This is a genomic window from Marseilla massiliensis, assembly GCF_016899955.1.
Classification (GTDB): domain Bacteria; phylum Bacteroidota; class Bacteroidia; order Bacteroidales; family Bacteroidaceae; genus Prevotella; species Prevotella intestinigallinarum.
The window spans coordinates 115,343-230,685 of the sequence record NZ_JACJJL010000001.1 but is presented as its reverse complement, the minus strand read 5'-3'; the positions used below and the strand labels follow the sequence as shown (position 1 = coordinate 230,685).

89 protein-coding genes and 1 pseudogene (1 of these 90 cut by a window edge) are annotated in these 115,343 nt (G+C 59.8%); 31 read left to right on the top strand and 59 right to left on the bottom strand.

The genetic code is table 11. From position 1 onward, the window contains the following. Together H6B30_RS00915 and H6B30_RS00910 are read right to left on the bottom strand one after the other, a co-directional pair. Positions 1-703: the 5' portion of a DMT family transporter gene (locus tag H6B30_RS00915; protein WP_205106984.1), read on the bottom strand. Its footprint begins 206 nt before the window's first position; only the first 703 of its 909 coding nucleotides appear in the window; it begins with the start codon at positions 701-703; its stop codon lies off the left edge, out of view. Further along, entirely contained in the window at positions 696-1,127 is a 432-nt protein-coding gene (locus H6B30_RS00910) for a secondary thiamine-phosphate synthase enzyme YjbQ (protein ID WP_205106976.1), read from the bottom strand. The genes H6B30_RS00915 and H6B30_RS00910 overlap by 8 nt, the downstream gene beginning before the upstream one ends. Positions 1,128-1,375: 248 nt before the next feature. On the opposite strand from H6B30_RS00910, the gene H6B30_RS00905 reads away from it, so the two are divergent. After that, complete coding sequence (locus H6B30_RS00905) at positions 1,376-2,494, top strand: glycosyltransferase family protein (protein WP_205106974.1); 1,119 nt, start codon at positions 1,376-1,378, stop codon at positions 2,492-2,494. 602 nt (positions 2,495-3,096) lie between these two features. Here H6B30_RS00905 and H6B30_RS00900 read toward each other — a convergent pair. Continuing rightward, on the bottom strand, positions 3,097-4,602 hold the full coding sequence (locus H6B30_RS00900; protein WP_205106972.1) for a butyryl-CoA:acetate CoA transferase: 1,506 nt from the start codon (positions 4,600-4,602) through the stop codon (positions 3,097-3,099). Positions 4,603-4,855: 253 nt separating this feature from the next. Here H6B30_RS00900 and cysS point away from each other — a divergent pair, with 253 nt between their 5' ends. After that, on the top strand, positions 4,856-6,346 hold the full coding sequence (gene cysS / locus H6B30_RS00895) for a cysteine--tRNA ligase (protein ID WP_205106970.1): 1,491 nt from the start codon (positions 4,856-4,858) through the stop codon (positions 6,344-6,346). Positions 6,347-6,386: 40 nt separating this feature from the next. Here cysS and H6B30_RS00890 read toward each other — a convergent pair whose 3' ends face one another. The 4 genes from H6B30_RS00890 to H6B30_RS00875 all read right to left on the bottom strand — a co-directional run bounded on the left by H6B30_RS00890 (position 6,387) and on the right by H6B30_RS00875 (position 11,600). Beyond that, positions 6,387-7,439: a CapA family protein gene (locus H6B30_RS00890; RefSeq protein WP_205106968.1), complete on the bottom strand. Its 1,053-nt coding sequence runs from the start codon at positions 7,437-7,439 to the stop codon at positions 6,387-6,389. 4 nt (positions 7,440-7,443) lie between these two features. Then, positions 7,444-9,831 (bottom strand): DUF3160 domain-containing protein, encoded by a 2,388-nt coding sequence (locus H6B30_RS00885; RefSeq protein ID WP_205106966.1) that lies wholly within the window; start codon positions 9,829-9,831, stop codon positions 7,444-7,446. A gap of 266 nt (positions 9,832-10,097) precedes the next feature. Next, positions 10,098-10,727, bottom strand: a complete 630-nt coding sequence (locus H6B30_RS00880; RefSeq protein ID WP_205106964.1) for a hypothetical protein — start codon at positions 10,725-10,727, stop codon at positions 10,098-10,100. Positions 10,728-10,868: 141 nt separating this feature from the next. Next, complete coding sequence (locus tag H6B30_RS00875; RefSeq protein WP_205106962.1) at positions 10,869-11,600, bottom strand: M15 family metallopeptidase; 732 nt, start codon at positions 11,598-11,600, stop codon at positions 10,869-10,871. 104 nt (positions 11,601-11,704) lie between these two features. On the opposite strand from H6B30_RS00875, the gene H6B30_RS00870 reads away from it, so the two are divergent. Next, positions 11,705-12,232 (top strand): nitroreductase, encoded by a 528-nt coding sequence (locus H6B30_RS00870; RefSeq protein ID WP_205106960.1) that lies wholly within the window; start codon positions 11,705-11,707, stop codon positions 12,230-12,232. 104 nt (positions 12,233-12,336) lie between these two features. On the opposite strand, the gene H6B30_RS00865 is transcribed toward H6B30_RS00870, so the two are convergent. The 6 genes from H6B30_RS00865 to H6B30_RS00840 all read right to left on the bottom strand — a co-directional run bounded on the left by H6B30_RS00865 (position 12,337) and on the right by H6B30_RS00840 (position 16,361). Beyond that, a complete protein-coding gene (locus tag H6B30_RS00865) occupies positions 12,337-12,969 on the bottom strand; it encodes a LysO family transporter (RefSeq protein ID WP_205106957.1) in 633 nt (210 codons plus the stop codon). Next, positions 12,966-13,244 (bottom strand): LysO family transporter, encoded by a 279-nt coding sequence (locus tag H6B30_RS00860; protein WP_205106955.1) that lies wholly within the window; start codon positions 13,242-13,244, stop codon positions 12,966-12,968. Before H6B30_RS00860 ends, H6B30_RS00865 begins: the two co-directional genes overlap by 4 nt. Before the next feature lie 306 nt (positions 13,245-13,550). Further along, positions 13,551-14,585 carry a C1 family peptidase gene (locus H6B30_RS00855; protein WP_239483423.1) on the bottom strand — a complete coding sequence of 345 codons (1,035 nt, stop codon included), beginning with the start codon at positions 14,583-14,585 and terminating at the stop codon, positions 13,551-13,553. Further along, the gene (locus tag H6B30_RS00850) at positions 14,582-15,088 is read right to left on the bottom strand and encodes a pyridoxamine 5'-phosphate oxidase family protein (RefSeq protein WP_205106953.1); all 507 of its coding nucleotides are present in this window, start codon (positions 15,086-15,088) and stop codon (positions 14,582-14,584) included. The genes H6B30_RS00855 and H6B30_RS00850 overlap by 4 nt, the downstream gene beginning before the upstream one ends. A 156-nt stretch (positions 15,089-15,244) precedes the next feature. After that, entirely contained in the window at positions 15,245-15,634 is a 390-nt protein-coding gene (locus H6B30_RS00845) for a hypothetical protein (RefSeq protein WP_205106951.1), read from the bottom strand. A 79-nt stretch (positions 15,635-15,713) separates the two neighbouring features. Next, positions 15,714-16,361, bottom strand: a complete 648-nt coding sequence (locus H6B30_RS00840; protein ID WP_205106949.1) for a hypothetical protein — start codon at positions 16,359-16,361, stop codon at positions 15,714-15,716. Positions 16,362-16,560: 199 nt separating this feature from the next. Between H6B30_RS00840 and H6B30_RS00835 the strand changes: the two genes are divergently transcribed. Next, the gene (locus H6B30_RS00835; RefSeq protein ID WP_205106947.1) at positions 16,561-18,141 is read left to right on the top strand and encodes a carbon-nitrogen hydrolase family protein; all 1,581 of its coding nucleotides are present in this window, start codon (positions 16,561-16,563) and stop codon (positions 18,139-18,141) included. After that, the gene (locus H6B30_RS00830; RefSeq protein WP_205106945.1) at positions 18,138-19,451 is read left to right on the top strand and encodes a histidine-type phosphatase; all 1,314 of its coding nucleotides are present in this window, start codon (positions 18,138-18,140) and stop codon (positions 19,449-19,451) included. The genes H6B30_RS00835 and H6B30_RS00830 overlap by 4 nt, the downstream gene beginning before the upstream one ends. Before the next feature lie 272 nt (positions 19,452-19,723). Here the strand turns inward: H6B30_RS00830 and H6B30_RS00825 are convergent, their stop codons facing one another. Continuing rightward, positions 19,724-20,740 carry a hypothetical protein gene (locus H6B30_RS00825; RefSeq protein WP_205106943.1) on the bottom strand — a complete coding sequence of 339 codons (1,017 nt, stop codon included), beginning with the start codon at positions 20,738-20,740 and terminating at the stop codon, positions 19,724-19,726. Positions 20,741-21,364: 624 nt separating this feature from the next. Between H6B30_RS00825 and H6B30_RS00820 the strand changes: the two genes are divergently transcribed. Together H6B30_RS00820 and H6B30_RS00815 are read left to right on the top strand one after the other, a co-directional pair. Then, a complete protein-coding gene (locus H6B30_RS00820; RefSeq protein WP_394802237.1) occupies positions 21,365-22,279 on the top strand; it encodes a PCMD domain-containing protein in 915 nt (304 codons plus the stop codon). Between the two features lie 22 nt (positions 22,280-22,301). After that, positions 22,302-23,489 carry a BamA/TamA family outer membrane protein gene (locus H6B30_RS00815; protein WP_205106939.1) on the top strand — a complete coding sequence of 396 codons (1,188 nt, stop codon included), beginning with the start codon at positions 22,302-22,304 and terminating at the stop codon, positions 23,487-23,489. 84 nt (positions 23,490-23,573) lie between these two features. Here the strand turns inward: H6B30_RS00815 and rnr are convergent, their stop codons facing one another. Continuing rightward, a complete protein-coding gene (gene rnr, locus H6B30_RS00810) occupies positions 23,574-25,784 on the bottom strand; it encodes a ribonuclease R (protein WP_205106937.1) in 2,211 nt (736 codons plus the stop codon). A 168-nt stretch (positions 25,785-25,952) separates the two neighbouring features. Between rnr and H6B30_RS00805 the strand changes: the two genes are divergently transcribed. The 3 genes from H6B30_RS00805 (at position 25,953) to H6B30_RS00795 (ending at position 29,436) form a co-directional block, all read left to right on the top strand. Next, the gene (locus H6B30_RS00805) at positions 25,953-26,882 is read left to right on the top strand and encodes a cation diffusion facilitator family transporter (protein WP_205106935.1); all 930 of its coding nucleotides are present in this window, start codon (positions 25,953-25,955) and stop codon (positions 26,880-26,882) included. Between the two features lie 273 nt (positions 26,883-27,155). Next, positions 27,156-28,148 carry an NAD-dependent epimerase/dehydratase family protein gene (locus H6B30_RS00800; RefSeq protein ID WP_205106933.1) on the top strand — a complete coding sequence of 331 codons (993 nt, stop codon included), beginning with the start codon at positions 27,156-27,158 and terminating at the stop codon, positions 28,146-28,148. Between the two features lie 313 nt (positions 28,149-28,461). After that, positions 28,462-29,436, top strand: coding sequence for a phosphatase PAP2 family protein (locus H6B30_RS00795; protein WP_205106932.1), 975 nt, complete (start codon positions 28,462-28,464; stop codon positions 29,434-29,436). Positions 29,437-29,515: 79 nt separating this feature from the next. Here the strand turns inward: H6B30_RS00795 and H6B30_RS00790 are convergent, their stop codons facing one another. The 10 genes from H6B30_RS00790 to H6B30_RS00745 form a co-directional block, all read right to left on the bottom strand. Beyond that, a complete protein-coding gene (locus H6B30_RS00790; RefSeq protein WP_205106930.1) occupies positions 29,516-31,399 on the bottom strand; it encodes a TonB-dependent receptor plug domain-containing protein in 1,884 nt (627 codons plus the stop codon). A 305-nt stretch (positions 31,400-31,704) separates the two neighbouring features. Then, complete coding sequence (locus tag H6B30_RS00785) at positions 31,705-32,877, bottom strand: iron-containing alcohol dehydrogenase (RefSeq protein ID WP_205106928.1); 1,173 nt, start codon at positions 32,875-32,877, stop codon at positions 31,705-31,707. A gap of 562 nt (positions 32,878-33,439) precedes the next feature. Next, positions 33,440-33,868 carry a DUF4980 domain-containing protein gene (locus H6B30_RS00780; RefSeq protein WP_205106926.1) on the bottom strand — a complete coding sequence of 143 codons (429 nt, stop codon included), beginning with the start codon at positions 33,866-33,868 and terminating at the stop codon, positions 33,440-33,442. A 66-nt stretch (positions 33,869-33,934) separates the two neighbouring features. Continuing rightward, positions 33,935-34,360 (bottom strand): SufE family protein, encoded by a 426-nt coding sequence (locus tag H6B30_RS00775; protein WP_205106924.1) that lies wholly within the window; start codon positions 34,358-34,360, stop codon positions 33,935-33,937. Between the two features lie 94 nt (positions 34,361-34,454). Further along, a complete protein-coding gene (locus H6B30_RS00770; protein WP_205107133.1) occupies positions 34,455-35,705 on the bottom strand; it encodes a peptidase U32 family protein in 1,251 nt (416 codons plus the stop codon). A gap of 390 nt (positions 35,706-36,095) precedes the next feature. After that, positions 36,096-38,087 carry an OPT family oligopeptide transporter gene (locus H6B30_RS00765; RefSeq protein WP_205106922.1) on the bottom strand — a complete coding sequence of 664 codons (1,992 nt, stop codon included), beginning with the start codon at positions 38,085-38,087 and terminating at the stop codon, positions 36,096-36,098. 202 nt (positions 38,088-38,289) lie between these two features. After that, positions 38,290-38,799, bottom strand: a complete 510-nt coding sequence (locus H6B30_RS00760; RefSeq protein WP_205106919.1) for a C-GCAxxG-C-C family protein — start codon at positions 38,797-38,799, stop codon at positions 38,290-38,292. 706 nt (positions 38,800-39,505) lie between these two features. Further along, complete coding sequence (locus H6B30_RS00755; RefSeq protein WP_205106917.1) at positions 39,506-40,453, bottom strand: glycosyltransferase family 2 protein; 948 nt, start codon at positions 40,451-40,453, stop codon at positions 39,506-39,508. Between the two features lie 12 nt (positions 40,454-40,465). Then, positions 40,466-41,257 carry a polysaccharide deacetylase family protein gene (locus tag H6B30_RS00750; protein ID WP_205106915.1) on the bottom strand — a complete coding sequence of 264 codons (792 nt, stop codon included), beginning with the start codon at positions 41,255-41,257 and terminating at the stop codon, positions 40,466-40,468. A 39-nt stretch (positions 41,258-41,296) separates the two neighbouring features. Further along, complete coding sequence (locus tag H6B30_RS00745) at positions 41,297-42,181, bottom strand: LicD family protein (RefSeq protein WP_205106913.1); 885 nt, start codon at positions 42,179-42,181, stop codon at positions 41,297-41,299. A 180-nt stretch (positions 42,182-42,361) separates the two neighbouring features. Between H6B30_RS00745 and glf the strand changes: the two genes are divergently transcribed. Continuing rightward, entirely contained in the window at positions 42,362-43,489 is a 1,128-nt protein-coding gene (glf, locus tag H6B30_RS00740) for a UDP-galactopyranose mutase (protein WP_205107131.1), read from the top strand. A gap of 698 nt (positions 43,490-44,187) precedes the next feature. Continuing rightward, positions 44,188-46,035, top strand: a complete 1,848-nt coding sequence (locus tag H6B30_RS00735) for an LTA synthase family protein (RefSeq protein WP_205106911.1) — start codon at positions 44,188-44,190, stop codon at positions 46,033-46,035. A gap of 348 nt (positions 46,036-46,383) precedes the next feature. Here the strand turns inward: H6B30_RS00735 and pckA are convergent, their stop codons facing one another. After that, complete coding sequence (gene pckA / locus H6B30_RS00730) at positions 46,384-47,997, bottom strand: phosphoenolpyruvate carboxykinase (ATP) (RefSeq protein WP_205106909.1); 1,614 nt, start codon at positions 47,995-47,997, stop codon at positions 46,384-46,386. A 298-nt stretch (positions 47,998-48,295) separates the two neighbouring features. Here pckA and upp point away from each other — a divergent pair, with 298 nt between their 5' ends. After that, positions 48,296-48,955 (top strand): uracil phosphoribosyltransferase, encoded by a 660-nt coding sequence (upp, locus tag H6B30_RS00725; protein WP_205106907.1) that lies wholly within the window; start codon positions 48,296-48,298, stop codon positions 48,953-48,955. Between the two features lie 260 nt (positions 48,956-49,215). Here upp and H6B30_RS00720 read toward each other — a convergent pair whose 3' ends face one another. The 7 genes from H6B30_RS00720 to H6B30_RS00695 all read right to left on the bottom strand — a co-directional run bounded on the left by H6B30_RS00720 (position 49,216) and on the right by H6B30_RS00695 (position 57,526). Next, on the bottom strand, positions 49,216-50,082 hold the full coding sequence (locus H6B30_RS00720; RefSeq protein WP_205106905.1) for an arginase family protein: 867 nt from the start codon (positions 50,080-50,082) through the stop codon (positions 49,216-49,218). Positions 50,083-50,169: 87 nt separating this feature from the next. After that, complete coding sequence (locus H6B30_RS00715; RefSeq protein WP_205106903.1) at positions 50,170-50,637, bottom strand: DKNYY domain-containing protein; 468 nt, start codon at positions 50,635-50,637, stop codon at positions 50,170-50,172. Between the two features lie 4 nt (positions 50,638-50,641). Further along, a complete protein-coding gene (gene lgt / locus H6B30_RS00710) occupies positions 50,642-51,487 on the bottom strand; it encodes a prolipoprotein diacylglyceryl transferase (protein WP_205106901.1) in 846 nt (281 codons plus the stop codon). Positions 51,488-51,524: 37 nt separating this feature from the next. Continuing rightward, the gene (gene ychF, locus H6B30_RS00705; protein ID WP_205106899.1) at positions 51,525-52,625 is read right to left on the bottom strand and encodes a redox-regulated ATPase YchF; all 1,101 of its coding nucleotides are present in this window, start codon (positions 52,623-52,625) and stop codon (positions 51,525-51,527) included. A gap of 276 nt (positions 52,626-52,901) precedes the next feature. Beyond that, positions 52,902-53,891, bottom strand: a complete 990-nt coding sequence (gene nadA, locus H6B30_RS00700) for a quinolinate synthase NadA (RefSeq protein WP_205106897.1) — start codon at positions 53,889-53,891, stop codon at positions 52,902-52,904. 260 nt (positions 53,892-54,151) lie between these two features. Further along, positions 54,152-54,283 carry a hypothetical protein gene (locus H6B30_RS16515; RefSeq protein WP_262896791.1) on the bottom strand — a complete coding sequence of 44 codons (132 nt, stop codon included), beginning with the start codon at positions 54,281-54,283 and terminating at the stop codon, positions 54,152-54,154. A 249-nt stretch (positions 54,284-54,532) separates the two neighbouring features. Beyond that, positions 54,533-57,526, bottom strand: coding sequence for a fibronectin type III domain-containing protein (locus H6B30_RS00695; RefSeq protein ID WP_205106895.1), 2,994 nt, complete (start codon positions 57,524-57,526; stop codon positions 54,533-54,535). Between the two features lie 873 nt (positions 57,527-58,399). Between H6B30_RS00695 and H6B30_RS00690 the strand changes: the two genes are divergently transcribed. Together H6B30_RS00690 and H6B30_RS00685 are read left to right on the top strand one after the other, a co-directional pair. Further along, positions 58,400-59,824 carry an MFS transporter gene (locus H6B30_RS00690; protein ID WP_205106893.1) on the top strand — a complete coding sequence of 475 codons (1,425 nt, stop codon included), beginning with the start codon at positions 58,400-58,402 and terminating at the stop codon, positions 59,822-59,824. A gap of 126 nt (positions 59,825-59,950) precedes the next feature. After that, complete coding sequence (locus H6B30_RS00685) at positions 59,951-60,925, top strand: aldo/keto reductase (RefSeq protein ID WP_205106891.1); 975 nt, start codon at positions 59,951-59,953, stop codon at positions 60,923-60,925. Positions 60,926-61,228: 303 nt separating this feature from the next. Here the strand turns inward: H6B30_RS00685 and H6B30_RS00680 are convergent, their stop codons facing one another. Continuing rightward, complete coding sequence (locus H6B30_RS00680) at positions 61,229-62,245, bottom strand: ABC transporter ATP-binding protein (protein WP_205106889.1); 1,017 nt, start codon at positions 62,243-62,245, stop codon at positions 61,229-61,231. Between the two features lie 143 nt (positions 62,246-62,388). After that, entirely contained in the window at positions 62,389-63,975 is a 1,587-nt protein-coding gene (locus H6B30_RS00675) for a glycoside hydrolase (protein WP_205106887.1), read from the bottom strand. A gap of 381 nt (positions 63,976-64,356) precedes the next feature. On the opposite strand from H6B30_RS00675, the gene H6B30_RS00670 reads away from it, so the two are divergent. Then, positions 64,357-66,363, top strand: a complete 2,007-nt coding sequence (locus tag H6B30_RS00670; RefSeq protein ID WP_205106885.1) for a helix-hairpin-helix domain-containing protein — start codon at positions 64,357-64,359, stop codon at positions 66,361-66,363. Between the two features lie 320 nt (positions 66,364-66,683). On the opposite strand, the gene H6B30_RS00665 is transcribed toward H6B30_RS00670, so the two are convergent. Beyond that, entirely contained in the window at positions 66,684-68,513 is a 1,830-nt protein-coding gene (locus H6B30_RS00665) for an ABC transporter ATP-binding protein (protein ID WP_205106883.1), read from the bottom strand. A 101-nt stretch (positions 68,514-68,614) separates the two neighbouring features. Continuing rightward, complete coding sequence (gene miaB, locus H6B30_RS00660; protein ID WP_205106881.1) at positions 68,615-69,958, bottom strand: tRNA (N6-isopentenyl adenosine(37)-C2)-methylthiotransferase MiaB; 1,344 nt, start codon at positions 69,956-69,958, stop codon at positions 68,615-68,617. A 289-nt stretch (positions 69,959-70,247) separates the two neighbouring features. Between miaB and H6B30_RS00655 the strand changes: the two genes are divergently transcribed. From H6B30_RS00655 to H6B30_RS00635, 5 genes are all read left to right on the top strand, one after another. Beyond that, the gene (locus H6B30_RS00655) at positions 70,248-71,405 is read left to right on the top strand and encodes a MalY/PatB family protein (RefSeq protein ID WP_205106879.1); all 1,158 of its coding nucleotides are present in this window, start codon (positions 70,248-70,250) and stop codon (positions 71,403-71,405) included. 365 nt (positions 71,406-71,770) lie between these two features. Continuing rightward, complete coding sequence (gene rpoN, locus H6B30_RS00650) at positions 71,771-73,282, top strand: RNA polymerase factor sigma-54 (RefSeq protein ID WP_205106877.1); 1,512 nt, start codon at positions 71,771-71,773, stop codon at positions 73,280-73,282. Then, on the top strand, positions 73,279-73,896 hold the full coding sequence (locus H6B30_RS00645) for a phosphatase PAP2 family protein (RefSeq protein ID WP_205106875.1): 618 nt from the start codon (positions 73,279-73,281) through the stop codon (positions 73,894-73,896). Before rpoN ends, H6B30_RS00645 begins: the two co-directional genes overlap by 4 nt. Positions 73,897-73,915: 19 nt before the next feature. Next, positions 73,916-74,422, top strand: a complete 507-nt coding sequence (gene purE / locus H6B30_RS00640) for a 5-(carboxyamino)imidazole ribonucleotide mutase (RefSeq protein WP_205106873.1) — start codon at positions 73,916-73,918, stop codon at positions 74,420-74,422. Between the two features lie 89 nt (positions 74,423-74,511). Further along, the gene (locus H6B30_RS00635; protein ID WP_205106871.1) at positions 74,512-76,452 is read left to right on the top strand and encodes a 4-hydroxy-3-methylbut-2-en-1-yl diphosphate synthase; all 1,941 of its coding nucleotides are present in this window, start codon (positions 74,512-74,514) and stop codon (positions 76,450-76,452) included. Between the two features lie 145 nt (positions 76,453-76,597). Here H6B30_RS00635 and H6B30_RS00630 read toward each other — a convergent pair whose 3' ends face one another. The 8 genes and pseudogenes from H6B30_RS00630 to H6B30_RS16510 all read right to left on the bottom strand — a co-directional run bounded on the left by H6B30_RS00630 (position 76,598) and on the right by H6B30_RS16510 (position 81,443). Then, positions 76,598-77,764, bottom strand: coding sequence for a carboxymuconolactone decarboxylase family protein (locus H6B30_RS00630; RefSeq protein ID WP_205106869.1), 1,167 nt, complete (start codon positions 77,762-77,764; stop codon positions 76,598-76,600). A 259-nt stretch (positions 77,765-78,023) separates the two neighbouring features. Continuing rightward, positions 78,024-78,698 (bottom strand): flavodoxin family protein, encoded by a 675-nt coding sequence (locus H6B30_RS00625; protein WP_205106867.1) that lies wholly within the window; start codon positions 78,696-78,698, stop codon positions 78,024-78,026. A gap of 39 nt (positions 78,699-78,737) precedes the next feature. After that, positions 78,738-79,541: a flavodoxin gene (locus H6B30_RS00620; RefSeq protein WP_205106865.1), complete on the bottom strand. Its 804-nt coding sequence runs from the start codon at positions 79,539-79,541 to the stop codon at positions 78,738-78,740. 61 nt (positions 79,542-79,602) lie between these two features. Then, positions 79,603-80,142: pseudogene (locus H6B30_RS00615) on the bottom strand (flavin reductase family protein); the annotation flags it as partial. A gap of 303 nt (positions 80,143-80,445) precedes the next feature. Continuing rightward, complete coding sequence (locus H6B30_RS00610) at positions 80,446-80,700, bottom strand: helix-turn-helix transcriptional regulator (RefSeq protein WP_338088924.1); 255 nt, start codon at positions 80,698-80,700, stop codon at positions 80,446-80,448. Positions 80,701-80,922: 222 nt separating this feature from the next. Further along, positions 80,923-81,084, bottom strand: coding sequence for a hypothetical protein (locus H6B30_RS00605; protein ID WP_205106860.1), 162 nt, complete (start codon positions 81,082-81,084; stop codon positions 80,923-80,925). Beyond that, positions 81,084-81,293, bottom strand: a complete 210-nt coding sequence (locus H6B30_RS00600) for a hypothetical protein (protein WP_205106858.1) — start codon at positions 81,291-81,293, stop codon at positions 81,084-81,086. Before H6B30_RS00600 ends, H6B30_RS00605 begins: the two co-directional genes overlap by 1 nt. An 18-nt stretch (positions 81,294-81,311) precedes the next feature. Further along, positions 81,312-81,443 carry a cupin domain-containing protein gene (locus H6B30_RS16510; RefSeq protein WP_262896790.1) on the bottom strand — a complete coding sequence of 44 codons (132 nt, stop codon included), beginning with the start codon at positions 81,441-81,443 and terminating at the stop codon, positions 81,312-81,314. A gap of 331 nt (positions 81,444-81,774) precedes the next feature. On the opposite strand from H6B30_RS16510, the gene H6B30_RS00595 reads away from it, so the two are divergent. Continuing rightward, entirely contained in the window at positions 81,775-82,068 is a 294-nt protein-coding gene (locus H6B30_RS00595) for a hypothetical protein (protein WP_205107148.1), read from the top strand. Here the strand turns inward: H6B30_RS00595 and H6B30_RS00590 are convergent. Beyond that, on the bottom strand, positions 81,984-82,862 hold the full coding sequence (locus tag H6B30_RS00590) for a DMT family transporter (protein WP_205107129.1): 879 nt from the start codon (positions 82,860-82,862) through the stop codon (positions 81,984-81,986). The genes H6B30_RS00595 and H6B30_RS00590 overlap by 85 nt on opposite strands. Positions 82,863-82,991: 129 nt before the next feature. After that, positions 82,992-83,939, bottom strand: a complete 948-nt coding sequence (locus tag H6B30_RS00585) for a DMT family transporter (protein WP_205106857.1) — start codon at positions 83,937-83,939, stop codon at positions 82,992-82,994. 485 nt (positions 83,940-84,424) lie between these two features. Between H6B30_RS00585 and H6B30_RS00580 the strand changes: the two genes are divergently transcribed. The 3 genes from H6B30_RS00580 (at position 84,425) to xpt (ending at position 87,468) form a co-directional block, all read left to right on the top strand. Then, positions 84,425-85,309 carry a helix-turn-helix domain-containing protein gene (locus H6B30_RS00580; RefSeq protein WP_205106855.1) on the top strand — a complete coding sequence of 295 codons (885 nt, stop codon included), beginning with the start codon at positions 84,425-84,427 and terminating at the stop codon, positions 85,307-85,309. Between the two features lie 209 nt (positions 85,310-85,518). Then, the gene (locus tag H6B30_RS00575; protein ID WP_439116949.1) at positions 85,519-86,742 is read left to right on the top strand and encodes an MFS transporter; all 1,224 of its coding nucleotides are present in this window, start codon (positions 85,519-85,521) and stop codon (positions 86,740-86,742) included. Between the two features lie 159 nt (positions 86,743-86,901). Continuing rightward, positions 86,902-87,468 carry a xanthine phosphoribosyltransferase gene (gene xpt / locus H6B30_RS00570; protein ID WP_205106853.1) on the top strand — a complete coding sequence of 189 codons (567 nt, stop codon included), beginning with the start codon at positions 86,902-86,904 and terminating at the stop codon, positions 87,466-87,468. A gap of 269 nt (positions 87,469-87,737) precedes the next feature. Here the strand turns inward: xpt and H6B30_RS00565 are convergent, their stop codons facing one another. From H6B30_RS00565 to H6B30_RS00550, 4 genes are all read right to left on the bottom strand, one after another. After that, on the bottom strand, positions 87,738-88,064 hold the full coding sequence (locus tag H6B30_RS00565) for a hypothetical protein (RefSeq protein WP_205106851.1): 327 nt from the start codon (positions 88,062-88,064) through the stop codon (positions 87,738-87,740). Between the two features lie 6 nt (positions 88,065-88,070). Continuing rightward, positions 88,071-88,817, bottom strand: a complete 747-nt coding sequence (locus H6B30_RS00560; RefSeq protein ID WP_205106849.1) for a type II restriction enzyme NmeDI-related protein — start codon at positions 88,815-88,817, stop codon at positions 88,071-88,073. A 135-nt stretch (positions 88,818-88,952) separates the two neighbouring features. Next, positions 88,953-91,577, bottom strand: coding sequence for a DNA mismatch repair protein MutS (gene mutS / locus H6B30_RS00555; protein ID WP_205106847.1), 2,625 nt, complete (start codon positions 91,575-91,577; stop codon positions 88,953-88,955). Between the two features lie 978 nt (positions 91,578-92,555). Continuing rightward, positions 92,556-94,025 (bottom strand): chitobiase/beta-hexosaminidase C-terminal domain-containing protein, encoded by a 1,470-nt coding sequence (locus H6B30_RS00550; RefSeq protein ID WP_205106845.1) that lies wholly within the window; start codon positions 94,023-94,025, stop codon positions 92,556-92,558. Between the two features lie 586 nt (positions 94,026-94,611). Between H6B30_RS00550 and H6B30_RS00545 the strand changes: the two genes are divergently transcribed. Together H6B30_RS00545 and H6B30_RS00540 are read left to right on the top strand one after the other, a co-directional pair. Then, positions 94,612-96,270 carry a sigma-70 family RNA polymerase sigma factor gene (locus tag H6B30_RS00545; RefSeq protein ID WP_205106842.1) on the top strand — a complete coding sequence of 553 codons (1,659 nt, stop codon included), beginning with the start codon at positions 94,612-94,614 and terminating at the stop codon, positions 96,268-96,270. A gap of 86 nt (positions 96,271-96,356) precedes the next feature. Beyond that, positions 96,357-97,154, top strand: a complete 798-nt coding sequence (locus H6B30_RS00540; protein ID WP_205106840.1) for a class I SAM-dependent methyltransferase — start codon at positions 96,357-96,359, stop codon at positions 97,152-97,154. 1,205 nt (positions 97,155-98,359) lie between these two features. Here H6B30_RS00540 and polA read toward each other — a convergent pair. Further along, a complete protein-coding gene (polA, locus tag H6B30_RS00535) occupies positions 98,360-101,128 on the bottom strand; it encodes a DNA polymerase I (protein WP_205106839.1) in 2,769 nt (922 codons plus the stop codon). A gap of 85 nt (positions 101,129-101,213) precedes the next feature. Here polA and H6B30_RS00530 point away from each other — a divergent pair, with 85 nt between their 5' ends. Continuing rightward, the gene (locus H6B30_RS00530) at positions 101,214-102,191 is read left to right on the top strand and encodes a polyprenyl synthetase family protein (RefSeq protein WP_205106837.1); all 978 of its coding nucleotides are present in this window, start codon (positions 101,214-101,216) and stop codon (positions 102,189-102,191) included. Positions 102,192-102,284: 93 nt separating this feature from the next. Here the strand turns inward: H6B30_RS00530 and H6B30_RS00525 are convergent, their stop codons facing one another. The 7 genes from H6B30_RS00525 to mnmG all read right to left on the bottom strand — a co-directional run bounded on the left by H6B30_RS00525 (position 102,285) and on the right by mnmG (position 110,944). After that, a complete protein-coding gene (locus H6B30_RS00525; RefSeq protein ID WP_205106835.1) occupies positions 102,285-102,935 on the bottom strand; it encodes a GNAT family N-acetyltransferase in 651 nt (216 codons plus the stop codon). Positions 102,936-103,070: 135 nt separating this feature from the next. Further along, on the bottom strand, positions 103,071-104,009 hold the full coding sequence (gene deoC / locus H6B30_RS00520; RefSeq protein WP_205106833.1) for a deoxyribose-phosphate aldolase: 939 nt from the start codon (positions 104,007-104,009) through the stop codon (positions 103,071-103,073). Continuing rightward, entirely contained in the window at positions 104,006-104,344 is a 339-nt protein-coding gene (locus H6B30_RS00515; RefSeq protein WP_439116948.1) for a nucleotide pyrophosphohydrolase, read from the bottom strand. Before H6B30_RS00515 ends, deoC begins: the two co-directional genes overlap by 4 nt. Before the next feature lie 39 nt (positions 104,345-104,383). Continuing rightward, positions 104,384-104,836: a D-aminoacyl-tRNA deacylase gene (dtd, locus tag H6B30_RS00510; protein ID WP_205106831.1), complete on the bottom strand. Its 453-nt coding sequence runs from the start codon at positions 104,834-104,836 to the stop codon at positions 104,384-104,386. Positions 104,837-105,696: 860 nt separating this feature from the next. Further along, entirely contained in the window at positions 105,697-107,571 is a 1,875-nt protein-coding gene (gene uvrC / locus H6B30_RS00505) for an excinuclease ABC subunit UvrC (protein WP_205106829.1), read from the bottom strand. Between the two features lie 865 nt (positions 107,572-108,436). Beyond that, entirely contained in the window at positions 108,437-108,967 is a 531-nt protein-coding gene (locus tag H6B30_RS00500) for an adenine phosphoribosyltransferase (RefSeq protein WP_205106827.1), read from the bottom strand. 105 nt (positions 108,968-109,072) lie between these two features. Further along, positions 109,073-110,944 carry a tRNA uridine-5-carboxymethylaminomethyl(34) synthesis enzyme MnmG gene (mnmG, locus tag H6B30_RS00495; protein ID WP_205106825.1) on the bottom strand — a complete coding sequence of 624 codons (1,872 nt, stop codon included), beginning with the start codon at positions 110,942-110,944 and terminating at the stop codon, positions 109,073-109,075. A gap of 379 nt (positions 110,945-111,323) precedes the next feature. On the opposite strand from mnmG, the gene H6B30_RS00490 reads away from it, so the two are divergent. From H6B30_RS00490 to H6B30_RS00480, 3 genes are read left to right on the top strand one after another with little or no spacing between them, the layout of a single operon-like run. Then, positions 111,324-112,013: a succinate dehydrogenase/fumarate reductase cytochrome b subunit gene (locus H6B30_RS00490; protein WP_205106823.1), complete on the top strand. Its 690-nt coding sequence runs from the start codon at positions 111,324-111,326 to the stop codon at positions 112,011-112,013. 39 nt (positions 112,014-112,052) lie between these two features. Further along, entirely contained in the window at positions 112,053-114,035 is a 1,983-nt protein-coding gene (locus H6B30_RS00485; protein WP_205106821.1) for a fumarate reductase/succinate dehydrogenase flavoprotein subunit, read from the top strand. Positions 114,036-114,040: 5 nt separating this feature from the next. Then, positions 114,041-114,793 carry a succinate dehydrogenase/fumarate reductase iron-sulfur subunit gene (locus H6B30_RS00480; RefSeq protein WP_205106819.1) on the top strand — a complete coding sequence of 251 codons (753 nt, stop codon included), beginning with the start codon at positions 114,041-114,043 and terminating at the stop codon, positions 114,791-114,793. Positions 114,794-115,343: the final 550 nt, after the last annotated feature.

The window sequence follows — 115,343 nt, the reverse complement described above, 5'->3', positions numbered from 1 at the left end:
CAATGTTGATGAACAGTATCGGTATGATGGTAGGCACGAGGGCCACGCCCACAACGTTGCCAACCACGGCCGGGTCGGCGCCTATCGGGTGCAGGCGCGCGCCGAAGCCGGAGAGCGCGAAGAACACCGCGGCGCCCGAGGCGAGCACCCAGAACGTCATGCGGGCCGACGGGACGGTGCGCAGCACGGAATGGTCGACACCCACGATATACAGGGCGTAGCACAGCGAAGAGGCCACCACGAGCATCAGTCCAACGGTGCTCAGCGCGCCGGAGCCGTCGCCCTGGTACAGCATGGCTATGCCGGCGGTGGCCAGCGCTATGCACCCGTAGGTAAGCAGCGACGCCCTCTCGTGGAAGAACAGCGTCATGATGACCGCCACGAGTATGGGATAGATGAACAGGATGGAGCAAGCCACGCCCGCATCCATGTAAAGGAAGCTCTGGTAGAGCGTCTGCGACGACATGGCGAACACCACCCCGGCCGGCACGAGGGCCATCAGCTGGCGGCGGCTCACGGCAAGGCTGTGGCGCGTGAGCAGCATGGCTGCGGCCAAAACGAGCGCGGCGAAGGCGAAACGGTAGAAGAGCACCGACTCAACATCCATGCCGGCGGCATACAGGTTGAGCGAGAAGAGCGGGTTGGTGCCATAGGCCACGGCGGCTATCACGCCGCAGGTTGCGCCCCTGACAGAGCTATTCATCGTCACCCCCTTCCCCCACGACAGTGGCCACGAGCGTGCGCGGGCCTCCGCAGTCGCGGTATTCGCAAAGGTATATGCCCTGCCACGTGCCCAGGTTGAGCCTGCCTCGGGTGACGGGCAGCGTGAGGCTCACGCCCGATATCACGGCCTTGGCGTGGCTGGGCATGTCGTCGGGGCCCTCGAGCGTATGGGTATACTCGGGCCGGTTCTCAGGCACAAGCCTGTCGAAGATGGCCCTCATGTCACGGCGCACGTCGGGGTCGGCGTTCTCATTGACGCAAAGCCCGCACGAGGTGTGCTTTACAAACAGGTGGAGCAGGCCTTGCCGCGGCAGCGGCGGCAGCTGTGCCACGACCTCGCGCGTGACGAGGTGAAAGCCCCTCGGACGGGGGCTGAGCTTGATTTCTGTCTGTCTTACAGTCATGGTCTCTTGTTTTGCGGCTGCAAAATTAGTCAAAAAAGCGTTACGGCGATGCTACGTTTGAATGATTTTTGGGCATTATGGGATAATGTTTGGCGCGTAACGCCTTTTTAACACAGAATACACGCACGGTTAACACATTCTCCGTAACTTTACGCCGACGCAACGGACAGCGGGCGCAACGTCGCCCGGCGGTGGCCCGGCACGCCTTGACATACATAATATATTGGCATTTTGAACGTTATAAGAATATGAGAGTGTTATTCATTGTGCAGGGCGAGGGCCGCGGACACCTTACGCAGGCCCTCACGATGGAAGCCCTGCTGCGCCGCGAAGGCCACGAGGTGGTTGGCGCCCTGGTGGGAAAGAGCAGCGCCAGGGAGCTGCCCGCATTCTTCACGAGGGGCATGAAAGCCCCGGTGAGCCGCTTCGACAGCCCCAACTTCCTGCCCACCCCGGCCAACAAGCGGAGCAGCCTGCCGCGCAGCGTGGCCTACAACGTGCTGAGGGTGGCGGAGTTTGCCCGCAGCGTATGGATGCTGCACAAGCGCATCGAGGCCGGCGACGTTGACCTGGTGGTCAATTTCTACGAGCTGCTGACGGGCATCACTTACTTCCTCTTCCGCCCCGCGGTGCCGCAGGTGAGCATCGGCCACCAATACCTGTTCCTACACCGCGGCTTCAACTTCCCGCGGGCCGGGCGCACAAGCCTTGCCCTGCTGCGGCTGTTCACGCGCATGACGAGCCTCGGGGCGACAAAACGGTTGGCCCTGTCGTTCCGCCCCATGCCCGCCGACGAGGCGCAGCGCATAGCCGTGGTGCCGCCGCTGCTGCGCCGCGAGGTGGCGGCCATGAAACCGAGGCGTGGCAACTACATCCATGGCTACATGGTAAACTCGGGCTTCGCGCGCAGCATTGAGGAGTGGCACAAGTCGCACCCGAGCGTGCCGCTGCGCTTCTTCTGGGACCGCAAGGGCGCCGGGCGCGTGACGCGGGTTGACTCCACTCTCGAGTTCCATGCCATCGACGACCACGACTTTCTCTGTTCGCTCGCCTCGTGCCACGCCTACGCCACCACGGCGGGGTTTGAGTCGGTGTGCGAGGCCATGTACCTGGGCAAGCCGATAATGATGGTGCCGGCCCACATAGAGCAAGACTGCAACGCCTACGACGCATGCCGATGCGGGGCTGGCATAGTGGCCGACGACTTCGACCTTGGCCGGCTGGCCGACTTCGCCGCCACGTTCAAGCCCTCGGCAGGCTTCAAGGCATGGGCCGACAGCGCCGCGGGCCACATCGTGCCCAGCCTGGAGAAGGCTGCCGAGACGGTGCCTGTATACCCGCTTTCGATAAGCACCATGTTCAAGTGACGGCCCTCCGCCGGGCCATTCGCCATGGCATTGCCTTTCCACGACGGCCGCGGCTGATGGCGCCTGCGGCCGCACGGCATTGCCAAACGGCCCGTATGGCTACTCAATATGGGCCATACGGCCCGGCAAAACGGCCCGTTCTGCATTGCAAAACGGGCCGTTTTGCCAACCACCTGGCACACAACGAGTTACGCAAACAAAGGCCAACCCCGCGGCATTTTGCAAAAAATGCCTCCAATAACCACCACCGATGCTGTCGTGCAGGCGCAGGAACAGGCCTTCGCCGAGGCCTGATGCATGGCGTGCCGCGCCGAGGCCGGGCGGAAAACAACATGCCGGAAAGGTGGGAAAAGCTGCCGGCAAGCATCAAGCAAGCGTAAGCCCCTACTGCCGGCAAGCCTTCATCCTGCTCCATCCATGCCTCTGCCCCACGGCATCCGTACGCCGGCGACAGGCCGGGGCACGGGGGCACCATGGTCATAGGGCACAAAAAAGAGCGGCAGGCCGTGGTCGTCGCCACAGCCTGCCGCCATTTCCTACGCATGCCGGCCACCCCGCAGCCCCTCCAAAGGGCCACGGGCCATGCACCGGCCGTGCCATTGTCACTTCACATATTCGGCAAAGTCGGTAAGCCTCATGTCACCCTTGCGGGCCAGCGTGTCGTGCATGGCGAAGGCAGCCGTGAGGCAGTGGCGCGTATGGCCGCCGCACCCGAGCTTCAGGTAGTCGCGCAGCAGCGGGCGATAGTCGGGATGCGCGCAGTTCTCAATGATGCAGTGGGCACGCTCCATGGGGCTCTTGCCGCGCAGGTCGGCCACACCCTGCTCCGTCACAATCACGTTGACGTCGTGCTCCGAGTGGTCGTGGTGGCTCACCATGGGCACAATCGAGCTTATCAGTCCGTCCTTGGCCACCGACGGGCATGTGAATATGCTTATGTAGGCGTTGCGCTCAAAGTCGCCGGAGCCGCCAATGCCGTTCATCATCTTGGTGCCGCTGATGTGCGTAGAGTTGGCGTTGCCGTAGATGTCACACTCCAATGCGGTGTTGATGGCTATCACCCCGAGGCGGCGTATTAGCTCGGGCGAGTTGGAAATCTCGCTCGGGCGCAGCGTAAGGTGCTGGCGGAAGTAGTCTATGTTGTCGTAAACGCGGGCCAGGCTCTCGTTGGTCACGGTGAGCGAGCAGGCCGAAGCGTCCTTCACCCTGCCCTCAAGCATCATCTCGACCACGGCGTCCTGCAACACCTCGGTGAAGATGTTGAAGTCGGGCACGCTCTTGTCGTGGCTCAGGGCGGCCAGTATGGCGTTGGCCGTAGTGCCCACCCCGCTCTGCAACGGCAGGAACGACTGCGGTATGATGCCCCTCTTCATGTCTTGCATCAGGAATGCGGCCACGTTGTGGCCTATCTGCGAGGTCACGGGGTCTTCGCCCTTGAAGGCCCTTGCCTCGTCGGGGATGTTGCACTCCACCACTCCCACAATCTTCCTGGCGTCAATCTCGACATACGGCTTGCCTATCCTGTCACTCACCTTCGTCAGCGGTATCGGCTGGCGCAGGGGCGGGTCTTGCAGCTCATAGACGTCGTGCAGGTACTTGGCGCCCACGCTGTGGAACGTGTTATGCTCCAGGATGACGTGCTTTGCCAGCCTGGCCGCCGTCGGACTGATGCCCCCGGCCGAGGTGAGGTAGGCCTTGCAGGTGTCTGCCCCCTCCTCCATGTCGCACACTTCGAGTATGGCCCAGTCCACCTGACCCATGAACCCGTAGCGCAGCTCCTGCGCCATCTGGCTCAGGTGAATGTCGTTGTAGGCAATCTCTCCCGCGTTAACATGGCGGCGGAAGTCGGAGTTGGTGGTGTAGGGCGCACGGTAGCGTATGGCCATGGCGTTCGACAGGTCGCCGTCGGTGCTCTGACCGGTAGACGCCCCGGTGAATATGCCAACCTTGAACTCGCGCCCCGCCTCGTGCTCGGCTACGGCAATCTTTGCCAGTTCCTTTGTGACGGCCTTGGCGGCACCCGAAGGTGTAAACCCGCTGAGCGCAATGTTCTCTCCGTTTTTAATCAATGCTGCGGCCTCGGCAGCAGTCAGTCGTGTATATGCCATATCTTGATAGGTATTTGAGTTTGTGTATTTGTCAGTGCCTAAACGATGCAAATTTACTGAAAATCAATGGGAAGGCAAAATAAAAAAGCCACTATTTTGCTTTGGCCGGGCCTTTGCCGCCCGCCAGAAGGCCGCAAGCCGCCCCGCAGGCATGTCTGCGTCACGCCTCGGTTCATTTTGTTACGCCTTTTTTTGCTACCGTCGCCAATTTGCATTAACTTTGCAGTCCACATATAACAAACATGATAAACGTATGGAACAGAGACTTGTAATCTACAATACACTGACGCGCTCGAAGCAGCCGTTCGTGCCGCTCCACGCGCCAAACGTGGGAATGTACGTGTGCGGGCCTACCGTCTACGGCGACCCTCACCTTGGCCACGCACGCCCGGCAATAACGTTCGACATCGTGTTCAGGTACCTTAGGCACCTCGGATACAAAGTGCGCTACGTAAGAAACATCACCGACGTGGGCCACCTGGAGCACGACGCAGACGAGGGCGACGACAAGATTGAAAAGAAAGCGAGGCTCGAACAGCTTGAGCCTATGGAGGTGGCGCAGCACTATACCAACCGTTACCACGACGCAATGCGCGCCCTAAACGTGCTGCCGCCAAGCATCGAGCCCCACGCCAGCGGCCACATCATAGAGCAGGAGGAGCTGGTAAGGCAAATAATGGACAACGGATATGCCTACGAAAGCAACGGAAGCATATACTTCGACGTGGAGAAATACAACCACGACCACCACTACGGAGTGCTCTCCGGGCGCAACATCGACGACGTGAAAGACGCCAGCCGTGAGCTCGACGGGGTGGGCGAAAAGCGCCACCAGGTGGACTTCGCGCTGTGGAAAAAGGCACAGCCCGAGCACATCATGCGCTGGCCGAGCCCATGGAGCAACGGTTTCCCGGGCTGGCACTGCGAGTGCACGGCCATGGGCAGGAAGTATCTCGGGGCCGAGTTCGACATCCACGGCGGCGGCATGGACCTCGTTTTCCCGCACCACGAGTGCGAGATTGCACAGGCGGTGGCCGCACAAGGCAAGCCCATGGTGCGCTACTGGATGCACAACAACATGATTACCATCAACGGGCAGAAGATGGGCAAGAGCCTGGGAAACTTCATCACGCTCGAGCAATTCTTCACCGGCAGCCACCAAAGCCTTGAGAAGGCATACTCGCCGATGACCATCCGCTTCTTCATACTTAGCGCACACTACCGCGGGACGGTAGACTTCTCCAACGAAGCGCTGCTCGCCAGCGAAAAGGGACTGGAGCGGCTGATGAACGGAATAAGCGACATGGAGCGCATACAGCCATCCGGCAAGTGCGACGCCGAGACCGAAGCGTTTGTCGGCGGGTTGCGCCAGCGCTGCTACGACGCCATGAACGACGACTTCTCGACACCGCAGGTGATAAGCTACCTGTTTGAGGCGTGCAGCCACATCAACAAGATTCTCGACCACAAGGCGGCCATCTGCGCTGCCTGCCTCGAGGAGCTCAAGGCCACGATGCGCCTGTTCACCTTCGACCTTCTGGGCCTGAGCGAAGACAAGGGCGGCGCCGACAGCCACCGCGAGGAAGCCTTCGGCAAGGTGGTCGACATGGTTCTCGACCTCAGGGCCAAGGCCAAGGCCGCCAAAGACTGGGCCACAAGCGACCACATACGCGACGAACTGGCCGCCGCCGGCTTTGAAGTGAAAGACACCAAGGACGGTGTGACGTGGCGGCTTAACAAGTAGCTACTGATGGCTTGCGCCGCCCGTGGCAGCATTGGCAGGCTCAACGGCCGGCGCCCATGCCCCATACGGCCGGCTGACGAACGCGCCCGACAACCTCGGGCACACATTTCCTAATCTCAACAGGCAGGCTGTCGACAAGCAAACTGTCTGCCGTGACAGTGAGCTTTGCCACCAGTCCGCGCCTGTTGAGCGGCCTGTCGAGGTCGAAGATGAAGTTGCCGAGACTGTAGAATATGGGGCGGTGCCGGTAGATTTCCACGTCCTGGGCCGTGTGCGAATGATGTCCTATCACGGCATCGGCACCTGCATCCACCAGCATATGGCCTTCATGGCGCTGCATTAAGGTGGGGTGCAGCGTGTGCTCAACGCCCCAGTGCAGGCAGACCACTATGCAGGCCGACGGCACCCGGCGGCGTATGGCACGCACGGAGTCGCAAAGCCTGCCCACCGAAGCCTCGGCTACAGACGGCCTGTCGGGCATGTACACATAGTTCTCCGACATCACCCGCAACGACGCAAGCACGAACACAGGGCGCGGGCCGCCGCCCACCATCACCGGACGGCATGCCTCGCTGTCGTTGCTGCCGTAGCCTATGGGCACCATCCCGGCGTTCAATATATTATTGTATGTGTCTTCCAGCCCTACGCGACCATGGTCGATGGTGTGGTTGTTGGCCATGTTCAGATGCGTGATGCCATGCTTCCGCAACACCGGAAGCACGGTGGTGTCGGCCCGGAACACAAAGCGCTTGTTGAGCGGCGACTCCTTCTGGGTGACAGGACACTCGATGTTGACCACCACAACGTGGGCCGTGGCAAACAGAGAGTCGACCGATTGCGAGAAAAGACGGTCGGCACCACCATGGCGTATCAGCCGACCCACGTCGCGACCGAGCATTACGTCGCCCGTGAAAAGCATGACAAGCGAGTCGGCACCGGCCACGGCGGCACCGCCACCGCATCCGTTTCCGGGACTTACAGCATGCCCCTCGGCCCGGGCGAAGCCATGGTTGCGGCTTCGCTGCGCCGTTTTGCAACCGAGACACACGGCCATCAATGCGGCCACAAGCAGCCAAACACCCTTGATGCGCATGGCTTCAGCACCCCGAACTGTAGAAAATGAGCTCGTTGTCGGCAGGCACCGGGTCGGCAAGTATTATCCCGTCCATCCACGACGGCACCCCCTTGCGCGGCTCACGCTCCAGTATCTGCTGCCACTCGGCGTCGGTAAGGCGCGTTCCCAGCGGCATGGGAAACTCGCGATACGAGAACACCGCGCCCCTGGTAAGGTGCAGCATGCCGTTTATCTCGACCACAACGTATATGTCGTCAACGTATCCCGTGGCGGCATGGAGCACGCCCTTGTCGGGGTTGTTCGACCCGTTGGAAGTGTAAACGTCGGCCACCACGGCCACCGAACGGTCGGGGCCCTGCACGTCTTCCCACGACATGCCGTCCTGCCGGGCCTTGTCTTTCATTATGTCGAGCGTAAGCCACTCGTATGTACTCCCCAGTTTCTCAATGCTCTTGAACTCCTCGGCGGTGACGCTGCGGCCCTCTATCTCCTTCTGCGCAATGCGCAATAGGAAGTCGGTCTGCTCTTCCACCTGGTCGGTAATGCTCTTTATGCGCGGCGTCATGAACCCGTAGTAGTCGACAACCGCCCGTATCCGGCGTATCAGTTCGAGCGCCTTGCCCCAGTAGGCCACGTTTGGCTCGACGTAGCCCACCACCACCGGGTCGGGTATAGCGCCGCCGCACTCGGCCGCCATGGGCTGCTTGGCATAGAGAGTGATGTCGTGGCGCGTCTCGGCCCAGGCCGCGAGAGCGGCGTTAAGGCCCTTCCTGGCCCACTGCGGCGTGCGCATGAAGTAAGGCAGGCGGTCGTCATCCATGTCGGCCAGAGCCCCGAAGGCCTCCAGTCGCAAGTCGGAGAGAGTGGAGTCGCGCGTCAGCTCCGGCATCATGGCAGCCACAGAGTCGAGCCGCGCTGTGTATTCGGGCCATCTGTCGGCCACGCCGAGCTCGCCTGTCAGGATGCCGCGGGCCGCCTCTGAGCCGAGAGCGGCCATCACGTCGAGCCCCGAGGGGTAGGCGCGGAGCGTCTGCGGACTGGTCTCCACGTCGACAAGCTCCTGCAACACCTCGCTGTCGAACACATAGCGCTGCGGCAGGAAGCATATCTTCTCGGCGCACGAGAGCTGCTCCTTGGGCCTGATGCGGGCCGCGGCCCGGCTCTTTGCCAGCAGCGAACGCTGCAGACGGGCCAGCAGGGCGTCGTCGCTCATCAGCCGCCCGGTGTTATATTTGCCGCGCTTCAGCTCGTCGGCCAGCGCGAGCACCGACAGTCCGTCGGGCCGCCCCACCATGAACGTGAGCAGATTGTCGATGAACATCAGGCTGCCCCGGGCCCTCGTGCTGCCGTTGACGGCGTCGGCCAGCCTCACGGCGCGGCGCAGCTGCACCTTGTCGTCGATGCAGAAGGGCGTCGACTGCAGCCACATCATAGAGCGGAAATACTTCTGCTGCAGCTCGCTCGCCGTGTAGTAGCCGCGAGGACGGAACAGACTGTACATGAACTTGACGCCGGTCTGACCGAGAAACGGCGACTCGGCGTCGGCGGCCAGCATCACCCGCCCCACCTCGTCGGCCACGGCCTGCTCGTATCCCGCCGGGGCCTGCAACTGGTCGAGCCCCCACAAGCGGTCGTAGACAGCCAGCCAGGCCATGCACCAGCGCGCCGTCTCACGGCCGTTGTCGCTCGTCGACTGCGCCAGCGACTGCTCCAGCCGGGCGTATAGCTGCCTCGACAGCCCGCCGAGCCTCACCGCCAGCCCGCCGGCCTCTATCTCCTGCATGAGCTTTGAATAGTATATGTGCATCAGCTGCAGGTGCAAGTCGGTGGTGATGAAACTGGGAAAGTCGTGGTAATCGTTGTTTTCGTAACAGTGAAACAGCTGTATGTTCTGCCTCGGCACTATGGCGAAGCCGTCGCGTGCGAGCCTCCTGTATAGCGGTTCTGACACCTCTTCGAGCTGGAACCCGTTGACAATGTTGCCCACGTTGACCCTCTCGCCGGGGCCACACTTGTAGTTCTGCGCCTTCAGCTCAGCCTCGCGGGCCTTTATTCGGTCGATGAATGCCAGTTCGTCCTTGGTGTATGTGATGGGCTTCTCGCCAGCCTCGCCCACCACCCGCTCGTACATCAGGCTGTCATACCACGACGTATGGCCGAACACGGCGCGCAGGGCATAGTCGGTGAAGCAGTATCCCTGGCGCGCGGCGAAGGCGTTGCGCAGTATGCGCAGGTCTTGCAGGCTAAGCCCCGAGATGTCCATTGACGTGTCGATATGGCTGCCCAGGGCCTCGACGTCAATACGGCTGCCCACAGGCACAAACCCGTCGGCACCGCAGGCCGTGGCGGGCAGCACCATTGCCAAGGCCACAGCCAGGCCGTGAAAAAGTCTTGCTATCTTATTTGTCATAGGTTTCAAAATATTTGGCAGGCCCGCAAGGCACAGACCGGCGGCCGCCGTCTGAGCCCTGTCGGGCCAATGCGCCCTGCCAGCAAAGATAATTAAAATATGGCATACGGCAAAGCGTTGCCATCAAAACTTGCCTTTGCTCACAGCCATACCGAGCCACCATTGCCCGGCCTACTACCGCCGCATGCTGCAAAACGGCCCGTATTGCAGTCCAATACAGCCCGTATGGCATTGCGATACAAGCCGTTTGGCAATGCAAAACGGCACTAACGGCCAACCTGCTGACGGCCAACCATTTGGCCATCAACGCCCCCGGGCCGTGTCCAACCGCCCGCGCCGAGCAGCCGCCGGGCCTCGGCCTCGCTGCACTCGCGCGCCACGTAGCGCACAAAGTCCATGCCGAACGACCGCCAACGGTAGTCGGCCACAAGGTAAAGGCCGCTGCGCTCAACCTCCATCACGCGCAGCACGCCCTCCGGGATCACAAAGTGGAAGTCGGCGACGGGCTGCCCCAGCCGCGAGCCGAGCCACAGGGGGCGCACGTGGCCGCGGTAGTTTTTGTAGACAAACACCCGCCGGCGCACCTCAGGGTCGTAGCGGGTGGCTTTCACCACGCCCACGATGGCATCGGCAGAGCCGTCGCCGTTGACGTCGGCCACCTCGAAGCGGTAGACGGGGAAAGGCAGAAGCCAGCGGTCTTCGCCCAGAGTGAGCACACTGAGCGTGTCGGCCACGCGCTCCATGGCAAACGTATCGGAGGCCAGGCCCTGCCCCGCCGACCCGCTGCCGCCGTCAACCGCCCCGGCAGGAGGAAAGGGGGCGGAGGCCGACAGGGCCACGGCCGACAATACAGCCGCCCCGCCCAGGCATCTCCTTGCTACCGCATAGAGTGCCATGATACACATTATTATATATTGATACATGAATTATAACCAACCGGAGTAAATGCGGCCCGATGGCCGAAGCGGTTTTCCGCATTGCCGGAGCGGCCGGAAAGGCCGCGGCCCCGGGTGCATTTCCGGCCATGAAACAGCCCGTCAGAACTCGAAGTGCTGATAGTCTTTCACGCTGCGCCACGCCCCGCCCCAGCGAAACCCGGCAGCCGTGAACAGGCGGTAGGCCTCGTCGTTGCGGTCAATCTTGTACGGAATGTCGCTGCGCCGGGCTCGGTCGAAGGCATAGGGCCGCCCCTCGGATGGCTCCACGTGGAACGTTCCGTCGCGCCTACGCCTTACATACGGGTTGTAAAGCGGGTTGATGTCGATGGCCAACCCCATGCCGTGCTTCGATATCCGGGTTGTCGAGCCGGTCTGGAACCTGAAGTTGAAGCACGAAGTATTGTTGGCCCGCATAGCCGTCTCGTCGTCGGCGCCATACTCATCGATAAGCACCATGCGCTCAATGCGGTAGCCCAGCTCGTAAAGACGGCGGAAGATGGCCACCACCTTGGTGGCTATCGTGGCGTTGACCACCATCTCTCCCATCTGCGGACGGCCCTTGGCGTTGCGGTGCAGCAGCCTCAGGTATCGCAGCCCACTGCGCTTCAGCGGGCAGTTGGCGGGCCACGAGCGGCCCTGCATGCGCGCAAACACGGCGTCGCTGACGGGTTCCGACACAAAGCAGCGGTCGAGCCCTGCAGCCGCCACGGACTCGGCGCTCACCTCGCAGCCTGGCCGCCAGCCACCGGGAAAGCCGTCGCCGCAGCCGGCCTTGGCGCCGACCGCCGCCAGCAAGGCAACGGCCATGAGGCAAAACTTAAGTAGTTGCATATCGCTTTTTGGCCGTAAAGTTACGAAAAAAGCTTGTACCGGGTGACTAATAAGCCAAAAAAGCAGTATTTTTGCATGGCAAACAAATGTGAGAACCCACAAAGATGAACGAAATCCTTAACTGTATGGAGACACGCCGCAGTGTGCGTGGCTTCAAGCCGGACGCCATGCCGGCAGACGAACTGATAGAGCAAGTGGCAAAGGCAGGCACATACGCCCCCACAGGCATGGGCGCCCAGTCGCCCGTAATAGTGGCCGTGACCAACCGCGAGGTGCGCGACCGCCTGTCGAAGCTCAACGCCGGGGTGCTGGGCACGCAGTCCGACCCGTTCTACGGCGCCCCCGTGGTGCTCGTGGTGCTGGCCGACAGGAGCCGCCCCACATATCTTTACGACGGCAGCCTGGTGATGGGCAACCTCATGAACGCCGCCCACGCCGTGGGGCTGGGCAGCTGCTGGATTCACCGCGCGCGCGAGGTGTTCGCCTCAGACGAGGGCAAGGCCCTGCTCGCAGAGTGGGGCATAGAGGGCGACTACGAGGGCATTGGCCACTGCGTGGTGGGTTATCCCGCCGAGGGGCAGCCCAAGGCAGCCAAGCCCCGCAAGCCCGGCTACGTGAGATGGGTCAGGTGACACACGCCGGCACTGATGCACCAAGAGGCCCGGACGGCTGCCGGAACCATGCCAGCAGCCCCGTCCGGGCCTCCCGGTGCATATACACGCCACTGCAGGCTGGCTCAGAGTTTGCAGAAAAACGTAACGAAGAACGGCACGCTGCAGTCTATCAGCAGGCCGTGGATGAGCGCAAACGGCACCATGGCCTGGCCCGATGCGCGCATGATGGATGGCAGGGCCACGTCGGCCGAGGTAACCCCTGCGGCCGATATCGGCGCCATTCGCCCGCAGAAACGGCTCAGGGCCGGGGCCAGCAGCAGCGCCAGCAGCTCGCGCATGATGTTGGTGAGCAGCGCAATGGTGGCCAGCTCGGTGGCCAGCTGCGCCCCCAGCGTGGGCATCTTTAGCTGCATGATGAGCACCGACGAGAGCGAATAGTAGCCCATGCCGCTGCACACAGCAAGGTAGTCGGCCACGCTCCAGCGGCTGAGCAGCAGGCCGGCAAGCGCCGAAAACGCCAGCGTGCCGGCAACACTGGCCGCCGGCAGCAGCAGCACCTTGGGCCCCACGGCCCGCAACACGGGCTTCAGGTTGTCGCGGCTGCCCAGGCCCAGCCCCACCTGGAGCATGAGGGCATAGAGAATGTAGACCGATATGCCGTGAACGTCGGGCACGTCGAACCCGGCCGCCACGGCCACTGCACCGGCCAGGCACCCCACGGCAAACATGCCTACCACGCCATAGCTGCCGCTCATAGCCCACCTCCTTTCTTGAAAAACAGCCGCCAGACGGCAGCCACAAACACTATGCTGCCCACCATGCCGGCAAGGCAGAGCAGCAGGGCCTGGCCTCCGAAGTTGCCGAGGTTGCCCATGACAAACGGGTCGGAACCTATCGACACGCCGAAGACGAAGAGCAACAGCCAAACCGTGACAGGCATGGTGCGGCCCAGCTCTTTCTGTATGGCGGTGTGGCGCAGCGCATAGCCGGCCATCACCCCCACGATTAGAAATGATATAAAGACAATCATCTGATGTTATTTTTTAGACAGCGTCATACTACTACGGCCCTGCCCGGGGCAGCGCCGCAACCTAATCTCTACAGAAAAGCATAACGGTCTATTGCAGATAGCCACTGAACCAATGGGCACGCTCGGCGTGGCTGAAGGTCCATCCGCCTTTAGCCACAATGAATCTGATATGCGTGCGCTCTGTGTACATAGTTGCCTTGCTATCCTGTTTTTGGGGCTGCAAAGGTAAACATTTATCCGGATATGGCCAAATTTTTATCCGCTTTTAATGTGTTTGCGCCCACAAAGCGCCTTCACGGGCTCGTGTCAGCGCGCCACGTCGGCCGGCATGACCACGGCAACGGTCTTTAGCCTAAGGTAGCTCTCGGCCATGTAGACCATGCCTCCGTAAGGGTTGCCCGTGCCCCACGAGTTTTTCATGATGTAGAAAAGCTCGCCCCGGGCGTCGCGCGCCAGCCCCACCACGGCCATGCAATGGTCGTCGGTGGTAAGGAAGCGCTCGAAAGCCGCCTGTCGGTCGGCCTGCCCCGTGGCCTCGCCCTCGGGCAGTCGGGCCACCCCCCGGCCGAAAGAGAAGCCCGGCTCGGTGACGTCGCCCTCCCAGCACACGCCCCGCCCGGCCCTCACGGCGCGCTCCAGGCGCGTCATGAGCGTGTCGATGGGCACGTTGAAGAATGGCTCTCGCCCGCTGTTGTCGGCCACCTCGAGGGCGAAGTCGGCATAAAACGGATGGTGGGTGAAGCTGGTCAGCGCCACATACTCGCCCGGGGCGCACACGCTGCGGGCAAACTCCTGCGGAGTATACTCGGCCCCGAGCATGAAGACACGGGCCGGCACGGGGCCCATGGTCTCGTCGAGCATGGCCCCGAGCTGCCTCTCGGCCGCAGCCAGCCCCGTGCGCCGCCGCACCGCCGAGGCCGCCATGCGCCCGGCCAGGCGTGCAGCCACGGCGGCCGCCTGTGCGTCGCCGCGTCCGTAGGCGTCGTAGGGCACGATGCCATGGGCCGCAATCGTGGATATGAGGGTCATGGCCGTGCCGCGCAGGGCCACCGTGTCGGCACCGCCGCCGAGGTAACTGCGGCGGAAGCCGTCGGCCACGGCCGAGCGCAGGGCGTAGGCCACCGACAGGCTGACGGAGTCGCCGCGCATGATGTGCTCGGTCTCGATGGCCGAGAGCATGGCATAGGCCCAGCAGCCGTCGCTGCGGCCCTGGTCTTTGACAGGGGTCGAGGCGTTCATCACCTCGACCGAGAAACGCTCGCCGGCGGGCCCGCGCCGGCTGCAGGCGGCAGCAAGCAGCAGCGCCGCCACGGCGGCGGCGGCAAACGGCAGGCACCTCATGGGGCCACCCTCTTGCACTTGCCCGAGGCCGACTCGATGGTGAAGCGCAGCACCTCGGTGCGGTGGAACGACGCTGCCGCATACCTCATGCCCACCTCTTCGTGGCCCGGCGAATACTTGCCCACTATCATTCGCAGCGCCTCCATGCGCTCGCCCTCGTCGAGCCGGCGGCTCACGGTGCCGCGCAACAGCACGCTCTCATACTCGGTGGTGAAGCCCCGGGGCACCACCCGCGTGGCCCCCACCACACAGAGCGTGGCCCCGGGGCTGGCGTCGAGGCAGCCCAGCTTGTGGCCCTCGGGCGCGCAGTGTATGTAGACCGAGGCCCCGCCGTCCCAGACGAAGCTCACGGGGATGCCGTAGCCGGCCGGGGTGCCGCCGCGGTTCTCGACCATCGAGAGCACGGCATACTCGCCCGTGCGCAGCAACTCGGCGGCGCGGCCAGCGTCGAGCAGGCGGTCGCGGCGGCGCACACCGTCGTTGCAGTAATTCTGTATATCCATAATTCGGTATAAGTTTGCCGCAAAATTATCAATAAAATCTGAGAAAACATGGCGGCGGCAACGCTTTTTTGGCCTGTGGCCGCCGCGCCGCGCCACCTCGGCAGCGGGCAGACGGCCATGGCGGCTCTATGTCTGCAGGCCATGGCGGTGTAAACATTATATGCTGAAAATTAACACTCCGGCAACATGCAAACCAGGAAACGAAGTGCCGAAAACGGCCGTCGGCAGGGCGAAACGGCCCATACGCCATCGCAATACGGCACATACCGCACCGCGAAACGGCCCGTATGGCATTGCAAAACGGCCCGTATGGCCGTGCAGGACATGGGGTTCGGGAGCTTGAAAAAACGCATTTTTGAGCCTTTCGGAAAAGAAATCGGGGCCCAAGGCCGCCGATGTTGAAGCAAAAAGCAGCCTCAACGAGAGGCAATCGACTATAAGCCAGCATGTTACGGCAACCGTTGCGAGAACGGCCCATTTGCCTTCGGCAAAGGCCACGGCGCTGAAAAAGCCGGCCACGAGGGGTTTGTTGTAATGACTTTTCAACGTATTTCACATTTTCCAAAAGCCTCAACGGCCCGCTACGGCCACCCCCTCGCCACAGCCACAAGCCCGCAGAGGCCCGCTAACTGAAATACTCGCGCAACTGCGCGGCATACGAAGCCAGCTCCACCGGGTCGGCATTGCCATAGCGAGACCACACCTCGCGGCATGCGTCGAGCAGCGCCCCGGCCGGCGGGGCGGCATGGCGCAGGTAGGGATCCAGATGGCGGTAGGCAGCCATGGCGTCGACCACGAGGTCGGCCCCCACCCGCATCAGCCTGCCAAGCTCGGCCACCTCGGGCGTGCGGGCCACCATAGTGGGGGGCGTAAGGCGGAAATAGAGGTCGAGAATGAGCACGAGCATCACCGGCTTCACGCCCGGCAGGCCTCCTACAGGCAGGAAGTCGCGCTCAAAGGTCTGGCAGACGGCCACGCCACTGTAGAAGGCCTCGGCATTGCCGAAGCCCCTCATGCTGCGCAACAGGGCCGCCACGCGGGCCAGCCGGCGCGGGTTGGCGCCGTATTTCTGCCACATGCGCTCAAGCAAAGGCGTTTCGAGGTTGGCCACGGAGCACATCCTGGCAAACAGTTCGCCGGGGGGCACGTGCAACTCGAGGGCCAAGTCGACCACAGGGCGGCTGTAGGGCGGCTTCAGCCCCACGGGCTTGCGCAGGTAAAGCTGCAATAGCAGCAGCCAGTCTTCGTCTGTCCAGTTGTTTGTCCTTGTCATTAACAGTAGGCTTTATACATGTTGCAGACACCTCGGGGCGGCCAACCGCAAGTGGCCCTACGGGGCATCGGCAACGACAAAGATACGGAAATTCCGTTAAACAGCAAAATAATGGTACAATAAATGCAAGCTGACGGAATTATTGCTAACTTTGCATCGCGATAACAAATGGCAGGCAACAAAACACATTCTACATAAGATGGAACCATCACACAAAATCAACAAGGTGGAGCTGCGCAACCTGCGGATGGAAGACTACGCGCAGCTCTCCAAGTCGTTCAAGCGCATCTACGCCGACCACGACGTGTTCTGGACGCGCGAACAGATAAAGAAGCTCATCACTATCTTCCCCGAAGGACAGGTGGTAACGGTTGTCGACAACAAGATAGTGGGCTGCGCGCTTAGCATAATCGTAGATTACGACATGGTGAAGGGCGACCACACCTACGCCAAGGTGACGGGCAACGAGACCTTCAACACCCACAACCCCAACGGAAACATACTCTACGGCATCGAGGTCTTCATACATCCCGACTACCGCGGGCTGCGACTGGCGCGGCGCATGTACGAATACCGCAAGGAGCTTTGCGAGAAACTAAACCTCAAGGCCATCATGTTCGGGGGGCGCATACCCAACTACCACAAGTATGCCGACACCATGCGGCCCAAGGAATACATCGACAAGGTGCGCTCGAGGGAGATATACGACCCGGTGCTCACGTTCCAGCTGTCAAACGACTTCCACGTTCGACGCGTCATACGCAACTACCTTCCCAACGACGAAGAGTCGAAACACTGCGCCACGCTGCTGCAATGGGACAACATCTACTACCAGCCGCCCACCGACTCGTACGTCGACCGCAAGCCGATGGTGCGCATCGGGCTCGTGCAATGGCAGATGAGGGCCTACCACACCATCGACGACGTGTTCGAACAGGTGGAGTTTTTCGTAGACGCCGTGAGCGACTACAAGAGCGACTTCATCCTCTTCCCCGAATACTTCAACGCCCCGCTCATGGCCAAATACAACGACATGGGCGAAGCCCAGTCCATCCGCGCCCTGGCACAGTACACCGAACAGATGCGCGACAGGTTCGTCGAACTGGCCATAAGCTACAACATCAACATCATAACCGGCAGCATGCCGTATGTCAAGGCCGACGGGTCGCTATACAACGTGGGCTTCCTTTGCCGCCGCGACGGCTCATACGACATGTACGAAAAGATACACGTGACGCCCGACGAGGTGAAAAGCTGGGGACTGAGCGGCGGAAACCTCGTGCAGACTTTCGACACAGACTGCGCCAAGATAGGCATACTGATATGCTACGACGTCGAGTTCCCCGAGCTGTCGCGCCTCATGGCAGCCGAAGGAATGCAGATTCTCTTCGTGCCGTTCATGACCGACACGCAGAACGCTTACTCCCGGGTGAGGGTCTGCGCGCAGGCAAGGGCCATCGAAAACGAGTGCTTCGTGGCCATAGCGGGCAGCGTGGGCAACCTCCCCAGGGTGCACAACATGGACATACAGTACGCCCAGTCGGCCGTGTTCACGCCCTGCGACTTCGCCTTCCCCAACGACGGCAAGCGCGCAGAAGCCACGCCCAACACTGAGATGATACTCGTGTCCGACGTCGACCTCGACCTGCTCAACGAGCTGCACACATACGGCAGCGTGCGAAACCTGCGCGACAGGCGAACCGACCTCTACGAGGTGAAGATGAAACGGGCGGCCATCGAGGCACAAGACAAAACCGAAGAAAAAGACAACACGAAATGAACAGCAAACTCACAGCGCTGGCCGCCGCCATCATGGTGGCAGCCGCAACAGGGGCACAAACCCCGAAGCGCGACTTCAAGCGCGACATCAGGCTCTCGGCAAGCAACCTGCTTGCCTACCCGGGACCCGACAACAGCCGGAAGATGACGCCCGCCCCCGACAGCCTGAAGCCTTTCTACATAAGCCACTACGGCAGGCACGGCTCACGGTTCCTCATCGACCCGGAAGACTACGCCGAGCCGCTGGCAACGCTACACAGGGCCGACAGCATGGGCAAACTGACGCTGCGCGGCCGCGACCTGATGCGCCGCATTAGCTGGATGCAGGCCGAGGCCGACGGAAGACTGGGCGAACTGACCGAGATCGGGGCCAGGCAGCACCGCGGAATAGCCCGGAGGATGTATGAACGCTTCCCGGAAGTGTTTGCCCCGGGGGCGCACATAGACGCCCGGAGCACCGTGGTGATACGCTGCATACTGTCGATGGAGAACGAGCTCATGGAACTGGTGAGGCTCAACCCGGCCCTCAACGTGAGCCACGACGCAAGCCAGCACGACATGGTATACATGAACTTTGCCAACACCGCGCCCACGCCAAGCGCATGGACGCCCGAGGCCCGTGAGGCCATGAGGCAGCTCTACGACTCTATGGTAGACACGGTGAAGGTGATGCGGCGGCTGTTCAGCGACATGGACTACGCACGGGAGCATGTGGGCATGCGCCGCCTCAACGACCAGCTGTTCCGCCTTGCGTCGGCAACGCAGAACAGCGACGCCCGCTACAAGGTGACGCTGTACGACGTGTTCGACGACAATGACATCTACGCCAACTGGGTTTGCAACAACGCGGGGTGGTACTTGGGCTATGCCTGCTGCCCCATCAACGGCGGGCGGCAGCCTCTCACTCAGCGCAACCTGCTGAACAACATCATCAACGAGGCCGACAGCTGCATCAGGCTGGCCGGCACGGGGGCTTCGCTGCGCTTCGGCCACGAGACGGTGCTGCTGCCGCTGGTGTGCCTGATGGGCCTCGACGGCTACGGGATGAGCACCGACGACCTGCGACATCTTGACAGAAAGGGATGGATAGACTACAAGATTTTCCCCATGGGGAGCAACGTCCAGATAGTGTTCTACCGCAAAGACGCATCCGACACCGACCCCGTGGTGAAGGTGCTGCTCAACGAAAACGAGGCCAAGCTGCCCATAAAGGCTGTCAGCGGCCCGTATTACAGGTGGAGCGACGTGCGCGGCTACTGGCTGGAACGCATGGCGACAATGGGCAAGGCCACAACGGCCGACGCCGACTGACGCTGCCGCGGCACGGCTGCACTACGGCCGCAGACGCCCCGCCACAGCCATGCCTGCAGCCGGGGGCGCCGCACAAAAGAAACGGACTGCCACACCCGCCCCTGCAACACGCCGGGGAATAGGGCATGGCGGTCCGTTTCCTGTTACACAGGCAGGCCGGCGACAAGCACCGGCCACGCCTTCTTACATTGGGTATGCATGTTCAAACGGTGGCCGCCGACTGCGGGCGGCGCACACCCGGACAGCCGCAACAAGGGCATGGCCGAGCCTTGTCATTTGACCTCTTTGAGCGTATAGGTGGTTCCCTGCTCTATTGTGAATCCGTCTTCTGTCTCCTTGAAACCCTCGGTGAGCTCGAGGTTGCCTTTCCTGAAGTAAGCGGTGGCCACGCCGTAGATGCCATCCGGGTCAAACGCATTGGGGTCCCAGGAATACTCGAGCAGCCCCTTCTCCTGGTTGCCCCAGCGCCATGTAGACACAGCAAGGTGGCTGTCGGCATAGGTAACCATGTATGTGCCCGACTTGGTGAACACAACCTGCTCGGGGCCGGTGGCGCTTGTGAAGTCGAGCAGGTAGTCGCCGTCGGTGTAGTCGGGGTCGTGCTCCCTGCCCCAAGCCTCGAGCTTGGCGTTGAGACCGTCGATGGTCGGGTCCGTGAAGTCAAACATGGTCACGCCATTATACCTCAGGAAGGCCCTCCACTGCACTATTTCCCACGTGCGGCACAGGTTGTCGGTCATCGTTCCCGACGAAGGCGTGCCGGCGCGGTTGCCTTTCAGCGAGTATGAATGGCCGCCCGAGAGCGTTATGTCGAGGCTGTACGACTGGTCGCCCGAGCCCGACACCACGAGCTTGCCGAAGCCCTCGAGCTCGTATTCGCCCTCGCCTGTCTTGGTGTATTTGCCAGACAGTATGTTAGAATAATGTATATAGCGCGTGCCAGGCCGCCACGCGCCATCCGACATGACAGACATGCGCGTGGCAGGAGCGGCTGCCGCTGTGGCAGGAGCCTGCGATCCGTTGGTGAAGATGATGTAGTTGCCGCTGGCCGTGAGCTCCACCGAGGTGTATGGACTGCCGGCGTCGGTGATGGTATACTTGGCTGCCGACGACTCAAACCGGGGCGCCTCCATCTCCGTACCGTCCGACCCGCCACCTGAAGTGTCGCCGCTGTCATCACCATTGTTGCCGTCATCATCGCTGCACGACGCCATTGCGAACGCAGCAAACACGGCAAAAGCCATGTACATGGCCCTGCCCATAACTGTTTTCAGCATTTCTCTTTTCATAAACAACTTGATTTTAATGTTACCAATTGTATGTAATTTAAACATATAGCCATTGAAAATGTACCGTCGGATAAATAGCCCGGCAAACGTCTCACGACGCCACTTAATCGTATTTCTGCCGCAAATATACTAAAAAAAAGGTCAAAATGGTGTGTTTTAGACAAATTTATACGACGAAACAGCAATGTTTCGGGGCAATGGCACGCCACGTGCGGCAATGCCGCAACAGCCCCGGCAGCCGACGGCACGGCAGCGGCACGGAACTGCCTGACAGTCAACGGCTTTGCAAAACGGCCCGTATCGCAGCATGAAACGGTCCGTTTCGGAACGCAAAACGGCCCGAACGGCAACGCAAAACGGCCTCCGCCGCAAAGCCCCCACAAAGCAGCCTACGGCCGGGGCGCCCCAAACAGTCATGCGGCAGCAGCCACGCGGGCCTGCCGGCAACAGGCCGGCGACAAAGTGTAAATTAGGTTAATAAAGGACAAAAGACCATCCTTGCAGACAAATACGAAAGTCGGCATAAGAAATAATGTTGTAAATTTGCAGCCTGTTTTTAACGAAGACAATACAGAAATGAGACAAAACACTGCGGCAGCACTGCTGCTTGCCATTGCGCTGGCCATGCCGTCGAGAGGCGGGGCCGACGACCAAGTGGTGCCACTAAAGTATGGCAACATGGACCAATGGGTGGTTCGCCACATCAAAGAGTCGGGCATAATAGGCGGAAACACCAAGACACTGTATGAGATAGGGCCCAACAAGACCATCAACGGCAACATTCCTTACACCAACGCAGGGGGCTCGCCATGGGGCACTTCGAACGTCATGGCAAAGGTGATGGGCGTGGTCAAGACCAACAACTCGGTGTTCCGCGAGCGCCGCGGCAACGGCTACTGCGCCAAGATGACCACCCACCTGGAGAGCGTCAAGGTGCTCGGGCTGATGAACATCAAGGTGCTGGCAGCCGGCTCCATATTCCTGGGCGACATGAAAGAGCCCATCACCGGCACGAAAGAGGCGCAGAAGTGGCTCAACTTCGGCATCCCCTTCACCGGAAGGCCCAAGGCCGTGCGCTACGACTACCGCGTCTCGGTGCCGGGAACAAAGAACAGGGTGAGGCAAAACGGGTTCAGCCGCAAGCAGACCGTGGCCGGCCCCGACTACGCCACGGCCATACTGCTGCTGCAGAAACGCACGGAAGACGCCAACGGGAACATCACGGCAAAGCGCGTGGGCACAATGGTGGTGAGGTACGGCAAGTCGACCAACGGGTGGGTAAACAACGCCACGTACACCATAATGTATGGCGACATAAGGCACAACCCGCAATACAACGCCTCGACCATGGGACTGAGGCAGGCCGACTACGCGCGCAATAGCCGCGGGGAAAGCGTGCCAATCAGGGAGACGGGATGGGCCGACGCCGACGAAAAGCCCACCCACATGGTGCTGCAATTCTCGTCGAGCCACGGTGGAGCATACGTGGGAACCATCGGGAACACTCTCTGGATAGACAACGTGGAGCTCGTTTACTGAAAGAAACAACCAACCTGGCAACATGAAACGACTACTGCTGGCCCTGGCAGCCGCCGCATTGATAGGGGCCCACGGCACGGCTGGGGCGCAAGAAGCAACGGCCGCCGACACGACAGCAGCCGCAATGACAGCGGCCCGCGACTCAGCGCAGAAAAAGAAAAGCCTGGGCAAGAAGCTGCTCGACTACTTCAGCAACGCCAACAAGGGCAAAAGCGACAAGAAATTTGACTTCAGCATACTCGGCGGACCGCACTTCAACACCAACACAAAGCTCGGACTGGGACTCGTGGCAGCCGGACTGTACAGCACGGACAGGGCCGACACGCTGCTGACGCCGTCGAACGTGTCGCTCTTCGGCGACGTCTCTACCGTGGGGTTCTACATGCTCGGGGTCAGGGGGCTGCACGTGGCAAGGCACGACCGCTACCGCATAGACTACACGGTATACTTCTACTCGTTCCCCACCAAGTTCTGGGGAATAGGCTACGACATGGGCAACGACGGCGGAAACGAATCGGACATGATGCGGTGGCAGGCGCAGGCCAAGGCCAGCTTCCTGTTCAGGATAGCGCCGAAACTGTATCTCGGCCCGACGGCATCGTTCGACTTCGTGCGCGGATACGACTTCGACAGGCCCGAACTCATCGAGGGCATGGACCAAAAGACGCTCAACTTCGGCCTCGGGCTGTCGCTCGTATACGACTCGCGCGACGTCACCACCAACCCGCACCGCGGCTTCTACGTCAACCTGTCGCAGTGCTTCCGGCCACGTTTCCTCGGCAACGACTACGCATTCAGCACCACCGAGATGATAGCCGACGCATATGCAAAGGCCTGGAAGGGGGCCACCGTGGCGGCAGACCTGCGCGGCACGCTCAACTTCGGCAACCCCTCGTGGGGCATGATGGCCCAACTGGGAGGCCCATACTCCATGCGCGGCTACTACCAAGGCCGATACCGCGACAAGCACAAGGTGGAGGCGCAGGTCGAACTGCGCCAGCACGTGTGGAAACGGCACGGTGTGGTGGCGTGGGTTGGCGCCGGCACCGTGTTCGACAAGTTCAGCTCGATGCGCTTCGACCACATTTTGCCCAACTTCGGGGTGGGATATCGCTGGGAGTTCAAGAAGAACGTGAACGTCAGGCTCGACTATGGCTTCGGCAAAAGCGGCCAGTCGGGGTTCATGTTCAACATCAACGAGGCATTCTGAACCCAGCCCGCAACACAGCACAAAGGCTGCGCACGCCACATGGCATGCGCAGCCTTTGCCGCACAAGGGGGCCCCGCGGGCCTGCTACTGCTTCTTCTTCGCGGCCCGCTCTATGCCGAAGTCGAGCTGCTTCTTCTCAAGGTTGGCCTTCGCAACCCTGATGGTTATCGGGTCGCCGAGCTGATACTTGTGGTGATGACGGCGCCCGACGAGGCAGTAGTTGCGCTCGTCGAAGTCGTAATAGTCGTCGTCCAGGTCGCGCATGGGCACCATTCCCTCGCAGTGGTTGTCGTCTATCTCGCAATAGATGCCGTACGACGTGATGCCGCTGATGTGCGCATCATAGACGTTCCCCACCTTGTCGGCCATGAACTCCACCATCTTGTACTTGATGGAGTCGCGCTCGGCGTTCTGCGCTATCAGCTCCATGTCGCTGCAATGGTCGCACAACTCCTCGTAATGCTCCTTGTTGGCAGAGCGCCCTCCCTGCTGGTATCGGGTGAGAAGCCGGTGCACCATGGTGTCGGGATAGCGCCTGATGGGCGACGTGAAGTGTGTGTAGTAATCGAAGGCGAGGCCATAGTGCCCTATGTTGTGCACGCTGTAGCGCGCCTTCATCATGGCTCTCAGGGCCACGGTCTCTATCAGTTTCTGCTCCTTCCGGCCCGCGCAACTGTCCATGAGCGAGTTGATGCTCTTCGAAACGGCGCCCCGCGTGCCGGCAGTCTTGAGCTTGTAGCCAAACTTGACGACAAAGGTACGCAGCGCCTCGAGCTTGGTCGGGTCGGGCTGGTCGTGTATTCGGTATGGCAGCGTCTTTGGTTTCTGGCCCTTCTTCACGCGGCCCACGCTCTCGGCCACGGTGCGGTTGGCCAGCAGCATGAACTCCTCGATGAGCTTGTTGGCGTCTTTCGACTTCTTGAAATAGCACCGGGTGGGGTGCCCTTTGTCGTCGACGTCGAAGTGAAGTTCCTCGCGGTCGAACTTGACGGCGCCGTTCTTGAACCTCGCCTCGCGCAGTTTCTTGGCCAGGGCGTCGAGCTTCACGAGCTCGGCGGCATGCTCGCCGGCATACCCCCCGGGCCCCGGTGCGGGCGCAGGCAGGCCCGTCCCGTCCTTCACACCGTTCTGCTCGAGTATGGCCTGCACCTCTTCGTAGGCAAACCGGCGGTCGCTGCGTATGACGGTATGCACGATTCGCGATCCCTTGACGTTGGCGTCGTCGTCCATGTCGAAGATAACGCTGAACGTCAGCTTGTCTTCGTCGGGGCGGAGCGAGCAGATGTAGTTGCACAGACGCTCGGGAAGCATCGGTATGGTGCGGTCTACGAGGTAGACGCTCGTGGCCCGTTTCACTGCCTCCTTGTCGATGACGGAGCCTTCGGTGACGTAGTGCGACACGTCGGCGATGTGCACTCCCACCTCCCAGAGGCCGTTGCTGAGCCGGCGTATCGACAGGGCGTCGTCGAAGTCCTTGGCGTCGTGCGGGTCGATGGTGCACGTAAAGACCTGCCTGAAGTCCTCCCTGCCCTCGAGGTCTTTGTCGGTTATCTCGGCCGGAATCTTCTCGGCGGCGTCCTCCACGGCCTTGGGGTACTTGTAGGGCAGCCCGTATTGTGCGAGGATAGAGTTCATCTCGACGTCGTTGTCGCCCTGCTCGCCGAGCACGTCGACCACTTCGCCCACGGGGTACTTATGCTCCGCGTCGGGCCATTGCTTTATCCTGACCACGGCTTTCTGCCCCGTCTTCCCCCCCTTCAGCTTCCTTTTGGGTATGAGGATGTCGGTAACGAAGATGGCTTCGGGCGTGATGAGGAACGCCACGTCTTTCTCTACCCTCAGGCGGCCCACAAACGTGTCGCGCGCCCGCTCCAGAATGGCCGTCACCATGGCCTCGCGCATGTGGTGCTGGCGGCGCGCCAGGAATGTGGCCTGCACGCGGTCGCCGTCGAGGGCGCACATGGAGTTGCGCTCGGCCACGAAGACCGGCTGCGAGCCGTCGTCGGGAACGAAGCTGTTTTTGCCGTTGGCCTTGCGCCTGAACCTTCCCTCCTGCACCTGCGTCTTGGTGTTGAGCCGGTAAGAGTTGTCGCTTACCTTGGCCAGATAGTCATCCCATGCCATCTCGTCGAGCGTGTCGACGGCCAGCATCTTCAGCGGATGCGTGTTGAAACCAAGCTGCTTGAATATATACTTTAAGGTGAATGTGTCGCCCGGATGCGCCGAGAACAGTCCCTGCAGTGCCTCGGCCACTTGCTTCTTCGACATCCGCTTTCCGCCTTTTTTCTTTCCCATAGTCGTTCGTTTATAGTTAGGTGTGTGTGCGGCGGCAACTCGCTCCGGGTGTGTCGGGCCCCGCTCTTGCCGCCCGAATGCAAAGTAACTAAATAAAATCCGTATTTCCTCGCCATTTGAGTTATAATTTATTTAAAAGTAGTAACTTTGCAACCAAAATGCAACAAGATGAATACTAACGGCAGAGAGAGAGCCATACGCAACGTCACGCTGGCCGGCAGTGCCATCAACGTGGGCCTGGTGGTGTTCAAGTTTGTGAGCGGCATAGTGGGGTGCTCGGCAGCGATGATAGCCGACGCCGTCCATTCGCTCTCCGACCTGCTCACCGACGCCGTGGTGCTGGTGTTCGTCCACATCAGCGAGAAGCCGCAAGACAAAGACCACGACTACGGCCACGGCAAGTACGAGACCATGGCCTCGTCGATCATTGGCATAGCCCTGCTGCTCGTGGGGGCGGCCATCTGCTACGACGGTGTGCGCAGGATAGCCTCCGTGGTGCACGGCCACGCCCTCGAGCAACCCGGGTTCATTGCCCTCGTGGCGGCCCTGCTGAGCATAGCGCTCAAGGAGTGGGCCTACAGGTTTACCGCCCGCGTGGGCCGGAGGCTGGGCTCACCGGCCGTCATTGCCAACGCGTGGCACCACCGCAGCGACGCCCTCTCGTCGGTGGGCACGGCCGTCGGAATCGGCGGGGCCATCGTCCTGGGCAGCCACTGGGCCGTGCTCGACCCCATTGCAGCCGTGGTGGTGAGCCTGCTCATCATGCAGCAGGCGCTCAAGCAGATAAGGGAGTCGTCCGACGAGCTGCTCGAGAAGAGCCTGCCCGACGACACCGAGAAGCTCATAACAGACATAGTGATGCAGGAGCCGGGCGTAAGCGACATCCACAACCTGTGCACGAGGCGCATCGGAAGCGCCGTGGCAATGGAGATGCACATAAGGATGCCGGGGCAGATGACGCTCGCCGACTCGCACGCCCACGCCTCGGCGATAGAGCGGAGGCTGCGAAGCGAGTTCGGGCCGCGCACGCACATCAGCCTGCACGTGGAGCCGGCGAAAGGCGACGGGGCCGACGGCGGCGGGGCGCAGCGGGCGTAAGAAAACATTACAACGGCCCCGGCATGGCGGCACGCCCCCCGGACAGGCCCGCCAAACGGCCCATACGGGGGCGCAAAACAGCCCGTTCGGGAGCGCCATACGGGCCGTTTGGCAAGGCAATGCGGCCCGTTTTGCAACCGGCTGTGGCCCAAGCACTTGGGCAACGCGCCCACTGTTGCGAACAAACTTTACAGACACCGGCTTGCAAGGGAACGGGGCACGGGCCGCCGCCACGCCCTTGAAGCACACCGACCAACGACAACCAAAAGACAAATGAACATACTCGTAACCGGAGCAACGGGCTTCATCGGAAGCTTCATCGTCGAAGAAGCCATCAAAAGGGGCATGAACGTGTGGGCTGCCGTGCGCCCCACGAGCAGCCGGAAATACATCTCCGACCCGCGCATCAACACCATTGAGCTCGACCTAGGCGACAAGCAGAGGCTGAAAGGGCAACTCGGCGGCCACACGTTCGACTATGTGGTGCATGCCGCCGGGGCCACGAAGTGCCTGCACAAGGCCGACTTCTACAGGGTGAACACCAACGGCACGCGCCACCTGGCCGACGCGCTCGTAGAGCTGCGCATGCCGCTCAGGCGCTTTGTATTCCTGAGCAGCCTCAGCGTGATGGGCCCCGTGCGCGAGCAAAGGCCGTATGCCGACATTTCAGTCAACGACGAGCCGAGGCCCGACACGGCCTACGGGATGAGCAAGCTCAAGGCCGAGAGATACCTCGACAGCCTCGACGGCCTTCCCGTGGTGACGCTGCGGCCCACAGGGGTGTACGGGCCGCGCGAGCACGACTACTTCATGATGGCGCAAAGCATAAAGAAGCACACCGACTTCGCGGCCGGGCTGAAGCCCCAAGACCTGACGTTTGTCTACGTGGCCGACGTGGTGCAGGCTGTGTTCCTGGCCCTGGAGCGCGGGCGCAACGGCGCAAAGTACTTCCTGAGCGACGGCTGTGTCTACGCCTCGCGCACGTTCAGCGACCTCATCATCGGCCAGCTGGGCCACCCGTGGGTGGTCAGGCTCAAGGCGCCGCTGTGGCTCCTGAGGGCCATAACCTTCTGCGGAGAGTATGCCGGCAGGCTTACAGGGCGGCCGACGGCACTGAACAACGACAAATACCGCATCATGAGGCAGCGCAACTGGAGGTGCGACATTGCCCCGACCAGGGCCGAACTGGGCTACGAACCGCAATACCGGCTGGAGCGCGGGGTCGCGGAGACCATCAGGTGGTACAAGGACAACGGGTGGATTTGAGGTATTAAGTATTAAGAATTAATGATTAAGAAAATATGCTTTGGATGGCATAACACAACACCATTGCCCTTTTTAGTACAAAAAACGGACGGTATGAAACACGCACTTTGCCCGTTTTCGTACAAAAGCCCAATAGCATGAAACTATCACCGCGAATGTTTAATCACCAAATACCAAATGGATGAAACAACCACTGTGTCTGTTTTATTACCAAACAACAAAGGGTTGAAACCATGTCTTGTGGCAGGCTGTCACCGCCTTAGGCCCTGTTTCGCAGCCGACATTGCGGATTATGAATTATGAATTGTGAATTATGAATTATAAAACGTTTGATTTTCTCAGCATTTTCAAGCTCGAAAAGAAACCCAAGAAAGGCTTGCTTGCAGCCGAGTGGGTCATGGTTGGCTACATGGCATTCACCCTGTTGCTCATGCTCTTCACATATACCAAGCTCGAAAACCCCGAGTCGATGCTCTGGGGGAGGCTGCGCATAGCCGTCATGACGGCCGCGCTGTGGGCCGTCTACCGCATGCTGCCGTGCCCCCTGACTCGTTTCGCGCGCGTGGCGGCCCAGATGGCGCTGCTCTCATGGTGGTACCCGGACACCTACGAGTTCAACCGCATGTTCCCAAACCTCGACCACCACTTCGCCACATGGGAGCAACAGCTCTTCGGATGCCAGCCGGCGCTGCTCTTCTGCCGCGCCCTGCCCGGCCCCGTGTTCAGCGAACTGATGGACCTGGGCTACGCTTCCTACTTCCCGATGATACTCGTCGTGACGCTGTTCTTCTTCGTCTGGCGGTACAAAGACTTCCACCGCGCGGCCTTTGTCATACTCGCATCGTTCTTCATATACTACGTGATATACATCATACTGCCCGTGGCCGGGCCGCAGTATTACTATAAAGCCATAGGCATGGACGCCGCCGCACAGGGCCACTTCGCCGATGTGGGCAACTACTTCGCCACCCACCGCGAGGCACTGACAAGCCCAGGATACCGCGACGGGGTGTTCTACAAGATGGTGGCCGACGCCCACGAGGCAGGCGAACGCCCCACGGCAGCCTTCCCCAGCAGCCACGTGGGCATAAGCACCATACTGCTGCTGCTCGTGTGGAGGGCCCGCTCGCGCCGCCTGCTGCTCGCGCTGCTGCCGCTGTACGTGCTGCTCTGCCTGTCGACGGTGTACATCTACGCCCACTATGCCATCGACGTCTTTGCCGGATGGGCCTCGGCCGTGGTGCTGTTTGTGGCGCTCAACGCCGCCTACTCGCGCATAAGGGAGTGACACGCCCACGCCACGAATGCAAGAGGGAGCCGGGCTCGCGCCCGGCTCCCTCTTGTTGTTGCCCGCAATGGCAGCCTTGTCAGAACTCCCAGTCGGCGCCGGCCATGACCGTTGCGCGCGGCATCGGGTAGCCATAGTTTATCTCGTAGCCCTGGGCGAGCAGGTTTTCGCCGCGGGCAAACAGCCTGAAGCCCTTCGCAACGCGGCACGAGGCGATGAGATTCCACAGCCAGAAGTTCTCTGTGCGGTCTTCGCCGCCAACCGCCACGGTCGAGGTGTAAAGCCCGTCGACGTATTGCAGGCCCGTGGCAAAGGCAAAGCGGCCCACAGAATAGTTGGCCCCGACGTACAGCTTGTGCTCGGGCGCACCGGTGACAGGGTGGTTCATGTCAAGGAAACTGTAGTTGGCATTGAGCTTCAGGGCCCGGGTCACATCGTAGGCGGCCTCAAGCTCGACGCCCCAATTCTCCATTTCGCCCGTGTTTATGTTGCTCGGGCGGCCGCCGGAGCGCACCGTCTCAATCAAGTTGTCGGCCTTGAGGTAGAACACGTTGGCCCCCAGCCGCAGCCGGTCGTGCATCAGCCGCTGCGTGAAAGCCAGCTCATAGTTCATCATCCGCTCAGGCTTGAGCTGGTCGTTGGCAGGCGGAAACATGTACATCTCGCGTATGGTGGGGTTGCGGAAGCCCTTGCTCACCATGGCCTTCAGGTCGGCCTGCGGCGACAGGCGGAACGTGAGGCCTCCCTGCGGCACCAGTTCGGTGCCCGCCTGCGAGTGGTTGTCTACCCTGAGACCGGCGTCGACAGTGAGCCACGACCACAAATCCTGCCTCAGCTCGACATATCCTGCAAACTCATCCTGCTCTTTGTCGCCCAGCACAGACTCCTCCTTGGTGGTCATGACCTCGTTCCAGGCGCGGCCGCCGAAGTGCTGGTAGTCGAATCCGAGCGTCAGCCTGTTGCCTCGGAAGAGCGACATGCTCTGGTAGACCGACACGCCGCCCATCATGTCGTCGTGCATGTAGAGCGCCTCTTGCGGCTGCTCACCGGGCCCGTATCCGTCGTTTATCTCGTGGTGGCCCCAGTTGAAGAACACCCGTATGGCCCCCTCGGTGCGCCCGTAGGTGTTGGCCAGCGCCACCGAAGCCATGCCGCGGGTTATCCGCGAGTCGTTGTCGATGAGCGGACTGGCCACCTCTCCGGGGTTCTCGGCCTCGAAGTGGGTCAGGCTGATGTCGCCCGTGGCGCGCCAATGTGCGCTTATGTCGTAGCCCAGCTTGGCGAAACCGGAGTACTGGCTGAACTTCGAGTCGGGCCGGTGGCCGTCGGTATGGCTGTAATTGAAGCCCACGATGCTCTCCACCCTGCCTTTCCTCGTGGTGTTGGTGATGCCTCCCTCGATGGTGCCATAGGAGCCGCCTTGCAGCGTCACGTTGGTCCGTGAGCCGTCAGACAGCAGTTGCCGCGTTACTATATTGACCACTCCGCCCATGGCATTGCTGCCGTAGAGCAGCGAGGCAGGGCCCCTGAGCACCTCAACACGGTCGGCCAGCATGGTCTGGTAGGCGTCGGGGATGGGGTGGCCCATCAGTCCGGCGTATTGCGGAACGCCGTCTATGAGCACGAGCATCGACGCCCCGCTGCCCACTCCGCGCACCTTTATGCCCCCGGCCGAACCTGTCGACACGCCGTAGCCAAGCACCCCGCGTGATGTCACAAACAGTCCGGGCACCTGCTCGTTGACAGTCGGCAGCAGCGCGGTGCGGTAGTTCTCGGTCAGTTTCTGCCTCCCCACCACAGAGACAGTCATTGGCAGGTGCCTGATGTCGGTGGCCCCGCGCGTCCCGGTCACCACTACCTCGCCGAGCCCGACACTGTCTTCCGCCTCTGTTGTTATGCCGGCAGCGCGTGCCTGCAAGCCTGTGGCAGCCAGCAATGCCGCCATAAGTATGTCCTTCTTCATCCTTTTAAAGTGTGTATGGTTATTTTCCAGTTTGTATCACGCTGCAAAATTACTCATAAAAGCGCACAAACCGTTAGCCGTTTTACGGATAAATCTACCACAATTACACTAATTTGTGGAGTATTTTCCAGGCATATTGCCACACCTGGGCAACGCCCCGCCAATCCGAAAAGAGCAAAGGAGCCAAGACGCCAATGCCATACGGAGCCCCCAAACAGGCCACAAGGCATACGTCTTAACTCCTTTACTCCCTTAACTCCTTAACTCCCGGAACACAAGCCACAGGCCGCGGCCCTCCGCAACGGCTAAAGGGCCAGTTCGTAAATCTCGCGCGTGGCCTTCCGGTCAAGGCGAATGTAGTTGCCAACGAGCTCGCCCTTGTCCTCATGGAGCTTGTCGACAAGCAGTGATATGTCGGGATTGGCTATGCCCAGCTCGCCAAACGTCACGGGCATGCCTATGGAATGGAGGAAGCGCTTGAAGCATGCCACGCCCTCAAGGGCCACCGACATGGCGTCGGCACCGGCCCACACGCCCCACACGCGGCGCGCCCACTGCTCCACCTTGCGCACGTTGTGCCCGGCCATGTAGGTGAGCCAGGCGGGGAAGATTACCGCCAGCCCGGCGCCGTGGGTAACTCCGTAAACGGCGCTCACCTCGTGTTCCATGAAGTGCGACGCCCAGTCTTCCTCGCATCCCACGCCGCACGTGCCGTTGTGGGCCACGGTGCCGGCCCACATCAGGTTGGCCCTTGCGCCGTAGTCGTCGGGGTTGTGCATGGCCTTGGGCGTCTCTTCTATTATTGAAAGCATCACTCCCTCGCACATACGGTCGGCCACCGAGGTGGCTTCGGTGTTGGTGAAGTACCGCTCCATGATATGCGCCATCATGTCGGTAGCGCCACATGCCGTCTGCCATGCGGGCAGAGTAAACGTCAGCGCGGGGTCCATCACGGCAAAGGCCGGGCGCAACACCTTCGGCGTGCGCAGGCTAAGCTTGTGCAACCCGTCCAGCTTGGTTATCACGCTGTTGCCCGACCCCTCGCTGCCGGCGGCCGGGATGGTGAGCACCACGCCCACGGGAAGGGCCTCGCCCGGCACGGCCCGCCCGGCGAAGAAATCCCAGAAGTCGCCACTGTAGGGCACTCCCGCCGCCATGGCCTTGGCTGTGTCGATGACCGAACCGCCGCCCACGGCAAGCAGGAAGTCGGCCTTGGCGCGGCGGCACAGGTCGATGCCCTCATACACCTTGGCGTCGGTGGGGTTGGGTTGCACCCCGCCAAGCTCGCAGTATTCCACGCCTGCCTCGGCCAGCGACTCCTCAACGCGGCCCAGCAAGCCGCTGCGCACGGCCGAGCCTCCACCATACACCACGATGGCTCGTGTGCCACCGTAAGCCCTGACAAGAGAACCTGTCTGATGCTCTGTGCCCCGTCCGAACACAAACTCGGTGGGGCTGTAAAATGTGAAATCCTTCATAAACCGAAAGTTGTCTATGAATGTTGAACCGACGAAAGCCATCCCGCGACGGGCATCCTGCTGCCTCTGGCCGGGCCGCGGCGCACGCTGCCCTGCCAGCGCATGCCAACGATGCGCCACGAAGCGACAAACACACATCCAACACTCGCATTCCTAAATCACTATATAATAAACCGACGGCGGCCATGGCAGCACGGCCGTGAGGCCACGGCGCCCAAAACTCACAAAAACAAACTCAATCATGCCATCGCCGCCGCCCTGTGATGGCCTATGCAACGGGCCACGGCGGCAAGCCACACTGCCAAGAGCCGGCGGATATTGCAGCCCGGGCGCGCAACCGCCTGACCCTCAATGCGTTGCAAAACGGGCCGTATTGTGCTGCAAAACGGGTCGTTTCACATTGCAAAACAGGCCGTTTTACACTCCCAAACGGCACATATCGCTGCCCGGGCCGCTACCGGCGGCCCGACAGCCACACCACCGCCAAGGCCAAATGCGGCCCGCCCGGGCATACCACAGGCTGCCCATGGCAACGGCCCGAGGCCCATAGCAACGTGCCCCGTCACTTGTTGCGTGGCTTGCTCCACGTGTCGTCCATCTTCAGCGCCTGCAGCGCGAGCGCATCGGGGGCTATGCCCAGGAACTTTAGCGTGGCCTTCTCGCCGCCGCCAAGGGGCATGGGCGTGTAGTAATCAATCTTCTCCCTGGCCAGGCGAACGCTCTTCCAAGGGTCGTCGGGACTGCCCGTGGAGAGCTGCACCCTCACCTCCGGCTTGTCTTTCTCTACCGGAAGGAAGATATACCGCTTCGGACTCGTTATCTCAACAATGGTAGTGTCGCCGCTCGTGCGCACGAAGATGGCTTGCGGCGAAAGCTCGGCAATGACCGTGTCGCCGCTGTGGTGCACATTGTAGTCCTGCGCTGCGGCAGCCTGTGCGGCCACCACCGTGACAGCAAAGGCTATTGCTCTTGTAATGAAAGTCTTGTTCATAGGTCTGTTGATTATTGGTTTGTTGGTATCGTCGTCTGTCTGCGGGCCGTTTCCGGCGCCCGTCACTCACATAGACTGCTTTGCCTTGAAGGCCAGGGCGTACATGCGCATCTGCTTGATCATGGCCAGCAGGCCGTTGCTGCGCGTTGGGCTGAGGTGCTCCCTGAGCCCTATCTTCTCTATGAAATATAGGTCGGCATCGATTATCTCGTCGGGTGTGTGGCCGCTGAGCACCCTTATCAGCAGCGCGATGATGCCCTTTACGATGAGCGCGTCGCTCTCGGCGCTGAAGTCAATCACGCCGTCGTGATAGTCGGCCTGCAGCCATACGCGGCTCTGGCAGCCGTCGATGAGGTTGCTTTCCACCTTGTATCGCTCGTCGAGCGGCTGCTGCTCGTTGCCCAGGTCTATCAGCAGCTGGTACTTGTCCATCCAGTCGGTGAAGTCGGAAAACTCCTCTATCACCTCGTCTTGTGCTTCGTTGATTGTCATATCTGTTTGTTTTTAATTGCAATTGTCGTCGTCCGCCCTGCCCCGGGCGCCCCCAGCCTTCAGCCACGGCCCCACGGCAGCATGGCTCCGGCGGTCAGCCGGCAGCGCTGTCGATGCGGAAGAGCTTGTCGCTGGGGCGCACCTTGGCCGGAACCCGTATGGCCACGCGTGTGCCCTGGCGCGCTGTCTGCACGGCCTGCACGTCGTCGTGAATCTCGTCGGGGGTCACATAGATGACTCCCGTGGTAGGCCCGGTGATGAGCAACTTGTCGCCCACGCTGAACTCGGCGGCGTCGACGCTGAACTCAGCCACCCCTATCTTGGCGAAATACTTTACCCCCCGGCCCACGTAAACCTTGCGCTCGGTGGCGTTGGAGCCGTAGTTGGTGTTCCACTCGCCGAGGGTCTGGCCCTGGTAGTAGCCGTCCCAGAAGCCGCGGTTGAACACAGTGGCGAGCCTGCGGTCCCATTCGTCCTTGCGCTCTTCGGTGAACGTGCCGTCGAGCACGGCTGCAATGGCCTCCTTGTAGCATCTCACCACGTTGTATACATACTCAGGCCCGCGTGCGCGGCCCTCTATCTTGAACACCCTGACGCCGCTTTCCATCATGCGGTCGATGAAGCGCACGGTCTTCAAGTCCTTGGGGCTCATGATGTATTTGTTGTCTATCTCGAGCTGGTTGCCTGTCTCCGTGTCGGTAACGGTGTACGAACGGCGGCATATCTGCACGCATTCGCCGCGGTTGGCCGAGCGCCCCGCGGTGTCGAGACTCATGTAGCACTTGCCGCTGATGGCCATGCACAGCGCCCCGTGGCAGAACATCTCGATGCGCACGGGCTGCCCCGACGGCCCGCAGATGGGCCCTTCGGCTATGCGCCTGTGTATCTCGGCCACCTGCTCGAGCCTCAGTTCGCGGGCCAGCACCACCACGTCGGCATATCGGGCGTAGAAGCGCAGGGCCTCGGTGTTGCTGATGTTAAGCTGTGTGGAGAGGTGAACCTCCATGCCCACACGGCGGCAATACTCCATCACGGCCACGTCGCTGGCTATGACGGCGCTTATGCCGGCCCCGAGGGCGGCGTCGACGGTCTGGCGCATGGCGTCCATGTCTTCGTCGTAAATGATGGTGTTGACCGTCAGGTATGTCTTTATCCCGTGAGCGGAGCACTCCAAGGCTATGTCGCGAAGGTCGTCGGCAGTGAACGCGCTGGCCGAGTGGGCCCTCATGTTGAGCCTCCCTATGCCGAAGTAAACAGAGTCGGCGCCGGCCTGTATGGCTGCGGCCAGGCTCTCGCGCGACCCCACCGGGGCCATTATCTCAAAGTCTCTCAGTGTCTCTTCCATTCTATTCATTTCCGGTTGTGCGGTTTGCATGTTATGAAAATGCCCACCGTTAAGGACGATGGGCCTGCATATTGTCGTTCACAACGGAACAATCCGTATTGCGACTTGCTTTTTATCCGATTGCAAATATAATTAAATTAATCCGAACGGCCATCGCTCCGGCCCATTTTTTTTGCCTTCCGGCGCAAAAAACAAACCGCGTTGCAGGCACTTGCCCGGGCCCCTGCATCTTGCGCTACGGAGCGCCCGGCACACCTACCCGGGGCGCATGGCTATGCCGTCGGGGCCGTTTGGCGATGCAATACGGCCCAAACGGCAACGCAAAACGTGCCGTTTGGCAATCCCAAACGGCACGTTTCACAACCCACTGGGCCACAGGCTATTGCCCGGTCAGGCCCGCGATGGCTTGGTGGCGCGTATGAAGTAGGCTATGAGCAGCACGTAAGCCACCAGGGCGCACACCTGCGACAGCGGGTTGGCCCACCATGCCGAGTAGTCGAAGCTGACGCCGCAGAAGCGCAGCAACGCGCTTACCACGCCCATGAGCGCGCCTCCGGCTATGAAGCCCGAGGCCAGCAGGTTGCCCTTCTCGCCGCGCTCGGCATTGGCCTTTGCATCCTTTGTGCGCGAGGTGACATACCAGTTGACGGCCCCTCCGACCAGCAGCGGTATGTTGAGCTCCATCGGTATGAACATGCCGAGGGCGAAAGCCAGTGCCGGAACGTTGCAAAGCGTGAGCACGATGGCTATCAGCGCGCCTATGCCATAGAGCACCCAGGGAGCCCCCACGCCGCTCATGAGCGGGTCGATCACGGCGGCCATGGCGTTGGCCTGGGGCGCGGCGAGCTGCCCGCTGGCAAACCCGTAGGTCTCGTTGAGCAGCATCATCACGCCGCCCACGGTGGCGGCAGACACCAGCGTGCCCAGGAACTTCCACGTTTCCTGCTTCTTTGGCGTGGTGCCGAGCCAGTAGCCTATCTTCAGGTCGGTGATGAACGAGCCCGACATCGACAGGGCCGTGCACACCACTCCGCCCATTATCAGCGCGGCGAGCATGCCGCCGGTGCCCTTGAGCCCCACGCCCACCATGACCACCGAGGCCAGGATGAGCGTCATGAGCGTCATTCCCGACACGGGGTTGGAGCCCACTATGGCTATGGCGTTGGCCGCCACGGTGGTGAAGAGGAAGGCAATGAGGGCCACAAGCACTATGCCGACGAGGGCAAAGAGCAGGTTTCCGTCCATCACGCCGAACCAGAAGAAGAGGAATATGGCCACTATGGTCACTATCGAGCCTATGGCTATGATCTTGAACGACAGGTCGCGCTGCGTGCGCAGCTGCTCCTTGCCGGCCGGCGTGCCTCCCTTCATCTCGCGCGCGGCCAGGCTCACGGCGCCCTTTATTATGCCCCACGACTTGATGATGCCTATTATGCCGGCCATGGCTATGCCGCCGATGCCTATGCTCTTGCCGTATGACGAGAATATCTGCTCGGGGCTCATGTCGCCCACGGCCGTGGCTATCGACGGGTCCCACTGGTTGAGCACGCTGTCGCCGAACAACAGCGCCATGCCGGGCACGATGATCCACCACACCGAGAGCGAGCCGAGGCAGATGATGAGGGCGTATTTCAGGCCCACTATGTAGCCCAGGCCGAGCACGGCGGCTCCGGTGTTTACCTTGAACACGAGCTTTACCTTGTCGGCCAGCATCTCGCCGGCACCGATGACGCGCGTGGTGAAGTTCTCGTTCCACAGGCCGAAGGTGGCCACCACGAAGTCGTAGAGACCTCCCACGAGCCCCGCCAGCAGCAGGGGCTTGGCCTGGTTGCCGCCACGGGCGCCGCTGACGAGCACCTGTGTGGTGGCCGTGGCCTCGGGGAAGGGGTATTTCCCGTGCATGTCGCTCACGAAATACTTGCGGAACGGTATGAGGAACAGTATGCCGATGATGCCTCCGAGCAGCGAGGCCATGAATATCTTGATGAACGAGGCGCTCAGCTCGGGATACTTGGCCTGCAGGATGTAGATGGCCGGCAGGGTGAAGATGGCCCCTGCGACGACAGCCCCCGAGCAGGCTCCGATGCTCTGTATGATGACGTTCTCGCCCAGGGCCTTGCTCCGCTTGGCCGCAGTGGACACGCCCACGGCAATGATTGCTATGGGGATGGCGGCCTCGAACACCTGCCCCACCTTCAGTCCGAGGTATGCGGCAGCGGCAGAGAAGAGCATGGCCATGAGCACTCCCCACGTCACCGACCAGCCGTTGACCTCGGGATAGCTTTCCCGCGGGTTCATCACCGGCTCATACTTCTCGCCTTCTTTCAGCTCCCGGAAAGCGTTCTCGGGCAGCTGCAGTCTTTCGTTTTCGTGATTTTCCATTAGTCGTATGTTTTGTTGTTGTCGTTAATGAGAAGCCCCTCCCCACCCCTCCCCCGTGGGGAGGGAGCTGCCGCGCCGCCACTCTTTGCAGGCAAACACATATATTGATGCCGCCGGGACGCCCGCTTAGGCAACTTTCCGTGAGAGAAGGACACCGCCGGGCCATCCGTTCCGACAGCCCGCCATGCAGAGGCCAAGACGCCTACCCCACGCTTTCGGGAGCCTCACCCACAGGGGGAGGTATGGAGGGGGCCCCGCCCAAATACTCCGCATATATCCTTGCGGCCGATATTATCTGCTTCACGCAAGGGCGCGTGCGGTAGTATTCGGCCGTGCGCTCAGAGGCTTCATAGTCGAGCGGCGCCCCCTTCTTGAGCCTGAGCAGCTCGGAGCAGACGATGGAACCGTGCTCGCGGCTGAACTCGGCAGCCAGTTGCTGCACCACCTTGTAGCAGGCCGACTTGCCCTGGCGGTCGCCCGGCGTGGCCGAGCCGCAGTCCATGCCGGCCAGCACGGCCATGCCGCAAACGGCGCCGCACGTGAGCCTCATGCGCCCAATGCCTGCGCCGAGGCCCGCACTGAGCCGCAACGCCTGCTCGGGGGTGTAACCATATATGTCGGCAAAGGCCGCAACGACAGCCTGCGAGCAGTTGAACCCCTGCATGAACAGCTCTTCGGCGCGGCGCATACGCTCTTTCTTGTCAATATGCATCGTAGTTGGTTTTAGGTTGGGGGGCCTGTTTGCAACGCTGCCGGGCTACAGCCTCAGCGCTACATTGAGCCATCACAGCCGCCTGTGCTACCATGATGCGGCCCTGCTGCGGGCATTGCAGCTTATCTTATGCAAAGATAAGGCAAAATGACTTTAACTCAAAATAAATGCAAAGTTTTTTTAACGGCAGTGGCAAACAAAGGCCACGGCTGCGGCAGGAGCAAGCAACGGGAACGGCGGGAACGGCAAAAAAAGATGACAAACACCTCTCTGAGAATGGCGAAACGGCAACCGAGGGGTCGGCAGACGGCAAATGCGCCAGTTTCGGGCGGCAAACGCCAACCCGCTGTACCACAACGCATTGGCATCAGAAAAGGGCAATACAGCAAGGCAAAAAACCAAGACAAACGGTAGAACAGATGGATTAAAGTGGTGAAAACGCCACAAAACAATGTGCCGGACGGCTCATATCGCAATGCAATACGTGCCGTCCGGCAGCGCAAAACAGGCCGTTCGGCCTCGCCGTCGGGGCCGTTTGGGGCGGCGGCAGGGCCACGGCGGCGCAAAGAAGCGGCCGCGGCAGCCCGGCAAAACCCAGTTGGCGTGGCGGCAAAGCGAAAAAAACAGGCACTTTTTGTTTACAAGCCCACAGCCCAGCCGTGTGCTCACGGCCCGGGCGGATGCAGCCCGCCGACAGCGGAAGGCATCATTCTCCGCCGAGCACCTCCTTGATGTTGTACAGCGGGCGGCGCTTCACCTCCTTGTAAATCTTGCCGATGTAAGCCCCCACCACGCCCACTGAGAGCAGCACCACGCCGCCCACGAACCACACGCTGAGTATGAGCGACGACCATCCGGGCACGGCCGTGCCGGCCATGATGGCGTGAACCACATATACGGCAATGCCAAGGCTCACCAGTATGAAGGCCAGCCCGAGCCACAGTATGCAGTAGATGGGCTTAACGGAAAACGACGTTATGCCGTCGAGAGCCAGCGAAAGCATCTTGGCCAGAGTATACTTGGAGTGGCCGGCGCACCGCTCGCTGATGACGTCGGGCACGGTGGTGGAGTCGAGACCGATAAGGGGTATGAGGCCGCGCAGGTAAAGGTTGGTCTCCTTGTAGCCCGAGAGCATCTGCAGGGCGCGGCGGCTCATCAGGCGGAAGTCGGCGTGGTTGTAAACGCTCTCAACGCCCATGCGCGCCTGTAGCTTGTAGAAGGCCACGGCCGAGAGCCGTTTGAGCAGCGGGTCGGCCGTGCGCTGCACCTTCACCCCGTAGACAATGTCGTATCCCCGGGCAAACTCGTCGACCATCTTCGGTATGGCCTTCAGGTCGTCCTGCAGGTCGGCGTCGATGGTTATCACCGCGTCGGCCCAGTCTTTTGCCGTCATCATGCCGGCCATGATGGCCGCCTGGTGGCCCACGTTGCGCGCCAGGTTGAGCCCGCGCACACGCTTGTCGGCCGCGTGCAGGGCCGCAATGATGTCCCAGGTGGCGTCGCGGCTGCCGTCGTTTACAAAGAGCATGAAGCTGTCGGGGCTTATCCGGCCGTCGGCCTCCATCTGCCCTAAGAGCCCGGCGAGCCGGCGGGCCGACTCGCGCAGCACCTCCTCCTCGTTGTAACAAGGCAATACAATGGCTAACTTTATCATATACCGAGTCGTTTATTGTTGTGTTTCAGACAGCTTTATGTCCACAAACTCATTGAAAGTGATGAAGTGGTGGCCCCTGTCCTTGAGCATCTTGATGAGCCTGTCGAGCCGGGCCACCATGGCGGCCCCGCTGTTGTTGCGTATGATGAAGGGCATGCGGAACTCCGGGTGCTCCCTGAGCTCGTAGAACTCCCACGGGTGGAAGTAGGTGACGAAGTAGCCGTCGTGGCGCAGCACGCGGCGCACAAGGGCATGGTATAGCCCCTCGGGCAGGTTGTGCAGGGCGAGCCAGAACAGCGGGAAGCGCACCCACGGCGTCACCGACGCGGGTATCTGCATCACGCTTCCGCGCATGAACCACGTGCGCGGGGCCGACAGGTGCATGTAGCGTCCGGGAATGAAGGCAGGGTTGAGCGACGAGTTGTAGCGGTAGCCCATGCGTTCTATCTCACCGTCGCTCACGGGGAACATCCTCGGCTGGCGGTAGCCGCTGACGGTGCGGCCCGTGACGCGCTCCACAATCTGCTTCGAGCGCTCCACGTCGGTGGCCTGGGGGCGCCAGTGGTCAACCCCGTGGCAGGCCACCTCGTGCCTCTCGGCCATGATGCGGCGCATCACCTCGGGGGCTCGCTCGGCAAAGTTGCCTGTGCAGAAGAACGTGGCCCTGACCCCGTTCATGGCCAGGCAGTCGAGAATGCGGTTGGTGCCGGCCACCGACACGTCCATCCCGCGTTCCAGAGAGAAGTCGACGCCGTGCTCGCGCGGCACGTCAAACTCCTCGGTATCAAAACTTAGTAGTATCATATTGCTACGAACATTATTCCTTTAACGATATAGTGACAGTCAGAACTCGTCTTCGCCACGGCGCAGGCGGCGCATCACCTCGGTGTAGTCGCGCCCGGTGTCGAAGTGCACATCGCCGTGCACGGTGGGCTCCCGGCGCGGTGTCATGTAGTCGCCGTAAAGCGCCGTGAGCACCTCGTGGTAGCCGGCAGGCGCCGGAACCATCGTGTCTTCAAACCGGAGCATCACGGTCTCGTCGTACCAATGGGCCATGATGGCCCCCCGGGTCTCCATCTTGTCGAGGCAACATCCCCAGTTGTATATCCTGGGATGCGTGGCCAGGTCGAACTGCCTGTAGCTCTGCTCATACCAGTCGAAGCACTTCTCGAACGACTTGAGCCTGTAGAAGCACTTCCGTATGAACGGCCCCACCTGGCGTACGGGGCGGTATTCGGTAAACACGCGCAGCTTCTTCATGCGCCGCTGCGTCTCGGCCACGGCGGCCAGGCGCTCCTCGCGTGTGGCCGGCACGCCGTCGAAGACGAAGATGTCGATGAAAATGCCCTGGTGGTAAGCCGCGTGCGAGTTGACGTCGGTGCGCAATATGGCCGCCGTGCCGTCCATCCTAAGCTGCGCATGGCCCCTGGCGTAACCCTTGTCGGTGTGGGCGCACTGCAGGAAATAGGGCCGACTGAACTCGCCAGCCAGCGCCACAAGACGGTCGTAGTCGGGGCGCATCATTATCATGTCGATGTCGTCGTCCCACGGTATGTAGCCTTTCTCGCGCACAGCGCCCAGCAGGCTGCCGCCGTCAATCCACACCTTGAGGCCGTGGCGGGCGCACACCTCGAGCAGCTTGCGCATGAGCTGCATCTGCACCTCCCACACTTTCTTCATCCCAACAGTAACCACGTAACCTCCGCGTGACTCTTCATGAAAATCCATAGGGCAAATTCTTTATCTCAGACTTGTTGCTTAAACTGAATGCAAAGATACGCCTTTTTTCCCATTATCTATTTATCGGAGGCAAAAAATGCCACCGGCCGCCGCTTGGGTATGCACATATTTTAGTATATTTGCAAGTGAAATATATCACTACACAACACAACTTATCTGATGAATAATATGGAAAAATACGATTACCTCGTGGTGGGCGCAGGGCTCTTCGGGGCTGTTTTCGCTTACAGGGCACGCATGGCAGGCAGGCGTTGCATCATCATCGACAAGCACCCGCACACCGGCGGCAACCTGTACTGCGAGCAAGTGGAGGGCATCAACGTGCATAAGTACGGCGCGCACATATTCCACACGTCCGACAAAGGGGTGTGGCAGTTTGTCAACTCCATCGTGGAGTTCAACCGATACACCAACTCTCCCGTGGCCAACTACAAGGGAACGCTCTACAACCTGCCGTTCAACATGAACACGTTCAACCGCATGTGGGGCGTAAACACGCCGGCCGAGGCCGCCGCCATGATTGAAAGCCAGCGCAGCGAGGCCCTCGAGGCCATGCGCCAGGCAGGCATCAGCGAGCCGCGCAACGTCGAGGAGCAGGCCCTGGCGCTCGTGGGGCGCGACATATACGAGCGGCTTGTCAAGGGGTACACGGAGAAACAGTGGGGCCGGAAGTGCACCGAGCTGCCGGCGTTCATCATAAAGCGGCTGCCCGTGAGGATGGTTTTCGACAACAATTACTTCAACGACAAGTACCAGGGCATACCCATCGGGGGCTACAACAGGCTCATCGACGGGCTGATAGGCCCCACGCCGGTGCTCACCTCGACCGACTTCTTTGCCGACAGGGCCCGATGGGAGGCCGCGGCGGAGCGGATTGTGTTCACGGGAAAGATAGACGAGTACTACGGCTACCGCTTCGGCAGGCTGGAATACCGCACGGTGAGCTTCGAGCAAGAGGTGGTTGACACGCCCAACTACCAAGGCAACGCGGTGGTGAACTACACGGAGCGCAGCGTGCCCTACACCAGGGTGATAGAGCACAAGCACTTCGAGATGTTCGGCGACGAGGTGTACCGCTGCCCCAAGACGGTAATCTCACGGGAGTACTCCACCGAATGGAACGACGGGATGGAGCCATACTACCCCATCAACGACGAGCGCAACAACGCCCTCTACCGCCGATACAAGGCGCTGGCCGACGCAGAGCAGCGCGTTATATTCGGCGGACGGCTGGCCGAATACAGGTATTACGACATGGCGCCGATAGTGGAGCGCGTGCTGAAGATGGATGTATGAGGCTGCATTGACCGGGGAACAGGGCTGCAACAAGCCCTTCTACCGGCTGCCGGATGGCTTACGGTGCTCGCCATCACAGGCCATTGCGCCGGCCACTGCGGCGGAGCGACGCAACCGGCATCAAGCCACCGATGCATCAAATTATATTACACATGCTACAGCAGGGGCCGTTTCATGCAGCCATACAGGCCGGATGGCAGCATGAAACGGGCCATTCGGGCCTGCGATACGGCCGGTTTTACAAGGCAAAACGGCCCAAACGCGCAAAGCATTGACACACAGCGAGATAGCAATGCCGTGAGGTGTGCGCTTCAAAAGTAAATATTCTCCACAATATTTTCACAACAGCAAGCAGCCAAAGCCATTGTCCTCTAACTCCCCCTACCTCCTTATAACTCCCTATAACTCCAAACCTCAAAAACAAAAACCATCGTCTTAACTCCTTGACTACATAACTCATTAACTCCTTACCGCCAAAACCAACATCTAAAAACATTTGTCCTCTAACTCCATCTACCTCCCTATAACTCCCTATAACTCCAAATCTCAAAAACAAAATCCATCGTCTTAACTCCTTGACTACATAACTCATTAATTCCTTACCATCGCCCCTGTTTAACTTCTTTTACTTCTCCACTTTCCCAGATATAGCATTTTATTCATAATTTTGCATCGTTTTTTAAAGAGACGATACCGTTATGAAACAACGTTTTGCATGGCTCATTAAACTATATCTTGCGCTGCTGGCCATATTCGTCACCCAAAAGGCGGCGTTCATGTGGATAGACAAGCCCGCCGGGGCCCACTATTCCGTGGCCGACTGCATCAGCGTGATGGCCCACGGACTGCTGCTTGACATCCCCGTGACGGGCTACCTCATTGCCCTGCCGCTGCTCGCGGCCATCGCATCGGTGTGGATTGCGCGCCGCATAAGGCTGCGCGCGGTGGCCACGGCCTACTATGTGGTGGTGGCCCTGTGCGCCTCTGTCATGTTCGTGGCCGACCTTTCGCTCTACCCTTTCTGGAAGTTTAAGCTCGACGCCACCATATTCTATTACACCGACTCGCCGAAAGACGCCCTGGCCAGCGTCTCGGCAGGCTACGTGGCCCTGCGCCTGGCGGTGATAGCAGCCTACGGCGCGCTGCTGCTATGGGTGCTTCGGGCCGTCACCCCGCGGCAGCTCGAACCCATGGCGGGACTGAAAGGCAAGGCGGCGGCCACGCTGCTGATGATAGGCGCGGCGGCTCCGCTGGTCGTTTCGATAAGGGGCGGACTGGGAGAGTCGACGGCCAACATAGGCAAGGTGTACTTCTCGGAAGACGAATACCTGAACCACGCCGCCATAAACCCATGCTTCAGCATGCTGGCCTCGATAGGCAAGGCCGAAGACTACGCCGCCGAGTTCGACTACTTCGGCGAGAGCGAGCGCACAAGGCTGTTCGACGGACTGTATGCACCCACCGAGACCGACACCGTGAGGCTGCTCAACACCGAGCGGCCCAACGTGGTGGTGATACTCATGGAGAGCTTCGGGGGGCAGTTTGTCGAGGCCGTCAGCGGTCGGAAAGACATTGCCCCCAATTACAACAGGCTGGCCCGCGAGGGCGTGATATTCACCAATTGCTACTCAAACAGCTTCCGTACCGACCGCGGCACGGTGTCGGCGCTGAGCGGCTACCCCAGCTTCCCCACGCAGTCGGTGATGAAACTGCCCATGAAGAGCCGCACGCTGCCGTGCCTGGCGGCGTCGCTCAACGCACGGGGCTACCGCAGCAGCTTCATCTACGGGGGCGACATCAACTTCACCAACATGCAGAGCTACCTGCGCACGGGCGGATACGGCTCGATAACGAGCGACGTAGACTTCAGCGCCGACGAGCGCAAGGACAACCCGTGGGGCGCCAACGACGACGTGACCTTTGCCCGGCTGGAGCAGATGATAGCCTCGCAGGGCCGCGGCCCGTGGCACATCTGCTTCCTGACGCTGAGCAGCCACGAGCCGTTTGAGGTGCCCTACAAGCGGCTGGACGACAAGATACCAAACGCATTCGCCTACACCGACCACTGCCTGGGGCAGTTTGTGGAGCGCCTCAGGAAGTCGCCCGCATGGCGCAACCTGCTCATAGTGTGCCTGCCCGACCACGGATTCCAGTACCCTTCAGACATCACCCACGAGCAGCACCACCACAACTCGATGCTCTGGATAGGCGGGGCGGTGAGGCAGCACCGCGTGGTGAGCACGCTGATGAACCAGAGCGACATGCCCGCCACGCTGCTCGGGCAGCTGCGCATACCGCACAAGGAGTATACGTTCAGCCGCGATGTGTTCAGCACCGACTACAAATACCCCTTCGCCTTCTTCACGTTCAAAGAGGGATTCGGCTTTGCCGACAGCACCGGCCACACCGTCTACGGCATCATAAGCGACAAGATAAACGAAGACTCGGCACGCAACGGCAAGCCGTCGGAGGCCGAAACGGCCGTCAGGGTGAACCGCGGCAAGGCCATACTGCAGTCTATCTACGACGACCTGGGGCGCCGCTGACCCCGTCAGACGTCCATAAGCAAACACCCGCAAGCAGCCTGCAGTAAGCTGCTTGCGGGTGTTTCATTTGCATCATACCCACACCACGCACTCCAGCATGGCGCGCGCAACAGGCCATTTGCCGCTGCGCCATGGCACAAACCCACGGCTGGGGCAACACCGTGGCACAGAAAACGCATACCGACCGCGCCGGAACGAAGCACCCACTACAGCACACCGGCCCACCAAACGAGGCCGCCCTGCAGCGCAAGGCACAAAGAAGCCCGCCCGACACAGGGCCGGACGGGCTTGAAATATGGTTGGTGTGTAGAATCCGTACAGATGCCTACGCCACAATACTAAGCTGCATTAGAGCTTCGGTCCGGCAGCCACGAGAGCCTTGCCGGCCTCATTGCCTTCGTACTTGGCGAAGTTCTTGATGAAGCGTCCGGCCAGATCCTTGGCCTTCTCTTCCCACTGTGCAGCGTCGGCATAGGTGTCGCGCGGGTCGAGGATGTTGGGGTCAACGCCCTCAAGCTGTGTGGGAACCACGAAGTCGAAGTAAGGAATGGTCTTCGTGGGAGCCTTGTCGATAGAGTGGTCGAGTATGGCGTCGATGATGCCACGGGTGTCGCGGATGGATATACGCTTGCCTGTTCCGTTCCAACCTGTGTTCACCAGGTAAGCCTTGGCACCGTTCTTCTCCATCTTCTTTACCAGCTCCTCAGCATACTTTGTAGGATGCAGCTCGAGGAAAGCCTGGCCGAAGCAAGCCGAGAAGGTAGGAGTGGGCTCGGTGATGCCGCGCTCTGTACCGGCCAACTTGGCTGTGAAGCCAGAGAGGAAGTAGTACTTCGTCTGCTCGGGAGTAAGTATCGACACTGGAGGAAGCACTCCGAAGGCGTCGGCCGACAGGAAGATTACCTGCTTGGCAGCCGGTGCGTGAGATATCGGGCGAACGATGTTCTTGATGTGATAGATAGGATATGACACGCGGGTGTTCTCGGTTACGCTCTTGTCGGCGAAGTCAATCTTGCCGTTTTCGTCCACTGTGACGTTCTCAAGCAGGGCGTCGCGCGTGATGGCATTGTAGATGTCGGGCTCGCTTTCCTTGTCGAGGTTGATTACCTTTGCGTAGCATCCGCCCTCAAAGTTGAACACTCCGTTGTCGTCCCAGCCGTGCTCGTCGTCGCCGATGAGCAGACGCTTCGGGTCGGTAGACAGAGTTGTCTTGCCCGTACCGGACAGACCGAAGAATATAGCGGTGTTCTCGCCGTTCTTGTCGCAGTTTGCCGAGCAGTGCATAGAGGCGATGCCCTTCAGCGGGAGGAAGTAGTTCATCATAGAGAACATGCCCTTCTTCATCTCGCCACCATACCAGGTGTTGAGTATAACCTGCTCCTTTGATGTCACGTTGAACACCACTGCAGTCTCTGAATGCAGGCCAAGCTCCTTCCAGTTCTCCACCTTTGCCTTAGAGGCATTGTAAACGATGAAGTCCGGCTCCTGCTCGAAGTCAGCCTCGCTCTGCGGACGGATGAACATGTTGGTCACGAAGTGAGCCTGCCATGCCACCTCTACGATGAAGCGAACCTTCATGCGTGTGTCCTTGTTGGCGCCGCAGAAACCGTCTACAACGTACAGTTTCTTGTTCGAGAGCTCCTTCAATGCGAGGTCCTTGACGGTGGCCCAAGCCTCCTTGGTGGCACGGTGGTTGTCGTTGTGATACTCATCGCTGTCCCACCAAACGGTGTCGTGAGATGTCTCATCATCTACAATGAACTTATCTTTAGGTGAACGTCCGGTATAGACGCCGGTCATAACGTTTACAGCACCCAGCTCGGTCTCCTGGCCTTTGTCGAAACCTGTGAGCCCGTCTTTTGTCTCTTCGTTGAACAACACTTCGTAGGAAGGATTGTAAAGAACCTCAGTTGTACCTGTGATTCCATACTTTGTCAAAACTGACTTGTCAAACTTTGCCATTTTATAACTGTATTTTAGTTTGTTAGTTACACTTTCGTTGCCTTGTTCCTGAATCGACCGCAAAGTTAGTAAAAAAACGTATGAGAGCAAAGTTTGGGCGCGCAAAAAAGGCGACATATAAATCTTTTTAGGTTAAAGTATTAAAAAATAAGATGCCTTGTTGTGCATTTGCCATTCGCATGTTACAAAAAAAGCCGGATATTCCTTACCTTTGCATGATGGCTTCCGGGCAAGGGGGCTTTGCGGGCTGCTCCGTGCGGCGACAACATCCGGGTGAAACTTAAAATCAAGACAAGATATGAAGATCATAAACCTTAGCGAAACAGACTCAATTGTAAACCAATACGTGGCCGAGCTGCGCGACGTTTGCTACCAAGGCAACCGCCTTTTGTTCCGCAACAACATCTCGCGCGTTGGCGAGATGGAGGCCTACGAGATCAGCAAGACGCTGTGTTACGAGGAGCGTGAGGTGACCACCCCGCTGGGCACGTCGCGCGTGAGGGTGCCTGCCGACGGCATTGTGCTGGCCACAATCTTCCGCGCCGGCCTGCCGTTCCACAACGGATTCCTCAATGTGTTCGACCATGCGGCCTGCGCGTTCGTCAGCGCTTACCGCGAGTATACCAACAAGGAGCACACCGAGGTGGGCATCCACGTGGAGTACCTGGCCACGCCCAGCATCGAGGGGAAGACGCTCGTGATAGCCGACCCCATGCTGGCCACGGGCTGTTCGATGGAGATGGCCTACAAGGCCTTCCTAACCCGCGGCGAGCCTCGCCACATCCACGTGGCCTGTGTGCTTGCCACGCCCGACGGCATTGAGCACGTCAGGCGCACGCTGCCGGCCGAGAAGACCACCGTTTGGTGTGCCGCCATCGACCCGGTGCTCAACGAGCACAAGTACATAGTGCCCGGACTGGGCGACGCCGGCGACCTTTGCTACGGCGACAAGGTGTGAGCCGGCGTCGTGGCGTAGGACGCTGCAGGGGGCTTTATTCATTAAAAAGTTTCGCAACGCGCGCGCAATGGCGTAACCGCCTGTGCGACAACTGTTTGCAAGACGGCCTGTTTCACCGTGCCAAACGGCGCATATTGCAACGCCAAACGGCCCGTTCCGCAATGCGGAACGGGCCGTTTGGCGTTTTAACACCGGCCGTCGGGCGGTGCAATATGTGCCGTCGGGCATCGAAAGACGTGCCGTCGGGCGGCGCTGCCAGCTCACTTCATCAGTGGCAGGCCGGCCAGCATGGCCTGCAGCCGCATGGCCGTGCGGGGCATGGGCTCGGCCACCGTGAGCGCCACCAAGTCTTTCTCGCGGGCTATGTCGTTGATTAAGCGCACCACGCCGGCCATCTTCATTCCGCCCGGAACCACGCCCACGGCGGCTATTATCTCCGAAGGGTCGAGCACATCCATGTCGAAATGCACCACCACCTTCGACGCTCCGCAACGGCGAAGCCAGTCTGTGAGCGCGTCGCTGCCGTCGACCACGTCTTCCGGGGCAAGGTGGGCAATGCCCAGTTGCTGCTGTCTGAGCCGTATGTCGTCGCGCTCCCAGTCGCGCAACCCCACTATCATGATGCGCTCTGCGGGTATGGCGGCGGGCAGCGCCGACGTAATCTTCTTGTCGCCCATGCCCATGCAGGCCGTCACGGCCATGGCGTGGTAACCCGCATAGGGGTCGCCCGGCAGTGTTATGTCGGGGTGGGCGTCTATCCATACCATGGCCACGTCGCCGCCATACCTGTGGGCCATGTAAGTGAAAGGCACCACGCTGGTAGAGCATTCGCCCCCGAGCGTCACCACGCGGTCGGGGTTTGCCGCCCTCAGAATGGCCAGCGCGGCCTCTGTCTGTCGCACTATGGCGTCGCGGTCGAGCACCCCGTCGGTGACAACACGCTCGCCCGGGGCCACGTCGACAGGCACCGTATAAGTCTCCTGGCCGCTCTGCGGGGCAAGGAATTGCAGCAGCTGCGCCCCGAGCACATAGCCGCGGGCAGCCACGGCGGGGTCGCTCACCTCAGGTATCCACCGTGCGATGTCGCCACCCTGCCATTGCGGGTAAACAAGTCTTATCGTCTTCATTTCTCAATATTTATATAAAGCCACAAAAACACGCAGGGCCGGCATGGCGACAACACCCGCCGGCCCTGCGTGCCGTTGTCGGATGGTTCACTCGGCTAGCACACCGTCGATGTAGGTGTGGCGCTTGTCGCGCGCCACCCCGCGCCCAATATACTTGAACGACTGTACGTGTGCGCCCTCCATACGCCGCCCGTTGTAATACACGGCGTCGGCATCCTTGGCGTAGCCTCCGCCCACCGGCTTGAAGGTGGCGGCGTCGGCGCCGCTCACCGGGCAGCCGTTGAAGCAGGCATGGCGACTGTCACAGTAATAGCCCCGGCAGGCACCGTGGCCGTAGGTGCAGCCAGGCGCTGCCTGCACGCAGTCGGTGCGCCAGCGGCCGTGGCAGCAACCGCGCTGCGCCCGGTAGTAGTGTCCGTGACCGTTGGGGGCATACTCCTGCCCGCCTTGTCCCGTCTCGTGGCATTGGCTGCATGCCAGCGCGTATGCGCCGGTGGCCGCCGTGAGCGTCATCAGTGCGGCCATGCAGACCGTGATCAGTCTTCTTGTCCTCATAATCTTATTTTTTTTGTGGTTCGGTTCCTAACTTCTGCATCCACTTGCCGCCCGCCATGCACATCACCCCGACAATTATGAACGGTATGCTGAGCAGCTGTCCCATGTCGAGAGGCAGGCTGGCCTCGAATGCTTCCTGTATCTCCTTGGTGTATTCTATGAAGAATCGCGCGGTGAAAATAAACGTCAGGCACAGCCCGAAGAAGAATCCCGTGCCCACCTTCTGCGGGTGCTTGCGGTAGAGGGCCCACCCAATGAAGAACAGCACGGCGTAGGCCAGCGCCTCGTAGAGCTGGCCCGGGTGGCGCGGCATGGGGTCGACGCGCTCGAAGATGAACGCCCAGGGCACGTCGGTCACCTTGCCTATTATCTCAGAGTTCATCAGGTTGCCCAGCCGTATGAAGCACGCCGTGGTCGGGGTGGCTATGGCTATGTTGTCGAGAACGCGCCAGATGTTGAGCCGCGTCTTGCGAACGTATATCCAGAGAGCTATCATCAGGCCGAGCGTGCCGCCGTGGCTGGCCAGCCCTTCGTAGCCCGTGAACTTGACGGAGCCGTCGGCCATGAAGCGTATGGGCACTATCATCTCGACCACATGCTGCCATGACGATAGAAAATAGTCGGGCTGGTAGAACAGGCAATGGCCCAGGCGCGAGCCTATGAGTATGCCCACGAAGCAGTAGACAAACAGCGGATCGAACAGCTCGGGGCTTATTTTCTGCTCCTTGTAGAGCCGCTTCACTATGAGGTAAGCCAGCAGCAGGCCCACAAGCCAGCACAGCGAATACCACCTCATGCCCAGGAATGCGGTGAGGTCGGGGTTCCACACGATGTATGCAAGCGTATCCATGACGTTCGGTTTTATGGTTGTAGACTTGGCGTACAGGCTATACGTTGAATCGGAAGTGCATGATGTCGCCGTCCTGCACAACGTAGTCCTTGCCCTCTATGCCCAGTTTGCCGGCCTCGCGCACGGCAGCCTCAGAGCCATACTTTATGTAGTCGTCGTACTTTATCACCTCGGCGCGTATGAAACCCTTCTCGAAGTCGGTGTGGATGACGCCCGCGCACTGCGGCGCTTTCCACCCTTTGTGGTACGTCCAGGCCTTCACTTCCATCTCGCCGGCGGTGATGAAGGTCTCGAGGTTGAGCAGGGCGTAGGCCTTCTTTATCAGCCGGTTGACGCCACTCTCGGCCAGACCGAGCTCCTCGAGGAACATCTGCTTGTCGTCGTACGACTCAAACGATGCAATGTCTTCCTCTGTCTTGGCGGCTATGACCATTGCCTCGGCCCCCTCCTCGGCGGCAATCCGCTCTATGCGCGCGCTGTAGTCGTTGCCGGTCTTGGCCGCCGCCTCGTCGACGTTGCACACGTAAAGCACCGGCTTGGCCGTGAGCAGGAACAGGTTGCGGGCCGCGTCTTGCTCCTCCTTGGTGTCAAACTGCACCGTGCGGGCGTTCTTTCCCTGCTCCAGCGCAGCCTTGTAGGCCTCGAGCACGGCCACCTCGGTCTTGGCCTCCTTGTTGCCCGCGGCCGCCACCTTCTGCTGCTTGGCCAGCCGCGCCTCTATTGTCTCAAGGTCTTTGAGCTGCAGTTCGGTGTCGATAATCTCCTTGTCGCGCACGGGGTCGATGGTTCCGTCGACGTGGGTGATGTTGTCATCGTCGAAACAACGCAGCACATGTATTATGGCATCGGTCTCTCGGATGTTGCCGAGAAACTTGTTGCCGAGCCCCTCGCCCTTGCTTGCCCCCTTGACCAGGCCGGCTATGTCTACAATCTCGCACGTGGCGGGCACGATACGGCCCGGGTGCACTATCTCGGCCAGGCGGGTAAGGCGCTCGTCGGGCACGGTTATCACGCCCACATTGGGCTCGATGGTACAGAAAGGAAAGTTGGCTGCCTGCGCCTTGGCGCTCGACAGGCAGTTGAAAAGCGTCGACTTGCCCACGTTGGGCAGGCCCACTATACCGCATTTTAATGACATCTATTATATTGTTTAAATGGTTTCAGTGTGCGAAGTTACAACTTTTATCCGACATAAGCCCACTTGCCGGCGCCATAAATGGCCGTGTGGGCTGTTTTATCACTATATTATGGTATTGCGGCCAACGGCACTGAGCGACGTAATGCCGACTGCCGCGGCTGCCGCCGCCGGCCGTGGCGTGCGGCGCCGATGCCTTTGCATGCACCGGGGGCCACGCCCGCGCCTACGCCCGGCTACAGCTGCGGCAGCGGGGCCGGGTGGGCGCGGGCATCGCCCTCAGCTCAGGCTGAGCATGCGCTCGATGGGCTTCACTGCCTCGCGGGCCACTTCCGGGTCGACGTCGACCACGGGCCACTCATACTTCAAGGCATTGTACAGCTTGAGCATGGTGTTCATCTTCATGTAGTCGCACTCGTTGCAGGAGCATCCCAGCGACCCTTCGCTTATCTCGGGCGGCACGGGCAGGAAAGTCTTGTCGGGGCATGAGCGCTTCATCTCGTGCAGTATGCCGGCCTCGGTGGCCACGATGAACTCTTTGTCGGCCGACTTCTTGACATACTCCAGCATCACGGCCGTCGACCCAACCACGTCGGCCAGCGCCAGCACGGGGCCCTTGCACTCGAGGTGGGCCAGCACCTTGGCACCGGGATGTGACTGGCGCAGCTTCACCACCTCGGCCACCGAGAAACGCTCATGCACGTGGCAGCCGCCCTCCCAGAGCAGCATCTGCCGTCCCGTGACGCTGTTGATGTAGGCCCCGAGGTTGCGGTCGGGCCCGAAGATGAGCTTCTCGTCCTTTGGGAAAGAGTCGACAATCTTCTTTGCGTTGCCGCTCGTCACCACCACGTCGGTGAGCGCCTTCACGGCAGCCGTGGTGTTGACATAGCTCACCACCTTGTATCCCGGGTGCTCGTCCTTGAACTTGCGCAGGTCGTCGGCGCGGCAAGAGTCGGCCAGCGAGCACCCCGCGTTGAGGTCTGGGGCCAGCACCTTCTTGTCGGGACTTAGTATCTTGCACGTCTCGGCCATGAAATGCACGCCGCACATCACTATGATGCGCGCGTCGGTCTCGGCGGCCTTGCGCGCCAGCGCCAGCGAGTCGCCTATGAAGTCGGCCACGTCTTGTATCTCTCCGCGCGTGTAGTAGTGGGCCAGTATTACGGCCTTCTTCTGCTCGCACATCTTGCGTATCTCGGCACTAAGGTCGGTGCCGGCCGGTGCCGGCTCGTCGATGTAGCCTTGGGTTGTCCATTCCTTTTTCACCATTGCATAAAAATTATTATACGTTTTTTCTTTTCTTTAAAGACTGAAATGTTCTGTATGATATGCTGTTGATATGTTGAAAACTTTCCGTCGGTTTTCTTGCGTATTCCAATGTCAACGTCTGTGCAGCGGTTGCCAACATCAGTTGTTGATTGTTTTTTGCTGATTATTAGCGCCATCGGAGGTTTATCAACAATCCGGCATTACGGTGCAAAATTAATAAGTTTATATCTTTTTTTGCCAGAAAAGCGTTGAAAACTTAATCAAAAGCCTTTGATAAGTGTGTTGATATGCCCATGTTCGGGGCCTTGGTGTGCTTGTTGTTGATAAGTCGGTGTGGTTTCAACACACTTATCAACGGGGTTTTCAACATAGTTATCAACATAGTTTTCCACAGGCGCAGGCCTTGTTGCAAGTCTTTGCGGGCGGCGTTGCGGCAAGGCGTGTGGTCGTTTGCCGGGCCATATAGCGCCGGCGTGAGAGAGGCCTGAGGCGACAGCGTTCCCGAATGGGCCGTATTGCGGTGCGAAACGGGCCGTATTGAGATGCCAAACGGCCCATTCCACAATGCGGAACGGGCCGTTCTGTGTTCAGCCGTTGCTGCCGTAGCTTTCCAGGTTGTGCGTGCAGCCCGGCAGCCTGGCTCACCTGGTGGCCTTATGTGTGGTTACCGTGCCGTCGGCAAAGGTTGTCTTCACTATGTAAATGCCATTGTGCGGCACGTTGTCGAGCCTCATTCCCTGCATGTTGTAATACTCGGTGGCGGTGGGTTTGCCGCGGCCGCCGTTGTTGCCTGTGCCCTTTATGGCCGACGCTATGTCGAGCTCGTCGACCACCCAGCGCAGCCTGGTCCTGTCGGCCGGCCATGCAAAGGCTATCGACCCTCCCTTGCCGTCGGCGTCGGGCGTGCCCACGTTCAGGCATCGGTTGTTGTCGGGCGATGTCTCGATGTAGAAAGCATGCTTCCCGTTGTCGTCCTTGGCGTAATAAGGGTATACCGTCACGGGCTCGGCCGACAGCGTGCCGGCTATGCGCAGGTATGTGCCCGTCTTGGTGTTGCTGATGTATGCGCAGCCGCCGTCGCCCGGTTCGATGTTCCACTGTGCCTCGGGCATGGCGCTCACGGGGTCGGCCTGGCCTGCGGCAATCTGCTCTTCGCTCAGTCCCACGATGAACACGAGCGAGTCGGTGATGCCGTCTTCTTTCTTTACCGTGGCCAGGTAGCGCCGCTCCACCTGCGCCGTGGCATCGACGGTGCTTGAGTTGCTTATCGTGCCATAGCTGTAGATGTTGTGCACTTTCTTGCTGTCGTAGCCCGCAAGTGTCATTATGCGTGCCCCGTCGAAAGCTTTCCGGGCTGCGGCCATGGCCTCGGCGGCAGCGTCTACTTCGGCCTGCGTGGCGTTGCCCGCGGCTGCCTTGCCGGCCGTGGCCTTGGCTTCGGCTATGGCGGCGGTGAAGTCTGAGTATGCCTCTTCGGGGTAGCCGAGCGTCACGTTGCCCACGGTGGCCTCGGCGGCGGCCAGCTCCGCTGCTGCTATGGCGTCGTCGAGGGCGCTTGTGTAGAGCCCGAGCAGCGAGGCGTCGAGCGAAGAGAAGGTGAAGGCCATGTCGGCCCGGGCTATCGTTCCGTTGCCCCATATCCAGTTGTCTTCAAAGGTCACGGGCCTTAACTGCTGCCCTTTGTTCTGCGGACTGTTTATCCTGAACATGGCAACTTGCCCCTGCAGGCCCGACTGGGCCACGGTCTCGTTGGTTGAGAACACTATTTCGAACGGCGCGGCCTGGGCCACCGCCGTCACGCGGGCGCCGTCGCCTACGGTCTCTGTCGACGGGTTCAGGTATTCTCTCGTGGCGTAGTTGCGTATGTATACCTGCCCTTCGCCCTCGCTTGCCGGCGTTATCTCCCACAGCAGGGCCGGGTTGTTCCACTCAAAGTCGGTGGTAGAGCCCAGCGTTCCGTCGGCGTTGAAGGTGAGGTACTTGGGCGCCCCGGCATAAGTGGTGCCCGAGTTGTAGGGCACCGTGCCGTAGTTTATTATCCTGTAGAGCATGCCCTCCTGCGGCACGAAGGCCTCGGTGCCGGCCGGTATGCCCCCCGCCGGCCTCATGTGCTCGTCGTTTACCGACACGGCGGCCGAGTAAAGCGATTGCTCATCGCCCTTGACAGCCTTCAGCCTGAAGTAGTACACCTGCCCTTCCTTCAGTCCCTGTATGGTGGCGGTGGTGGCGTTGCCCTCCACTTCGGCTGCGGTGGTGTAGTCGACGCCGTTCTCCGACATCTCCACCACAATCTTGTCGGCCCCCTCTTCGGCGTTTTTCCACGTCAGCACCACCGTGGTGGGGTCTTTCAATGTGGCGGTCACGGCCTGCGGATACATGATGTAGTCGCTCTTGTGGGCCAGGCTGTTCACGTAGTCCTCTATGTTTGTATACCCGTTGCCGTCGGCATCGCCGTTGGCGTCGGCCTTGTCCGGGTCGGTGCCGTTGGCCTTTTCCCATTCGTCGGGCATGCCGTCGCCGTCAGAGTCGGCCGGGGCGTCGGCTCCGGCCAGCGTGCCTATTCCCCCAACGTCCTGCTCGTTGGCGATGAACGCGCCCTTGGTGCCGAGCGAGGCGAGCTGTTCTATTATGCGCAGGTCGTGGCTGTCTCTCACCCTCGACGCCCCGGCGTGCTCCATCACGGCATGGAATGCGTCTTCGGCCGGCTCGAGGTTCATCGGCGCCTGGCACTTCAGGTTGGGCTGCTGCATGGGCGTGGCCCCGTTGTAGTCGGTTATCAGTCTGCCGTTGAGCTTGCCGTCGCGGTTGTCGTCGGTATAGTTGCCGGTGCTGTACAGGTGGTCAGTCTCAGTCCATTGGTCGAAATACTTGTTCGACGAGCCGCTGCTCGGGCCCGTGATGAAGTAGTTGTTCATCACGTCCTGGTAGTTGTCGGCCGCCGAGTGGCCTCCCACGATGCCTATGCCATAGTTGTACACCACGTTGTTATAGTACTGCAGGTAGCACTTCATCTTCGGGTTTCGGCTCTTGTTGTTGGTCCACAGGCAGTGCGATATGGTCCAGTTGCGCGTTCCGTCGGTAATGGCCCCAAACCGTTGCGGCTCTATTCCCTCGCTGATGATGCAGTTTTGGTAAGTTATGTTGTTCGCGTCCTTGATGTGAACGTTGTCCCACCGTCCCCACGAAATGGAACAGTGGTCGAGTATTACGTTGTCGCAGTAGTCCATGGTCAGCGTGCATTTGTCTTCAGGCATGCTTATGCTGCCCCTCATCCTGATGTACCTCATTATCACGTTAGAGCTGTTAGACATTATCACGCGTCCGCCGTAGATGGTTATCCCCTCTCCCGGCGCGGTCTGCCCGGCTATGGTCAGGTTGCTGGCAATGGTCAGGTTCTGCCCTGTGATGTCTATCACTCCGCCGACATCGAACACAACCGTGCGGTTGGGTTGGCTCACGGCGTCGGCCAGCGAGCCCGGCCCCGATGCGTTGAGGTTGGTCACGTGTACCACTGTTCCTCCTCTTCCGCCTGTGGCATAGGCCCCGAATCCTTCGGCGCCGGGGAATGCCAGCTGTTGCGAATTGGCCTGGGCACACATCATGAGTGCAGGCAACATTAATAGACTTTTCTTCATTTTACTGGTTGTTTTTGTAGTTTTGTGATATTGTGAATGTTGTTTTGGTTGTGGGTACGTTCGTTTCAGGTTTGCCTTTTTAAAGCCAGCCGCTGCTTGTTGCTTTTGTTCGCCAACCCAAACAGGCCGTAGGCCGGCTTGGTGTTCGTTTTTTCAGTTGCGCCGGTCGGGCATGGCGCATTGCCCGTGTCGGCTGCGCCCCGGTTGACCCTTTGCCTCGCCGTGGCCCGCCGAGCCTTTTGCGGGGGCTGCGCTGGGGCGCCATGCCATCGGCATGCAGCTGTTTCCGCCACTGCATCACTGTTTGGATTGGATGGTGCAAAGATAGTTATTAATCGTGTAAAATGCCCACTTTTTACGCATAAAAATTCTTTTTATAGTATAATATGTTCTGTTTTTCTATTTAACAAAGGCTTCGTTTTATGTTGGCGAGTATTGCTCGTAGCGTCGGGATGTATTGAAAAAAACATCGGGAAAAGCCCCGTTGATTGCCGTTGCATACGTGGTGTGACCCTACTATGGCGGTAAATGCTTTTTACAAAATGCCCCATTGCCTGCTGCCTCCGCTGAAGGTGTCTTGCAAAACGGCCGTTTTCGGGTTGCAATTCGGCCCGTTTTGCAGCGTGAAACGGGCCGAATTGAAATGCCATACGGGCCGTTTTGGATTTTCACGGCACACAGGCCCGGATGCCGGGGCAAGCAGAGGGGGCCCGGGCCGCGGCCATGCGGTAGGTTTGGCGGCCCTCAGTCTATCAGTGCTCCGTGCTCGGTGGATCGTCAAACCTTTCTTTCCAGTCAATTTGTTTGTGTGTGTTGGGCTTTCTTTATAATTTTGCACGGTATTTAGGATTGTAGATATAAAAAAGTGAGGTTATGGACAAAGAAAACACAAAAGCAGGGTCTGACGGCCAGGGCAGGCTGCGCATAGAGGGCAACCTCGAATGGGACGGTTTGCACCGCCCACGCATCTACTACGCCATGGCGGCCACGTTCTGCGGCCTTTTCCTTGCCGTGCTCGACGGTACGATATGCAACGTGGCCCTGCCGAGCATGGCCTCGCAGCTCGGGGTGGCTTCGGAAGACTCCATCTGGATAGTCAACGCCTTCCAGCTGGCGGTGATGATGCTCCTGCTTCCGTTTGCCTCGATGGGCGAGCTGTGGGGTTACAAGCAGGTTTACGTGCGCGGCATAGTGGTGTTCACGTTCGGTTCGCTGCTGTGCGCGCTCTCGCCGTCGTTCGCCATGCTTGTCATTGCCCGCGTGGTGCAGGGAGTCGGGGCAGCGATGATGATGAGCGTGAACACGTCGATGGTCAAGCTCATCTACCCCAAGCGCCGCCTGGGCGAGGGGGTTGGGCTCAACGCCACCGTCGTGGCCATAGCCTCGGTGGCCGGGCCTACGCTCTCGGCCGCCATCCTGGCCGTGGCGCCATGGCCGTGGCTGTTTGCCATCAACGTGCCGGTGGGCATACTTACGTTTGTCATGGCCCGCAAGCATCTGCCCGACAACCCCGTGCGCGTGGTCGGCAGGACGTTCAACTGGCGCGAGGCCGTGCTCAACGCCGCCACGTTCGGACTGTTCATAGGCTGCGTCGAGGCATACTCTCACGACGTCGAGCCGCTCATTGTGCTGCTGGGGGCAGTGGCCATGGTGGCCGTGGGCTTTGTCTACGTGCGCATGCAGGTAGGCAAGAAGTACCCCATGCTGCCGCTCGACCTGCTCAAGATACCCATCTTCACCACCTCGGTGGCCACGAGCGTCATCTCGTTCACCGCCCAGATGCTCGTCATGGTGGGCATGCCGTTCATGCTTGTCACCACTTTCGGCTACAATGCCGTGGGCACCGGACTGCTCATGACGTCGTGGCCGCTGGCCATCATCTTCGTGGCGCCGCTGGCGGGATGGCTCGTGGGCCGCGTACATCCGGGCATACTCGGCGGCATCGGCCTGTCTATGCTCAGCGTGGGGTGCTTCCTGCTGTCGTTCATACCGGCCGACACCGACCACTTCGGGCTTGTTTGGAGGCTCATGCTGTGCGGTGCCGGCTTCGGGTTCTTCCAGTCGCCAAACAACCATCTGCTGCTAAGCTCGGCCCCGCCGCAGCGCGCCGGCAGCGCCAGCGGCATGCTGGCCACGGCCCGCCTGACCGGCCAGACACTCGGCGCGGCCCTCGTGGCCATGCTCTTCCATCTGTTCGGCCCCATGGCGCCCCACGACGCCATGCTCTTGGCGGGCTGCCTTACGGTGTGCGGGGCGGTGTGCTCGTGCCTGAGGCTGAAGGAACGGATGGCCGGGTAAGTGGCAGTCAGGGGCCCGACCGTTGACTACCGCTAACTTCTTATAACTTCTTATAACTCCCGGAAAAGGGTTTTTCTCGCATATTTTTAGTAAGTTTGCCGTGCTTAACGCAAAGACATAAAGACAATGGAAAAGTATATTGCAGACGAAAAGAGATATGCCGGCGGCATGGAATACAACCGTTGCGGACGCAGCGGGGTGCTGCTGCCCAAGGTGAGCCTTGGCTTCTGGCATAATTTCGGGGGCATCGACTATTACGGGCGCAGCCGCGCAATTGCCCGATACGCTTTCGACCACGGAATAACACACTTCGACCTGGCCAACAACTACGGCCCGCCCTACGGCTCGGCAGAGCTTACCATGGGCCAGCTTATGGACGATGACTTCCGTCCTTACCGCGATGAGCTGTTCATAAGCACCAAGGCCGGCTACGACATGTGGCCCGGGCCGTATGGCAACTGGGGCTCGCGCAAGTATCTGATGGCAAGCCTCGACCAGAGCCTCAGGCGCATGAAGATAGACTATGTGGACCTTTTCTACAGCCACCGCTACGACCCTGAGACGCCGCTCGAGGAGACCCTGCAGGCCCTTGTCGACATTGTGCGGGCCGGCAAGGCGCTCTATGTGGGCATATCGCGCTGGCCGCTGGAGGCGCTCAAGGTGGCCGTGAAGTACCTGCGCGAGCGCGACACGCCTCTGCTCATATACCAGGGGCGGCTCAACCTGCTCGACCGCGCGCCGCAGGATGAGGGCATCACCGACCTGTGCGAGAAGGAAGGCGTGGGCTTCATCTCCTTTTCGCCGCTGGCACAGGGCCTGCTCACCGACAGGTATCTCAACGGAATACCCGACGACAGCCGCATGATGCGCGACCACTTCCTGAAGCGCGACGTGCTCACGCCCGAGCTTCTTGAGCGCCTTCGCCACCTCAACGCCGTGGCCGAGAGCCGCGGCGAGACGCTGGCCGAGATGGCCCTGGCGTGGATATTGCACCAGAAGGGCGTGACGTCGGTGCTTGTAGGTGCAAGCAGCGAGGAGCAGTTGCAGAAAAACCTGAAGTGCATAGCTGCCGAGCCCTTTGCCGACGGGCAGATTGTTTGACGCCTGTAGGCAGGCGGCATCAAGGCTGCGGGCCCTGTGTGCGGCCGTGGGTTTGCGCCTGCGAGGCTGGAAATATGTTTTACACCTGCATGCCTTTCATGGCCGCAGAGGCCATTTCATGATTCAAAACAGGCCGTCCGGCATTCCCGGACGGCCTGTTTTGAATTGCAATGCGGCCCGTTTTGCACGGCCGTTTTGCCCTTGTTGCCAAGTTGCTGTGTGTCAGTGGGTTGGCCGTTTGCCGGCGAGGGCATCGCAATAGCGAAATCATTTTACACCAATATCTATTGTATTAGCCCGGCGTCACTGCTGTTGCCTGTTCCGGCACAGCGCCCTCATCACCTCGGCAATGGTGGCGGCATGTTGCAATCCGTTGCCCGTGGTTATTGCATATCCCCCCTCGGCCACCTCGACCTCTGGCGTTGCGCCGCAGGGGTCGGCCGGTTCGATGCCGTTGCGCCGCAGGGCCTTGCACAGCATGTCGTAGCGCCTGTCGCGCAGTCCGCCCACGGTGGTGGCCGTGGTAGTGGCGTGGTTCATCACAAACAGGCCCGTGGCCGTGTCAAACACTGTGTCGCCATGGCCGAAGAAAGCCTCCAGCCGTCCGTCGAGAGCCAGGTCTTCGGGTGCCCCCGTGGCCAGTTTGCCGCCGTTGTCCATTAGCCACAGCGTGTCGGCCGCCTGCAGGGCGAGGTCGAGGTCGTGTGTCGACATAAACACAATCTTTCCCGTATCGTGGCTTATTTGGCGCAGCAGCCGCATCACCTCGGCCTTGCTCGTGAAGTCGAGGAAGGCCGTTGGCTCGTCGAGCAGCATCACGGGCGTCTGTTGCGCCAGCGCCTTGGCTATCATGGCCTTCTGCCTTTCGCCGTCGCTCAGGCTGGCCACCCTGCGCCGCGCCAGCTCCCCTATGCCCACGGTGGCCATGGCCCGGTAGGCCACGCGGCGGTCGTCGTCGGAGCACCGCCCCCAGAAGCCGGTGTAAGGCGAGCGTCCCAGTGCCACGAGCTCGGCCACGGTCATGTTTCCCGTGTCGGGTTTTTCGGTGAGGACTATGCTCACCGTGCGCGCCATCTTGGCCGCAGAGTATTCAGACATGTCCTTGCCGTCGATGCTCACCGCCCCCGACAGCTTGGGCAGAAACCCCGCCATGGTGCGCAGCAGCGTCGACTTGCCGGCCCCGTTGCGGCCCAGCAGGCATGTCAGTTCGCCTCCGCGCACGGTGGCGCTCATCCTGTGGCCTATGGTCTTTGCCCCGTTGCGGGTCTTGTATCCTATGCTCAGGTCGGCTATCTCTATGGTGTGCACTGTTGTTGTCATGCCTGCAAAGGTAAGCAATGTTGGTTTCAGGCGGGCTGCAAGTACGGTTAAAAGGAGTTAACACACCTGTGCGGGGCCTTTGCCGCGCCAAGGCCTCCGGCTGGGGCGGTTGCCCTGGTTGCGTGGCGGGCCTGCCCCGGGCCTCATTGTTGGGGGCTGCTGCCGGGTTGGCATACAAACGTGGTAACCGACCGCGGCGCAAGTTCCGTGCTGCCATGGGTGGTGCCTATGGGCGCAAGGCTCTCGGCCGAGATGTCCGACGTGCGGTACATGGCCCACGATGCAGCCTTCCGGCCGTCCAGGGCTATGCCGAACGGCTTGGCGGTGTCGGCGTAGTTGATGGCCACCACCACCCAGCTGCCGTCGGTGTTGCGGTATGCCGAGCACATCACCCCGTAGGCGTCGGTGTCGCCCCCGGCCACCACCGAGCCGTCGGCAGCCGTGGCGCAGATGTCGTGGCGCACAGCCCCGGGGCGCACAAAGCGGCTGAAGTTGCCGATGGCCCACATCAGCTTGGAGTCGGCCGCCCATCCCGTGGCCATGCCGTCGCTGCCGTACAGGCGTATCAGTCCGTCGCGGTAGTCGCCTCCGGCGGCCCTCCACCACGACCAGCTGCAGGCGTTGCCGTAAACCATGTCGTGGTGGATGACGCGCGCCACGTAAAGGGCCGTCTTCATGCTGAAGTCATATCCGCCCCCACCGCCAATCTCAACGTCGTTCGACATGATGCACAGCTCCGTCTGCCAGTAGTCAACCCCGAGCCTGCGGGCGGCGTCGCGCAGCCGCATCCTTATGTTGCGCATGGTGTCTGTGGGCGTGTTTGTCCAATAGCTGTGGCCTGCTATCACCGGCAGCACGCTGCGGCAGCGGCCCACGTAAGTGTCGGTGCTGTCTTTGGAGAACAGCGCCCGCAGCTCATTGGCCCTCTGCCAGTCGGTCATGTGGGTGCCCAGCAGGCACCGCAGGTCGCTGCTTTCGTTGACAAGTATCTTGGTCTGCAGCCCGGCCTTGCCCAGGCGGTTGTCAAGGCAGCGCACCACCCGGGCCACCTCGCGGTTGGTTGCCGGCGTGCCTTCCTGCTTGGGGCCGAGCCAGTTCCAGTGTCCGTCGGGCTCGTTCAGCGGCGATATGTAGTCGACGGTCACGCTGTCGTATCGCTCAAGGCCCTCGATGGCCGTGGTGACGAACGCGGCAAAGTCGTCGTAACGGTCGCTGCCGAGGTTCAGTGTGCCGCCCCTGCCGGTGTTGGTGGCCAGCTTGTTCTGTGTGAGATATACCGGCGGCGAGTTGAGGAAGGCCAGAATATGCGGCACGCCGCGCTCGCGTGCCAGCCTCAGGAAGTGGCGTTCGGCCTGTTGCTTGGCCGGGTTGAACTTGCCGTCGGGCCCTACCATGCACTCGGTGCGCGTCGACGGCTGTATCATCGAGGCCTCGCCCTGCTCTTCGCTGCCCGCCCCAATGTTGAATCTCCAAAGGCTCAGCCCTATGCCCTTGGGCTTTCCGGCCTCGTCGCAGTCGGTCGAGAAGAGCCAGTCGGCCACCTTCCTCTGCTCAGCCTCGGGCCACCGGCCCACATACTTCATGCTCCATGCGTCGGAAGCGCCGAAGTGCAGCACCGTCTGCCGGGGCTTGTCGGTTTGTATTGTGTAGGTGGCCACGCTGCCGCCGGCAGCGCTTGGCATGGCGGCAAGCAAGGCAAGTGCCGCTGCTGTGATGGTTTTTGTTGTCATTTATGGTTTGTTTTAAGTTTTGTCGTCGGTGTCTATCCATGGCCGTGATTGCACGTCGGCAGCAGGCATCGGTATTCGTCTGCCGCCGCCACGTCCACTCCGGCTGTGGCGCGGGGCGTAGTGAGGCCGGTCCATTCATCCATTCAACGCCGCATTTCCGGCTACGCAAAGGTAAGTATTGTTGCCGTTAGTGCGGGGAGACGGGTGGTTAAAAGGAGTTAACCCGGGAGATTCGTTGCACTATCGCTCCCATGCGGGCCAACGGCCATTGGCCGATGGTTCCGTTGCAGCTTAGTTTTAAGGTGAAAGCGACGTGTTTGCGGCGGATATATACAGCATATTTTTCGTAACTTTGCCGATGGTATATAACAATGTTTTATCATGGGTGGATTGACAAGCCGAGTGGCGGCGGCGGTGGTTGCGCTGCTTTTGGCCCAGCCGTTGCAGGCCGGCGGCGGTGGCGGTTGGGAAGAGTGGCTCGACGACATAGCGGCGTTTGACGACTGGTCGGCCGGCGACAGGGAGCAGGCCTACGACATGCTGTGCGACCTTGAGGCCCATCCCCTTAACATCAACGCCGCCACCCGCGACGAGCTGGGGCGCTTGCCGTTTCTCACCGAGGCCCAGGTGAGCGACATTCAGGAGCACATCTACCGCCACGGAGCCATCAGGACGATGGGCGAGCTGCAGCTCATAGAGAGCCTGGACTATGCCCGCCGGCGACTGCTGCAGTGCTTTGCCTACGCCGGCGAGCCCCTGCGGCCGCCCCGGCCCACGGCCGAGTCGCTGCTCAGGGGCGCCCACGGCGACGTGACGGCCATGGTGAGCGTGCCCATGTACGACCGCCGCGGCGACCGCAACGGCTACCTCGGCTATAAGTACAGGCACTGGCTGCGCTTCGGCGTCAGTTCGGCAGGCAGGCTGAGGGCCGGCTTTGCGGCGTCGCAGGATGCGGGCGAGCCCTTCTTCTCGGGCAGCAACAGCATGGGCTACGACTTCTATTCATTTTTCATAGAGGCCCGTCGGCTGGGGCCCGTGGAGCGTATCGTGGTGGGCCGCTATACGGTTTCGTTCGGCATGGGACTGGTGGCCAACACCGGTTTCAGCCTCGGCAAGCTCTCGGCGCTGGCCACCATGGGGCGCGCCCCGGCCGGAATACGGGCCACGGCGTCGCGTTCGGAGGCCTCATACCTGCAGGGGGCGGCCGTGACGCTGAGGCTGTCGGACGCCGTGAGCATGAGTGTGTTTGCCTCATACCGCGCCCACGACGCCACGCTCAACGCCGACGACGGCACCGTGGCCACCATCGTTACGTCGGGATACCACCGCACCAAGGCAGAGATGGAGAAGAAAAACAACACCCACTCGGCAGCGGCGGGCATAGACGCGCGCTTTGCCAAGGCCGGTTTCCACGCCGGGCTGACTGCCGTCTACACCCGCTACGACCGCGACCTGCGCCCCGACACGGCCACGCTCTACCGCCGCCACTATGCCTCGGGCAACGACTTTGCCAACATCGGGGCCAACTACGGCTATGAGTCTCGTGCGTTCAGCGTGGGCGGCGAGACGGCTGTCGACCGGCGTGGGCGCGTGGCCGCCATCCACCGGATTGGCGCCCGGCTGTCGGAGGCAGTGAGCCTGGTGGCAGTCCACAGGTTTTATTCATATCGATACACGTCGGTCTATGCCAACAGCTTCAGCGAAGGGGGGCGCGTGCAGAACGAGAGTGGCATATACGCCGGAGCTGAATGGCGGCCGGTAGCGCGGCTCAGGCTCGCGGCATACGCCGACCATGCCCGCTTTGCGTGGCCCCGCTACCGCGTGTCGTGGCCGTCGGCCGCCACCGACGCCATGCTGTCGGCTGCATACGACGCCGGCAGCTGGACCCTCGGCGCGCGCTATCGGCTGCGCCTGCGCAAGCAAGACAACAGCCAAAAGACGGGCCTTGAGAGCCGGACGGTGCACACGGCGCGCGTGGCCCTGGACATTGGCGTTGACGGAAAGTGGTCGGGGCGCACGCAGGCCGACATGTCGCTGGCGGGCCACGGCAGCCTTGACCGCGGACTGATGGTGAGCCAGGGCGTGGGCTTGAGGCACGGGTGGCTGCAGGCCGACGCCTTTGTGGCCTACTTCAACACCGACAGTTACGACAGCCGGCTGTATGTCTACGAGCGCGGCATGGCTTACAGCTTCTACATGCCGGCCTACCATGGCCACGGCATGCGCGGCTCGCTGATGGCCCGTGCCGACGTGGGCAAGAGGCTGATGGTGGCGGCCAAGGTGGGCATGACGGCCTATTTCGACCGCGACACCATAGGCAGCGGCTACAGGCAGGTGGACGGCAGCACGATGGTAGACATCGACCTGCAGGCCCGGTGGAGCTTCTGAGCGTTGTGGCCCGTGCAGTTTCTTTTTATTACAAAATGGTGGATGAATTTACCATAGTCACGTTTCGCCCGGCAATGCGGGCCGTTTCATGCGGCCGTATGGCCCGTTCGGCATTGCCGTTCGGCCCGTTTGGCGCGGCGAAATGGCCGTTGGCGCAACGTGCTGTCAGCCAAATGGTTGGCGGGAATGGCAACCGCGGTAGCATATCTTTACAAAAGCGAGGCCGTTTGACGGCAGTAAATGCAATCGTGGCTGTGCCGTTGGAATACGGCACAGCCACGATTCAACATATAGTCCGGGCCCACGTGTGGGCCGTGCCTCTACAGGCTCTGCATGTCGTTGAGCTTCTTGTAGTATCCTCCGGCGGCGAGAAGCTCTTCGTGGGTGCCCCGTTCCACAATCTCGCCCTCATGAATCACGTATATCTCGTCGGCGCTCTTGATGGTCGACAGGCGGTGGGCAATGGCCACGGTTGTACGCGTCTTCATGAGCTTCTCGAGCGCATCCTGCACCAGCCGCTCGCTTTCGGTGTCGAGGGCCGACGTGGCCTCGTCGAGTATCAGTATGGGCGGGTTCTTCAGTATGGCCCTCGCTATGCTCACGCGCTGCCGCTGCCCGCCCGACAGCCGGCTGCCACGGTCGCCGATGTTGGTGTCGAAGCCATGCTCCGATTCCGTTATGAAGTCGTAGGCATTGGCTATCCGGGCCGCCTCGTCAATCTGCTGCTGCGTCGCCCCGGCCACCCCGAAGGCTATGTTGTTGCGGAACGTGTCGTTGAAGAGTATGGCCTCCTGGTTCACGTTGCCTATGAGCTGCCTCAGGTCGTGTATGCCCAGGTCTTTGACATTGACCCCGTCGATGAGCACCTCGCCCTCCTGCACGTCGTAGTAGCGCGGTATGAGGTCGACAAGAGTAGACTTCCCGCCGCCGCTCTGGCCCACCAGGGCTATCGTCTTGCCCTTCTCTATGGTGAGGTTGATGTGTCGCAGCACCCACTTGGTGTCGTATTTGAACGACACATCGCGGAATTCTATCTTGTGGCGGAACTCGCTGATGCGCACCGGGTGGTCGCTTTCGCGTATCGGGTTCTCGGCCTTGAGTATCTTGTTGATGCGCTCCATCGATGCCAGGCCCTTCGGAATGTTGTACCCCGCCTTTGAGAACTCCTTCAAAGGGTTGATGATGCTGTACAGTATAACGAGGTAATAGATGAACGTCGGGCCCGACAGCGTTGAGTTGTTGAGCACGAGAATGCCCCCGAACCACAGCACTATCACAATCATGACCGTGCCCAGGAACTCGCTCATGGGGTGGGCCAGCTGCTGCCGTTTGTTCACTCTCATCACGCTGTTGCGCTGCCGGTCGTTGACGTCGGCAAAGCGCTCGTTCATCTTTTCCTCCGCGCAGAAGGCCTTGATGATGCGCAGTCCGCCCAGCGTTTCCTCCACCTGGCTCATCGTGTCGCTCCATAGTGCCTGCGCCTCCTTGGAGTTCTGCTTCAGCTTGCGGCCCACGTTGCCCATCACCCAGCCCATGAGCGGCACTATGGCGAGCGTGAACAGCGTCAGCTGCCAGCTTATGAAGATGAGCGTCGAGAAGTATGCTATGATGAGGATTGGGTTTTTGAAGAGCATGTCGAGCGACGACATGATGGAGCTTTCCACTTCGTTGACGTCGCCGGTCATGCGGGCTATGATGTCGCCCTTGCGCTCGCCTGAGAAGAATCCGAGCGGCAGCGACGTTATCTTTCTGTAGAGCAGGTTGCGTATGTCGCGCACAACGCCCGTGCGCATGGGTATGATGGCGGCCGACGAGAGGAAGTAGCACCCCGTCTTGAGGAAGGTGGCGAAAGCCAGGAACAGCCCTATGCATAGCAGGGTGGTGCTCGGCCCGATGTCGGCAATCATCCGGTTGACGTAGAAGTTCATGTTGTTCATCAGCACATCCTTCACGTTGGCGTCGCCGAATGCCATGAGCGACGTTGCGCTCTTGGCCTCGCCGGTCTTGAACAGAATCTGCAATATGGGTATGAGTGCCGCAAACGAGAAGATGTTGAGCACCGCCGAGAGAATGTTGAACACTATCGACTGCACCAGGTACTTCTTGTATGGCGGTATGAAGCGGCGCATTATCAGCAGGAATTCCTTCATGATTTGCTTATGGTTGGGGTTGTCCGGACGTGTCCGGGGTTATGTCTTGTAGTTGCTTTTGCAGGCGGCGGCCCGACCCAACGGGCCGCCGCAAGTGTTGTTCAGCCCTCGGCCTCTTCGCCGAAGAGCGTGGCGCTGGTGCTGCCGGTGATGCGCACGCGCACAGTCTGGCCCACGTGGTGGTTGCCCTTTGGCAGCACCACCACCTTGTTTTGCTCCGTACGGCCGAACAGTTGCTCGCGCGAGCGCTTGCTGAAGCCCTCGATGAGCACGTCGAACTCGCGTCCCTCGTCGCGCCGGTTGGCCTCGGCCGATATCTCGGTCTGCAGTTCGATGAGCTCGTTGAGGCGCCGTATCTTCACCTCTTCGGGCACGTCGTCGGGCAGGTGCTTCGATGCGTAGGTGCCGGGGCGCTCGCTGTACTTGAACATGAAGGCCGAGTCGTAGCCCACCAGGCGCATCAGGTCGAGCGACATGCGGTGGTCTTCTTCGGTCTCGCTGTGGTATCCCACGAAGATATCGGTCGAGAGGCCGCAGTCGGGGACTATGCGGCGTATCGCCTCCACCCGGTCGAGGTACCATTCGCGGGTGTACTTGCGGTTCATCAGCTTCAGTATGCGGTTGCTTCCGCTCTGCACGGGCAGGTGGATGTGGCGGCACACGTTGGGCATCTCGGCTATCACTCGCAGCGTCTCGTCGCTCATGTCCTTGGGATGCGACGTGGTGAAGCGCACCCTCATGCCCGGGGCGGCCTCGGCCACGGCCCTGAGCAGGTCGGGGAAGCTCACGGCCTTGCCTCCCTCGGGGCTGCCGTCGGCAGGTGTTTCATACCTGTACGAGTTGACGTTCTGGCCGAGCAGCGTCACCTCTTTGTATCCTCGGGCCTGCAGGTCGTGCACCTCGCCGATGATGCTCCTCAGGTCTCGGCTTCTCTCGCGGCCCCTGGTGTATGGCACTATGCAGTAGTGGCAGAAGTTGTTGCAGCCCCTCATGATGCTCACGAAGCCCCCCACGCGCGCCGTGTGCAGCCTTTGGGGCACCACGTCGCGGTAAGTCTCGGTGGTGGAGAGGTCTATGTTGATGGCCTTGTGGCCTGTCTCGGCCTGTGCTATGAGGTCGGGCAGCGACATGTAGGCGTCGGGGCCGGCCACGAGGTCGGCGTGGTGGTTTTGCAGCAGGTCTTCCCTGACGCGCTCGGCCATGCAGCCCAGCACGCCTATTATCATCTTGTGGCCCTTGCGCCGCTCGGCGTTGAGCGTGTCGAGGCGGCCGTATATCTTCTGCTCGGCGTTGTCGCGTACGGAGCAAGTGTTGAGGAACACGGCGTCGGCGTCGTCAATCCGCTCGCAGACTTCGTAGCCGGCCATCTGCATGACGGCGGCCACCACCTCCGAGTCGGCCACGTTCATCTGGCAACCGTAGGTCTCTATAAACAGTTTTTTCATCGTTTCTTTATCGTTACGGCGGCAAAGTTACAGTAAAATAAGTAGCTATCAAAATAAAAGGCGCATAAAAAAAGCGATGCGGGTTGCACCATCCGTAAATGCGATACGCGCTGTTTGGCAGAAAATGACTAACTTTGCAAAGGCCAAGCGGCGCGATGGCGGGGCATGGCCGGCGGCCCCCGCGGCTGTTGCCCCGGGCCAGGCAGTGGGCGATGGGCGCGCTCGGTGGCGTGCGGAGTGGCTAACTACGCACGGCGGCAAGGCATAACTTAACCAACAGACAGCATATATGGACTACAATTTTGACGAGCTTATCCCCCGCAGGGGAACCAATTCTTACAAGTGGGACTCGGCACCCGGCGGCGACGTGATACCGATGTGGGTGGCCGACATGGACTTCCGCACGGCTCCGCCCGTGGTCGACGCGCTGCGGCGCAGGGTGGAGCACGGTGTGTTTGGCTACGTGAAAGTGCCCGAGGCTTACTACGACGCCGTGGCCGGATGGTTCGGGCGGCGCCATGTCTGGCGCATAGAGCGCGAATGGATACTGTACACCTCGGGCGTGGTGCCTGCCGTGTCGGTGGTGGTCAAGGCCCTGTGCGAGCCGGGCGACAAGGTGATTTTGCAGACGCCGGTGTACAACTGCTTTTTCTCTTCGGTGCGCAACAACGGGTGCGAGGTGCTGGAAAACCCGCTCATGAACAACGGCGGGCGCTACACCATGGACTACGACGACCTGGAGCGCAAGGCTGCCGACCCGAAGGCCCGGCTGCTGGTGCTCTGCAACCCCCACAACCCAGTGGGCCGGGTGTGGACGGCCGAAGAGCTGGAACGCCTGAACGACATCTGCCTGCGCCACGGGGTGAGGGTGCTGTCGGACGAGATTCACTGTGAGCTGGTGTACCAAGGCCATCGCTACACGCCGTTTGCAGCCGTATCCGATGCCTGCCTCGGCAATGCCATAGTGGCCAACTCGCCGTCGAAGTCGTTCAACACGGCCGGGCTGCAGATAGCCAACATCATATCCAGCGATGCCGAGACGCGGGCCAGGATAGACCGGGCCATCAACATCAACGAGGTTTGCGACGTCAACCCCTTCGGTGTCGAGGGCCTCATGGCGGCCTACAACGAGGGCGAGGGGTGGCTCGACGCCCTGTGCGACTATCTTTGGGGCAACTACACCGAGCTGTGCCGGTTTTTCGCCGACAGGCTGCCGCGGCTGCGCGTGACCCCGCTCGAGGGCACATACCTGGTGTGGGTAGACTGCCGCAGCCTTGGCATGACGTCCGACGAACTGACCGACAGGCTGGCCGCCGAGGCCCGCGTGATGGTGAACAGCGGCACCATGTATGGCTCGCCGGGCGAAGGCTTCATACGCATCAACATAGCCTGCCCGCGCAGCCGAATGATGGAGGGCCTCGGCCGCATAGCCTCTGTGCTGGGCTGACGCACGCAAATGTCGGCCGATGTTGCATGATGGCATAACGCTCTGTAAGGCAGGGTTTTGCAGAACGTGCCGTTTGGCTTTGCAAAACGGCACGTATTGAACCACAAAACGGCCCATACGGCATCCCCGTATGGGCCGTTTGGCAATGGCGCGCCACAGGTGGCGGCCCCCGCCATGGGCATGGCCGGCCCGCCACGGGCCCCGCGCCAATCAAATAAATATCACGTTTTCTTTTGCTCTTTAAGCTAATTGCACTAACTTTGCACGAGATTAGGCACGGCCGGAAATATGACAGCAGGTTAAAATTGCCGCCGCTTGCGCAATCTTTGCATACGACTACACATACTCATACTACAGACAATATTATGGCTCAAGGTCAGGTTCAGGTTCAGAAACAGGAACAGGCGCTAAAGCAGACGCAGGCCATCACGCAGCAGCAGATGCTGCAGTCGCACCTCGTCGAGCTGCCGATAAACCAGCTGCTGGAGCGCATCAACACCGAAATGGATGACAACCCTGCGCTCGAAGCCGAGCCGCAGCCCGACGCCGACGCTGCCATCGACGGGCGCGCCGACGACGGGGGCGACACCGATGCTGCCGACGACGACTACGCAGCGCAGCACGAGAGAGAGGAAAGGCAGTCGGCCCTCGACGAGGCGCTGGCCGGGATAGGCCGCGACGACGAAGACCTGCCCGTGTACCACGGCGGGGCGTCGACGGCCGAAGAGCGCGAGGAGATGGTATACGGCGACACCGTGTCGTTCTACGACGAGCTGAAGGAGCAGATGGGCGAGACAGACCTCACCGACCGTCAGCGCACAATCATGGAGTACCTGATAGGCTCGCTCGACGACGACGGGCTGCTGCGGAAGTCGACAGACAGCATCGTCGACGAGCTGGCCATATACCACGGCACCGAGACCACGCCCGCCGAGGTGGACAGCGTGCTGGCCCGGCTGCAGGAGTTCGACCCCCCCGGCATAGGCGCCCGCAGCCTGCAGGAGTGCCTCATGCTGCAGATAGAGCGGCGCGACGACTCGCGGCTCAAGAGCCTCATGCGCGAAGTGGTGAGCCGCCACTTCGACGAGTTCACCAAGAAACACTGGGACAAGATACAGTCGTCGCTCTCGCTGACCGACCTGCAGGCCGAGACGCTCATCCGCGAGCTGCGCAAGCTCAACCCCAAGCCGGGGGCGTCGATGGGCGAGACCATTGGCCGCAGCGTGCAGCAGATTACCCCCGACTTCATAGTAGACACGCAAGACGACGGCACGGTGACATTCACGCTCAACACGGGCGACGTTCCCGAGCTGCGCGTGTCGCAGTCGTTTGTCGACACCATGCGCCAATACCAAGACAACAAGGGCTCGATGAGCCGGCAGATGAAGGAGGCGCTGCTGTACACAAAGAAGAAGGTTGACGCCGCACAGGGCTTCATCGAGGCCGTGAAGGTGCGCCGGCGCACGCTCACGCTGACCATGCAGGCCATCATCAACTGGCAGCACCGCTTCTTTGAAGATGGCGACGAGGCATCGCTCCGACCCATGATACTCAAGGACATTGCCGAGAAGACAGGGCTGGACATATCCACCGTGTCGCGCGTCACGGGCAGCAAGTATGCCCAGACGCGCTGGGGCACGTTCCCGCTGCGCCATTTCTTCAGCGATAGCTTTGTCACCGAGAGCGGCGAGGAACTGTCGACGAGGCGCATAAAGGCCGCCCTGCGCGACATTGTCGATGCCGAAGACAAGCGCCGCCCGCTCAGCGACGACGCCCTGAAAGACGAGCTGGCAAGCCGCGGATACCCCATAGCGCGCCGCACAGTGGCCAAATACCGCGAGCAGCTCGGTATACCCATAGCACGACTACGCAAATGAAACACCGCAACCTGATTATTGCCGCAAGGGTGATAAGCCTTGTCTTCACACCTTTCTACCTGCCGGTGGTGGGCCTCACGGCCCTCTTCGTGTTCAGCTACCTGAGCCTGCTGCCATTCAGATACAAGGCGGCGGTGGTGGGGCTGGCCTATCTCTTCACCGTGCTCGCCCCGACCCTGCTCATCCACGCATACAGGCGGTACAACGGCTGGACGCCCGTGGAGCTCGGGCGCAAGGAGCGCCGCATGGTGCCATACGTCATTTCGATAGCCTGTTACTTCGCCTGCGTCTACCTGATGGAGCGTATGCACATACCAAGGTTCATGGGCGGCATACTCATAGCGGCCCTGCTGATACAGATAACGTGCGCCGTCATCAACGCATGGTGGAAGATAAGCACCCACACGGCGGCCATAGGGGGCGTGGCGGGGGCGCTCTTCGCCTTTGCCGACATATTCGGCTTCAACCCCGTGGGCTGGCTCTGCGGCGTGTTCATGCTCGCCGGGCTGCTCGGCACGAGCCGGATGATACTCAGGCAGCACACGCTCGCACAGGTGGTGGCGGGCTTTTGGGTGGGCTTTGCCTGCGCCGTGGTGGGCATACTCTTTGTATAACGAACTTAAACAACATAGCATGGAACCATTAGTAAGCATCATCATGGGCAGCACGAGCGACCTGCCCGTAATGGAGAAAGCCTGCAAGCTGCTCGACGAGATGCAGGTGCCGTTTGAGGTCAACGCCCTTTCGGCCCACCGCACTCCCGACGCCGTGGAGGCATTTGCGCGCGGAGCGAAAGGCCGCGGCATCAAAGTGATAATAGCAGGGGCAGGCATGGCCGCCGCGCTGCCGGGCGTAATAGCCGCCTCGACCACGCTGCCGGTCATCGGGGTGCCCATCAAGGGCATGCTCGACGGGCTCGACGCAATGCTCAGCATCATCCAGATGCCACCGGGAATACCCGTTGCCACCGTAGGCGTAAACGGAGCGCAGAACGCCGCAATACTGGCCGTCGAGATGCTGTCGCTGGCCGATGCCGGCCTGGCCGGGCGCCTTGAGGCATACAAGAGTGGCCTGAAGGCCAAGATTGAGAAGGCCAACAAGGAACTGGCCGAGGTGAAATACCAATACAAGGTGAACTGAAGCACCCCCGGGCCAAGCATGCCCTGCTGCCGTGGCAAGGGGCTCGCTTGGCTTTGTCGCGGGGCAAACCTCATTTTAAAATGCACACAATGACAGACTTGTTCAACTACCGCAGGCGGCAGACCACCGCCGTGAGCATAGGCAACACGCCCCTGGGCGGCGAATGGCCCATACGCATTCAGTCGATGACCACCACACCGACTACCGACACCGAGGCCTCTGTGGCACAGGCAAAGCGCATAGCCGACGCCGGGGGCGAGTACGTCAGGCTGACCACACAGGGCGTGAAGGAGGCCGAGAACCTGCGCAACATCAACGCCGCGCTGAGGGCAGAAGGATACGAGGTGCCCCTCGTGGCCGACGTGCACTTCAACCCCAAGGTGGCCGAGGTGGCCGCGCTGTATGCCGAGAAGGTGCGCATCAACCCCGGAAACTACGTCGACCCGGCCCGCACGTTCAAGAAACTGGAGTACACCGACGCCGAGTATGCCGCCGAGTTGCGCAAGATTGAAGAGCGGTTTGTGCCCCTGCTCGACATATGCAGGCAGAACCACACAGCCCTGCGCATAGGGGTGAACCACGGTTCGCTGTCCGACCGCATCATGTCGCGCTACGGCGACACGCCCGAAGGCATAGTTGAGAGCTGCATGGAGTTTCTGCGCATCTGCCGGCGCGAGCGCTTCGACGACGTTGTAATATCCATCAAGGCCAGCAACACTGTGGTGATGGTGCGCTCGGTGCGCCTGCTCGTGGGCGCGATGGAGGCCGAGGGCATGGCCTATCCGCTGCACCTGGGCGTCACCGAGGCCGGCGAGGGCGAAGACGGCCGCATAAAGAGCGCCGTGGGAATAGGCGCGCTGCTGGCCGACGGCATTGGCGACACCGTGCGCGTGTCGCTCAGCGAGGAGCCCGAAGCCGAGATACCTGTGGCCCGCCACCTTGTTGACTATGTGACGGCCCGCGCCGGCCACGCCCCCATACCGGCCGAAGAGGCCCCCGGATTCAACTGGGTGAGCCCCGCCCGGCGGCATACAAGGCGCGTGGGGCGCGTGGGCGGCGACGCCGTCCCGGTGGTTGTCGGCAGCCTTATCGGCGGCAAGGCACCGTCTGACGCTGACTTTGTTTACATAGGCGACGGCTCGGCATGGGCCGGCGAGGCCGACTGGACTGTGGACGGGCGCACCGGCGGCGGTGCAGTTGACCCATTGCCGGGCGCCGACCCCGCAGTGGCCGCAAGGCGTAAAGGCCCGGCCCTGCTTGCCGACTTCAACGTTTGGGCCGACCTCAGCGCCGCCCATCCCGAGGCAGAGATATACCCCGTGTTCCCGCATACGGCCCTGCCGTTTGTGGGCATGGCCGACGCTGCGGTGAAGTTTATCGTGTTGCAGTATGGCGTTGCGGCCGAAGAGTATCTGGCTTGCCTCAAAGCCCACCCCGAGGCGGTGGTGGTTTGCGTGGCAAACAACGCCAACAGGCTCGGTTCGCAGCGTGCGCTGGTGCACGAGATGATGGCTGCCGGGGTGGAAAACCCCGTGGTATTCTGCCAGATGTACCGCCACGGGGCCGACGGCAAGGGCGACTTCCAGATAGAGGCTGCCGCCGACATGGGTGCACTCATGATGGATGGGCTGTGCGACGGCGTCTGGCTGATGAACGACGGCAGCCTGCCCCAGGCCGACATCGAGGCCACGGCGTTCGGCATACTGCAGGCCGCGCGCCTGCGGATGACCAAGACCGAGTACATCAGCTGCCCCGGATGCGGCCGCACGCTCTACGACCTGCGCTCTACGATAGCGCGCATCAAGGAGGCCACGGCGTCGATGACGGGGCTTAAGATAGGCATCATGGGGTGCATAGTCAACGGCCCCGGCGAGATGGCCGATGCCGACTACGGTTACGTTGGCGCCGGGCGCGGCAAGATATCGCTATACCGCCGCAAGGAGTGCGTGGCCAAGAACATACCCGAGGAGGAGGCTGTTGAGAGGCTGCTTGCCCTCATCGAGGCCGACCGCCGGGCCTCGGCGCAGTGACGGCCACGGCCCGTGGCCATGCCATGCCGGTGGCATGGCGGGCGCCCGTGGCTGCAACTATTTTTTACAACGGGCAGCCCCGCCGTATTGAAGCGGTGCCGCCATCATGCCATGGTTTCATTGGCATGTGGCCCGGGCCATTGTTTCATTTTATTTTCATATCCGGTATGAGCGGGTTTGTGTCAATCAGCTGCAGGTCTTTCACCATGTCGAGCGTTCCCTGCTTGTATTTTATGAAGTGAGGGGTTTTCAGGTGGCTCTCGTAAGCGTCGCGGTCGGCATATATCTCAAGTATGGCAATCTTGTTGGGGGCATCCTTTTCGGCCATGGCATAGAGCGTTAGCACGCCCGGTTCGACGGCCACCGACGTCTCTATTTCCTCTTTCAGCATGGCGTTGTACTCGTCTATGCGTGCCGGGTCGACCACAATCTTCGACAGTCTCACCAGTTTGGCCCCTGCTGCGGCAGTCTTTGTGTATTCCTGCCTTATGGTTTTCAGTGCCTTGATGGCCGCCGGAAACCCTATGTAGGGCAGGCATTGCACTATGGCCGCGGCTACTGTTTCGGGCGAGTTGCCGGCCTTTATGTTTCCGTGGTAATGTGATTGCAGCTGGCTGTCGGCCCCAATGGCAGCGAGTATGCAGTAGCCGAGCAGTTCGCGGGTGCCTATGTCGAGCGCCCCACGGGTGTAGATGTCGCCGAAGAAATAGTCGGTGAGCATCCGAGCCACGTCGTCGCCCAAGCCGGCCGGCACCCCCTCCATCACGGCCGATATGCCTCCGCTGTACAGACTGTCCTGTATGGCCGCTCCGCGAGCGTGGCGTGTGCCTTCGGTCACGCTGGCCTGGTTTTTCAGCGGCAGGCTTATGCCTCTCTTTGCGAACACCTCGTTGACCGTGGCCACGGCGTTGAGCGTCTTTGGGAAGCCGATGAACGGTGCCGTCAGGTAGATGGCTTCGCGCAGCTCCTCGGGCGTTGCCCCGACGTTGAGCGCCGCTCCCGCGTGGGCCGTGAGCTGCGGCAGGGTTTGCATTGAGGCCAGCGTGACGCATGTTATCAGTTCGCGCTGCTTCATGGTAAGGTTGCCGGTGGCAAACACATCGCCGAAGATGAACTTCTGAAGTATGTCCATCATCTCCGGGTCGGTGCCCTTGCCGGTCAGCGCTTCGCCACCGAACAGCATGCGGTAGTTGTGACGGCACAGTTCGGTGCGGTCGGTTTTGTTTTCATCCACATGGTCGTTTGTTGCCTGCGCATGGCCATTCGCGCCTGCCGCGAGCGCGATGGTGATGGAAAGTATTGTTTTTTTCATAATTAAAATTGTTGATTTTTGGAGTTATAAGTAGTCATAAGTAGTTACATGGAGTTAGAAGACGTATGTTCAGATTTGTCTTTCCTTAATTAAAATTGTTGATTTTTGGAGTTATAAGTAGTCATAAGTAGTTACATGGAGTTAGAAGACATTGCTCATGTAAGTATTAACTATAACATAAACTCTGTACATACGTCTTCTAACTCCATGTAACTACTTATGAATACTTATAACTTCTGTCCATTAATTAGCATTTCATTCACACCCTCTTTCCCAGTTCATAGGCCTGGGCGGCATACTTGGTATTCTTCACCGAGCCCGCCGTCCAGACGCCGGCAGCCACCACTTCGCCCACGTTTTGCCATCCGAGGTAGTCGGCCAGCGTGCGGAAGTGGGTGAGCATAGGCTCGGCCTCCTTTTCCGAAGTGTCGGCGTAGGTCATCATGAAAGCCGTTTTCTTGGGGTTGCCCTTTATCCTTCCGTTGATGGCATAGAAGCGGTCGACCACCCGTTTTATCTGTGCCGACATGCCGAAGTAATACATCGGCGTGGCAAACACCACCATGTCGGCGTCGATGATGCGCTGCCTCACCGTCTCAAAGTCGTCGTCAATCACGCATGGGCCGTCCATGCCGCATGCGTTGCAGGCCCTGCACGGCTGCACGTTGTGCATGGCGCAGTCAAAGCGGAACACGTTGTGCCCCTTCTCCCTTGCCCCCTTGATAAACTGTTCGGCCAGGTAGGCCGAGTTGCCGTTGCGCCTGGGGCTACCTGTAAGTACTACAATGTCCATAGCTTTGTTGTTTTTTGTGTTTTCGTTGCTCTCGCCGTTGCCTATTGCCCCGGCCAGCCCTCCGCCCAGGGCCACGCTTCCGGCCGCCATGAGCGCTTTTTTCAAGAAATCGCGTCGTTCCATGTTAATCAGTCGTTTCATTGTCGTGAAGTCTTCCTGTGGCCTCGTCCAAGGCCGGCGTCAGTCGATGGCCACCTTCACCGTGGTGGCGTTGTCGCCCAGCACCATCCTCACGGCATACACCCCCGGTGCCAGCCGGCTTATGTCGGCCGTCGTTTCGTCGGTTGACAGCACAAGCCTTCCGGCGGCGTCGTAGATGCTCAGCCTGTCGACAGGGCCGCCAACGCTCATGGTGGTTCCGTCGACCGTCAGCGAGGGCTCTGCCGCTGTCCCGGCCACAGATATGCCCGAGGTGCTGCCTATGCCCGTCTGCGCTATCCATTCGGCGTTGAGGGCGTGGCAGTTGTCCGTCTGCGACGACCTTATCCACAGGCTGGGGCTTACGAACACACCGTCGGGCACAAGCCTTCGGGCGTCGGCCTCCACCCCGCTTATGCTGCTGCTGGCGCTCGACACCACCAGCGCCATTCGCTTGCCGGCCATCCGGCTGCCGTTGGCGAAGAGGAAAGTCTGCATCGGTGCGGCCATGTTGCTCCACCACAGCGGCGTGGCCACCACAATGTCGTCGTAGGCGCTGAAGTCTACGCTGACCGGGTCGATGGCCGGATACGAGTCGGGGTCGTCGGGATTGGCCCTGATGGCAGATATCAGGGCGCTGCCTATGGCATATCCGTTGGCGGCGTAGTCGAGCCCCTTCTCGGCCGGTTCAATCCTCAGCAGGTCGGCGTCAGGCAGCTGCGACTGCATGTCGGTGGCTATGGCATGTGTGTTGTTGGTGAAGCTGTAGTAAACGATGAGCGTCTTGGCTTCGGCTGCCGCCATCAGCAAGAGCATGGCGGCAAGAGTCATTGCAATCCTTTTCATGTTGTATGCGTGTACGTTGCGTTATGTTTCAGTTGTCGCCATCTGTTTCGCGGGCATACTCCCTGCCCGGAAGCGTACACCTGCATATCACGTCGCCCGTGCGCAGGTAGGAGTATCCTGGCATGTCGAAGAGCACCGGTTTCAGCCTGTTGTAGTCGGGTTTCCCCATGTCGTCGGTCACATTTTCGTCGGCAATGGTTTGCGTCACCCTGCAGATGAAGTTGTCGAACGTGTCGGTTTCATAATCGCTGGTCACCTCGCACTCCATCACCAGCGGGCTCTCGTCGATCACGGGCGTGCCCCCCGGTCCGGTGTGGTGGGCAAACACCCCCTGCTTGTCGGTCTTCGCCCCGCTCACACACCCCACGTAGTCGGCCCTGCGGAGCATGCCCTTGTCGACCATGTTTACCGACAGCCTTCGGCTGTCTTTCACCATTTGGTTGGTGTGGCGGGCCTTGTGCATGCTCACCATCAGCCTGTCGTGGCCAATGATGCCCACGTGGGCCACCATGAGCCAGTTGACCTTGCCATTCGATTCGACCCCCACCACAGTTGCCGGCATGGGGTATAGCGCCAGCAGCGGTCCCAAGTCTTTCTTCATATCCGTATTGTTTTTTAGTAGGTTGCTTTACGGTTGCAAAGTTATAACTATCCGGCCTTGGTGCTTGTACCCAAGTTACTGCGATTATGAACATTTTGACTGATTGTGCGGATGGCTCTCCCTGACTGTCGTCCCGGTCAACATGCCGGACAGGCTGTGCTGCAGGGCGTTTGCAATACGGCCCGTATGGCAACGCCATACGGGCCGTATCGGGCGCCGGAACAGGCCGTTTCGCAATGCAAGACGATAGCTCTTGCAGATGGCTGCCTGCCGCCGCCTGCCGCTGCGCTGCCGCCGGCGGCCTCAGTGGCAGGGCTCGCGCCTGCGGTATTCTTTCGGCATGATGCCCTCGGTGCGCTTGAAGAGCCTGGAAAAGTAAGGCACATCGTTGAATCCGCTAAGGAAGCACACATGTTGTATGGGCAGGTCTTTGCGCCTGAGCAGGTTTTTTGCCACGCTGATGCGCCGTGCGTTGACAGCCTCGATGAGCGTCTTTCCGGTGTGGCGGCGGAAGAAGGTGCACACGGCCGGGCGGTTCATGCCCGCGTGTGCGGCAATGTCGCCTATGGTGATGTTGCGGTTGTAAGTAGCTGTTCAAAATTAACCGATACAATAGACCTTGCAGGTGTCCTTTATATCTTTGCCACCATCTTGTGTGCTCTTTCGGGCCGCATACCAAAGTCTCATCGGTCGCGTAGCCCGCTACGCTCTCTCTTCGGACTTTGGCATGCATCTCCGAAATAGCGCACAATTTGATGGCAATTAATTTTGAACACCTACTTAGTTGCAGTTTATGTAGACCCTGATGCGGCCCAGTCGCTGTTCCACGTCGTCGGCCATCCTGCCCACGCTTCTCTTGCCGTCGTTGCCGGCAATGTCTAAGAGCATCTGCTGGAAGGCCACCATGCGCCGGGCGTCGGCCATCTGCGCCATTTGCGCCATCAGCGCCGACAGCGTGGCGAGCGCCCTGCCGCCGAATGCCACCGTGTCGGGGTGCCGGTGGCCAGCCTCACCATCGCGGCCATCTCGTCAGAAAGGCTTGAGATGCGCTCAAGCAGACTGTTGCTGAAAAACAGGCTCATGCACTCTATCTCGCTGTAGCTGCTGTCGAAGGACCAGCAGTGGGGCATGTCGGGCTGCACCATCACCACCTCGCCGGGGCCGAACGGTTAGCACACCGTGCCCATGGTGCGCATGCCGCTGCCGCGCACCACGTAGGATGTTTCCCACTCGGGGTGTTCGTGCAGCCCTATCTGCTCGTCGGGGCGCACAGCCATGTGTATGAAGCCGAACTCTTTCATGTGATGTGCAAAGATAATGCTTATCGAGTGAATGGCAGGCTAATATATGGCAATAATTAAAAACGATAGGGCAAATATATTAAGTAGCTGTTCAAAATAAACCGATACAATAGACCTTGCAGGTGTCTTCCATATCTTTGCCACCATCTTGTGTGCTCTTTCGGGCCGCATACCAAAGTCTCTTAGGTCGCGTAGCCCGCTACGCTCTCTCTTCGGACTTTGGCATGCATCTCCGAAATAGCGCACAATTTGATGGCAATTAATTTTGAACACCTACTTACAACTGCGCCCGTTAACTTTGCAGCGCCAATCTTGCTAAACGTCAAAAGCAATGAACAAGAGCGTATATCTGTCATCGAAGCCCCGCTACGAGATTCTCGACGGGCTGTGCGGGGTGGCCGCCGTGCTTGTGGTGGCCTACCATATATTGGAAAACTACTTCGGACTGGGCGCCGCCCACCCGCCCCGCCGGGCCGCCCCTCGGCGCTTGGCTGCACGCCCCGGCCGCGGCGTGCAGGCCGCCTTGGGGCCCGTTGGCCCCTACCCCGCCGTCTGGCCGCGGCGCCTGGCGGCGCGCATGGTCTGCAGCACCACGCTGAGCACCACCATGGCAATGCCCGCGTAGAACGATGCGTTGAGCTCCTTGGACTCGCCGAAAAACACAAAGGCAATGATGATGGTGTAGCAAGGCTCAAGGTTGTAGGTAAGGTTGACGGTGAAGGCCGACAGCCGTTTGAGGGCCATTATCTGCAGAAGGTAAAGCCCCACGGTGCAGAACAGCGCGTGGCATAGCATCCACCACAGGTTGCCGCCCTCGGGCACTACCGCCACAGGGCCCTCGGCGGGGAATGCCATGAGGTAAACGGGTATGACGGCCGTGGTTCCCGCCAGTCCGCCGCACATCTGGTACATGAGCATGGTGCGCGACTTCACCCCCTCGCCCACTTTCTTGTTGAGTATGGCATAGAGCGAGCACATGGCCGCCGAGGCCACCCCAATCATGATGCCGTAGCGGTAGCGCGTGTCGAACGAGAAGATGCAAAGCAGCCCTCCCACCGTGATGAGCGACAGGGCCAGCTCGGCCCACGACACGCGGCGGCGGAAGATGGCCGGCTCGAAGATGGCCGTGAAGAAGCTCATGAGCGCTATGCACACCACGCCGATGGATATGTTGCTGGCCTTTATCGAGCCGTAGAACAGCATCCAGTGCAGCCCCAGCAGCGTGCCGCAGCCGGCTATCTGCAGAAACTTGCGCCACCCCACCCGCGGAAAGCCCACAAACACCATCAGTATGAGCGACGAGAAGAGCATCCGGTACCATACTATGTCGACCTCGTTGAGCGTTATCAGCTTGCCGAACAGGCCCGTGAATCCGGCCAGCACCACGCTAAGGTGCAGCCAGGCGAAAGCCTGGCGCATGTCTTTCTTTGATTCCATAAAACGACTGTTGCCTTGTTTCGGGCTGCAAAATTAATAATATTCCGCGACAGCGGCCACTTTGCGGCCACCTATTTTCATGCCAGGCAGGGCGGGCCGGGCCTGCGGCCGTCAGCTTTCACCTGTGCCTTGGGCCATTCTTTCGGCGTGTGCCTCGAGCTCGGCCCGGCTCTTGCTCTGCGTCACCATGTACACCCCGAGAAACACGAGGGCTATGGCCATCACCTTGACTATGTTGAACGACGAGGTGCCCCAGTAGAACACCACGATGCCCGTGGCCATAATGGGCTGCACATAGCAGTACATGCTGGCCACCGTGGGGCGCAGGTGCTTCTGCCCCACGGGCGAGAGCAGGTAGCATACAAACGTTGCCCCGACAACGATGAAGGCCAGGGCTGCCAGCAGGCCGGCGCCCATGCCGCCCCACTCGAGCGCAGCCAGGTCGGTGTATGAAAAGGGGATGATGCATATCGACGAGTATGTGAACATCCACTTCATGAGCGTTACGGGCGAGTAACGGCTTATGAGGCCCTTGAATACCACCAGGTATGACGCGAAGCACACCTCGGCCGCTATGCATATAATGTCGCCCCAAACGTTGCCGTCTTGCGCCGTCGCCGAGCCGCCGTTGCTCACTATGAGCATCAGTGCGCCCACGGCGCCCATGAAGATGCCCGTAACCTTCTTGGCCGTGACGGGCTCCCTGAGGTAGAAGGCGGCTATGACCATGGTGAAGATGGGCGTGCTCGTGGATATGATGGAGGCGTCGACGGGCGACGTGAGGCCCAGCCCAACGGTGTAGACGCCCTGGTTGAACACTATGCCGAGTAGCGCGGCGAAGAACAGACGGAGCAGGTCGTGGTGGTCTACGTGCTCGGGCTTGGCAAAGAGCGAGGCCGCCCAGAACAGCGCAGCGGCCCCTATGATGCGGATGTTGACAAGCAGCACCGGAGTGATGGCGCTGCCCAGGAACACAAATTTGGTGACGGGCGACATCAGGCCCCACATGAAATTGGCGGCGAACATGGCGCCGTGACCCTTCAGTTCGTTTCTTTCCATATTGTAAGTAGTTGTTCAAAATTAACCGATACAATAGACCTTGCAGGTGTCCTCTATGTCTTTGCCACCATCTTGTGTTCTCTTTCGGGCCGCATACCAAAGTCTCATCGGTCGCGTAGCCCGCTACGCTCTCTCTTCGGACTTTGGCATGCATCGCCGAAATAGCGCACAATTTGATGGCAATTGATTTTGAACAACTACTTAGTCTTTGTTAACCACAAATCGCTCATTACCCCGACGTGGCCGTGCTTTTGTTGCTTTTGGCGGCTTTACAAGCGCTTGCGTCATGTTGTGGACAGTTTTACGTGAGCTTTGCCTCGGCGTGGCGGGCTCTTCCACAGTCAAAGGCGGCGGCCTGTATGCGCCGCAACAGCGCTGAGTCACTTAGGCCTCTGATAGCCGGTAGGAGTTAAAACGGCGCAAAATTACGCATAATGCAATGCCTGTTGTTGTATAAATCAGACTATGTTTTGTATCTTTGCGCCATGAAACAAGAAAACCTTTTCATGCCGTTCGAGGTGAGGGTGCGCCATTACGACAGGTTTCCCACTGCCGAGCACCAGCACTCTTTCTTCGAGCTTTGCTACATAGCGTCGGGCAGCGGCGAGTTTGTGTCGGGCAGGCGGCGCTGCAACTTCGGCCGCGGGTCGGTGTTCTTCGTTAGGCCTTACACCAACCACACCTACCGTCTTGACGGCATGTGCGACATCATCTACGTGCAACTGTCCGACCAATACATAGTCCGCGCCCTCAGCGCGGCCGAGAAAGAGAGCCTGGAGGCCTGTCCATCGCCCGACATGTCGGCGCTTGTGAGCCCTGCCGACGCCCGCCGCCTGGCCCTGGTGATGGAGTGTCTGGGCAGCGAATGCACAGCGCCGTCGTATGGCACGCAGCGCATAGCCTCGTGCCTGATAGACAGCGTGCTGGCCATCTGTGCCCGCAGCGCGAGGCAGGTGGCCGGCGAGGCGCTGCGTCAGGCCGACTCGGAGAGCAAGATGATGGCCATGCTGCAGTTCATAAGGCTTCATCTCGACAATCCCGACATGCTCAGGGCCGCCAGCCTTGGCAGCAGGTTCAACCTGGCCGCGAGCTATATCGGCAAGTTCTTCAAGGCCCACACGGGCGAGAGCCTGAGCCGGTATGTGGCCCAATGCCGCGTGAGGGCCGTCGAGGAGCTGCTCGCCCACACCGACCTTCGCGTGGGTGAGATAACGCTCAAGACGGGTTTCACCGACGACAGCCACCTGACGCACACCTTCAAGCGGGCCACGGGGCTCACCCCGATGGAATACAGGAGGCGACTGTATGCCTCGCCCTCGGCCGTAGGTGTTGCCGGGGCCCGCGGCGGCGGGTCCGCCGGGCAGCGTTGACGGCGGCGGCGTGACTTTATGCCTGGCGCTGCCACGGCCTTCATTTTGGCAGTGGCATTGTCCTTGTATGGATTATTTTTAGTAACTTTGCCACAGCCATCGGCCCGCGGCCCGGCCCAGAGCCGGCCGGCAAAGGCCCGCGGCATGGTGGCGTGGCCGCGCAAGCAATGCGCCTGCGGGCACAGTATAAAGCAAGAAAAGAGTGAATGATGACAAACAGACTGGTAAAAACAATGAATGGCCGGCAGCGCTCTGCTGAGGGAACGGCCTATGCAATACTGTTCACCATAGGCACGTGCCACCTGCTGAACGACATGATACAGTCGGTCATACCGGCCCTCTACCCGTTGCTCAAAGACAAGTATGGATTCACTTTCGCCCAGATAGGCATCATAACGCTGGTGTTCCAGACAATCTCGTCGGTGCTCCAGCCCTTCGTCGGGCAGTATGCCGACCGCCACCCGCAGCCCTATTCGCTCGCGGCGGGCATGTGCTTCACCCTCTTGGGGCTCGTGGCGCTGGCCTTCGCACCGGGTTTTGCGCCCATACTGCTGTCGGTGGCGCTCATAGGATGCGGCTCGTCGGTGTTCCATCCCGAGGCGTCGCGCGTGGCGCAGATGGCCTCCGGCGGCCGCAAGAGCCTGGCTCAGTCAATCTTCCAGGTGGGTGGCAACGGCGGCAGCGCCGTAGGCCCGCTGCTCACGGCGCTGATAGTGATACCCTTCGGGCAGCATGCCGTGGGCTGGTTTGCGCTGGCCGCCCTGGTGGCCGTGGCGCTGCTGGTGCGCATAGGCCGCTGGTATGCGGGCATGATTGCCGCCATCAGGAGCCGACGGGCGCAGAGGGCGGCAGCCGCGGGCACGCTGCCTAAGGCCAAGGTGCGCGCGGCCATGGGCATACTCGTGCTGATGATATTCTCGAAATACTTCTTCAACGCCTGCATGACGAGCTATTTCACGTTCTATCTCATCGACAAGTTCGGGGTCAGCGTGCAGCAGTCGCAGTACTGCCTGTTTGCATATCTCGCGGCGTTTGCGGCCGGAACGCTTCTCGGGGGCTTCATGGGCGACCGCTACGGGCGCAAGTATGTCATACTGTTCTCCATTCTCGGGTCCGCCCCCTTCACCCTGGCCATGCCCTACACCGGCCTCGGCTGGACCATATTCATGGCCGTGATGTCGGGCCTTGTCATTGCTTCGGCCTTCTCGGCCATTGTGGTCTACGCCACCGACCTGATGCCCGACAAGGTGGGAATGGTGGCCGGCATCTTCTTCGGGCTTATGTTCGGCCTCGGAGGCATAGGCTCGGCGTTCTTCGGATGGCTGGCCGACGCCACGAGCATCGACTACATATTCAAGGTGAGCACGTGGCTGCCGCTGATGGGCGTGATAGCTTTCTTCCTGCCCGACGTCAGGCCCGGCAGGGCGGCGTGACGGGCATGGGTAGCCCATGAGCGTCGGCGGACGGCCGAAAAAGACCGGCACGGGGCCACTTTATCTGCCGGAGCATGGCTCTGTCTCGGTTATTTTGCTTACCTTTGCCATTCGCAAGGCAGCCTGGAAAGGCGTAAACCAAACAACGACAGTAAAGAAATGGAACTTCTAAAGCAGCGCATTTTGCAGGATGGAAAATGCTACCCGGGGGGCATACTCAAGGTTGACAGCTTCATAAACCACCAGATGGACCCTAACCTCATGATGGAACTGGCCCGAGAGATGGTCAGGATATTCGGCCGGAGGCCCATCAACAAGATTGTGACCATAGAGGCCAGCGGCATAGCCCCGGCCATACTCACGGGCTACCTGATGCAGCTCCCGGTGGTGTTCATAAAGAAAAAGCAGCCCAAGACGATGGACAGGATGCTCTCGGCCGTGGTGCACTCGTTTACCAAAGACCGCGACTACACCGTCTGCATCAGCGCCGACTTCCTCACACCGGCCGACCGCGTGCTCTTCATCGACGACTTCCTGGCCAACGGCAACGCCGCCAAGGGCGTAATCGACCTTTGCGCCCAGGCCGGCGCAAAGATTGAGGCAATGGCCTTCCTCATCGAGAAGGCCTTCCAGCACGGCGGCGACTACCTGCGCTCGGCAGGCGTAGACTACACCGCCCTGGCCACCGTCACAAGCCTCGACGACTGCAAGATTGAGCTGGAGTGAATGATGTTTATTGTTTGAATAGTCTCCAAAAATAAACGCAATGCGTAACGTTAATTTTCAACACCACGCATTGCGTTTATCAATAAAGTATGCTTTATATATTTATAAAACCATCCTGCCTCGAAAATTTAACCCAATCTGGTGGTGTTTTTATGTTTCCTTGCCCATATTACATATACTATATTGAAAGTAAAGAAACAGTATGGTATACTTAAGGGTAGAGTTATCTGGTAGACTTATTGCTATTTTGGACGTTAATGTCACATCTGTCAGGATTTCACAACGCGCTTTATCTTTTTTAGAATGTAATCGTCAATGCCTTTGCATTCATCGGTATGCTTTTCGGCATACCCATTCAAATATGACATAGTATCCTTTATATCTTGCAAAATTTCAGGCTTCAATATGGCATAGCAACGCATGTGTGATTCTTTAAAACCGTTTTGTTCTATCCATTCATTGTTTTTATAAAGATTAGCTAATGCCTCCTCTCTTGTATCACCGTCTTCGATGCCTAATACTTGCAGGCTTTCAAGTTCTTCACCACGGGGCGATATTGTATAGCCCTCGTCTGTATAGAATATGTATCTGCTCATGAGCATTTAAAGTATAAAGCCAAATGATTGCTTCTCTAACTCCATTTCATATTGCTTGACAAGGGCATCGTAACTTAGAAAAGCCACCCTTTTATCCATGCGCAGCTCATCGAAAGCATGAAAACGCATCTTTGCTTCAAATTCAGGCTTCCGGTTTATGTCGGCAACAATGACCATCCTTGCATGAAAATCCTGTAAGTCATTGAACTTTAACAAGGAATTCTGAATGTCTGTAGAATGCTCTATCTCAAAGAAAGAGTGCGGCATGTTGCGGTTGTTGAACCATATTGCATCTATGGTGGCACTGCGTTTAGTGAATTGTGGGTATGAATAAGGCGGTTGCTCGCTTAGCGTGGACAGCTCTTGCAGCCTTTTTCCATTGTAGAACTTCTTGTTTTTGTCTTGTTTGGGGATAAAGGTTTGCATGTTATGGTATTTTCCTATAATCAGCAGAATGCCTTGATAGTATGAATGATTAAACAGGGTGACGTCTTCCGCATTTTTGTTTTTATCTGTCTCCACCACCATTCCCCTTTCTTCTATCTGCTTTCTGTATTTCTCAAGCCCGTACAACCCGGGCCTAATCTTGTATATTCCATTTGTTGTTTGAACTATGCGGCGGATGCTTGCAAATGGCGTCTTGGTATTCCATTTGCAATCTTTTATCTTGAAAACCTCTCTGTTCAGTTCGCCTAAGGTGGCAACTCCTCCGAGTCTTTCGATAGTCTCTATTACAGCCTCGTATTGTTTCATGAATCCATATTTTGTGTATAATGGTCATTAAATACCTGTCTATAGCATTGAAACAGCCATGTGTGCCAACCCATTTTATGAAAGGTTTGGCTTTGGTCATTATGTTTTGTATGCTTTTATGAATGTTGCTCCACCCTACTTTCCCCCTACTATCTTCTTTATCTCGTTGAGTTTGTTGAGTGCCTCTACCGGGGTGAGGTTGTTGATGTCGAGGCCCAGTATCTCGTCGCGCACCTGGCAGAGCACGGGGTCGTCGAGTTGGAAGAAGCTCAGCTGCATGCCCTCGCGGCTGCCGGCCAGGTTGGCTATGGGCTTGCCGGCCGAGCCTACCTGCGCGTTGTCGGCTTCGAGCTGCTTGAGTATCACGTTTGCGCGTTTCACTATGCTGCGGGGCATGCCCGCTATCTCGGCCACGTGTATGCCGAACGAGTGCTCCGAGCCGCCGCGTTGCAGTTTCCTAAGGAATATCACCTTGCCGTCTTGTTCCTTCACGCTCACGTTGTAGTTCTTGATGCGCTTGAAGTTTTTCTCCATCTCGTTCAGTTCGTGGTAGTGTGTGGCAAAGAGCGTGCGTGCCCTTGCCCTTGGTTGCTCGTGCAGGTATTCCACTATGGCCCACGCTATGGATATGCCGTCGTAGGTGCTCGTGCCCCGTCCCAGTTCGTCGAAGAGCACGAGCGAGCGCGGCGACACGTTGTTGAGTATGTTTGAGGCCTCGGTCATCTCGACCATGAAGGTGGATTCGCCGAGCGATATGTTGTCGCTGGCCCCCACGCGGGTGAATATCTTGTCCACCAGGCCTATTTTCGCGCTCTCTGCGGGCACGAAGCAGCCCGTCTGGGCCAGCAGCACTATGAGGGCGGTTTGGCGCAGCAGGGCCGACTTTCCGGCCATGTTGGGGCCTGTTATTATCATTATCTGCTGCTGCTCGGCGTCGAGCCTTATGTCGTTGGGCACGTAGCTCTCGCCCGGCGGCAGCTGTGTCTCTATCACGGGGTGGCGCCCCTGCCTGATGTCTATCACGTCCGACGAGTCTACCTGCGGGCGCACGTAGCGGTGTTCCTCGGCCGCCTTGGCGAAGGAGAGCAGGCAGTCGAGCCTGGCCAGCAGGTTGGCGTTGATTTGTATCTGCGGTATGAACTCCTGCATGGCCATCACCAGTTCGCCGAAGAGCCTGGCCTCGAGTGCCAGTATCTTGTCTTCGGCCCCGAGTATCTTGTCTTCATACTCCTTGAGTTCCTGCGTTATGTACCTCTCGGCGTTGGCCAGCGTCTGCTTTCTCACCCAGTCGGCCGGCACCTTGTCCTTGTATGTGTTGCGCACTTCGAGGTAATAGCCGAACACGTTGTTGTATCCTATCTTCAGGCTGGCTATTCCCGTGAGCTCTGTCTCGCGCTCCTGTATGCGCATCAGGTAGTCCTTGCCGCTGTAGGCTATGTTGCGCAGCTCGTCGAGCTCGGCGTTAACGCCTGCGTTTATCACCCCTCCCTTGGCCACGAGCTGTGGCGGGTCGGCCGTTATCTCGCGCTCTATGCGCTGCCGTATCGACTCGCACAGGTTGAGTTGCTCGCCCACCCGCTTCAGCGCCTCGTTGTCTGCCGTTGCGCAGGCGGCCTTGATGGGCGCCACGGCCTGTAGCGCCACCTTGAGCTGGGCCACCTCGCGGGGCGACACGCGGCCCACGGCCACCTTCGATATGATGCGCTCCAGGTCGCCCACGCGGTGCAGCTGCTCGTCGACGCAACCGCGGAAGTCGGGCCGCCGGAAGAAATACTCCACCACGTCGAGCCGCTCCTGTATGGGTTTCTCGTTTTTCAGGGGGAACACCACCCACCGCCTGAGCATTCGCCCGCCCATGGGCGACACGGTGCGGTCTATCACGTCGAGCAGCGATGAGCCGTCTTCCTGCATGGGGCTTAGCAGTTCGAGGCTGCGCACGGTAAACTTGTCGAGCCTCACGTAGCGCTCTTCCTCTATGCGCGCCAGCGACGTTATGTGGCCTATGTGGGTGTGCTGCGTCATCTCGAGGTACTGCAGTATGGCGCCGCTGGCCACCACCCCGTTGTGCATGTGGTCTACGCCGAATCCCTTCAGGTTTTTCACGCCGAAGTGGCGCAGCAGTTTCTGCCGTGCTGTCTGCTCGGTGAACACCCAGTCGTCGAGCTCGAAGGTGAAGTATTTTGTGCCGAAGTGGCGCTCGAAGTCTGGCTTGCGGCCCCGCTCGTGCAGCACCTCTTTTGGCGAGAAGTTGCCCAGCAGCTTCTCCACATAGTCGGCGGTGCCCTCTCCCGTGAGGAATTCGCCTGTCGATATGTCTAGGAAAGCCACTCCGCAGGCGGCCCTGCCGAAGTGCACGGCGGCCAGGAAGTTGTTTTCCTTGTAGTTAAGCACGTTGTCGGTCATGGCCACCCCGGGCGTCACCAGTTCGGTGATGCCCCGCTTCACGAGCTTCTTTGTGAGCTTCGGGTCTTCCAGCTGGTCGCATATTGCCACGCGCTTGCCGGCCCTTACCAGCTTGGGCAGGTAGGTGTCGAGGGCGTGGTGCGGAAATCCGGCCATCTCTGTCTCCGTCCTTCCCCCTGCCCCGTTGCCCCTCCTGGTGAGCGTTATGCCGAGTATGCGCGATGCCGTCACGGCGTCTTCGCAGTAGGTCTCGTAGAAGTCGCCGCAGCGGAAGAGCAGCACTGCGTCGGGATGCTTCGCCTTGAGGTCGAAGAATTGTTTCATCATCGGCGTGAGCTCGTTGTTTTTCTTAGCCATTGTCGATATGTTTTTTTCTTTTCATAATCAGCCCGCCCCACCCTTTGGCCTCTGCGGCCGTGGTGGCTCTGTGCCTTTACTTTCACTGCAAAGTTACGCCAAAAGGATTGAAAAACAAAGGGCGTCGGTGTTTTTTTGTTGTTTGCCCGGGCTGTGGCGTGCCCTTGTCGGCGGTGTCTCTGTAGGTTCGGCGGCGGGCCTGGCGTGCGCCGGGGGCTGTTTGGGAGTGCCGTATGTGCCGTTTTGCGGGGCGAAACGGGCCGTTTGGCACACCCGGACGGCACGTCTTTCCATCTGCCTGTGCTTCAGGCAGTTGCAAGCAGGGTGTCTGGGCTTGTGGCAAGCGCATCGGGGTGGCTCACCGAATAAATCCTGGGGCTCTTTAGTAGTTAAGAAGTTGTTTTAGGGAGTTAAGGAGTTAGGGGGAGTAAAGGAGTTAAGACAATAGTTTTTCTTGCTATACTTATGGAGTTAAATGAAGTTAGGGGAGTTATATGGAGTTAGATGACAATAGCATAGACTGCCTTCCTGCAACGCGTTCCCCATGCTCCCAGGACACCCATGTTTCCAAATCTATTGTCTTAACCCCTTTACTTCCTAACTCCTTGACCCCAAAATAAATCCTAAACTATTGTCTGTACTCCTGAACTCCTGTACTCCTGAACTCCCACGAATATGCAAGCTATAGTCTTAACTCCTTAACTTCCTAACTCCTTAGCACCAAAATATATCCTAAACTATTGTCTGTACTCCTGAACTCCTGTACTCCTGAACTCCCACGAATATGAAAACTATAGTCTTAACTCCTAAAAAGCCCTGCATTTATCTGGTGGGCTCGCATACGAAAGGTGCGCAACCTTTCGGCTGCGCACCCTTGTCTTTGTTGTCTGTTTCGTTTTCGGGCATGGCCCGCCCCGCAACGCCTGTGTGGCGTTGCCGGCTATGGCGGGCACAGCCTGCGGCCTGCGGGGTGTCGTGTCACTTCACGATCACCTTCTTGCCTCCGATGATGTTCAGGCCCTTCTGGGGCTTGGCCAGGCGCTGTCCGTTGAGGTTGTAAACGGCTTCCTGTGCGTTCTCGGCCTCGATGCTGCTGATGCCGCTCACTGTCTCCTCCACGGCCTTGGTCGGGAAGAGTTCCTTAACCACGCTGCCGCTCAGCTTGGCTGAGCCGAGTATGCCGGTGATGGTGTACGTCTTGGTGTTGTCTGCCGTCGGGAACTCGATGCCGAGCTTGAACTTGTCGTACAGCATCATCTTGTTAACGCCGTCCTCGTCGGTGGCGTAGTAGTTGGTATACTTGCCCGAAACCTCCTCTGAGAGCTTCACGTTGCTTATCTCAACGAGGTCGCACATGTAGGTCTCGCCGTTGAGGTCGGCCACGGTCACCTTCTTGGCCACAGGCTCGCTGCCCTCTGTAACGGCCACTGTTGCGGCGTCGGTGCCCTCGTTGCTCACCAGCTCTGGCATGCCATTGTACGGTGAGTAGGTGCAAACGAGCGTGCCGTTGAGCATGCTTCCGGCCTTGGCTTCAATCTTGATGTTGTAGATGTCGATGGCTCCCGATGCGTCACGCACGAAGATGTCGCTGTTGGTGTTGCCGTTGTTCTCGTAAGAGTTGTAGTAAACCACCTGGGCGTCGGTCAGCGTCAGGGCCACCAGCGTGCCGGTCTCCTGCTGCTTCACGGCTGCGATGTCAGCGCAAACCACCGGGAAGGTGTATGTCTCTGTTGCCACGCCGCTCAGTGTTCCCTTGGCGTCGGCTGCCACGGCCTTCACCGTTGTGTTCTCGCTGATGTTGAGGGGCTCGGTGTAAACGGTGCTCTCTGCTGTCGGGGTTGTGCCGTCGATGGTGTAGTGGATGGTGCAACCGGCTGCTGCGGTGAGCGTTACGGTCTGCGGGGTGGTGTAGATGCCGCCCGGAACCGAGAATGCAGGTGCCTCTACCACGGCTCCGCCCTCGTCGGTGGTTATCTCCACGGAGTTGAAGTCAAACTGTCCGGCCTTGCCTGCGCCTTCGCTTCCGTATACGGCCTTGTCGCCAACGGTGAAGTCAACCACGGCCACGGGGGCGTCGGCAGTCCAAGTCACCTGGCTGTTGTCCATGTCGTAGGTCATCGTGCCCACGCTTGGGGTAATCTCGGCCTGGCGCTTCAATCCCTGCTTTGATATGGTGAACACCATCTTCTGCATTGCATTTGTGCTGTTTACGGTGATGGTGTTCTTGGCATAAAGGCGTATGTCCTTCGACGAGCCGTTCTGTGTGGGTGCCGTCTGACCGTTGTTTTTCACTGCCGTGAAGGCGTAGTTGCCAGATTCGAGTGTGAATCCGTCATCCGTCTTGGTGATTTCCAGTGTGGTGAAGTCCACGTTCTCTACAGCTGCGTTGATGCTTCCGCACAGGAGCATGAGCAGCCCGAATAATGAAAAGCGTAAAGTTTTTACCATAATAAGTAAGTTTTAAAATGTTGTTGATGTTTGTTTGATGTTATGTCATAACCGCAGCCTTACTGCGATTCGGATTTCCAACAGTTGCCCGAGCGCAGCTAATCTTATGCAAAGATTGCGCAAGAGAGAGGCAAGTGAGCTTGCTCACAGTTGCCCGAGCGCAGCTAATCTTATGCAAAGATACGGAAAATATTTATACGTTATGCCCATTTGCTGTTTAAAATGATGTTACACATGTTTTATTTGTGTTCTTTTAGCAGGTTTATGCTTTGTTTACCAATTGGCCGTACCGGCCCGGCTCACCGTGCGTAGGTAGGGTCGGGGCGGCAAGCCCAGGCGGAGTGTCGTGCCGCGAAGGCCTGTTGCGGCATTTCCGTCATTCCAGCCAAGCCATTCCGCATACCTTTCCTGCATGCCTCCTTCCGTTTTGTCGCGGCCCAGCCATCCGCGTCTTGGGCAAAGGCGGCGTCCGCCCTGTGGGTTGGCTGCAGGCGTCTGCTTGCATATCCATGGCCGTTTTGCAACAAAAAAATCAAGAAAAATGCAATTTGTCCGCAGTATTTTCATTGGTAATATATCATAACTAATGATGGAAAGGCAAACAGATTACACGGGAGAACTGTGCCGGCTTACCGATGCCGAGTTGGTGGGTGCGTGCCTCGACGGTCGCCGTGGAGCCATGGGCGAGCTATACCGACGCTACAGCGGAGCCATGTTCGAGTTGTGCAGGCGCATCACCGGCGACAGCGAGTTGGCGCGCGACGTGGTTCACGACGGCTTCATCATCGTGTTTTCGCGCCTCGACAGCCTGCGCCGCACCGACCGCTTGTACGGGTGGATGGCCCGCATCATGGCAAACCTCGCCCTGAAGCAGGTGGCCGACGCCACCCGACGGCGCCGGGCCGAGGCCGCCGTGGCCGTGGGGCAGGGCGGCGACAGCACTGCCGCCGACGTGCCGCTCGATGTGCTCCTGGCCATGGTCGACCGTCTGCCGCGGGCCTACGGTCTTGTGTTCCGCCTTGCCATGCTCGACGGCCTGGGCCATGACGAGATATCGCGGCTGGTGGGCATCAAGCCCAAGTCGTCGGCCTCAAACCTCGCCCGGGCCCGGGCCATGCTCCGCCTGATGGTCGACAGGTGGCGGCGCGAGGCCGGGTTGGCCGTCGTGGCCTTGCTGGCTGTGGTGTCGGCTTTGCTCCATCGCGATACAGCCAGGCGCCCGGCGGGTTTTGCCGGTGTCCGGGTGGCTCGCCATTCCGGGGCCGTTGCCGGTCAGTTGCCGGGCGGCTGCGGGGTGAGGGTGGGGCAGGGAGCGCCCTGCCGTGGCGCCGGTGGCCGCCATTCCCGGTCGCCACAGCCCTCCGCCCAGGTTGTGGCTGTGGGTCTGCGGCCGTTGGCCCCCGCACCGATAGCAGCCGCCGTGGCGCCCGTGGAGGCCCCGGGGCAGCTTGAGCCGCGCTCTGTGCAGCCCCCACAGCCGGCGGTGGGGCATGCCGCCCCGAGGCGCACGGCCCTGTCGCTGGGCGGGTCGGCCGCCGCCATGGCCACACGGCTGCTGGCCTCGGCCGCCGGCATGGGTACCGAGGCGGGCATAGGTTCGGCCACCAGGGATGCCCTTTCCACTTGGGAGGGGCTCAACCACTTCGTCACCTACACACCGCCCGAGGGCATGGACCCGCTCGAGCGCGAGGCCCTGATGCGCATAAGCATGATGAACAGCGGCACCATCATCACCCGCCGCACATATTCCCGGCCTGTCGCCGTGGGCCTGGCCGCCAGTTGGCAGCTGTCGGGGCGGTGGGCCTTGGAGACTGGCCTGAGGCTCACGCTGATGCGCTCTGAGGCCGTCACGGGCTCTTCAGACACCACCAACATCACCCGGCGCGACAAGGCCCTCTACATCGGCGTGCCGCTCAACGCCACCTATACCATAGCCGGCAGCGGCCCGCTGCGTTTCTATGCCACAGCCGGGGTGGCTGTGGACATGCCGGTGTGGCACACGTCGGCTGTAGACTACAACATCGACAATCGTCTCTTCTTCACCCGCCACGACGCACCGGGCCGACCCGCGGTGCAGCTGTCGGTGGGCGCCGGAGTGGGCGTGGGCTACGAGATTGCGCCCCGCGTAGAACTGTTCTTCGCCCCACGGGCCACCTACTACCTGCCTTCGGGGGGCACGCCCACGCTGTGGCAGCAGCAGAGGCTGCAACTGTCGTGGCCTGTGGGCATAAGGCTGAAATACTGACGGCAGCCGAAAATGGCGGCCCGGGCGGCGCAGTAATGCGGCCGATGGCATATCTATGTAAGTGTATAAACATTTTTCTGACAGATATGCAGACAAGACACAACGACCGCCGGCTCTACTTCGACGAGCTGGCGCTGACGGCCGGGCGGCATTTCATGCCGTATACCGACAAGTGGAGTGGGGCGGGGCCCGGAGTGAGGGTGCTCGAGATTGGGTGTGGCGACGGCGGCAACCTGCTGCCGTGGGCGCGCCGCGGATGCAGCGTGACGGGGGTTGACATCTGCCCCGGGCGCATTGCCGACGCGCGCCGCTTCTTTGCCGGCACAGGGCTTAGTGCCTCGTTCATGTGTGCCGACGCCACGGGGCTGCAGCCGCAGGGCCGGGGCTACGACCTGATAATAGCCCACGACGTGGTGGAGCACGTGGCCGACCGCCACAGACTGATGCTCGCCGTGGGCCGGCTGCTGGCCCCCGGGGGCGTGGCCTTTGTGGCCTTCCCGGCCTGGCAGATGCCTTTCGGCGGCCACCAGCAGATAGCCCGCAGCTCGGTGTTGTCGCACCTGCCTTTTGTCCATCTGCTGCCGGCGGCTCTCTACCGCGCCCTTCTGCGGGCCTTCGGCGAGAGCCGGGCCACCGAGGCCGAGCTGATGGCCATCAAGTCCACGTGCTGCACCATAGAGGTGTTTGAGCGCTGTGCGGCCCGGGCGGGCCTTGTCGTGGCCGACCGCTGCCTGTGGCTGGTCAACCCGCATTACGAAACCAAGTTCGGCTTGCGCCCGCGCCGCCTCTGCGCCCCGCTGGCAGCCCTGCCGTGGGTGCGCAATTTCTTCAGCACCAGTTGCTGGTATGTGCTCCGCCTGCCCACTGGCTGCGGGCAGCGGTAGGCTTGCTGTGGGCCGGGGCTGATGCTGTCTGGGCGTCGGCGCGGCAGCGGGGTGGGGCGGGGCTTGCTTTTTTACCATGGATTGAAGTCATTATTGTAATATTAATTCATAGTGTAAGGGTTGTTGGAAGGCGCGTGCTTTGTTTTGTTTTTTATTCCATGCCCCCAAAACTGCAGTGCTCTCACTGCGGCGTCTTGCCGGGTGCTTTGTTTCGCCGTGGCCCCATGCGTGCTACGGCAGGTCGCAGGTAAGTTGCCACTGCAGCGGCATGCTGTAGCTTTGATGCTCTAATGGCTGTAAGGCTTTGGTTTCTTTGTGGATATAGGGGCGGTAGGTGTTGTTTCGCAATCTTAACTGTTGTTTTTGAAACACATTGTTTTCAATGTGTTTTACATCCGTTTGGCATCTGTAGCAATGCGTTTCCGTTGTTTTTGCCTTTGCAAGGCGCTATTGTGAAAATGCCTTTCCTGCTTTATGTAGGCTGCGGCTTCTGGCTGCGTTGTTGCGCTTCAGGCTTGTTGGGTGAGTGCATTTAGTGTATGTTTTTTTTAGATATAAACTGCTCACCGGATAAATCCAGGGGCTTTTTAGGAGTTTTTTTAGGAGTTCAGGAGTACAGTAGTTCAGGAGTACAGACAATAGTTTAGGATATATTTTGGTGTCAAGGAGTTAGGAAGTTAAGGGGTTAAGACAATAGTTTTGGAAACATGGGTGCCCTGGGAGCATGTGGAACGTGTTGCAGTAAGGCAGTCTGTGCTATTGTCCTCTAACTCCATAACTCCCCTAACTTCATTTAACTCCATAAATATAGCAAGAAAAACTATTGTCTTAGCTCCTTAACTCCCTGTAGGCTTAAGCCCCCTATGTTTATCGGGTGTCCTCATATAAACTACCGCTGTCGCCGTGTGGTTTTGCAACATGGTTGTGTGCTGGCTGCCATGGCTTCAGATGGTACTGGTGGTGCAGTCCGGGTTGTTGTCCAGCGTGCGTCGCTTGGCATGGCTGATGTGGGTGTGGCGGGGTGGCGTGTTGTGTCAGGGTGGCGTTTGGGCGGCGCGTGGCATCTTGGCGTACTGGTCGTTTTGCAATGCAAAACGTGCCGTATCACACTCTGATACGGCACGTTTCGCAATGTCGTCTGCCCCGTTTGGCCATGCCGTGCGGCAGGGTGGGGCGGCAGGCTTGCCGACGGTCGGCGCGCTGGGTCAGTGGGCCTCGAGCCAGTTGGCGCCCCACCCGCAGTCGGCCACGAGCGGCACTTTCATGTCGAAGGCGCCCTGCATCTCCTCTATGACTATGCGCTCCACAGCCTCTTTCTCTTCTGGCAGCACGCTGAAGTTTAGTTCGTCGTGCACCTGGAGCATCATCTTCGAGCGCACCCCCTCGCGGGCAAAGCGTTCGGCAATGCGTATCATGGCCACCTTGATTATGTCGGCAGCCGTGCCCTGTATCGGGGCGTTGATGGCGTTGCGCTCGGCGAAGCCCCTCACCGTGGCGTTGCGCGAGTTGATGTCGGGCAGGTAGCGGCGGCGGTGGAACAGCGTCTCCACGTAGCCCTGCGTGCGTGCCTGCTCCTTTGCCTGCTCCATGTAGTCGCGCACCCGCGGGAATGTCTCGAAGTATCCGTCGATGAGCTGGCGCGCCTCGTCGCGGCTGATGTCGAGCCGCTCGGCCAGTCCGAACACGGTGATGCCGTAGATGATGCCGAAGTTGGCCCGCTTGGCCTTGGTGCGCTGGTCGCGCGTCACCTCGTCTATGCCCACCTTATATATCTTGGCCGCCGTGGCTGCATGTATGTCGTGGCCCTCGCGGAAGGCCTCGATCATGTTTTCGTCGCCGCTCAGGTGGGCCATCACGCGCAGTTCTATCTGACTGTAGTCTGCTGAAAAAAATAGACAGCCTGGCTCTGGCACAAAGGCGCGGCGTATCTCCTTGCCGTCTTCGCCCCTGACGGGTATGTTCTGCAGGTTGGGGTCGCTCGACGACAGGCGGCCGGTGGCCGTGACGGTCTGGTTGAACGACGTATGTATGTGGCCCGTGCGGGGGTTGATGAGCTTGGGCAGGGCATCGACGTAGGTACCGAGCAGTTTTTTCAAACCCCTGTGTTCCAATATGTCGGCCACAATCTCGTGCTTGCCGCGCAGCGTCTGCAGCACCTCTTCGCTCGTCACATACTGGCCTGTCTTGGTCTTCTTGGGCTTGTCGGTTATCTTCATCTCGTCGAAGAGCACCTCGCCCACCTGCTTTGGCGACGACACGTTGAACTCGCGGCCCGCCAGGCTGTGTATGCGCAGCTCGAGGTCGTTCATTCGCTTGGTAAGAATGTTTGACGTTTCGGCCAGCGATTCCGTGTCTATCCTCACGCCGCCGAGCTCCATCGAGGCCAGCACTGGCATCAGCGGCATCTCTATGTCGGCAAAAAGCGACGCCGCCCCTATGCGCCCCAGCTCGGGCTCGAGCTTGTTTTTCAGCATCAGGGTCACGTCGGCGTCTTCGGCGGCATACTCATACACCTGCTCCGGGGCGAGGTCGCGCATCGACAGTTGCTTCTTTCCCTTCGGGCCAATCAGTTCGTCGATGTGTATGGTGCGGTAGTGCAGGTAGACCTCGGCCATGAAGTCCATGTTGTGCCTGAGCTCGGGCTGGATGAGGTAGTGGGCTATCATGGTGTCGAACATGGGGCCGGCCAGCTTCACCCCGTAGGCTGCCAGCACCTCCAGGTCGTACTTAATGTTTTGCCCTATCTTCAGTATTTTCGGGTGCTCGTATAGTGGTTTAAATATGTTAACAATTGTTTGGGCTTGTTCACGTTCCGCCGGCACAGGCACATAATAAGCCTTGTGTTCCTCTACTGCGAAGCTCAACCCCACCAGTTCGGCCTCGATGGCTTGCGTAGAAGTGGTTTCCGTGTCCAGGCTGACGGCTTCTTTTGTCATGAAAAAGTCACGAATGGCGACCATATCATCCAGATTGTCAACGAGTTTATAGTCGTGTGCCACTGTTTTAATGCTGTCGTAGCTGGCGTTTTTTTGGCTTTCTTCACCGTCGGGCGTAAATTCTTCAAAGAGAGAAAGCTGCTGATTGTCGTTTTTTTGCTTGTTTTCAGTTTTTTTAATGATGCGGTTTGCGAGCGTCTTAAACTCCAGTTCGTCGTAGAGTTTCAGCAGTTTTTCCTCGTCGGGCTGTTCGGTGCGCAGTTCGTCGAGGTTGAGCTCTATCGGCACGTCGGTCTTGATGGTTGCCAGAAACTTTGAAAACTCAATTTGCTTGGCGTTGTCCTCCACTTTCTTTTTCAGCGCGCCCTTCAGCCTGTCGGTGTTGGCCAACAGGTTCTCCACTGTGCCGAACTCGGCTATCAGCTTTGCCGCCGTCTTCTCGCCGACGCCGGGGCAGCCCGGTATGTTGTCGGCCGTGTCGCCCATGAGGCCGAGCAGGTCGATCACTTCCGACGGTGCCGACAGTCCGTATTTGGCCTCCACCTCCTTGGGGCCCATCACCTCGTAGCCCGCGTCGCCGTGCCTGGGCCGGTACATGCTCACCCTGTCGCCCACAAGCTGGGCGTAGTCTTTGTCGGGAGTGAGCATGTATGTGTCTACCCCGGCCTCGGCGGCCTTGGTGGCCAGCGTGCCTATCACGTCGTCGGCCTCATAGCCGGGGGCTTCGAGTATGGGTATCCTCATCGCCCGGAGTATGTCTTTTATTATTGGCACGGCCTTCTTGATGTCTTCGGGCGTGGCCTCGCGCTGCGCCTTGTACTCGGGGAAGGCCTCATGGCGGAAGGTTGGCCCGGCAGGGTCGAAGGCCACGCCAATGTGCGTGGGCCTCTCTTTGGCCAGAACTTCGTTGAGCGTATTGACAAATCCCATTATTGCCGACGTGTTCAGGCCCTTCGAGTTGATGCGGGGGCTCTTGATGAAGGCATAATATGAACGGTATATCAGCGCGTATGCGTCTAAAAGGAAGAGTTTATCCATTTTTCTTTGGTTTTTTCAGCGTAAAATTACAAAAATAATTCCTATATCCCGATAATTTCACTAATTTTGTATCAAATTTCAGAGGATGGACTATTTATCGCTGATTAGAAAGCCGATTGAGGGTGATTTGGGCGATTTCAACGCTCTTTTCGACCACTCTTTGTCGCATACAGACGGCATGCTCTCGCAGGCTCTGGCCCATATAAGGCAGAAGACCGGCAAGCGCATGCGCCCTATGCTCATACTGCTCATGGCCCGCAACTACGGCGCCGTGACCGACTCTACGCTCAATGCCGCCGTGGGCCTCGAGCTGTTGCACACCGCCAGCCTCGTGCACGACGACGTGGTCGACGAGAGTGGTGAGCGCAGGGGGCAGGCATCTCTCAATGCCACTTACAACAACAAGGTGGCTGTGCTTGTGGGCGACTACCTGCTGTCGACGGCGCTGCTCCACGTGGCATACACCGGCAACAAGCAAATAGTGCAGTATCTGGCCGAACTGGGGCGCACGCTGGCCAGTGGCGAGATTCTGCAGCTGTCGAACATACGCAGCCAAGGCATCTCGGAAGACGTTTATTATCAGGTGATTAGGCAGAAAACGGCTGCCCTGTTCGAGGCTTGCTGCGCCATTGGGGCGCTCTCGGCCGGTGCAGCCGAGGCAGACATCGTGGCGGCCAAGGAGTTTGGCTGCAACCTCGGCATGATATTCCAGATACGCGATGACATTTTCGACTACTTCGAGTCGGCCGACATTGGCAAGCCCACCGGCAACGACATGGCCGAGGGCAAGCTGACGCTGCCCGTGATATATGCCTTGAACACCGTGGGCGACGAGGCCATGTTTGCCCTGGCCCGCAAGGTGAAGGAGGGCACGGTGACTGCCGATGAAATCGCCGTTTTAGTGGATTTTACCAAGAAAAACGGCGGCATTGAGTATGCCCAGAGGCGTATGGACGAGCTGCGCATGCAGTGTGATGCGTTCATACGCGGCTCGGTGGGCGACAGAGAGATAGGCGATGCACTCACGGCATACGTAGACTTCGTAATAAGGCGCACAAAATAGTGCGCCTTTTTTGTTTATCCACAAGCTTCGTGACATCGGTGCGGCTGTGCCGGAAGCCCCGTCGAGGTGCATGGCGGCTGCTGCCGCAGCCTGTCAGCGCGGCCTCATGGTGGTGAGCATCTGCTTGAACCTCAGTTGGGTAGGGGTGCCTTCAACCTTCAACTTGGGCGGGAAGGACGCGTCGAAGGCCGCCACGCCAGACTCGTCGAAGGCGTAGCCCGGGCTCTCGTGGTAAGTGCCGGCGCAGCCTTTCAGCGCGCCGGGCGACAGTTCGCGCAATTGCAGCGCGTCGAAAAACATGTCGTCAGCCGTGCGTATGCCGTAAGTCTCAGCGCTGACAAAGCCCCGGTGCGAGTAGTAGGCGGGGTCGCCGCACAACACCAGGGCCGGGTGCCCCTGCATGGCAGCCAAGGCAGCCGTGCGGTCGAGCAGCATCCGGCCTATGCCGCGGCGCTGCCAGTCGGGCAATACGCCCAAGGGCCCTACGGTGACCACACCAAGCGTGCGGCCCGCGTCGGTGCGTATGCTTCCAGCCGCGCAGGCTATGGCGCCCACCACCGTGTCTCCGCATACGGCCACCGTGGCCAGCCGTGGCATGTAGTCGGGGCTTTTGCGCAGGCAGTGCAGCAGGTAATGCTCGGCCGCTCCGGGCGCGTAGACATTCCAGAATGCCTCGCGCACGGTGTTTTCCGTGGCCCGGTAGTCGCTGCTGAGCTCAGTCCTTAGAGCTATCTTGCCGTTCATCGTAGGATGCCTGTGGGGTGGGGCACGTGCCGCAAACCCGCTGCCCGGGCCGTTTTCGTGCACCGGGGCATGTGGGCGGCATGGGTGTCGGCGGCCGCAGTGTGCCCTTGCCGGCAGCTGCAGCCCACCCCGTGATTAGAAGAATTTTGTTTCCTGGCCCACTATCTCGCTCAGCAGCATGTTGGCCAGGCGGCTCGTGCCGAGGCGGAACCACTGGTTGGTGAGCCATTTTTCGCCCAGGAGCTCTTTTACGATGGTGTAGTATATAAGTGCATCCATGACCGAATTGATGCCGCCAGCGGGCTTAAAACCTATCTGTATGCCCGTTTCTTCGTAGTATTCCCTGATGGCCTGGCACATCACGTAGGCTGCTTCGGGCGTGGCGGCGGGCTCGAGCTTGCCTGTCGACGTCTTTATGTAGTCGGCTCCGGCATACATCGCCAGCAGCGAGGCGCGCTTGATGTTGGCCGCCGTCTTCAGGCAGCCAGTCTCGAGAATCACTTTCATCTTCTTGTCGCCGCACACTGCCTTGAGCTCGCCTATCTCGTCGCTCACTCCCTCGTAGTCGCCGCTGAGGAACTTGCCCACTGGCATCACGATGTCAATCTCGGTTGCGCCGTCCTTGATGGCCAGCGCCGTCTCGGCAACCTTCACCTCGGGGAATGTCTGCGACGACGGGAAGCTGCCCGACACGCAGGCTATCTCTACGCCGTCTACCTCGAGCGCCTGGCTCACGGTCTCGGCAAAGCATGGATATACGCAGATGGTGGCCACGTGGGGCAGGTCGGGGTAGGCGTCGTCAAACTGGTTGACGCGCTCGGTGAAGGCCAGCACGCTTTCCTCGGAGTCGGTGGTCTTGAGCGTGGTCAGCTCGATGCTGCCCATCAGGAAGCGCTTCACCTCGGGCGTGTCGTTCTCGTGAACCTTCTCGGCGATGAGCTTTTTCACCTCTTCTTTCACCGCGTTGTCGTCGATGTCGAGGTTGTATTTGTCGAGTGCCTCTTCGTATTTGCTTTTCTTCGGGGCCTCGCCGTGGTGGCTGTGGCCGTGTTCGTTGTGTATTGAATCAGTCATTGCTTGGTCAGTTTTTCGTTGTTTTTATGCCTGTCTTTGTCTCTTTCTGTTTTCTTTGCAATGTTCTTGCGCAGCTCCTCGGTAAGGTCTACGCCCGTCTGGTTGGCCAGGCAGAGCAACACCCAGAGCACGTCGGCCATCTCGTCGCCCAGGTTGTGGGGCTCGCCGGCCTTGAAACTCTGGTCGCCGTAGGTGCGCGCAATGACGCGGGCCAGTTCGCCCACTTCCTCGGTGAGCACGGCCATGTTGGTCAGTTCCGAGAAATAGCGCACGCCGTAGGTGCGTATCCATTCGTCGACGGCCTGTTGGGCCTGTCTTATTGTCAGCTCTTCCATGTGTCGTCTCGCTTTAGCCTGTTGTCGACAGAGCTGCCGTCACTCCTTGTTCTTGGTGTCCATGCAGATGGTTACTGGCCCGTCGTTTACAAGCTCCACCTTCATATCGGCGCCAAACTCACCCGTGGCCACCGGCCGCCCCGTGGCCTCGGCCATGAGGGCGCAGAAGCGTTGGTAGAGCGGTATGGCTATGTCGTGGCCGGCGGCGCGTATCCACGAGGGGCGGTTGCCCTTTTTGTACGACGCCATGAGCGTAAACTGGCTCACCACCATCACCTCGCCGCCAGTCTCGGTTATGGGCAGGTTCATCACGCCGTCGGCATCGTCGAACACCCTCAGCGCCGCAATCTTCCTTACCAGCCACTCGGCGTCTTCCTCAGTGTCGTCGTGGCATACGCCGAGCAGCACCACGAAGCCCGGGCCTATGGCCGACTTCACCTTGCCGTCTATTGTCACCGATGCGCGGCTCACGCGCTGTATCACTGTCCTCATAATTTTGTTTGTGTGGCTTTTGCTATGCAAAGATAATGTTTTTCGGTCGAATCACAAAATATTGCCGACTGTTTTTGGTCTCTGGCCGGCCCGGTGGAGTGGAGCGTCCGTTGCGCTCATTGCGCGCAGGATAAGCAAGCGTGGCGGCATCTTTGCCGTTTGGCCCGGCAACGAGGGCCGTTCTGATGCGCGGTATGGCCTGTTTGACAGTGCAAAACGGCATGTTTCACGTGAAGCAATCGTGCGGTTCTGAGAGCGTTGCACGCAACCTATTCGTGCGGATTGTATTGGATAAAGAGTGTACTAACGTGCAACTAATTGTGTGCCAGGATGTTATGCTGACACCCGATAAACATAGGGGGCTTAAGCGTACAGGGAGTTAAGTAGTTAAGACAATTGTTTTCATATTCTTGGGAGTTCAGGAGTACAGTAGTTCAGGAGTACAGACAATAGTTTGGATATATTTTGGAGTTAAGGAGTTAGGGGAGTAAAGGAGTTAAGACAATAGCTTTTCTTGCTATACTTATGGAGTTATATGGAGTTAGAGGACAATAGCGCAGACTGCCTTCCTGCAACCATGCTCCCAAAGCACCCACGTTTCCATAACTATTGTCTTAACTCCTTTACTCCCCTAACTCCTTAACTCCTAAATATACACTAAACTATTGTCCTCTAACTCCATATAACTCCCCTGACTTCATATAACTCCAAATATAGCAAGAAAAACTATTGTCTTAACTCCTTAACTTCCTAACTTCTTAACTCCTAAAGCCCCCCTGGATTTATCCAGTGAGCCATATTATGGGCATGATGGAAGTTGCAGCTGTGCGTGAACGGCCTTGCGGCAGCGCGTGGCGGGCCTATTGCCTCGGTGTGCCTGGCGTCGTGGTGTCGGCGTCGGCGGCCGCGTCGGCAGGGTGAAAATGGGCATGCACGGCCGCCGCCTTGGCCGGGCCAACAACGGCCGCGAGCGTTGCCATGTCGGCTTCCCTGATGCGTTTCACGCTCTTCAGGCCCGCCAGCAGGGTGTCGCGCGTCTTCGGGCCTATGCCGGCAATGTCGTCGAGCTCGGAGTGCAGGGCGTGCTTTGAGCGCTTGTCGCGGTGGAAGGTGATGGCAAAGCGGTGCACCTCGTCCTGTATCTGCGTGAGCAGTCGGAACAGTTCGCTGTCCGTCTTCATGCCCACCACCACTGGCGGGAAGCCGTAGAGCAGTTCGTTGGTGCGGTGGCGGTCGTCCTTGGCCAGTCCGGCTATGGGTATGGCCAGCCGCAGCTCGTCTTCCACCACCTCGCGCACCACCTCCATCTGGCCCCGTCCGCCGTCGGTGATGATGAGGTCGGGCAGGGGTTGCTGCTCTTCGACGAGTCGCGTGTAGCGCCGGCGCACCACTTCCTTCATCGAGGCATAGTCGTCGGGGCCCGTCACCGTCTTGATGTTGTACTTTCGGTAGTCTTTTTTGCTCGGTTTCATCTTCTTGAACACCACGCATGCGGCCACGGCGTCGGTGCCCGATATGTTAGAGTTGTCGAAACACTCAATCTGGTACGGCATCTTCGGCAGGTGCAGGGCTTCCTGTATCTCCTTCATCAGCCTCACGGCCTTTTGCTCGGGGTTGAGCTTCTCGGCCTGCTTCAGGCGGTCAAACCGATACTGCTTGCAGTTCATCACCGACAGGTCGAGCAGCGTCTTCTTGTCGCCCCTCTGCGGCACGGTGAGCGTTATGCCTTCGAGCGAAAGGTCTATTTCAAACGGCAGAATTATCTCTTTCGACGTGCTGTGGTAGCGTTCGCGCATCTCGGCAATGCCCAGCGCCAGCAGCTCGTCGTCGCCCTCGTTGAGCTTTTTCTTGTATTCAAACGTGAACGACTGGTTGATGCTGCCTCCAGTGACGTGGATATAGTTGATGAAAGCCGTCTTTTCGTCGCTTGTTATCGAGAATACGTCAACGTTGTCGATGGTGTGGCTCACCACCTCGCTCTTTGCCACGAAGCCCGTGACGAGCATGTAGCGGCGCTTCACCTCCTCGGCCTCTTCAAAGCGCAGCTCGCCTGCCAGCCTCTCCATCTCGTCGCGCAGCATGCGCAGCAGCCCGCGCGTGTTGCCCTTCAGTATCTCGCGGGCCTCGGCAATGCCCCTCTGGTAGTCTTCATACGACTGTTTGCCCACGCATGGCGCCCCGCAGTTCTTTATGTGATACTCCAGGCAAACGCTGTATTTGTGGCGTTCTATGCCGTCTTTCGTTATCGGGAAATGGCATGTGCGCGGCTTGCAGAGCTTCTTTATCAGCTCCAGGATGGCGTTCATCGAGCCGATGTGCGAGTAGGGCCCGTAGTAGGTGCCCCACTTCTTGTTGATGGTGCGCGTCTTGAACACCCGTGGAAACATCTCGTTGGTGACGCAAATGCTCGGGTATGTCTTGCCGTCTTTCAGCAAAACGTTGTAGCGCGGGTTGTATTTCTTGATAAGGCTGTTTTCCAGCAGTAGCGCGTCTTCTTCGGTGTTTACCACCGTGTAGGATATGTCGTGAATCTTGCTCACCAGCACCTTCGTCTTGTAGCGGTCTACTTCGGTGTGGAAATACGACGACACGCGGCTCTTCAGGTTCTTTGCCTTGCCCACATAGATTATCGTTCCATGCTCGTCGTAATACTGGTAGCTGCCGGGCTTCTCCGGCAGTCGGCTTACTATGCTCTTCAAGTAGGCCAGTCTTTTCTCGTTTTCTTCTTTCGTCATCTGTCGTAAGTGCTTTGTTCTAAGATGTTTAGCAGGCTTTTGTTTCACGTGAAACTTATGGTCGCGCCCGGCCGCGGTGGGCGGGCGGGCGACAGGCGTGGCCCGTGGCTGGCGGCCCGTCCCGTGGGCTTGGCCCGGCCTGTGGCAGGCTTGCTTTTGCCTGTAGCCTTGTTTTCTGCCGCTGCCGGTGCCTTTGGTGCCTGTTCGGCGTTTTGCCCCCGGGTGTTGTCGTGGCGTGCTGGGCCCGGCCCTGTGCTCCCGCCTGTGACGTGCCGATGGCTATGCGGGGGCTGTCCAGCCCCTTGCCGCTTTGTCGTGTGCGTGCCTCGGTGTGTGGGGCGTGGCAGTGCGGATGCGGCTTTGTGCTGTTGCTGCACTGCCTGTCGGCTCCGGCGGGGCTTCGCGATGGGGCTTTTGCTGGTTTGTTCCAAGCCTCATGGCGCCTTGGGATAAACATGATTGCGTTTTGTTTTAAACGTCACGATGCTTTTATTTAATCTGCACCATGCTTTGGTTTAAACATCATTGGGCTTTTGTTTTGTCTGCATGATGCTTTGGTTTGTGCGGCGTGGCGGTTTTTGCCTCGTGACAAATAAAGCCCTGTTGCCCTTAGCCTGGTGGCGGTTTTGTTTGGCCTGTTTTTGCATAAGCGCTTTTGCCCGCGGCCCGTAGAGTGTTTCCACCCATTTGCCCGCGCCGTGTGGCATGTAGCCCCTTTGCGTTTCGGCATGTGGCGGAGCAGGGTGGGGCGTGGCGCCCGGCGGCGGCATCGCGCCATTTGGGCAACCTTATTATCCAAAAGCCGCCGGACAAAGGTTCTTTCGAGCCTCTTCCGGCGGTTTTTGTGTTGTCGGTCGTTTTCGTGTCACACTCTGATGAGCGTGCTTATCTCCGTCCCGGCCGGGAAGGTGCTGCGCCCGTCGAGTCCGCGGTCGTTGATTTCGATGATGAAATTGACGTAGATTTTCTTCGGCCTGAACTTCTCTACGAGGTTGAATGCGGCATGCATTGTTCCGCCGGTGGCCAGCAGGTCGTCGTGGAGCAGCACCACGTCGTCGGTCGAAATGGCGTCTTTGCTTATCTCGATGGTGTCGGTTCCGTATTCCTTCTCATAGCTTTCCTGCACCGTCTCGCCCGGCAGCTTGCCCGGTTTGCGGCAGAGCACCACTCCGGCTCCGAGCTTCATGGCGAGGGCAGAGGCCAGCACGAATCCGCGGCTTTCTATTCCTACTATCTTGGTGATGCCGTGGTCTTTGTAGATGTCGTAGAGTTCATCAACCATTATGCGCAGGCAGTCGGGGTTTCTGAACAGCGTTGTTACGTCACGGAAGATGATTCCTTCCTTCGGAAAGTCCTGAATGCACCTCAGGTTCTCCATCAGTGTTTTGTTGTTCATAATCAATGAGTTACGTATGTTTGCTTTACTTGATTGTTTCACGTGGAACTTTGTTCGCCCGGGTGCCGTCTCCGGCCGGGCGAGGGGGCTTCCGGGGCTGTGGCGTCAGCGCCCCATGAGCACCAGCATCACGTTGATGTCGCTGGGCGACACGCCCGGTATGCGGCTGGCCTGTGCCAGCGTGACGGGGTCGATGCTTTGCAGCTTCTGCCGGGCCTCGGTAGACAGCTGCTGCATCTCGGCGTAGTTGAACCGCCCTTTTATCTTTATGTCTTCAAGGCGGTGCATCTTCTCGGCCACCATCCGCTCGCGCTCTATGTATCCTTTGTATTTTATGCGAATCTCGGCGGCCTCGGCCGTCTCCTCGCGCCGGTCGGGCAGCGATTCAATCTTCTCTCTAAGCTGCGGCACTATGGCTGCCAGGGTGTCCATCGAGAGCTGCGGGCGGCCCAGCAGGTCGATGAGTTTGCAGCCTTCGCGCAGCGGGGTGGTGCCCAGGTTTTCGAGCGCCGGGTTTATTTCGAGTGGTTTCACCGATGTCTCCTTGCATAATTTCTCGATTCCTTCGATGCCCGCCTTCTTTGCCATCCAGCGGTCGTATCTCTGCCGTGTGGCCAGTCCCATGGCGTAGGCCCTCTCGGTGAGGCGGGCGTCGGCGTCGTCTTGCCGCAGCAGTATGCGGTATTCGGCCCTCGAGGTGAACATGCGGTAGGGCTCGTCGACGCCTTTGGTCACGAGGTCGTCGATGAGCACGCCGATGTAGCTTTCGTCGCGCCGCATCACGAAGGGTTCGCCCCCGCTGCATGCCAGGGCGGCGTTGACCCCGGCCACGAGGCCCTGGCCTGCGGCCTCCTCGTAGCCCGTGGTGCCGTTCACCTGCCCGGCCAAGAACAGGCCGGCCACGACCTTCGACTCAAGCGTGTGCTTGAGCTGCGTCGGGTCGAAGAAATCGTATTCTATGGCGTAGCCCGGCCGGTACACCTTCACGTCGCGCAGCGCCGGTATGTGGCGCAGCGCCTCTATCTGCGCGTCCATGGGCAGCGACGACGAGAAGCCGTTGAGGTACATCTCGTTGGTGTCGGTGCCCTCGGGCTCGAGGAAGAGCGGGTGCTGGCCCTTGTCGGGAAAGGTCACGAGCTTGGTCTCTATCGACGGGCAGTAGCGCGGCCCTATGCTCCTTATCTGGCCGTTGTAGAGCGGCGAGTCGGGCAGGGCGGCCCTGAGGGCCTCGTGCACGTCGGGGTTGGTGTAGCATGTCCAGCACGGCAGCTGCGGCAGCCTGCGCCCCGTGTCCATGAAGCTGAACCTGTGGAAGTCGGCCTCGCCCTCCTGCACCTCCATGTCCTCGAAGTGCACCGAGCGCCGGTCGATCCTCACTGGCGTGCCCGTCTTCATCCTGCCGGCGCGTATGCCGTGGCGCGTGATGCTCTCTGTGAGGTGGTGGGCCGCCGGTTCGGCTATCCTTCCGCCCTCCACCTGCCTTCGGCCGATGTGCATGAGGCCGTTGAGGAAGGTGCCAGCGGTGATGACCACGCTGCCTGCCAGCAGCTCGGCCCCCCATATCGTGCGCACGCCCCTGGCCCGTCGGCCCTCGACGATGAGCTCGGTGGCCTGGTCTTGCCATATGTCGAGGCCCGGCGTAGAGTCGAGGGCCTGCCGCCACCGCCATATGAACCGCCCCCTGTCGCACTGCGCCCTGGGGCTCCACACGGCCGGCCCCTTGCTGCGGTTGAGCATCCGGAACTGTATGGCCGTGGCGTCGGTGATGATGCCCATCTGCCCGCCGAGCGCGTCGACCTCGCGCACTATCTGCCCCTTGGCAATCCCGCCGACGGCAGGGTTGCAGCTCATCTGCGCAATCTTGTTCATGTCCATGGTCACGAGGCAGGTGCTCGCGCCCATGCGTGCGGCGGCCGAGGCGGCCTCGCATCCGGCGTGGCCGCCACCGATCACAATAACGTCGTAGTTCAGTGTCATCTCTTGCTTGCTTCGTTTGCGGGGCTGCCTGCCTGTCCCGGGTGCTCCCGGGCTGTCTGCGGCAGCGTCGACGGCATGTCGCGTGGGCGCCAACGGCCGTTGCCGGCAGGCGCTCCGTATGTCGCGAGGCCGGCTTGCCAACCCCCGTGCCTGATAAAGTACGGCGCAAAATTAAGAATAAAAATTGATTTTTTGCCCAGAAATACTTTGATTAATCATTAATTTATAGTAATTTTGCGGTCTAAAATAAGTAGATGTTTACCTATTATCAAGTAGCGGTACTCATGGGCCGACAGTGAATGGACGGCTGGCTGCGGTCATGCGGCAGGATGGAATATTTTTTATTTCTAACAGTTAAATAATTTAATTTCAATCATTTATGTGGTTAATCAATTCATCTATCGGTAGAAAGGTGGTGATGTCGGTTACCGGCGTCGCGCTTATTCTATTCCTGACATTCCACATGTCAATGAACATCGTGGCCCTCTTCTCGGGAGAAGGCTACAACATGGTTTGTGAGTTCCTGGGCGCCAACTGGTACGCTCTTGTGGCCACAGTGGCTCTGGCAGCCCTGGCCATCATCCACATCGTCTACGCCTTCATGCTGACGATGCAGAACCTCAAGGCCCGCGGAGGCGAGCGCTACGCCGTCACCACGCGCCCCGCCAAGGTTGAGTGGGCTTCGCAAAACATGCTCGTGCTGGGCATCATCGTGCTGCTCGGCCTGTTGCTCCACCTGTTCAACTTCTGGTACAACATGATGTTCGCCGAGCTCACGGGCATCAGCGTGGCACACGACCCGGCCGACGGCTTCGCCTACATCGTGGACACGTTTGCCAACCCTGTTTACGTTGTGCTCTACATCGTGTGGATTGTCGCCATCTGGTTCCACCTCTCCCACGGATTCTGGAGCGCCATGCAGACCTTCGGATGGAACGGCAAGGTGTGGTTCACCCGCTGGAAGGTCATCGGCCTCGTTTATTCCACCCTGCTCATGCTGGGATTCCTCGTCGTGGTGCTCGCGTTCGCCTTCGGCATAGCCCCCAGCCTGTGTGGCGTATGTTATTAAAATCTTAAATCATAAATCACATTCATAATTCCAAAGGTTATGGCTAAACAATTAGATTCAAGGATTCCTGAAGGCCCCGTGGCCGAGAAATGGACCAACTATAAGGCTCACCAGCGCCTGGTGAACCCCAAGAACAAGCTGAAGCTCGACGTCATCGTGGTGGGCACGGGCCTGGCCGGCGCCAGCGCAGCCGCCTCGCTCGGCGAGATGGGCTTCAACGTGCTGAACTTCTGCATACAAGACTCACCGCGCCGCGCGCACTCCATAGCTGCACAGGGAGGAATAAACGCAGCCAAGAACTACCAGAACGACGGCGACTCGGTTTACCGCCTGTTCTACGACACAGTGAAGGGCGGCGACTACCGCGCCCGCGAAGCCAACGTTTACCGCCTGGCCGAGGTGTCTAACAACATCATCGACCAGTGCGTGGCCCAGGGCGTGCCCTTCGCCCGCGAGTACGGCGGCATGCTCGCCAACCGCTCGTTCGGCGGAGCCCAGGTGTCGCGCACGTTCTACGCCAAGGGCCAGACGGGCCAGCAGCTGCTCCTCGGGGCCTACTCGGCGCTGAGCTGCCAGATACACGCCGGCCGCGTGAAGCTCTACACGCGCTATGAGATGGAAGACGTGGTGGTTGTCGACGGGCGCGCACGCGGCATCATCGCCAAGAACCTCGTCAGCGGAAAGCTCGAGCGCTTCTCGGCCAACGCCGTGGTGATAGCCACCGGAGGATACGGCAACACCTACTTCCTGTCGACAAACGCCATGGGCTGCAACTGCTCGGCAGCCATGGCATGCTACCGCAAGGGCGCATACTTCGCCAACCCGTCATACGTGCAGATACACCCCACCTGCATACCCGTGCACGGCGACAAGCAGTCGAAGCTCACGCTCATGTCAGAGTCGCTGCGCAACGACGGCCGCATCTGGGTGCCCAAGAAGATTGAAGACGCCAAGGCACTGCAGGCAGGCACCAAGAAGGGCAGCGACATCCCCGAGGAAGACCGTGACTACTACCTCGAGCGCCGCTACCCGGCATTCGGCAACCTCGTGCCCCGCGACGTGGCCAGCCGCGCAGCCAAGGAGCGCTGCGACAAGGGCTTCGGCGTGAACAACACCGGACGCGCCGTGTTCCTCGACTTCTCCGAGAGCATCGAGCGCCTGGGCATCGACGTGGTGCTGCAGCGCTACGGCAACCTCTTCGACATGTATGAGGAGATAACCGACGTCAACCCCGGAGAGCTGGCCAACGAGATCAACGGCGTGAAGTACTACAACCCGATGATGATATACCCCGCCATACACTACACCATGGGAGGCATCTGGGTGGACTACGAGCTCATGACCACCATACCGGGCCTCTTCGCCATCGGCGAGTGCAACTTCTCTGACCACGGCGCCAACCGCCTCGGTGCATCGGCCCTCATGCAGGGACTGGCCGACGGCTACTTCGTGCTGCCGTACACCATACAGAACTACCTGGCCGACCAGAAGATATGGCCGCGCCTGAGCACCGACCTGCCCGAGTTCGCAGAGGCCGAGAAGGCCGTAGGCGCCGAGATAGACCGCCTCATGGGCATCCACGGCAAGCGCTCGGTAGACTCCATACACAAGGAGCTGGGCCACATCATGTGGGAGTACGTGGGCATGGGCCGCACGGCCGAGGGCCTGAAGACCGGACTCGACAAGATAAAGAAGCTGCGCAAGGAGTTCGAAACCAACCTCTTCATACCCGGAACCAAGGAAGGGCTCAACACAGAGCTCGACAAGGCCATACACCTGCGCGACTTCATCACCATGGGCGAGCTCATCGCATACGACGCTCTGTCGCGCAACGAGTCGTGCGGAGGCCACTTCCGCGAGGAGTACCAGACCGAGGAGGGCGAGGCCAAGCGCGACGACGAGAACTACTTCTACGTGGGCTGCTGGGAGTACCAGGGCAGCGACGAGAAGGCCCCCGAGCTCATCAAGGAGCCGCTGGAGTATGAGGCAATAAAAGTACAAACGAGAAATTATAAGGACTAATAGATATGGCAAACATTTCATTCACCCTGAGATTCTGGCGCCAGAACGGCCCCAAGGCCGAGGGTCACTTCGACACACGCGAGATGAAGGACATACCCGACGACACCTCCTTCCTCGAGATGCTCGACATTCTCAACGAGCAGCTCATCGAAGAGGGCAAGGAGCCGTTCGTCTTCGACCACGACTGCCGCGAGGGTATATGCGGCATGTGCTCCCTGTACATCAACGGCCACCCGCACGGCCCCAACACAGGCGCCACGACATGCCAGCTGTACATGCGCAAGTTCCACGACGGCGACGTCATCACCGTAGAGCCGTGGCGCTCGGCGGCATTCCCCGTCATCAAGGACTGCATGGTTGACCGCTCCGCGTTCGACAAGATAATACAGGCCGGGGGATACGTCACCGTGCGCACAGGGCAGCCGCAAGACGCCAACGCCATCCTCATACCGAAGGAAGACGCCGACGAGGCCATGGACTGCGCCACGTGCATCGGCTGCGGCGCATGCGTGGCAGCATGCAAGAACGGCTCGGCAATGCTCTTCGTCAGCTCAAAGGTGAGCCAGCTCGCACTGCTGCCCCAGGGACGCCCCGAGGCCGCAAAGCGCGTAAAGGCCATGATAATGAAGATGGAGGAGCTGGGCTTCGGCAACTGCACCAACACCCGCGCATGCGAGGCCGAGTGCCCGAAGAACGAGTCGATTGCCAACATCGCCCGCCTGAACCGCGAGTTCATCAAGGCCAAGCTGGCCGACTGATTGGCTGTGTCGAGCCATAATGCAGGCAATCAATAATTTACTTTGATAATGTCTTTTTACGGCCCCGCCGAGCAGAGATGCCCAGCGGGGCTTTTCCGTGCCCTCAACCCAGGGGCGGTGACGGCAGCGTGCGCCGCCACCCTATGCCAGTCCTGTCACTGCGCCCAGGGCCCGGGGCCGTTGCCCGGGGCGGCCGGCCGCCCGGCCTGCTGCAGCAACCGGCCGTCCGCACGGCCGCAGAGGCCGTTTCCGCGCCACGTGGGGCGTTTTCTGCCGCCGCCCGGCCAATGCGCCACGCGGCCCGTTCCGCGCCGCCGTATGGCCCGTTTCAAGCCTCCCTGCGGCCCGTTTTGCACCCTTCCGCCAGTTGTCGCCTAAAAACGGTTTGCCTCTGATTGAGCGTTGTATTTGAAAAAATATTTATAAGTTTGCATGCGCTTTCAGCACCGGATGCGGAATTAGGCAAGATATGCCGTGAATGAAGACCTCTTTTCTGATGTTGTGCCCCGTATTTTCGTGGTTTGCGCCTTCGTGTCCGGGCTTTGGTTGG

Coding starts and splice junctions, on each gene's coding strand:
- H6B30_RS00720 (WP_205106905.1), bottom strand. CDS start 50,082: ATGAAGACGATAAGACTTGTTTACCCGCAATGGCAGGGTGGCGACATC.
- H6B30_RS00620 (WP_205106865.1), bottom strand. CDS start 79,541: ATGAAAAGGATTGCAATGACTCTTGCCGCCATGCTCTTGCTGATGGCG.
- H6B30_RS00665 (WP_205106883.1), bottom strand. CDS start 68,513: ATGAAGGAATTCCTGCTGATAATGCGCCGCTTCATACCGCCATACAAG.
- H6B30_RS00485 (WP_205106821.1), top strand. CDS start 112,053: ATGGCTAAACAATTAGATTCAAGGATTCCTGAAGGCCCCGTGGCCGAG.
- rnr (WP_205106937.1), bottom strand. CDS start 25,784: ATGGGAAAGAAAAAAGGCGGAAAGCGGATGTCGAAGAAGCAAGTGGCC.
- H6B30_RS00680 (WP_205106889.1), bottom strand. CDS start 62,245: ATGACAACAACAGTGCACACCATAGAGATAGCCGACCTGAGCATAGGA.
- H6B30_RS00900 (WP_205106972.1), bottom strand. CDS start 4,602: ATGGCATATACACGACTGACTGCTGCCGAGGCCGCAGCATTGATTAAA.
- H6B30_RS00500 (WP_205106827.1), bottom strand. CDS start 108,967: ATGAACAACAAAACACTGATGGAGAACCTGAGGTGCATTCAGGACTTT.
- nadA (WP_205106897.1), bottom strand. CDS start 53,891: ATGGTGAAAAAGGAATGGACAACCCAAGGCTACATCGACGAGCCGGCA.
- H6B30_RS00840 (WP_205106949.1), bottom strand. CDS start 16,361: ATGACAAGGACAAACAACTGGACAGACGAAGACTGGCTGCTGCTATTG.
- rpoN (WP_205106877.1), top strand. CDS start 71,771: ATGGCTCAAGGTCAGGTTCAGGTTCAGAAACAGGAACAGGCGCTAAAG.
- H6B30_RS00685 (WP_205106891.1), top strand. CDS start 59,951: ATGGAAAAGTATATTGCAGACGAAAAGAGATATGCCGGCGGCATGGAA.
- cysS (WP_205106970.1), top strand. CDS start 4,856: ATGGAACAGAGACTTGTAATCTACAATACACTGACGCGCTCGAAGCAG.
- H6B30_RS00560 (WP_205106849.1), bottom strand. CDS start 88,817: ATGAAACAATACGAGGCTGTAATAGAGACTATCGAAAGACTCGGAGGA.
- H6B30_RS00835 (WP_205106947.1), top strand. CDS start 16,561: ATGGAACCATCACACAAAATCAACAAGGTGGAGCTGCGCAACCTGCGG.
- H6B30_RS00580 (WP_205106855.1), top strand. CDS start 84,425: ATGAAACAAGAAAACCTTTTCATGCCGTTCGAGGTGAGGGTGCGCCAT.
- H6B30_RS00760 (WP_205106919.1), bottom strand. CDS start 38,799: ATGCATATTGACAAGAAAGAGCGTATGCGCCGCGCCGAAGAGCTGTTC.
- upp (WP_205106907.1), top strand. CDS start 48,296: ATGAAGATCATAAACCTTAGCGAAACAGACTCAATTGTAAACCAATAC.
- H6B30_RS00565 (WP_205106851.1), bottom strand. CDS start 88,064: ATGAGCAGATACATATTCTATACAGACGAGGGCTATACAATATCGCCC.
- H6B30_RS00690 (WP_205106893.1), top strand. CDS start 58,400: ATGGACAAAGAAAACACAAAAGCAGGGTCTGACGGCCAGGGCAGGCTG.
- H6B30_RS00590 (WP_205107129.1), bottom strand. CDS start 82,862: ATGCGCCAGGCTTTCGCCTGGCTGCACCTTAGCGTGGTGCTGGCCGGA.
- H6B30_RS00630 (WP_205106869.1), bottom strand. CDS start 77,764: ATGAAAAAAACAATACTTTCCATCACCATCGCGCTCGCGGCAGGCGCG.
- H6B30_RS00850 (WP_205106953.1), bottom strand. CDS start 15,088: ATGGATATACAGAATTACTGCAACGACGGTGTGCGCCGCCGCGACCGC.
- H6B30_RS00795 (WP_205106932.1), top strand. CDS start 28,462: ATGAATTATAAAACGTTTGATTTTCTCAGCATTTTCAAGCTCGAAAAG.
- H6B30_RS00735 (WP_205106911.1), top strand. CDS start 44,188: ATGAAACAACGTTTTGCATGGCTCATTAAACTATATCTTGCGCTGCTG.
- H6B30_RS00820 (WP_394802237.1), top strand. CDS start 21,365: ATGCCGTCGAGAGGCGGGGCCGACGACCAAGTGGTGCCACTAAAGTAT.
- pckA (WP_205106909.1), bottom strand. CDS start 47,997: ATGGCAAAGTTTGACAAGTCAGTTTTGACAAAGTATGGAATCACAGGT.
- H6B30_RS00885 (WP_205106966.1), bottom strand. CDS start 9,831: ATGACAAATAAGATAGCAAGACTTTTTCACGGCCTGGCTGTGGCCTTG.
- H6B30_RS00695 (WP_205106895.1), bottom strand. CDS start 57,526: ATGAAGAAAAGTCTATTAATGTTGCCTGCACTCATGATGTGTGCCCAG.
- H6B30_RS00755 (WP_205106917.1), bottom strand. CDS start 40,453: ATGATAAAGTTAGCCATTGTATTGCCTTGTTACAACGAGGAGGAGGTG.
- H6B30_RS00670 (WP_205106885.1), top strand. CDS start 64,357: ATGGGTGGATTGACAAGCCGAGTGGCGGCGGCGGTGGTTGCGCTGCTT.
- polA (WP_205106839.1), bottom strand. CDS start 101,128: ATGGATAAACTCTTCCTTTTAGACGCATACGCGCTGATATACCGTTCA.
- H6B30_RS16510 (WP_262896790.1), bottom strand. CDS start 81,443: ATGAAAGAGTTCGGCTTCATACACATGGCTGTGCGCCCCGACGAGCAG.
- H6B30_RS00825 (WP_205106943.1), bottom strand. CDS start 20,740: ATGAAAAGAGAAATGCTGAAAACAGTTATGGGCAGGGCCATGTACATG.
- H6B30_RS00780 (WP_205106926.1), bottom strand. CDS start 33,868: ATGAACAAGACTTTCATTACAAGAGCAATAGCCTTTGCTGTCACGGTG.
- mutS (WP_205106847.1), bottom strand. CDS start 91,577: ATGGCTAAGAAAAACAACGAGCTCACGCCGATGATGAAACAATTCTTC.
- H6B30_RS00815 (WP_205106939.1), top strand. CDS start 22,302: ATGAAACGACTACTGCTGGCCCTGGCAGCCGCCGCATTGATAGGGGCC.
- H6B30_RS00745 (WP_205106913.1), bottom strand. CDS start 42,181: ATGGATTTTCATGAAGAGTCACGCGGAGGTTACGTGGTTACTGTTGGG.
- H6B30_RS00805 (WP_205106935.1), top strand. CDS start 25,953: ATGAATACTAACGGCAGAGAGAGAGCCATACGCAACGTCACGCTGGCC.
- H6B30_RS00715 (WP_205106903.1), bottom strand. CDS start 50,637: ATGAGGACAAGAAGACTGATCACGGTCTGCATGGCCGCACTGATGACG.
- H6B30_RS00870 (WP_205106960.1), top strand. CDS start 11,705: ATGAACGAAATCCTTAACTGTATGGAGACACGCCGCAGTGTGCGTGGC.
- H6B30_RS00545 (WP_205106842.1), top strand. CDS start 94,612: ATGATGGAAAGGCAAACAGATTACACGGGAGAACTGTGCCGGCTTACC.
- H6B30_RS00865 (WP_205106957.1), bottom strand. CDS start 12,969: ATGAGCGGCAGCTATGGCGTGGTAGGCATGTTTGCCGTGGGGTGCCTG.
- deoC (WP_205106833.1), bottom strand. CDS start 104,009: ATGACTGATTCAATACACAACGAACACGGCCACAGCCACCACGGCGAG.
- H6B30_RS00765 (WP_205106922.1), bottom strand. CDS start 38,087: ATGGAAAATCACGAAAACGAAAGACTGCAGCTGCCCGAGAACGCTTTC.
- H6B30_RS00645 (WP_205106875.1), top strand. CDS start 73,279: ATGAAACACCGCAACCTGATTATTGCCGCAAGGGTGATAAGCCTTGTC.
- H6B30_RS00625 (WP_205106867.1), bottom strand. CDS start 78,698: ATGAAACGACTGATTAACATGGAACGACGCGATTTCTTGAAAAAAGCG.
- H6B30_RS00655 (WP_205106879.1), top strand. CDS start 70,248: ATGGACTACAATTTTGACGAGCTTATCCCCCGCAGGGGAACCAATTCT.
- H6B30_RS00860 (WP_205106955.1), bottom strand. CDS start 13,244: ATGATTGTCTTTATATCATTTCTAATCGTGGGGGTGATGGCCGGCTAT.
- lgt (WP_205106901.1), bottom strand. CDS start 51,487: ATGGATACGCTTGCATACATCGTGTGGAACCCCGACCTCACCGCATTC.
- H6B30_RS00785 (WP_205106928.1), bottom strand. CDS start 32,877: ATGAAGGATTTCACATTTTACAGCCCCACCGAGTTTGTGTTCGGACGG.
- H6B30_RS00910 (WP_205106976.1), bottom strand. CDS start 1,127: ATGACTGTAAGACAGACAGAAATCAAGCTCAGCCCCCGTCCGAGGGGC.
- H6B30_RS00875 (WP_205106962.1), bottom strand. CDS start 11,600: ATGCAACTACTTAAGTTTTGCCTCATGGCCGTTGCCTTGCTGGCGGCG.
- H6B30_RS00575 (WP_439116949.1), top strand. CDS start 85,519: ATGACAAACAGACTGGTAAAAACAATGAATGGCCGGCAGCGCTCTGCT.
- H6B30_RS00530 (WP_205106837.1), top strand. CDS start 101,214: ATGGACTATTTATCGCTGATTAGAAAGCCGATTGAGGGTGATTTGGGC.
- miaB (WP_205106881.1), bottom strand. CDS start 69,958: ATGAAAAAACTGTTTATAGAGACCTACGGTTGCCAGATGAACGTGGCC.
- H6B30_RS00525 (WP_205106835.1), bottom strand. CDS start 102,935: ATGAACGGCAAGATAGCTCTAAGGACTGAGCTCAGCAGCGACTACCGG.
- glf (WP_205107131.1), top strand. CDS start 42,362: ATGGAAAAATACGATTACCTCGTGGTGGGCGCAGGGCTCTTCGGGGCT.
- H6B30_RS00855 (WP_239483423.1), bottom strand. CDS start 14,585: ATGAGGTGCCTGCCGTTTGCCGCCGCCGCCGTGGCGGCGCTGCTGCTT.
- H6B30_RS00540 (WP_205106840.1), top strand. CDS start 96,357: ATGCAGACAAGACACAACGACCGCCGGCTCTACTTCGACGAGCTGGCG.
- H6B30_RS00605 (WP_205106860.1), bottom strand. CDS start 81,084: ATGGCGCAAATGGCGCAGATGGCCGACGCCCGGCGCATGGTGGCCTTC.
- H6B30_RS00750 (WP_205106915.1), bottom strand. CDS start 41,257: ATGATACTACTAAGTTTTGATACCGAGGAGTTTGACGTGCCGCGCGAG.
- H6B30_RS00880 (WP_205106964.1), bottom strand. CDS start 10,727: ATGGCACTCTATGCGGTAGCAAGGAGATGCCTGGGCGGGGCGGCTGTA.
- ychF (WP_205106899.1), bottom strand. CDS start 52,625: ATGTCATTAAAATGCGGTATAGTGGGCCTGCCCAACGTGGGCAAGTCG.
- H6B30_RS00790 (WP_205106930.1), bottom strand. CDS start 31,399: ATGAAGAAGGACATACTTATGGCGGCATTGCTGGCTGCCACAGGCTTG.
- H6B30_RS00490 (WP_205106823.1), top strand. CDS start 111,324: ATGTGGTTAATCAATTCATCTATCGGTAGAAAGGTGGTGATGTCGGTT.
- H6B30_RS00635 (WP_205106871.1), top strand. CDS start 74,512: ATGACAGACTTGTTCAACTACCGCAGGCGGCAGACCACCGCCGTGAGC.
- H6B30_RS00800 (WP_205106933.1), top strand. CDS start 27,156: ATGAACATACTCGTAACCGGAGCAACGGGCTTCATCGGAAGCTTCATC.
- uvrC (WP_205106829.1), bottom strand. CDS start 107,571: ATGACGAAAGAAGAAAACGAGAAAAGACTGGCCTACTTGAAGAGCATA.
- H6B30_RS00550 (WP_205106845.1), bottom strand. CDS start 94,025: ATGGTAAAAACTTTACGCTTTTCATTATTCGGGCTGCTCATGCTCCTG.
- H6B30_RS00905 (WP_205106974.1), top strand. CDS start 1,376: ATGAGAGTGTTATTCATTGTGCAGGGCGAGGGCCGCGGACACCTTACG.
- H6B30_RS00770 (WP_205107133.1), bottom strand. CDS start 35,705: ATGGAAGAGACACTGAGAGACTTTGAGATAATGGCCCCGGTGGGGTCG.
- purE (WP_205106873.1), top strand. CDS start 73,916: ATGGAACCATTAGTAAGCATCATCATGGGCAGCACGAGCGACCTGCCC.
- H6B30_RS00890 (WP_205106968.1), bottom strand. CDS start 7,439: ATGCGCATCAAGGGTGTTTGGCTGCTTGTGGCCGCATTGATGGCCGTG.
- xpt (WP_205106853.1), top strand. CDS start 86,902: ATGGAACTTCTAAAGCAGCGCATTTTGCAGGATGGAAAATGCTACCCG.
- H6B30_RS00830 (WP_205106945.1), top strand. CDS start 18,138: ATGAACAGCAAACTCACAGCGCTGGCCGCCGCCATCATGGTGGCAGCC.
- H6B30_RS00480 (WP_205106819.1), top strand. CDS start 114,041: ATGGCAAACATTTCATTCACCCTGAGATTCTGGCGCCAGAACGGCCCC.
- H6B30_RS00515 (WP_439116948.1), bottom strand. CDS start 104,344: ATGGAAGAGCTGACAATAAGACAGGCCCAACAGGCCGTCGACGAATGG.
- H6B30_RS00775 (WP_205106924.1), bottom strand. CDS start 34,360: ATGACAATCAACGAAGCACAAGACGAGGTGATAGAGGAGTTTTCCGAC.
- H6B30_RS00595 (WP_205107148.1), top strand. CDS start 81,775: ATGAACAAGAGCGTATATCTGTCATCGAAGCCCCGCTACGAGATTCTC.
- mnmG (WP_205106825.1), bottom strand. CDS start 110,944: ATGACACTGAACTACGACGTTATTGTGATCGGTGGCGGCCACGCCGGA.
- H6B30_RS00585 (WP_205106857.1), bottom strand. CDS start 83,939: ATGGAAAGAAACGAACTGAAGGGTCACGGCGCCATGTTCGCCGCCAAT.
- H6B30_RS00675 (WP_205106887.1), bottom strand. CDS start 63,975: ATGACAACAAAAACCATCACAGCAGCGGCACTTGCCTTGCTTGCCGCC.
- dtd (WP_205106831.1), bottom strand. CDS start 104,836: ATGAGGACAGTGATACAGCGCGTGAGCCGCGCATCGGTGACAATAGAC.